This is a genomic window from Streptomyces sp. NPDC024698, from assembly GCF_055559015.1.
The window spans coordinates 56237-152676 of record NZ_JBVHLK010000018.1; the positions used below are offsets into that span (position 1 = coordinate 56237).

The following is a 96440-nucleotide window of genomic DNA, read 5'->3' on the forward strand; positions in this document are numbered from 1 at the left end:
CGCCAGCTCGCCCGCGCCCAGCACCGCCCCGTCGATGTCGACGCCCTCGACGACAGGCCGTGCCTCCTCGGCCTCCGCGGCCCCCGGGTCGACGGCCAGAAGCCGCTCACGCAGCGAGGGGTTACGGATCTCCAGCGTGTCCAGGACCATCGCCAGGGCCGTACGGTCGTAGGCGGCCCGCTCCAGATCCGCCACCGTCCGGGGCAGCTCGACGTCCTTGACCATCTCCGTGAGACGGCGGTTGAGCTTCACCGCCTCCAGATGGTCCCGCAGATTCTGCCCGGCCTTGCCCTTGACCTCCTCGACCCGCTCGACCAGCTCCGCGAACGAACCGAACTGGTTGATCCACTTCGCGGCCGTCTTCTCCCCCACACCGGGAATGCCCGGCAGGTTGTCCGACGGGTCACCGCGCAGCGCCGCGAAGTCCGGATACTGCGCCGGCGTCAGCCCGTACTTCTCGAAGACCTTCTCCGGAGTGAACCGCGTCAGCTCCGAGACGCCCTTCGTCGGATACAGCACCGTCGTGTGCTCCGAGACCAGCTGGAACGAGTCACGGTCGCCCGTGACGATCAGCACCTCGAAACCCTCGGCCTCGGCCTGTGTGGCGAGCGTCGCGATGATGTCGTCGGCCTCGAACCCGTCCACCGCGAACCGCTGCGCGTGCATCGCGTCCAGCAGCTCACCGATCAGCTCGACCTGCCCCTTGAACTCGTCCGGGGTCTTCGACCTGTTCGCCTTGTACTCGGTGAACTCCTCGGAACGCCACGTCTTGCGCGAGACGTCGAACGCCACCGCGAAGTGCGTGGGCGCCTCGTCGCGCAGCGTGTTCGCCAGCATCGACGCGAAACCATAGATGGCGTTCGTCGGCTGACCCGTCGCGGTGGTGAAGTTCTCCGCGGGCAGCGCGAAGAACGCGCGGTAGGCCAGCGAGTGCCCGTCCATGAGCATCAGGCGCGGGCGGCCCGTACCTGCGGTCTTCTCGGTCTGCTTCGATGCTGTCTCTGCCACACCCCCGATCCTGCCACGGCCCACTGACAACGCGGACCGTCCCGGCCCGGTGCTCGCCCTCCCGCCCTGGATTCCCCCAACCCACGGGCAGCGCTGTCGGCCACGCGTGCGAGGATCGAAGAGGGAAGAGGTACGAACACACGCACACCGCCGTGCGCACGCGAAGGGGTTCAGCGATGGCCAGCAAGCCGCCGAAAAGCGATCCGGTCCAGGACGCTCCACAGGTAGCCGAGCCCAAGCACGCCGCGGCCGGACTCCCCGCCATCGGCCACACCCTGCGCATCGCCCAGCAGCAGATGGGCGTCCGCCGCACCGCGCTGACCCTCCTGCGCGTCAACCAGAAGGACGGCTTCGACTGCCCGGGCTGCGCCTGGCCCGAACCCGAGCACCGGCACAAGGCGGAGTTCTGCGAGAACGGCGCCAAGGCCGTCGCCGAGGAAGCCACCCTGCGCCGGGTCACCCCCGACTTCTTCGCCGCGCACCCCGTCTCCGACCTCGCGGACCGCAGCGGCTACTGGCTCGGCCAGCAGGGCCGCCTCACCCAGCCCATGTACCTGCCCGAAGGCGCCGACCACTACCAGCCGATCGGCTGGGACCGCGCCTTCGACATCGTCGCGGAGGAACTCGCCGCGCTCGGCTCCCCCGACGAAGCGCTCTTCTACACCTCGGGCCGCACCAGCAACGAAGCGGCGTTCCTGTACCAGCTCTTCGCCCGCGAACTCGGCACGAACAACCTGCCCGACTGCTCGAACATGTGCCACGAGTCGTCCGGCTCCGCACTCAACGAGACCATCGGCATCGGCAAGGGCAGCGTCCTCCTGGAGGACCTGTACAAAGCGGACCTGATCATCGTCGCCGGACAGAACCCCGGCACGAACCACCCGCGCATGCTCTCCGCCCTGGAGAAGGCCAAGAGCAACGGCGCGAAGATCATCACCGTCAACCCGCTGCCCGAAGCGGGCATGGAACGCTTCAAGAACCCGCAGAGCCCCCAGGGCATGGTCAAGGGCGCAGCCCTCACCGACCTCTTCCTCCAGATCCGCATCGGCGGCGACCAGGCCCTCTTCCGCCTGCTGAACAAACTGGTCCTCGACACGGAGGGCGCCGTCGACGAGACGTTCGTCGCCGAACACACCCACGGATTCGAGGACTTCGCCCGGGCCGCCCGCGCCGCCGACTGGGACGAGACCCTCACCGCCACCGGCCTCACCCGCGACAGCATCGACGAAGCCCTGAACATGGTCCTCGCCTCACAGCGCACCATCGTGTGCTGGGCGATGGGCCTCACCCAGCACAAGCACTCCGTCCCCACCATCCGCGAAGTCGTCAACTTCCTGCTGCTGCGCGGGAACATCGGCCGCCCCGGCGCCGGCGTCTGCCCCGTCCGCGGACACTCCAACGTCCAGGGCGACCGCACCATGGGCATCTTCGAACGCCCCGCCCCCGCCTTCCTCGACGCCCTGGAGAAGGAGTTCGGCTTCAAACCGCCCCGCGAACACGGCTACGACGTCGTCCGGGCCATCGGCGCCCTGCGCGACGGCGACGCCAAGGTCTTCTTCGCGATGGGCGGCAACTTCGTCTCCGCCTCACCCGACACCGACGTCACCGAGGCGGCCATGCGACGCGCCCGGCTGACCGTCCACGTCTCCACCAAACTCAACCGCTCGCACGTCGTCACCGGCGCGCGCGCCCTCATCCTGCCCACCCTCGGACGCACCGAACGCGACCTCCAGGACAGCGGCGAACAGTTCGTGACCGTCGAGGACTCCATGGGCATGGTGCACGCCTCACGCGGCCGCCTGGAGCCCGCGAGCCCCCACCTGCTGTCCGAGACCGCCATCGTCGCCCGCCTCGCCCACAGGGTCCTCGGCGAGACCAGCGCCACCCCCTGGGAAGAGTTCGAGAAGGACTACGCGACCATCCGCGACCGCATCGCCCGCGTCATCCCCGGCTTCCACGACTTCAACGCGCGCGTGGCGGACCCCGCCGGCTTCGCCCTCCCCCACGCCCCCCGCGACGAACGCCGCTTCCCGACGGCCACCGGCAAGGCCAACTTCACCGCCGCGCCCGTCGAACACCCCGAACTCCCCGCGGGCCGCCTGCTCCTTCAGACCCTGCGCTCCCACGACCAGTACAACACCACCATCTACGGACTCGACGACCGATACCGGGGCATCAAGAACGGCCGCCGGGTCGTCCTCGTCAACGCCGACGACGCCCGCGAGCTCGGTGTCGCCGACGGTTCCTACGTCGACCTCGTCGGCGAATGGAAGGACGGCGTCGAACGGCGCGCGCCCGGCTTCCGCGTCGTGCACTACCCCACCGCCCGGGGCTGTGCCGCCGCGTACTACCCCGAGACCAACGTCCTGGTCCCGCTGGACTCGACCGCCGACACCAGCAACACCCCCGCCAGCAAATCCGTGGTCGTCCGTCTGGAACAATCGACAGCCGACTGAGCGTTCGCTCAGCAGGAGACAACCGCGACGAAGCGGTGACCGACGAACGGAGCCGGACCCCATGGGCGAACAGCACACCCCGAAGTTCCCGCAAGGGGTCATCGACGAGTACGCCGCGCTCGGCGTCGACCTGCCGGCGCTGTTCTCCGCGGGACACCTCGGCAACCGCATGGGCGTCCAGATCACCGAGGCCTCCGCGGACCGCGTCGTGGGCACCATGCCCGTCGAGGGCAACACCCAGCCCTACGGCCTGCTCCACGGCGGAGCCTCCGCCGTCCTCGCCGAGACCATCGGCTCCGTCGGCGCCATGCTCCACGGCGGCATCACCAAGATCGCCGTCGGCGTCGACCTGAACTGCACCCACCACCGCGGCGTCCGCTCCGGCCTCGTCACCGGCGTGGCCACGCCCGTCCACCGCGGCCGCACCTCGGCCACGTACGAGATCGTCATCACCGGCGAGGACGGCAAGCGGGTCTGTAGCGCCCGCCTCACCTGCATCCTCAAGGACGCGCCCCAGGGCTGACACCGGGCGGGAACCCGGGGGTCCAGGCTGCCCGGGGCCCGCACTGCCGGGGCCCCGCGCCGCCGAGGCATCGCGCCGCCAAGGCCCCGCGCCGCCGGGTCACCGGGCTCCGGGCTCGGGGGCTCCGGCCTCCCGGGCACTGGGGCACCGCGCCGCCTGGCTCCGGGGCCACCTCGCCACTGGCTCACCGCGGCTCCGCGTCACCTCGCCTTCTGGCCCCTGAGGCCGCCTTGCCCCAGAGCTCCGGGTCACCGGGGCTCTGGGCCACCGCGCCACCGCGCCACCGCGCCACCGCGCCACCGGATCACCGGATCACCGGATCACCGAGGATTCACAGGCCCTCCGGGCTCGGCCGCGGCCCGGAGCCCCCTGGGTTCCCCAGGCCCAGCAGAGACGCGCCTGGGCGCATCCGCCGCCGCGAGGCGCGGTTCCCGGCGTCAAGCTCCCGGAAGGGTGAACTCCCGCCCCGTACCGCGCCCTTGGCAGCCACACCCTTCAGACACGCGTCGCAATCGCAACGGCATCACCCCGTCGCCCCGCGAGCGCGCCCGCCCGCGACCACCGCCCGTGACCGCCGGGCACCGCCCGCCTCCGCCGCAACGGTCCCCGCACCTCGGCCACTTGCTTCCGCTTCAAGGGCGACGGCGGCCGTCGACACCCGGCAAACAGGCTTCGGACAGCCCGAGTTGAACGTGGCGCCGACCCTCCGCTGCCACTGACAGTGAGGGCCGGAAATCCCTGGCTCGTCACCTTGCGCGGCGCCGTATACGACCGCGCCCGCCCCACGCCCGCCGCCGAGGCGCCCCGCCCCGACCTGCGCACCGGCGACGACAACGCACAGCGACAGCAAAGCCTCACCTCGGCGGCACCGGGCGACAAGAAGCGCGGACCGGCCCGCGCGCCCCCCGCTTCCCCAACACGCCCTCCCCCACACCCACTTCACCCGGCCAGGGCACCGGCGACCGCCTCACACGGCGGTAACAGTCGGTTACCTCTGCCGCAATAAATCATTCCCCGCGCCGCACCACGCCCCCGACGGCACCCCGACCCGCCGTCACGCGTTCAGCTTCCGGTATCCGCCATCAACCCGGAACAGCGCGTTCTCACCATGCGAACACACAACCGCCTCCGACCAACACGCCGAAATGCTCCGATCGTCCGCCCCACGCCCCGCGAGGCACCCCCCGGATAACAAGAGCGTCACAGCCTTCCCCACGCTCCTCCCCACCCCCCCAACCTGCGCTTATAGTCACGGCCAGTCACCGCGCCGCCGGGCGCGTCACTGCACGGCCCTGCTTCATCCAGTACGGCCCGGCGATAGACACGGCCCCCACCCTGGGGTGCCGCGCCAGGGAGAGGATTCAACGTGCGACAGCGTTCCATGGTCATACTCACCGCCGTGCTCACGACAGGGGCACTCACGCTGACCGCCTGCGGCTCGCGCGACAACAGCGGCGACAGCAAGAGCGACAAGAAGACCGAGATCATCATCGGCGTGGACGCGCCGCTGACCGGTCAGAACTCCGCCACCGGCCTCGGCATCCAGGGCGGCGTCCAGATCGCTGTCGACGACGCCAACAAGAACAACACCGTTCCCGGTGTGACCTTCAAGGTCCAGGCGCTCGACGACAAGGCGATCCCGGCCTCCGGCCAGGCCAACGCCACCCAGCTCGTCCAGAACGACAAGGTCCTCGGCGTCGTCGGCCCGCTGAACTCCGGCGTCGCCACCCAGATGCAGCAGGTCTTCGACACCGCCAACCTCGTCGAGATCTCGCCGTCCAACACGGCCCCCGAGCTCACGCAGGGCAAGAACTGGCAGACCTCCAAGACCCGCCCGTTCAAGACCTACTTCCGCACCGCCACCACCGACGCCCTCCAGGGCGGCTTCGCGGCCGACTACGCCTACAACACGCTGAAGAAGCGCAAGGTGTACGTCGTCGACGACAAGCAGACCTACGGCGCCGGCCTCGCCAAGCTCTTCAAGGCCGGCTTCACCAAGGCCGGCGGCAAGCTCGCGGGCGAGGACCACGTCAACACCGGCGACACGGACTTCTCCGCGCTCGTCACCAAGATCAAGAACGCCAAGGCCGACCTGGTCTACTACGGCGGCCAGTACGACGAGTCCGAGAAGCTCACCAAGCAGCTCAAGGACGGCGGCGTCAAGATCCCGCTGTTCGGTGGCGACGGCATGTTCAGCGACACCTACATCCAGACCGCCGGCAAGACCTCCGAGGGTGACCTGGCCACCTCCGTCGGTCAGCCCGTCGACTCCCTCGCCTCGGCCGCCGACTTCATCAAGAAGTACAAGGCCTCCGGCCTCAAGGGCGACTACGGCACGTACGGCGGCTACTCCTACGACGCCGCCACGGCCATCATCAAGGCCATCGGCGCGGTCGTGAAGGACGGCAAGATCCCGGACGGCGCCCGCGCCAAGATCGTCTCCGAGGTCCAGAAGACCAAGTTCGACGGCATCGCCGGCCCCGTCTCCTTCGACGAGTACGGCGACACCACCAACAAGCAGCTCACCGTCTACCAGGTCGTCGACGGCAAGTGGAAGGCCGTCAAGAGCGGTACGTTCAGCGGCTGATCAGCAACACCCGGGCCACCCCGGTGGATCGGTCCGACACCAGGCGGCGGCGCCCCTAGCGGCACCGCCCGCACGGTCCGATCCACCGGCCACGCCCTCAGCACAACCCAGGGCCGCGCGGCCACGACCACACGTCACCGCGCGGCCCGCTCCATACGCCCTGCTCAACTCTCCCCACCACATGGAGGCCACGCGGTGAACACCCTGCCGCAGCAGCTGGCCAACGGGCTGTTCCTCGGCTCGATGTACGGGCTGATCGCCATCGGCTACACGATGGTGTACGGCATCGTCCAGCTCATCAACTTCGCCCACGGCGAGATCTTCATGACCGGCGGCTTCGGCGCACTCTCGGTCTACCTCTACGTTCTGCCAAACGGCACATCCATGTGGATAGCCCTCCCAGCGATGCTGATAGGCGGCGGAATCGTCTCCGTCCTCATCGCCGTCGGGGCCGAACGCTTCGCCTACCGCCCCCTGCGCGGAGCGCCACGCCTCGCCCCCCTCATCACCGCCATCGGCCTGTCCCTGGCACTCCAGCAGGTCGTCTTCAACGCCTACCCGAACGCCAAGACCGACCTGACGTTCCCTCAGCTCCCCTTCGGTCCCTGGCACATCGGCTCGGTCAGCATCCAGAGCGGCAGCGTCTTCGTCATCGTCGCCGCGCCCCTGTGCATGGCCGCCCTCGCGCTCTTCGTCAGCATGTCCCGCACCGGCCGCGCCATGCAGGCCACCGCCCAGGACCCCGACACCGCGCAGCTCATGGGCATCGACACCAACCGCATCATCGTCATCGCCTTCGCCATCGGCGGCTTCTTCGCCGCCGTCGCGGCAGTCGCGTACGGCCTGCGCTACGGCACCGTCAAGTACGACATGGGCTTCCAGATGGGCCTCAAGGCCTTCACCGCGGCCGTCCTCGGCGGCATCGGCAACATCTACGGCGCCATGATCGGCGGCCTCGTCCTCGGCCTCGCCGAGACCATGGCCACCAGCTACATCGACGGCATCCCCGGCATGCAGCAGCTCGGCGGCGGCGGCTGGTCCTCCGTGTGGGCCTTCGTACTCCTCATCCTCGTACTGCTGTTCAGGCCACAAGGCCTCGTCGGCGAACGCGTCGCGGACAGGGCGTGAGCACCATGGCAACCACCGAGACCACCACCCCCGAGCGCGGCCTGATCGCACTCCCCGAGAGCGCCGCCCGCGTCCTCATCGCCATCGGCGCCCTCGCCACCATCGCCAGCACCTTCATGTCCTGGACCTACACGTCCGACTTCCCCGGGGACCTCACCTACTACGGTTCCCCGGCCGGACTCCAGGTCCTCGACATCGTCGCCGGCGTCCTCACGCTCCTCTTCGCCCTGACCCTCTTCAACGTCCGCGGCCTCGGCTGGCTCAACCCGGCCGGCGCCACCCAGCCCGTCGTCCTCGCCGCCGCCTCCGCGTTCGCCGTCAGCTGGTTCAGCGCCATCGCCATCGCCGTCGACCTCAAGGGCCTCGTCGCACTCGACCCCGGCGCCTACGTCGCCGCCGTCGGCTCCCTCGTCGCCCTCCTCGGCACCCTGGCACTCCCCAAGCCCGGGAACACGCTCAAGGACTACCTCACCAAGCCCGACCTCATCCCTCCGGCCGCCAAGCTGCCGGCCTGGGGCGAGCGCCTCGTCGTCACCGCTGCCACCGCCGTCGCACTGATCGTCTTCAACTACGGCATCGGCGTCGACCCCGACGCGAGCGAAACGTTCCTGGGCTACCTGCTCCTCGTCGTCTTCGGCGCCTGGGCCCTGCTCACCGCCGGACTCTTCGACCGCTTCGCGCAGCTGAACGCCCGCCACAAGGGATTCGCCACCAGCATGGCCTTCCTCGCCGCGGCGGCCTTCCCGTTCCTCGCGAACAACGAGCACAACTCCAACCTCGGCGTGAACATCCTCGTCGTCGCCACCGTCGCCCTCGGCCTCAACATCGTCGTCGGCCTCACCGGACTCCTCGACCTCGGATACGTCGCCTTCCTCGGCGTCGGCGCCTACGCCGCGGCCCTCGTCTCCGGCTCCGAGTTCTCCCGCTTCTCCGGCGTCCAGTTCCCCTTCTGGGCCGCCATGCTCACCGGTATGGCCGCGTCGCTCGTCTTCGGCGTCCTCATCGGCGCCCCCACCCTGCGCCTGCGCGGCGACTACCTCGCCATCGTGACCCTGGGCTTCGGAGAGATCTTCCGCATCGCCGTCAACAACATGGACGGCACCTCCGGCCCCAACCTCACCAACGGCCCCAACGGCATCTCCATGATCCCGGACCTCAACATCTTCGGGTTCAACCTCGGCGCCGAGCACAACATCCTCGGCTTCCCCCTCGGCCGCTTCGCGAACTACTTCCTGCTGATGCTGCTCATCACAGCGATCGTCGTCGTGGTCTTCAACCGCGCCGCCGACTCCCGCATCGGCCGCTCCTGGATCGCCATCCGCGAGGACGAGACCGCCGCGACCGCCATGGGCATCAACGGCTTCCGCGTCAAGCTCATCGCCTTCGCCCTCGGCGCCTCCCTCGCCGGCCTCGCCGGCACCGTCAGCGCGCACGTCGGCTACAGCGTCAACCCGGCGCCGTACCAGTTCGCCGGCTCCGTGCCCCCGAACTCCGCCTTCCTCCTCGCGGCGGTCGTTCTCGGCGGCATGGGCACGGTCAACGGACCGATCCTCGGCGCCACCCTGCTCTACCTCCTCCCCGAGAAGCTCAGCTTCCTCAAGGAGTACGAGCTCCTCGCCTTCGGCATCGCCCTCGTCGTCCTCATGCGCTTCCGGCCCGAAGGCATCATCGCCAACCGCCGCCGCCAGCTCGAATTCCACGAGAGCGACGAAACACCCGTCCACATCCCCGAACAGGGCCTGCCCGACTCCACCGTCGGCGTCACCAAGGCAGGGGCGTAACCACCATGACCACCACCACAGCCCCCAGCCCCGTCCTCGAAGCCACCGGCGTCACCATGCGCTTCGGCGGCCTCACCGCCGTCCGGAACGTCGATCTCACCGTCAACGCCGGAGAGATCGTCGGCCTCATCGGCCCCAACGGCGCGGGCAAGACCACCTTCTTCAACTGCCTCACCGGCCTCTACGTCCCCACCGAGGGCAAAGTCGCCTACAAGGGCACGGTGCTGCCCCCCAAGCCGCACCTCGTCACCAGCGCAGGCATCGCCCGCACCTTCCAGAACATCCGGCTCTTCGCCAACATGACCGTCCTGGAGAACGTGCTCGTCGGACGCCACACCCGCACCAAGGAAGGCCTCTGGTCGGCCATCCTGCGCGGCCCCGGCTTCCGCAAGGCGGAGGCCGCCTCCCGCGAACGCGCCATGGAACTGCTGGAGTTCATCGGCCTCGCCCACAAGGCCGACCACCTCTCCCGCAACCTCCCCTACGGCGAACAGCGCAAGCTGGAGATCGCGCGCGCCATGGCGAGCGAGCCGGGCCTGCTCCTCCTGGACGAGCCCACCGCCGGCATGAACCCCCAGGAAACCCGCGCGACCGAAGAACTCGTCTTCGCCATCCGCGACCGCGGCATCGCCGTCCTCGTCATCGAGCACGACATGCGCTTCATCTTCAACCTGTCCGACCGCGTGGCCTGCCTCGTCCAGGGCGAGAAGCTCGTCGAGGGCACCTCCGAGGTCGTCCAGGGCGACGAACGCGTCATCGCCGCCTACCTCGGCACCCCCTTCGAGGGCGCCCCGGGCGACGAGGAACTCGCCGAGGTCGAGGCCGCCGAAGCCGTGACCGCGACGGACACCGCGACGGACACCGAGGAAGCCGAGACGACCCCGGCACCCGAGGACACCACGGACCCCGACGAAGCCCCCGAGGCCTCCGAGGCACCCGAGGACGCCACCCCGTCCGACGAATCCGGCGCACCCACCGCGTCCGACGACTCCGACGCGCAGGGCAGCACCACCAAGGAAGGAACCGCCCAGTGACCGCACTGCTCGAGGTCGAAGACCTCAAGGTCGCCTACGGCAAGATCGAAGCCGTCAAGGGCATCTCCTTCACCGTCGAAGCCGGCCAGATCGTCACCCTCATCGGCACCAACGGCGCCGGCAAGACGACGACCCTGCGCACCCTCTCCGGGCTCCTCAAGCCCAGCGGAGGCCGCATCCTCTTCGACGGCCAGCCCCTGGCCAACGTCCCCGCCCACAAGATCGTCGCCCTCGGACTCGCCCACTCCCCCGAAGGCCGGCACATCTTCCCCCGCCTCTCCATCGCGGAGAACCTCCAGCTCGGAGCCTTCCTCCGCAGCGACAAGGCGGGCATCGAGAAGGACATCCAGCGCGCCTACGACCTCTTCCCCATCCTGGGAGAACGCCGTAAGCAGGCCGCAGGCACCCTCTCGGGCGGCGAACAGCAGATGCTCGCCATGGGCCGCGCCCTCATGTCCCAGCCCAAGCTGCTCATGCTCGACGAACCCTCCATGGGCCTCTCGCCGATCATGATGCAGAAGATCCTCGCCACCATCGCCGAGCTCAAGGCGTCCGGCACCACCATCCTGCTAGTCGAGCAGAACGCCCAGGCGGCGCTCTCGCTGGCCGACCAGGCCCACGTCATGGAGGTCGGCAGCATCGTCCTCTCCGGCACCGGCCAGGACCTCCTCCACGACGAGTCCGTCCGCAAGGCCTACCTCGGCGAGGACTGACACCGCGCGACCCCGGTCGTACGAAAAGGCCCGCACCTCCGTCAGGGGTGCGGGCCTTCCTCGTTCGTGGGGGGCTGCCGACCAGGGCAGACCTTTCGCCGACCGGGGCTAGCCCTTCGCCGCCTTCTTCTCCTCGGCGTCCTCGATGACCGCCTCCGCCACCTGCTGCATCGACATACGGCGGTCCATCGACGTCTTCTGGATCCACCGGAACGCCGCCGGCTCCGTCAGGCCGTACTCCGTCTGGAGAACCGACTTCGCGCGGTCCACCAGCTTCCGCGTCTCCAGACGCTGCGTGAGATCCGCGATCTCACCCTCCAGCGCCTTCAGCTCCGCGAACCGGGACACCGCCATCTCGATCGCCGGCACCACGTCGCTCTTGCTGAACGGCTTCACCAGGTACGCCATCGCGCCCGCGTCACGCGCGCGCTCGACGAGGTCGCGCTGCGAGAACGCGGTCAGCATCAGCACCGGGGCGATCGACTCCTCGGCGATCTTCTCCGCCGCCGAGATGCCGTCCAGCTTCGGCATCTTCACGTCGAGGATCACGAGGTCGGGCTTGTGCTCCCGGGCCAGCTCCACGGCCTGCTCACCGTCACCGGCCTCGCCTACTACGGTGTAGCCCTCTTCTTCGAGCATCTCTTTGAGGTCGAGACGGATCAGCGCCTCGTCCTCGGCGATGACGACACGGGTCGTCAGCGGAGGCACGTGCGACTTGTCGTCGTCGGGCGCGTCTACGGGCTGGGGCGACTCGGGGGCGGTCACGGGGGCTCCTTGTTGCGGGCGGGGTACTGCTCCCAAGAGCCTACCTAGCTGCGGTAAGGTGGGAACACGGCGGGTGACCGCTGACCTTCGTTTCGAAGGGGCCCCGGTAGCCCAGCGGTAGAGGCAATGGATTCAAAACCCATATAGCGTCGGTTCGAATCCGACTCGGGGTACTTTTCCTTGGATGCCAAGGTTGATTCACGAAAGCGGATGTTCCCGTTCTGGTGAACATCCGCTTTTTTGCTGCGTGTCACCGCCGCCGTTTACGCAGAGTGGCCACATGTACGACATGGGCAAACGCAAGCGAGCACTGATGCTCGTCTCGCAGGGGCGCAGCCGGAACCCGGTGAGCAAGGAGATGCGCGTCTCCCGTCACGCGATCACCTGCTGGCAGCGCAGATTGGAGCCGCTGCACCAAACCCTCCCCTGTATCCGTTGCCAGGAGACCCCCCGCATTCCCGAGGACCTTGAGGCGTATGCCTACTTGCTCGGCCTCTACCTAGGGGATGGCTACATCATCTCCAAGCCGCGACCGCACTACCTGATGGTCAGCTGCACCGCTTCCTGGCCCGGCCTCATCGATGCCGCCGAAGAAGCAATGCGCAGAGTCCTTCCCGACCCAAGCGTCAAGCGCACTCAGAGAGCAGGGTGCGTCGACGTGAAATCCTTCAGCAAGCACTGGCCCTGCTTCTTTCCCCAGCACGGCCCCGGCAAGAAGCACGAGCGCCTGATCGCGCTCGAACCCTGGCAGCGCGAGATCGTCGACGCTCACGCCTGGGAGTTCGTGCGGGGGCTCATCCACTCCGACGGCTGCCGTATCACCAACTGGACGACCCGCGTCGTCGCCGGGGAACGCAAGCGCTACGAGTACCCCCGGTACTTCTTCACCAACGTCTCCGACGACATCCGGCAGCTGTTCACTGACACCCTGGACGGGCTCGGCGTCGACTGGACCCCCTGCACCCGCCACGGGAACCCGTACAACATCTCGATCGCCAAGAGGGCATCGGTCGCCCTCATGGACGCCCATGTGGGCCCCAAGTACTGACCGGCGGTCGGGTGGACGTCGCCGGTCCGGCAGGGGCCCTCGGGCGTGGTGCGGCTACTTGGGGCTGTCGTCCTCGCCGACGTGGTGGACCCGGACGAGGTTCGTGGAGCCGGAGACTCCGGGCGGGGAGCCGGCGGTGATCACGACGATGTCGCCCTTGGCGCAGCGGCCGTACTTGAGGAGGAGTTCGTCGACCTGGTCGACCATGGCGTCGGTGGAGTCGACGTGGGGGCCGAGGAAGGTTTCGACGCCCCAGGTGAGGTTGAGCTGGGAGCGCGTGGCGGGGGTGGGGGTGAAGGCGAGGAGGGGGATGGGTGAGCGGTAGCGGGAGAGGCGGCGGACGGTGTCGCCGGACTCGGTGAACGCGACGAGGAATTTGGCGCCGAGGAAGTCGCCCATTTCGGCGGCGGCTCGGGCGACGGCGCCGCCCTGGGTGCGGGGTTTGTTGCGGTCGGTGAGGGGCGGGAGGCCCTTGGCGAGCATGTCCTCTTCCGCCGCTTCGACGATCCGGGACATGGTTCTGACCGTCTCGATGGGGTATTTGCCGACGCTGGTCTCGCCGGAGAGCATGACGGCGTCGGTGCCGTCGATGACGGCGTTGGCGACGTCGGAGGCTTCGGCGCGGGTGGGGCGGGAGTTGTCGATCATCGAGTCGAGCATCTGGGTGGCGACGATGACCGGTTTGGCGTTGCGTTTGGCGAGTTTGACGGCGCGCTTCTGGACGATGGGGACCTGTTCGAGCGGCATTTCGACGCCGAGGTCACCGCGGGCGACCATGATGCCGTCGAAGGCGGCGACGATGTCGTCGATGTTGTCGACGGCCTGGGGCTTCTCGACCTTGGCGATGACGGGGAGGCGGCGGCCCTCTTCGTCCATGATGCGGTGGACGTCCTGGATGTCCTTGCCGCTGCGGACGAAGGAGAGGGCGATGACGTCGAAGCCGGTGCGCAGGGCCCAGCGAAGGTCGTCCTCGTCCTTGTCGGAGAGGGCGGGGACGGAGACGGCGACGCCGGGGAGGTTGAGGCCTTTGTGGTCGGAGACCATGCCGCCTTCGACGACGGTGGTGTGGACGCGGGGGCCGTCGACGCGGGTGACTTCGAGGCAGACCTTGCCGTCGTCGACGAGGATGCGTTCACCGGGAGTGACGTCGGATGCGAGTCCGTCGTAGGTGGTGCCGCAGGATTCGCGGTCTCCCTGGGCGCCTGCTTCGACGGTGATGGTGAAGGTGTCTCCGCGTTCAAGGAGTACGGGTCCTTCGGTGAAGCGGCCGAGGCGGATCTTCGGGCCTTGAAGGTCGCCGAGGATTCCGACGCTGCGGCCGGTTTCGTCGGAGGCTTTCCGGACGTGCCGGTAGCGCTCTTCGTGGTCGGCGTGGGTGCCGTGGCTGAGGTTGAAGCGGGCTACGTCCATTCCGGCTTCGACCAGGGCTTTGATCTGGTCGTATGTGTCGGTGGCGGGGCCCAGTGTGCAGACGATTTTTGCTCGGCGCATGATTCGACCCTAGGCCTTACCGGTCGGTAGAGAATTGGTCGCGCATGACTACTCAACAACCTTTGCGTGAAGGGTTATTGACAACTGTTGAATTGTGCGCCGTGCCGCTCCGATGAGCAGAGGATTGCTCTCGGTGGGCTCGGCGCTTTTTCGTACCCGTGTCCGTCCAGTGTGCGTCGGACCGTGGGGTGGGTGCGCGGGAGAGTCTTGCGGTGACGTTCCGTGATGCTGTCAGGTGGCGCTGGAGCCGTGGTGGATCCCCGGTGTCGTGCGGCCATCGGATGGAAACCTCCAGGGTCTTTTGCGGGGGCGGGTGTTGGGCCAGAATCTACGCGCGTCGTTGACCTTTTCCCGAGGAGTTCGAGAGATGCCGTTGAATCGCCGGAAGTTTCTGAAAGAGTCCGCCGTGACAGGTGCTGGGGTGGCGCTCGCGGGTGTGGGCGTGGCTCCGGTGGCACAGGCCGCGGAGGGGGCGAAGGGGGGCCGGCCGGTGAAGCGGTACGAGCTGACGGTCATGGGGACGACCGACCTTCATGGTCATGTCTTCAACTGGGACTACTTCAAGGACGCGGAGTACGCGGACAAGGCGGGCAACGCTCAGGGTCTGGCGCGGGTCTCGACGCTGGTGAACGAGATCCGTGCGGAGAAGGGGCGGTGCAACACGCTGCTCCTGGACGCGGGTGACACGATCCAGGGCACTCCGTTGACGTACTACTACGCGAAGGTGGATCCGATCACCGCCAAGGGTGGTCCGGTGCATCCGATGGCGCAGGCGATGAACGCGATCGGGTACGACGCGGTGGCGCTGGGGAATCACGAGTTCAACTACGGGATAGAGACGCTGCGGAAGTTCGAGTCGCAGTGCCGTTTCCCGTTGCTGGGCGCGAACGCGCTGGACGCGAAGACGTTGAAGCCGGCGTTCCCTCCGTATTTCATGAAGGATTTCCGTGTTCATGGTGCGCCGCCGGTGCGGGTGGCGGTGCTGGGGCTGACGAATCCGGGGATCGCGATCTGGGACAAGGCTTACGTACAGGGGAAGTTGACGTTCCCGGGTCTTGAGGAGCAGGCGGCGAAGTGGGTGCCGAAGCTGCGGTCGATGGGCGCGGACGTGGTCGTGGTGTCGGCTCATTCGGGTGCGTCGGGGACGTCGTCGTACGGTGATCAGGTGCCGTACACGGAGAACGCGGCGGCTTTCTTGGCTCAGCAGGTACCGGGGATCGACGCGATCCTGGTGGGTCACGCGCATCTGGAGATACCGGAGCTGAAGGTCACCAACACCGCGACCGGTAAGACGGTGGTGTTGTCGGAGCCGCTGGCGTTCGCGGAGCGGCTGTCGGTGTTCGAGTTCGGTCTCGTCTTCGAGAAGGGGCGTTGGCACGTCGAGTCGGTGGCGGCTTCGGTGCGGAACGCGAACACGGTGGCGGACGATCCGAGGATCACGCGGCTGCTGAAGGACGAGCACGAGGTCGTGGTGGCGTACGTCAACCAGGTGGTCGGCCGGGCGACGGAGACGTTGACGACGGTGGAGGCGCGGTACGAGGACGCTCCGATCATCGATCTGATCACGCGGGTGCAGGAGGACGTGGTGCGGGCGGCGCTGGTGGGGACGCAGTACGCGTCGTTGCCGGTGATCGCGCAGGCGTCGCCGTTCTCGCGGACGTCGGAGATACCGGCGGGCGAGGTGACGATCCGGGATCTGTCGAGTCTGTACGTGTACGACAACACGCTGGTGGCGAAGGTGCTGACGGGTGCGCAGGTGCGTGCGTACCTGGAGTACTCGGCGAACTATTTCGTGCGGACGCCGGTGGGTGCGGTGGTCGACCCGGAGAAGCTGACGAACGCCGGCAATCGGCCGGATTACAACTACGACTATGTGTCGGGTCTTCGCTACGACATCGACATCGCGCAGGCCGAGGGTTCGCGGATCAAGAACCTGTCGTACGACGGTGCGCCGTTGGACGACGGTCAGCAGTTCGTGCTGGCGGTGAACAACTATCGCGCCAATGGTGGCGGTGCGTTCCCGCATGTCGCTTCGGCGACCGAGGTGTGGTCGGAGTCGACGGAGATCCGCACGCGGATCGCTGAGTGGGTCACGGCGAAGGGTGTGCTGGACCCGAAGGAGTTCGCGTCGGTGGACTGGAAGCTGACGCGTGAGGGTGTGCCCGTGTTCTAGGGCGAGGGTGGTTCAGCTGGGCGGCGTCGGCGCGGTTCTCGCGTCGGCGCCGTTCGTCTTGTGCGGGTGTGCGAGGCGTTCGGAGATTCCCTGCCGTTGTGTGAACCGATCGGTGGGGCTGGTCCGATGAAGGGATGTGGGGGTGGTGCTCATCGTCCTTCGACGAGGGGGATGAGAGGGATGAGGGGGGTGAGGGTTCTGGGTTCTGTGCGGGCGGCGGGGACGCGGGGGGTGTGTTCGAGGCCGAAGGTGGTGAAGGCGGTGCGGCCTGGGAGGGGGTAGGGGTCTTTGCCGGTGAGGGAGTTGAGGATGGTGGCGCTGCGCCAGGCGGCGAGGCCGAGATCGGGGGTGCCGACGCCGTGGGTGTGGAGTTCGGCGTTCTGGACGTAGACGCGGCCGGTGACGCTGGGGTCGAGGACGAGGCGGAACTGGTCGTCGATGTCGGGGCGTTCGGCGTTGTCGCGGCGGAGGTAGGGGTCGAGTCCGGCGAGGAGGGGGGCGATGGGGCGTTCGCGGTAGCCGGTGGCGAGGACGACGGCGTTGGTGGTGAGGCGGGAGCGGGTGCCTTGCTGGACGTGTTCGAGGTGGAGCTCGATCTTGGTGGTGGCGATGCGGCCGGCGGTGCGGACGGTGACGGCGGGGGTGAGGACGGCGTCGGGCCAGCCGCCGTGCAGGGTGCGGCGGTAGAGCTCGTCGTGGATGGCGGCGATGGTGTCGGCGTCGATGCCTTTGTGGAGTTGCCACTGGGCGGCGAGGAGGCGGTCGCGGACGGGTTCGGTGAGGGCGTGGAAGTAGCGGGTGTAGTCGGGGGTGAAGTGTTCGAGGCCGAGTTTGGAGTACTCCATGGGTGCGAAGGCCTCGGTGCGAGCGAGCCAGTGGATCCGTTCGTTTCCGGTGGGGCGGTTGCGCAGGAGGTCGAGGAAGACTTCGGCTCCTGACTGGCCGGCGCCGATGACGGTGATGTGGTCGGCGGTGAGGAACCGGTCGCGGTGTTTGAGGTAGTCGGCGGCGTGGATGACGGGGGCGTCGGGGGCGTCGACGAGTGGTTTGAGGGGTTCGGGGATGTGGGGTGCGGTGCCGACGCCGAGGACGATGTTGCGGGTGTAGGTGCGGCCGAGGGCCTGGGCCTGGCCGTCGGTGTCGAGTCGGGTGAAGTCGACTTCGAAAAGGTCGCGTTCGGGGTTCCAGCGGACGGCGTCGACCTGGTGGGCGAAGCGGAGTCCGGGGAGGTTGTCGGCGACCCAGCGGCAGTAGGCGTCGTACTCGGCGCGCTGGATGTGGAAGCGCTCGGCGAAGTAGAAGGGGAAGAGGCGGTCGCGGTCCTTGAGGTAGTTGAGGAAGGACCAGGGGCTGGTGGGGTGGGCGAGGGTGACCAGGTCGGCGAGGAAGGGGACCTGGAGGGTGGCGCCGTCGATGAGGAGGCCGGGGTGCCAGTCGAAGCCGGGGCGTTGTTCGTAGAAGACGGTGTCGAGTTCGGTGAGGGGGTGGGCGAGGGCGGCGAGGGAGAGGTTGAAGGGGCCGATGCCGATGCCGACGAGGTCGCGCGGTGTTTCGGCGGTGGGGGGCAGGGGGTGGGGTGTCGCTCTCATCGGGGGGTGTGTCCTTCCACCAGTTTCAGGAGCGTGGCCAGGTCGCCGGGCGTGGTGTGGGGGTTGAGGAGGGTGGCTTTGAGCCAGCGGCGGCCGTCGAGGGTGGCGCGGCCGAGGACGGCGCGGCCTTGGTCGAGGAGGGTGCGGCGTACGGCGGCGACGGTGTCGTCGTTGGCGTCGTGGGGCCGGAAGAGGACGGTGCTGATGACGGGGTGGTCGTAGAGCTCGAAGCCGGGGTGGGCGGCGGTGAGGTCGGCGAGTTCCTGGGCGTGGGCGCAGACCTGGTCGACGAGGTGGCCGATGCCGTGGCGTCCGAGGGTCTTGAGGGTGACGGCGATCTTGAGGATGTCGGGGCGGCGGGTGGTGCGCAGGGAGCGGCCGAGGAGGTCGGGGTGGCCGGCTTCGGTGTCGTCGTCGGCGTTGAGGTAGTCGGCCCGGTGGGCGAGGGGGGTGAGGTCGGTGGGGTCGCGGACGGCGAGGAGTCCGGCGGCGACGGGTTGCCAGCCGAGTTTGTGGAGGTCGAGGGTGACGGTGTCGGCGTGGGCGAGGCCGTCGAGTTTGGTGCGGTGCCGGTCGCTGAAGAGGAGGCCTCCGCCGTAGGCGGCGTCGATGTGGAGGCGGGCGCCGTGGGTGGCGCAGAGGTCGGCGATGTCGGGCAGCGGGTCGATGAGTCCGGCGTCGGTGGTGCCGGCGGTGGCGGCGACGAGGAGGGGGCCGGGGAGCTCGGTGAGGGCGCTGTCGAGGGCGGCGGGGTCGAGGGTGCCGGCGGGTGCGGGGATGACGACGGGTTCGGGGAGGCCGAGGAGCCAGGTGGCGCGGTGGAGGGAGTGGTGGGCGTTGGCTCCGCAGACGAGTTGGACGCCGTGGTGTTTCTCGCGGGCGAGGAGAAGGGCGAGTTGGTTGGATTCGGTGCCGCCGGTGGTGATGAGGGCGTCGCCTCGGGGGTGTGACGGGGCCTGGGTGCCCGAGGGGTCCGGGCTGCCGTAGACCTGGTGGGCGAGTGCCTGGGCGACGAGTGCTTCGAGTTCGGAGGCGGCGGGGGCCTGGTCCCAGGAGTCGAGGGAGGGGTTGAGGGCGGAGGCGGCGAGGTCGGCGGCGGTGGCGACGGCCAGGGGCGGGCAGTGCAGGTGCGCCGCGCACAGGGGGTCGGCGGGGTCGGCGGCGCCTTCGGCGAGGGCGCGGACGAGGGTGTGCAGGGCGTCGGGGCTGCCGTGCTGGGGCAGGGGGTCACCGAGGGCCGTACGCAGGCGTTGGGCGACGTGTGGGGGGCCTCCGGCGGGGAGGGGCCCGCCGCGGGCCGCGGCGCCTTCGGCGAGGGCGCCCAGGACGGTGTCGAGCAACGGCCGCAGTGCGTCGGGGCCTTGGGGGCCTGAGGCTAGGGGCGGCGTGCTCATGGTGTCCTCCGGTGGCTGTGCGGCGGGTCCTTCCCGGCGTGTGTGTTTTTGGGCAGGTGCGCCCGCCAAGGACAACGATTCGGCCCCGGCGGGGGTACTGCCGTACGGAGGATTTGTGTGAGCGGTACCGGACACGCAGGACGCCGGACCGCTGCTGGGGCAGCTGTCCGGCGTCCGGGTTCGCGTCAGGTGTCTGGTGCCGGGGGTGGCTAGGCCTGCCGCACCCGCAGTGCTCGGGCGAGGTCGTCGAGTTGGTCGGTGAGCTTGCGGCGCAGGGCCGGGATGGGGTCGGCGTCGCGCAGGCAGTTCTCGCCGAGGGCGAGGGTCTCGGGGGTGACGAGGCCGGCGGGGAAGGCCCAGCGGCCGGCGGCTTCGGCCATGGCGGGGCCGCGCCGCTCGGCGACGGCCACGGCGTCGGCCCAGTAGCGCTCGACGTACTCGTCGAGGAGGTGGGCCTGTTCGGGCTGCCAGAAGCCCTGGGCGGTGGCGGTGAACAGGTAGTTGGAGAGGTCGTCGCCGGCGAACATCGCGTCCCAGGCGGCGCGTTTGGCCTGCGGGTCGGGCAGGGCGGCGCGGCAGCGGGCGGCACCTTCCTGGCCGGTGGCGCTGGGGTCCTGGACGAGTTCGGCCTCGATCACGGCGTCGTCGACGGCGCCGAGGACGCTGAGCCGGCCGAGGATGCGCCAGCGCAGTTCGGGGTCGAGTTCGGGGCCGCCGGGGACGGTGCCCTCGGAGAACCAGGCGCTGATGGTGTCGGGGTGGACGGAGACGTCGATGAGGTGGCGTACGGCGGTCAGGCGCAAGCCGGGGTGGGAGCCGTCCTCGGTGCGGCGGATGAGGTCGCGGCACAGGTCGGTGAGGGTGGCGAGGGCGGTGGGCCGCTGTTCGGGGAGGAGGTACCGATCGGCGACGTGGAGGGCGGCGAAGGTCAGCACGCCCTGGACGAGCGCGAGGTCGGTCTCGTGGGGCAGGTGGGTGCGGGCGGCCTCGATGTAGGCCATGGGGGGAAGTTCGCCGTCGCGGACGGCGTCGCGCAGGGCGTTCCAGACGACCGCCCGGGTGAGGGGGTCGGGGAGGCCGGAGAGGGAGGCTCGTACGGTCTGGAAGGACTTGGCGTCGAAGCGGACCTTGGCGTAGGTGAGGTCGCCGTCGTTGAGCAGGATCAGGTCGGGGCGCCGGCCGGACCTGAGGGCGGTCGAGTCGCCCTGGGGGACGTCGAGTTCGAAGCGTTCGCGCAGGGTGAGCCGGGTCTCCTCGCCGGGGACGGTGTCGTAGGCGCCGACGGCGATGCGGTGGGGGCGGCTGCCCCGGTGGCCGACGGTGAGCTGCCACTGGCCGTCGGACTCGGTGATCCCGGGCTCGATGGTGTCGACGCCGGTGGTGCGCAGCCAGGCCTCGGCCCAGGCGTGCACGTCGCGTTCGGTGGCGGAGGCGAGGTTGTCGATGAAGTCGGCGAGGGTGGCGTTGGCGAACTTGTGGCGGGCGAAATGGGTGTTGATGCCCGCGAGGAAGTCCTTCTCGCCGAGCCAGGTGACGAGCTGGCGCAGGGCGGAGGCGCCCTTGGCGTAGGAGATGCCGTCGAAGTTGAGCATGGCGGACGCGGTGTCGGGGACGGCGTCCGGGTCGGGGGCGACGGGGTGGGTGGAGGGGCGCTGGTCGGCGTCGTAGCCCCAGGACTTGCGGGCGACGCCGAAGTCGACCCAGGTGTCGGTGAAGCGGGTGGCTTCGGTGAGGGTCTGGTAGCCCATGTACTCGGCGAAGGACTCGTTGAGCCAGATGTCGTCCCACCAGCGCAGGGTGACGAGGTCGCCGAACCACATGTGGGCCATCTCGTGGGCGATGACCATGGCGCGGGTCTGGCGCTCGGTGTCGGTGACGGCGGAGCGGTAGATGAACTCGTCGCGGAAGGTGACGAGTCCGGGGTTCTCCATGGCGCCGGCGTTGAATTCGGGGACGAACGCCTGGTCGTAGGAGTCGAAGGGGTAGGGCTCGTCGAACTTCTCGTGGTAGCGGTCGTAGCAGGCGCGGGTGATGTCGAGGATCTCGTCGGCGTCGGCGTCGAGGTAGGGGGCGAGGGAGCGACGGCAGTGGAGGCCGAAGGGCAGGCCGCCGTGCTCGGTGCGTACGGAGTGCCAGGGTCCGGCGGCGACGGCGACGAGATAGGTCGAGATCAGGGGGGTGGGGGCGGCCTTCCAGTGGCCGTCTCCGAGGTGTTCGGTGACACCGTTGGCGAGGACGGTCCAGCCTTCGGGGGCGGTGATGGAGAGCTCGAAGACGGACTTGAGGTCGGGCTGGTCGAAGGCGGCGAAGACGCGCTGGACGTCTTCCATGAACAGCTGGGTGTAGAGGTAGGTCTCGCCGTCGGTGGGGTCGGTGAAGCGGTGCATGCCCTCCCCGGTGCGGGAGTAGCGCATGGAGGCGTCGACGCGCAGTTCGTGCTCGCCGGCGGTGAGTCCCTTCAGGGGCAGCCGGTTCTCGTCCAGGGTCTCCGGGTCGAGGGTCCGGCCGTCGAGGGTGACGGAGCGCAGTTCGGCGGGCTTCAGCTCGACGAAGGTGTCCGCCTCGGCACGGGCGGTGAACCGGATGACGGTCAGGGAGTCGAAGGTCTCGTCCCCTCCGGTCAGGTCGAGCTCGATTCCGTAGTGGTGGACGTCGAGGAGCTGGGCACGGGTCTGCGCTTCGTCGCGCGTCAGTACGGACATGAGGCCATGCTGCCCGATGCTGAGGTCGGGACACAGGGGTGGTCCACTATGTGCGCTTTGCCGTCGCCCGGTCACCCTCTGCGGCCGGGTGTGCGACCAGGACCGTGGGAGACCGGGGCCAAGGGCGGCCGAGGGACTGGGGAGGGCAGGGGTGGCCGGAGACCGGGGACGGCCGAAGTGGGCGGGGCGGGGGCGGCCCGCCGCCGTCACTCGTGCGGGTCGGTCGTCCCGCCGCCCGCGTCGTCCGCGATGCGTTCGTGGTGGCGGATGACCTCGGCGATGATGAAGTTGAGCAGCTTCTCGGCGAAGGCCGGGTCGAGTTTGGCGTTCTCGGCGAGGCTGCGCAGCCGGGCGATCTGGTGGGCCTCGCGGGAGGGGTCCGCGGGCGGCAGGTGGTGGGCGGCCTTGAGGTGGCCGACCTGCTGGGTGCATTTGAAGCGTTCGGCGAGCATGTGGACGACGGCGGCGTCGATGTTGTCGATGCTGTCGCGCAGCCGGGCGAGCTCCGCCCTGACGTCGGGGCCGGCTTCCTGGGGCTTGCTGGTGGTCATGACATCCAACCCTACGTGGATCACGGGGGCTCGATCATCGGTGTCCGGGACCTGGTCGGGTGGGCCGCTACGGGTGCGACCCGGTGAGCACCTTGTGGAAGTGCACGTCCTGGTGTCCGCCGGGGATGCCGTCGGTGCGGCCGGTCTCGCGGTAGCCGTGCCCCCGGTAGAAGTCGGGGGCCTGGAAGGTGAACGAGGAGACGATCATCTCGGTGCAGCCGCGCCGGACGCTCTCCTCCTCGGCCGCGCGCAGGAGCTTTCCGCCCCAGCCCGCGTGGCGCTGGTCGGCCCGTACCCAGAGCATGTCGACCGCGCAGCAGCTGCCCCACACCCAGGCGGTGAGGCCGCCGACGAGTTCTCCGTCGGCGTCGGTGACCTTGACCGAGACGGGTTCGGGGTCGCCGGCACCGGTCGCGCGTGCGTTGAAGGCGGTGAGTTCGTCGTCGAGCCGCTGGTGCAGGGCGTCGTCCTTGGCGCCGATCAGCAGGGAGGCGGTGACGGGCCGGGGGTGGGGGTGGGGGTGGGGGCTGGTCATGGGGGCGAGTATGCCAACGGAGGCCGTGGACGCCGAAGCCGTTTTCCCGTCCCCGCGTGCGGCGAGCGCCCGCGACCTGGATCGCGGGCGCCCTTCGTTCGGTGACGCGGGTGCTCCCGTACCGGTGGGGTCAGAGGCCGGCGGCGGCTCTGGCTATGTCGGCGGCGAAGGTCGAGACCTCGCTGTACACGCCGGGGTATCCGGGCTCGGCGCAGCCCTGGCCCCAGCTGACGATGCCGACCTGGAGGTAGGCGCCGGTGTCGTCCTTGCGGAACATGGGTCCGCCGGAGTCGCCCTGACAGGTGTCGACGCCGCCCTGGGCGACGAATCCGGCGCAGATCTCGTCGCTGGGGACGAGGTCGCTGCCGTACGCCTGCCCGCAGGTGGCGTCGTCGACGAAGGGGACGGTGGCCTTGAGGAGGTAGCGCTGCTGTCCGCCGCCTTCGCGGGCGGCGCCCCAGCCGGCAATGGTGAAGTCGCCGTTGTTGTAGGCGGTGTTGGTGGCGATCTTCAGGGTGGGCTGTTCGATGGGCCGGGCGAGTTTGATGAGGGCCCAGTCCTTGCCCTTGCCGGTGTAGCCGGGGGCTTGGAGCACCTTGGTGGACTTGACCTTGACGGCGCTGCCGCTCTGGAGGTCGACGACGCCGGCGGTGGCGGTGATGGAGGTGTTGGTGCCGGAGCCGTTCACGCAGTGGGCGGCGGTCAGGACGATGCTCTTGGTGTAGAGGGCTCCGCCGCAGCCCATGGAGAGGCGGACCATGAAGGGGAACTCGCCCTGGGCGGCGCGTGTCCCGCCGACGACGGGTGCGGGGGCGGCGTGCGCGGACAGGGGCTGGAGGGACACGGCCGCGAGCGCGACCGCGCCGACGGCGAGCAGTCTTCTGAGGACGCCGTACTTCCTGGAGGATGTCAACGTGCTTCCTTTCGTGGGGGGTTGTCCGCCGGGCGGGCGCACGGAGAACGCCTTCCGGTTCGCACCTTTAGGCATGCACCTGCCAAGCTGGTGGGGATTATGAGGACCGTCCGCCGTACCCGGCAAGAGCGGCGTTCCGGCCAGGACCCCCGAGCGGGCACGGGTCCCCGCTTACAGTGGAGAGGAGTTCCGGCGTCTTCTGGGGGTGCGGGCGTGGCGAACGGCGGACCCGTCGAGCACGGCTACCCGCATCTGGACACGGTGCGGGCATCGATCACCGCGCTGTACAAGCGGCTCTCGTACGACACCATCCACACCTTCGCGGCCAGCGTGGTCCCCGCCGACGTGGCCTTCGCGGACGCCGACGACCTGCATCTCGGGGCCCAGCGCGTCGCCCGCGAGATGGTGCGGCACTATCGGCTCCCCGACGCCCGGATGATCGTCGGCTTCCGCGAGATGACACACGCGGCGCATGTCGAACTCGCCGCGGGGCCCGAGTACTTCATCGAGCTCAACGACCGCTTCCGCACCCATCGCAGGGACATCGGCGCCGCGCTCGCCCACGAGGTGATGCACGTGTATCTGCACCGCCTGGACCTCGCGTTCCCCGGCACGCGCGACACCGAGATCCTCACCGACACGGCCGCGGCCTACCTCGGAGCGGGCTGGCTCCTGCTCGACGCCTACCGCGAGGACGGCGCGTCCTCGCAGAAGCTCGGCTATCTGACCCCCGAGGAGTTCGGCTACGTCCTCGCCAAGCGCGCCCTGGTCTTCGACGAGGACCCCTCCGTGTGGTTCACCAGCCCCCAGGCGTACACCGCGTACACCAAGGGCATGGAACTGGCCCTGCGTGACGGGCGCCAGCCTCCGCTGACCGCGGCGGGCTGGGCGGGCCGCCGCCGCTACGCACGCGACCGCCGTCACGCCCAGGACCATCGCACGCCCGACCACTCCGGCGTCGCCTACGCCTTCGCGCCCGACGGCCACGGACCGCTGCGTGTCTCCTTCCCCTGCCCGACCTGCCACCAGCGCATCCGGGTACCGGTCCGGGGCCGGGTACGGGCGCGGTGCGCGCTGTGCCGCACGGTGCTGGAATGCGACACCTAGGGCGGAGGGGGCCCGGGAGAGGACCCACGGGGCGCGGGGCGGGTGAGGCAGAACACCCCTGAAGCCTTTGCCTCGCGCGTCGGTGGCGAGCGAGGGTCGAAGGATGAGCACGAACGACCCGACCGCGCTTCTCTTCCCCGCCGTGTACGAGGGCGACGAGGACACGGTCGTACGGCTGCTGCGGGCGGGGGTGAGCCCCGAGGCGGTCGACGAGGACGGGCAGAGCGCGCTGTACCTGGCGGCGGTGAGCGACCGGCCCGGCGTCGTACGGCTGCTGCTGGCCGTCGGCGCCGAGCCCGACCGGCTCAGCCTGGGCACGGACGCTCCCCTGTGCGGCGCCGCCTGCGGGGGTCACACGGAGGTCGTCGTCGCTCTGCTCGCGGCGGGGGCGCACCCGGACACGGTGGAGGCGTTCGGATTCACCGCGCTGACCTGGGCACTGCGCCGGGGGCACACCGCCGTCGCGGAGGCACTGCTCGGGGCGGGCGCGGACCCGGGCCGGCCGGGACCCGCGGGCGAACCCCCGCTGGTGACGGCCGCGCACCGGGGGTCGGCCGGCTGTGTACGGGCTCTGCTCGCGCACGGGGCGGGCGCGCGGGGCGAGGCACTGGCGGAGGCCCGCCGTCTGCTGGGCGTGGGTGTGGAGACCGAGCTCCGGGAGACCCTGGCCCGCGCGCACGGCCCCGGCCATGCCTCGGTCACCCACCGGCACGCGTCGCCGGAGGGCACCCTCGTCGAGGTGCAGCTCCTGGACGAGCGGGGCCGGCCGTTCGCGGGTGACGACCTGCACAGCGGTCACGCGGAGATCGTCACCCTGCTGAAGGCGAGCACGACGCGCCACTGATTCCTGGAGGATCGAGGAGCGGTACGGTCGCGCCGGGCTTCAGGAGCCCGCCCCGTACACCGTCCCCGGAGCCGTGGCGCGCTCCAGGAGTGCGCGGGCCGTCGCCCCGGCCTCCGTCGGGGTCCATCGCGCCCCCTTGTCGGCGCTCGGGCCCGGGCGCCAGCCCTCCATCACCGTGATCCGGCCGCCCTCACTCTCGAAGACACGGCCGGTGACCCCGGCGCTGGCCGCCGATCCGAGCCAGACGACCAGCGGCGAGACGTTGCCGGGGTCCATGGCGTCGAAGCCGCCGGCGGGGGCCGTCATGGTGTCGGCGAAGGCGCGCTCCGTCATGCGTGTACGGGCGGCCGGGGCGATGGCGTTGACCTGGACGCCGTAGCGTTCGAGCTCGGCCGCCGCGACCAGCGTGAGTCCGACGATTCCGGCTTTGGCGGCGCTGTAGTTGCCCTGGCCGACCGACCCGAGCAGACCGGCGCCGCTGCTGGTGTTGACGACCCTGGCGTCGGGCGCGCGGCCCGCCTTCGCCTCCGCGCGCCAGTGGGCCGCGGCCTGTCTGAGCGGCAGGAAGTGCCCCTTCAGATGGACCCGCATCACCGCGTCCCAGTCTCCCTCGTCGAGGTTGACGAGCATCCGGTCGCGCAGGAACCCGGCGTTGTTGACGAGGGTGTCGAGACGCCCGTACGTCTCCAGGGCGGTACGGACGAGGGAGGCGGCGCCGTCGGTCGTGGCGATGTCGCCGCCGTGGGCCACCGCCTCGCCGCCCGCCGCGCGGATCTCCACGGCCACCCGCCGGGCCGGGCTGTCCGCCGCGGGGGTGCCGTCGAGGCCGACGCCGAGGTCGTTCACCACGAGCCGGGCGCCCTCGGCGGCGTACGCATGCGCGTGCGCCCTGCCGAGTCCGCGGCCCGCGCCCGTGACGATCACGACGCGTCCCTCGCACAGCGGTCGTGCGCTCATCGTGTCTCTCCCTGAGAGTCCTCGCCGGCGCCGGTGGGCCGGTCCTGGTTCGCGGTGGTCGGCGGGTCCTGATCCGGGGTGGCCCGGCGGTCCTGATCCCGGGTCGCCCGGTGGTCGTGATCCGGGGTCGCCCGGTGGTCCTTGTTCGCGGTGGCGGCGTCGAGGAAGGCGGGCCGCTCGCCGCCTCCGTGGACGAGGACGGAGGCGCCGCTGATGTACGCGGCGGCCTCGGAGGCGAGGAAGACGGCGGCGGCGCCCACGTCCGAGGGCTGGGCGAGGCGGCCCAGCGGAACGGTGCGGGCGACGGCGGCGACTCCGTCCTCCCCGCCGTAGTGCAGATGGGCCAGTTCGGTGCGGACCATGCCGACGACCAGGGTGTTGACCCGGATCTCCGGCGCCCACTCGACGGCCATCGAACGGGCCAGGTTCTCCAGCCCCGCCTTGGCCGCGCCGTAGGCCGCGGAACCGGGCGAGGGGCGGGAGCCGCTCACGCTGCCGATCATCACGATCGAGCCCCGGGTGCGTCTGAGGTGCTCGTAGGCCGCGAGCGACGCGGTGAGCGGTGCGGTGAGGTTGAGCTCGATCACCCGTGCGTGCCGCCCGGCGTCCGCCTCGGCGAGGGGTCGGTAGGGGGCGCCGCCCGCGTTGTTGACCAGGACGTCGAGGCGGGGCAGGGCGTCGAAGAAGGCCCGGACCGCGGCCGGGTCGCGCAGGTCGACGGGGACGAAGTCGGCCTCGCCGAGGGGGACTTCGGGAGGCCTGCGGGCGCAGACCACGACGTGCGCACCGGCTCGCCCGAAGGCACGGGCGATGCCCGCTCCGACACCCCGGGTGCCGCCGGTGACGACGACGGTCCGGCCGCCGAGGTCCACGGCGTCGGGCCGGGGCGAGAGCTCGGGCCGAGTCGAGCCATCAGGGCGGACCGGGAGGTCGGGGTGGGCCGAGAGGCCGGACCCGGCCGAGGGATCAGAGTAGGCCGAGAGGTCAGGGCGGCCCGAAGGGCTGGGCCGGTTCGTGGTGTCCGGGTTGTCCACAGGGCCTCCCGCGCGGCCGCGATCGCTGCTAGCTTCGCATCACACCTAACAAACGTTTGGTGGAAAGGTAGCTGATGCGCTCATGGGTGTCTCCACCTCGTCCCCGGAAAAGGGGATTTCCGTCGTCACGGTCGACTTCCCGCCGGTGAACGCGCTGCCGGTGCGGGGCTGGTTCGACCTCGCCGACGCCGTGCGCGCGGCGGGCGGCGATCCCGGCATCCGCTGTGTCGTCCTCGGAGCGGAAGGACGCGGGTTCAACGCGGGCGTCGACATCAAGGAGCTTCAACGCGACAGGACCGGTCATGGCGCGCTGATCGGGGCGAACCGCGGCTGCGCCGAGGCCTTCGCCGCGGTGTACGAGTGCGAGGTGCCCGTCGTGGCGGCGGTGCACGGCTTCTGCCTGGGAGGGGGCGTCGGGCTGGCGGGGAACGCGGACGCGATCGTGGCGAGCGAGGACGCCGTCTTCGGCCTGCCCGAGCTGGACCGCGGGGCGCTCGGCGCGGCCACGCATCTGGCCCGGCTCGTCCCCCAGCATCTGATGCGCGTCCTGTACTACACCTCGCGCACGGCGACGGCGGCCGAGCTGCACGCCCATGGCTCGGTGTGGCGGGTCGTGCCGCGCGAGGACCTGCGGTCGGCGGCACTGGAGCTGGCGCGCGAGATAGCCGCGAAGGACGGGCAGCTCCTCCGGCTCGCCAAGGCGGCCATCAACGGCATCGATCCCGTCGACGTGCGCCGCAGCTACCGCTTCGAGCAGGGCTTCACGTTCGAGGCCGGTCTCGCGGGGGTGGCGGCCCGCGTCCGTGACACCTTCGGCAAGGAGGCCCCCCGGTGAGCGACAAGACCATGTCGGCGCAGGACGTCGTCGGCCGGCTGGAGAGCGGGATGACCCTCGGCATCGGCGGCTGGGGTTCGCGCCGCAAGCCGATGGCCCTGGTGAGAGCGCTGCTCCGCAGCGAGATCACCGATCTGACCGTGGTGTCGTACGGCGGTCCGGACGTCGGGCTGCTGGCCGCCGCCGGCCGTATCCGCACGCTGGTGACCGCTTTCGCGACGCTCGACTCCGTCCCGCTCGAACCGCACTACCGCGCGGCCCGCGAACGCGGGGCGTTCGAGCTGAGGGAGGTGGACGAGGCGATGTTCATGTGGGGGCTGCACGCGGCGGCGAACCGGCTGCCGTTCCTCCCGGTGCGGGCGGGACTCGGTTCGGACGTGATGCGGGTCAACCCGGAGCTGCGGACGGTCACTTCGCCCTATCCGGACCCGGTCTCGGGGATACGGGAGGAGCTCGTCGCGATGCCCGCGCTGCGTCTGGACGCGGCCCTGGTCCACCTGAACCGGGCGGACCGCGCGGGCAACGGCCAGTATCTGGGCCCCGACCCGTACTTCGACGACCTGTTCTGCGAGGCGGCGGACACGGCGTACGTCTCCTGCGAGCGGATCGTGGACACGGCGGAGCTGACCAAGGAGGCGGCGCCCCAGACGCTGCTGCTCCAGCGGTCCTCCGTGACCGGTGTGGTGGAGACGCCGAACGGCGCGCACTTCACCTCGTGCGTCCCGGACTACGGGCGGGACGAGGCGTTCCAGAAGCTGTACGCGACCACGCCGTACGCCGAGTTCGCCGAGCGGTTCCTCGGCGGCGGCGAACACGCCTATCAGAGTGCCGTGCGGGACTGGCGGAAGGAGCGGGACCGGTGAAGGGGGAAGGAGTGGTGACCGGAGCAGGGGCGGTGAACGGAGACGGGGCGGTGAACGCGGAAGGACCGGCGAACGGAGACGGGGCGGTGAGCGGGGAAGGGCTCGGGTCGGCGCGGGTCACACGGGCCGAGTACTGCGTGATCGCGTGCGCCGAGGCCTGGCGGGGCGCCGGCGAGGTGCTCGCCAGCCCGATGGGCCTGATCCCGTCCGTCGGCGCCCGGCTGGCCCGGCACACCTTCTCGCCGGATCTGCTGCTGACCGACGGCGAGGCGCTGCTCGTCGGACCGGACGGCACCGCGGAGGGCTGGCTGCCGTATCGCAGGCATCTGACGGCGGTGACCAGCGGGCGGCGGCACGTGATGATGGGGGCGAGCCAGATCGACCGGTTCGGCAACCAGAACATCTCGTGCGTCGGCGACTGGTCCCGGCCCCGGCGCCAGCTGCTGGGCGTGCGCGGCGCTCCGGTCAACACGCTCAACAATCCGACCAGTTACTGGATCCCCCGGCACTCTCCGCGGGTGTTCGTGGAACGCGTCGACATGGTGTGCGGGGTGGGGTACGACCGGGCGGCCGCCGCGGGACCGAGCGCGACCAGGTTCCATCGTCTCCCCCGGGTGGTGACCGACCTGGCCGTCCTCGACTTCGCGACGCCCGACCACGCGATGCGGCTGGTGTCCGTCCACCCGGGTGTCACCGTCGAACAGGTCGGGGAGGCGACGGGTTTCGCACTGAGGATCCCCGACCAGGTGCCGTTCACCCGCGAGCCGACCGGGGAGGAGCTGGAACTGATCCGCACGGTGATCGACCCGGAGGGCCGGCGCGAGCGCGAGGTGCCCGATCCGCGGGCCGACGTGCCCGGGAAGCCGGGTGCCGGCACACGGGGCGGAGGGAGGTCCGGGGGTTCGGGCGACGGCGCACGGGACGGAGACAGACCCGGGAATCCGGGCGGCGGCGGCCGGGACGGAAGCAGATCCGGGGGTCCGGGCGGGGGCGGGCGCTGATGGAGACCGCGCTGACCCGGCTCGTCGGGGTCCGGCATCCCGTCGTGCAGACCGGCATGGGCTGGGTGGCGGGGCCCCGGCTGGTCTCGGCGACGGCGAACGCGGGCGCGCTGGGCATCCTGGCGTCGGCGACGATGACCCTCGACCAGCTCCGTGACGCGGTGCGGGAGGTCAAGTCCCGTACGGACCGGCCCTTCGGGGTGAATCTGCGGGCCGACGCCGGGGACGCGGGCGACCGGGTGCGGATCGTCGTGGAGGAGGGTGTGCGGGTCGCGTCGTTCGCGCTGGCCCCCTCCCGTGAGCTGATCGCCGGGCTGAAGGAGGCGGGGGTGGTCGTCGTGCCGTCCGTGGGGGCCAGGCGGCACGCGGAGAAGGTGGCCGCGTGGGGCGCCGACGCGGTGATCGTGCAGGGCGGTGAGGGCGGCGGTCACACCGGGGACGTGGCGACGAGCGTGCTGCTGCCCCAGGTGGTGGACGCCGTGGACATACCGGTGGTGGCGGCGGGCGGCTTCCACGACGGGCGGGGGCTGGTGGCGGCGCTGGCCTACGGGGCGGCGGGCATCGCGATGGGCACGCGGTTCCTGCTGACCTCCGACTCCACGGTCCCCGGCGCGGTGAAGGAGAGATACCTGGCGGCGACGGTGAAGGACGTCACCGTGACGACGGCCGTCGACGGGCTGCCGCACCGCATGCTGCGCAGTGAGCTCGTGGACGCCCTGGAGAAGGCGGGGCGCGCCGGTTCGCTGGTCCGGGCGGCGCGGCACGCCGCCGGGTTCCGGCGGATCTCGGGTCTGTCCTGGTCCCGGATGATCCGCGACGGCCTCGCCATGAGACACGGCAGGGATCTGACCTGGAGCCAGGTCCTGCTCGCCGCCAACACCCCGATGCTGCTGAAGGCGTCGATGGTGGACGGCCGTACGGATCTGGGGGTGATGGCGTCGGGGCAGGTCGCGGGGGTGATCGAGGATCTCCCGTCGTGCGCGGAGCTGGTCGCGCGGGTGATGGCGGAGGCCCACGCGGCGCTGGAGGCGCTTCCCTCGGCGGAGGGGACGGACCCGTCGTGGGCCGAGGCCTGCGGCGGGCCGCCCGCGTAGGTGCCCGCCCGGACAAGTGCCCGCCCGGCGCCCGAGTCCGGTCCCTCCCGTCGAGGGTTTCTCAGAGGCGTTCGATCGTCGGGGGATTCTCAGAGGCGTTCGATGATCGTCACGTTCGCCTGACCGCCGCCCTCGCACATCGTCTGGAGTCCGAACCGGCCGCCGGTGCGCTCCAGTTCGTGCAGCAGGGTGGTCATCAGGCGAACACCGGTGGCGCCGAGCGGGTGGCCCAGGGCGATGGCGCCGCCGTTGACGTTGACCTTCTCCGGGTCGGCGCCGGTCTCCTTGAGCCAGGCGAGGACGACCGGGGCGAACGCCTCGTTGATCTCGACGAGGTCGATGTCGCCGATGGACATCCCGGTCTTCTTCAGGGCGTGGGCGGTGGCGGGGATGGGGGCCGAGAGCATGCGGATGGGGTCCTCGCCGCGTACGGAGAGGTGGTGGACGCGGGCGCGGGGGGTCAGGCCGTGTTCGTGGAGGGCTCGTCCGGAGGCGAGCAGCATCGCGGCGGCGCCGTCGGAGACCTGGGAGGAGCAGGCGGCGGTGATGGTGCCGCCTTCGACGACCGGCTCGAGGGCGGCCATCTTCTCCAGGGTGGTGTCGCGGCGCGGGCCCTCGTCGGCGGTGACGTCGCCGTGGGGGACTGTCTCGCGGGCGAAGCGGCCCTCGTCGGCGGCGCGGATCGCCCGCTGGTGGGAGCGGAGGGCGAACTCCTCCTGGTCGCGGCGTGTGATGCCCCATTTGGCGGCGATGAGTTCGGCGCCGTGGAACTGGTTGACGGGGCGGTCGCCGTAGCGTGCGCGCCAGCCCCGGCTGCCGGCGAAGGGGCCTTCGGTGAGGCCGAGGGGTTCGGCGGCCTGGCGGGAGGCGAAGGCGATGGGGATCTGGCTCATGTTCTGCACGCCGCCGGCGACGACGAGGTCCTGGGTGCCGGACAGGACGGCCTGGGCGGCGAAGTGGACGGCCTGCTGGGAGGAGCCGCACTGCCGGTCGACGGTGACTCCGGGGACCTCTTCGGGCAGTCCGGCCGCCAGCCAGCTGGTGCGGGCGATGTCGCCGGCCTGCGGGCCGACGGTGTCCAGGCAGCCGAGGACGACGTCCTCGACGGCCGCCGGGTCCACGCCGGAGCGTTCGACGAGGGCCATGAGGACGTGCGCGCCGAGGTCGGCGGGGTGGACGGAGGCGAGTCCTCCCCTTCGTCGCCCGACGGGTGTGCGGACCGCTTCGACGATGTAGGCCTCGGCCATGACGACTCCCTTGGGGGTGTGGGTGGTTCGCTTAGGTCTCCTCGCGGACGGAGATGCCGTCGAGCACCATCGAGAGGTACTGGCGGGCGATCTCCTCGGGGCTGTGCAGGCCGCCGGGCCGGTACCAGGAGGCGGCGACCCAGACGGTGTCGCGGACGAAGCGGTAGGTGAGGCGGATGTCGAGGTCGGCCCGGAAGACCTGGGCGTCGACTCCGCGTTCGAGGGTGCCGAGCCAGGCCTTCTCGAAGTTGCGCTGGGACTCGGCGAGGAAGGCGAAGCGTTCCTGGGCGGCGAGGTGCCGGGATTCCTTCTGGTAGATCGCGACGGCGGCGCGGTGCCGGTCGATCTCCCGGAAGGATTCGGTGACGAGGGCTTCGAGGGTCTCGCGGGGGCCGAGTCCGGCGTCGAGGACGGTGTCGTAGCCGTTCCAGAGTTCGTCGAGGAAGGTGCGCAGGATCTCCTCCAGCATCGATTCCTTGGAGTCGAAGTGGTAGTAGAGGCTGCCCGCGAGCATTCCGGCCTCGTCGGCGATCCTGCGGACGGTGGTGGCGTTGTAGCCCTGTTCGGCGAACACCTCGGCGGCGGTGCCGAGCAGTTCGCGGCGCCGCTCGGGGGTGGCGGTCACCTGGGGCTTCTTCTTGGTAGGCACCGGGTCATTCTCGTCCTATGCGTGCTGGCTGCTCACGGACACGACTTCGCCGGTGAGGTACGAGGAGTAGCCGGAGGCGAGGAACACGATGACGTTGGCCACCTCCCAGGGTTCGGCGTAGCGGCCGAAAGCCTCGCGGGCGGTCAGTTCTTCGAGGAGTTCGGGGGTGGTGACCTTCACCAGGTGGGGGTGCATGGCGAGGCTGGGTGCGACGGCGTTGACGCGGACGCCGTAGGCGGCGGCCTCGGCGGCGGCGCAGCGGGTGAGGGCCATGACGCCCGCTTTCGCGGCGGCGTAGTGGGCCTGTCCCGTCTGGGCGCGCCAGCCGACGACGGAGGCGTTGTTGACGACGACTCCGCCGTCGCCCTGTGTCCTGAGCCGTCGCAGGGCGGCGCGGGTGCAGCGGAAGGTTCCGTTCAGGGTGACGTCGAGGACGGTGGACCACTGGTCGTCGGTCATGTCGACGAGGGGTGCGGTGCCGCCGAGGCCGGCGTTGTTGACGACGATGTCGAGTCGGCCGTGGAGGGCGGTGGCGGTGTCGAAGAGGGCCTGGACCTGGTCCTCGGCGGTGACGTCGCAGGGTTGTGCGGCGACCTGGCCGGGGCCGAACTCCGCGGCCAGGGTCTCGGCGGTCTCCTCGAGGCGGCGGGTGTGCGCGTCGCTGATCACGACGCGGGCGCCCTCTTCGAGGAACCGGCGTGCGGTGGCTCCGCCGATGCCGGCGCCTGCCGCCGCGGTGATGACGGCGCCGCGGCCCTTCAGGAGTCCGTGGCCGGGTACGTACGCCGGGCTCTCGACGTCGCTCATGCCTCCAAGCTAACCTACCAAACACTTGTTAGGGAAGGTTGCCGGACGGAGCCCGCCGATGGATCTCACCGTCTCCCCCGCCGACGAGGCGTTCCGCGCGGAGGCCCGCGCCTGGCTGGAGGCCCATGTCCCGGCGGCGCCGCTGCCGTCCCTGGAGACCGCGAGGGGCTTTTCGGCGCATCGCGCGTGGGAGGCCGAACTGGCGGCGGACCGCTGGTCGGTGGTGTCGTGGCCGGCGGAGTTCGGCGGCCGGGACGCGGACCTCGTGCGCTGGCTGGTGTTCGAGGAGGAGTACCACGCGGCGGGTGCGCCGGGCCGGGTCGGGCAGAACGGCATCAGTCTGCTCGCGCCGACCCTGTTCGAGCACGGCACCGCGGAGCAGCGTGCGCGGGTGCTGCCCGCGATGGCGACGGGCGAGGTGGTGTGGGCGCAGGCCTGGTCGGAGCCGGAGGCGGGCTCCGATCTGGCCTCGCTGAGGTCGCGGGCGGTGCGTGTGGAGGGCGGCTGGCTGCTGCGGGGGCACAAGACGTGGTCGTCGCGGGCCGCGTTCGCGGACCGGGCCTTCGGCCTGTTCCGCAGTGAGCCGGGCACGGCGAGGCCGCATCAGGGTCTGACGTATCTGATGTTCGATCTGCGCGCGCCGGGCGTGACGGTCCGTCCGATCGGGCGGCTGGACGGCAGGCCGGCGTTCGCGGAGCTGTTCCTGGACGACGTGTTCGTGCCCGACGAGGACGTGATCGGCGAGCCGGGCCGGGGCTGGCGGGTGGCGATGTCGACGGCGGGCAACGAACGCGGTCTGACGCTGCGTTCGCCGGGCCGTTTCCTGGCGGCCGCGGACCGGCTGGCCGCGCTGTGGCGGGCGCACGGCGACCCGTCGGACTCGGCGCTGCGCGAGAGGGTCGCCGACGCGGTGATCGGGGCGCGCGCCTACCAGCTCTTCACGTACGGCCATGCCTCCCGGCTGCTCGAAGGGGGGAGCATCGGGGCGGAGTCGAGCCTGAACAAGGTGTTCTGGTCGGAGCTCGACATCTCGCTGCACGAGACGGCGCTCGATCTGCTGGGCGCCGAGGGCGACGCGGCGGACACGGGGTGGTGCGAGGGGTATGTGTTCGCGCTCGCGGGTCCCCTCTACGCGGGCACGAACGAGATCCAGCGCGACATCATCGCCGAGCGACTGCTCGGCCTTCCGAAGGGCCGCCGCTGATGCGCTTCCTCCTCGACGCCGAACAGCGCGCCTTCGCCGCCTCGCTGGACGCGATGCTGGGGTCCTCGGACACGCCGTCGGCGGTGCGGGCGTGGGCGCTCGGGGACCCGGCGCCGGGGCGGGTCCTGTGGTCGCGGCTGGCGGAGGCGGGTGTGTTCGCGCTGGCGGTCCCGGAGGAGTACGAGGGGGTGGGCCCGCTGCCGGTGGAACTGGCGGTGGCGTTCGTGGAACTGGGGCGGCACGCGGTTCCCGGTCCGGTGGTCGAGACGGTCGCGGCGGCCGCCCTGCTGGGCCGGCTGAGCACGCTGGGCGAGCCGGGCCCGGCCGAACGGCTGCTGCCGGGGCTGGCCTCGGGCAAGAGTCTGGCCACGCTCGCCCCGGACGGTGCCCCGGCGCTCGACGCGGACGCGGCGGGGGTGCTGCTCGCGGTGGACGGCGGGGAACTGCGGCTCGCGCCCGGCCACGGCCCGGTGCGGGTGTCGATGGACCGCTCCCGCCGGTTCGCACCCGCGGAGGGCGGCGGCGAACTCCTGGCCGCGGGCCCGCGGGTCGCCCGTGCCGCGCTCGGCGCGCTGACGTGGGCCCGGCTGGCCACCGCCGCCCAGGCACTCGGGGTGGGTCTCGCGCTGCTCGGCCGGACCGTCGCGTATGTGGGTCACCGGAGTCAGTTCGGTGTTCCCGTCGGTTCGTTCCAGGCGGTCAAGCACCGGCTCGCGGACGCGATGATCGCCCTGGAGTTCGCGCGTCCGCTGCTGTTCGGGGCCGCGCTGTCGATGGACCCGGCGGATGTGGCCGCGGCGAAGGTCACGGCCTGCGAGGCGGCGTACGCCACGGCGCGGGCCGCGTTGCAGTTGCACGGCGCGATCGGCTACACGGCCGAGTACGACCTGTCCCTGTGGTTCGCCAGGGCCCGCTCCCTGCGGTCCGCCTGGGGCACCGCGGCCGCGTGCAGGGCCGAGGCGCTGGCCGGTCTCAGTGGTGGTCGTCCCCGCGCGTGAGGCCCCGGTACTCCTCGGCCGTCGGCTTCGGGATCCGGGTGCCGGGCCCGTAGAGGGCGCGGGCCAGCCGGGCACGCAGTCTGCGGGCGGGGCCGACCCGGCGGGTCACCCCGTTCGCGTCGACGAGCGGGCCCACCTCGTAGGGCGGCGCCTGTTCGTGCTGGGTGAGGGTGAACCGCTGGGCGGGGGTGAGGGGTTCGTGGACCTCGACGTACTCGCCGTGCGGCAGCCTCTTGATCAGACCCGACTCGCGGCCGTGCAACACCTTGTCGCGGTCGGCGCGTTGCAGCCCCAGACAGATCCTCTTCGTGACGACGTAGGCGAGTGCGGGGCCCGCGAAGACGGCGACGCGGACGAACCAGGTGATCGCGTTGATCGACAGCTGGAAGTGGGTGGCCCACAGGTCGTTTCCGCCGCCGACCAGCAGGACGGCGTACAGCGTCAGCCAGGCGACGCCGAGCGCGGTGCGGGTGGGTACGTTCCGCGGCCGGTCCAGGATGTGGTGCTCGCGCCGGTCACCGGTGACCCAGGCCTCGACGAACGGGTAGGCGGCGATGGCAGCCATGATCAGCGGGAAGAGCGTGAAGGGGATGAGGACGCCCAGCTGGAGGGTGTGGCCGAGGGCGTTGACCTCCCATCCCGGCATCACGCGGATGAGCCCTTCGGAGAAGCCGAGGTACCAGTCGGGCTGCGCGCCGGTGGTGACCAGGTCGGGGCGGTAGGGCCCGAACGCCCACACGGGGTTGATGGTGGCGATCGCGCCCATGATCGCCAGGACGCCGAAGACCAGGAAGAAGAAGCCGCCGGCCTTGGCCATGTAGACGGGCAGGAAGGGCATGCCGACGACCGACTTCTCGTCCTTTCCCGGCCCCGGGTACTGCGTGTGCTTGTGGTAGAAGACCAGGATCAGATGCGCGACGACCAGCCCCAGCATGATGCCCGGCAGCAGCAGGACATGGATGGGGAAGAACCTGGAGATGATGTCGTGCCCGGGGAACTCGCCGCCGAAGAGGAACAAGGAGAGGTACGTCCCCACGACGGGGATCGACAGGATGGCGCCGTCGGCGAAGCGGACGCCGGTGCCGGAGAGCAGGTCGTCGGGCAGCGAGTAGCCGGTCAGTCCGGTGAGCAGGCCGAGCATCAACAGGGTCCAGCCGAAGAGCCAGTTGACCTCGCGCGGCTTGCGGAACGCCCCGGTGAAGAACACCCGCATCATGTGCACGAGCATCCCGGCGAGGAAGACCAGCGCCGCCCAGTGGTGGATCTGGCGGATCAGCAGTCCGCCGCGCACGTCGAAGCTGATGTCGAGCGTGGACTCGTACGCCCGGGTCATGACGATGCCGTTCAGCGGCCCGTAGGAGCCGTGGTAGACGACGTCGACGCCGCTCGGCTCGAAGAACAGGGTGAGATAGACGCCGGTGAGGATCAGCACGAGGAAGCTGTAGAGGCAGACCTCGCCCAGCATGAACGACCAGTGGTCCGGGAAGACCTTGCGCATGTTGGCCTTGGCCAGGGAGTAGACACCGAGGCGTCCGTCGGCCCAGTCGGCGAGCCGCTCCCCCTTGCCGCTCTCCGGCGTGCGCCGGGCCCGTGAGGTGCCCTCGGGGCCGGTGCCCCGCGAAGTCCCGCTCCCGGTTCGTCCGTTCAACGAAGTCCGTGCGGCCCTGCCGGAGTCGATCTCTCGTGCGCCCATTCGCCGCTCCCCTCGGCCCACCAGGGTGGCACGTAGGCCGGTCGAAGCCAACGGGGCATCGTGGAAGGGGTGTTGGGAGGGTCAGGTCAGGATTCCGCGTGCCCGTGCCGCCGCCAGCCACTGGGGGAACTCCGCGACCATCCGGTCGTAGAGCTCGCCGTCGCTCACCGCGCGCGGGTCCGAACCGGCATGGAAGAAGCCCGCGTTGTCGACGGCGCGCTTCTGCGGCACGGCCAGGTCGTCGAGTCTGCGCAGGAAGTCGAACTGTTTGCTGCCCCGGTCGCCGAAGCCTATGAACTGCCAGAACATCGGCAGCCGGGCCGCCTTGCACAGATACCGTTCGGCGGCGAGCTTGTTGATCGGCCCTCCGTCGGTCTGGAAGACGACCAGGGCCGGGGCGTCGGAGCCGCTGTCGAGGTAGTGGTCGATGACGGCGTCCATGGCGAGGTGGTAGCTGGTCCTGCCCATGTGCCCGAGCCCGGCCGCGATCTCCGCGATCCGCCCGCGGTGGTTGTCGAGCGCGATGTCGGTGACGGCGTCGACGTCCGTGGAGAAGAAGACGACCGGGACGGTGCCGTCGTCGTCGAGGTGGGCGGACAGGCCGAGCACCCGGTCGGCCAGGGCCTGCACACTGCCGTCGTCGTAGTACGGCTTCATCGAACCCGAGTAGTCGACCACCAGGTACACGGCGGCTCGTTGCCCGCTCAGTCCGTTCTTGGTGAGGCTGATCCCGGCGCTCCTGTAGGCGCCCACCAGCGCGGGCGCGGTCTCCTCGATCTTCGTGAGGCTGATTCCGGCCATGCGGGCTCCCGTGGTGCGAGGACTGCGGAACGACGAGATTACGACACGGTGCCGGCCTGCCCGGAGTCACGGTGCCGGCCCATCCGGAGTCACGGTGCCGACCTGCCCGGAGTCACGGTGCCGACCCGTCCGGAGTCACGGTGCCGACCCGTCCGGAGGGCGGTCGCGGGTGCCGGGCCGCGGCGGCCCCGGATCGTGGCCCTGCCGGTTCCCGCCCGGCGGCGGGTCGGATAATTTGATCACCGCCGTCCCCACCGGCTCACCTTCCCCTCTTTCCCCGTGCGTTCCAAGGAGCCGGCCGTGGAGTCCGAGTCCGCCGTCACCACCTGCTACCGCCACCCCAAGGTGGAGTCGCACGTGCGCTGCACCCGATGCGACCGCTACATATGTCCGAGCTGCATGCGCGAGGCGGCCGTCGGCCATCAGTGCGTGGAGTGCGTGAAGGAGGGCTCCCGGTCGATCCGGCAGGCCCGCACCGCCTTCGGCGGCCGGATCTCGACGGTGCCCGCGGTCACGTACGTCCTCATCGGTCTGAACGTGCTGGCCTACGTGGCCGAGCTGCTGCGCTCCTCGGTCGTGGACCGGTACGCGATGCTGGGCGCGGGACTCGTGGGCCCGGACGGAGGCCACTACTTCTGGGACGCCGTCCACTCCCCGGACTACCACGCGGAGGGCCTCGTCGACGGGGAGTGGTACCGGCTGCTGACCGGCGCGTTCCTTCATCTGCCGCCCACCGGGGGCACGTTCGGGATCGCGCACATCGGGATGAACATGTTCGCGCTGTGGAACATCGGCCGGACGGTCGAGGCCCAGCTCGGCCGGGTCCGCTATCTCGCGCTGTATCTGCTGTCGGCGCTCGGGGGCTCGGTCCTCGTGCTGCTGATCGCTCCCGACCAGCAGACGATCGGCGCGTCGGGCGCGATCTTCGGCATCAGCGCCGCGTACTACGTCATGGCCCGCCGGCTCGGTGCGGACATGGCCGGAGTCAACCGGTTCATGGCGGGCCTGCTGCTGTGGCTCGTGATCTCGGCGGGGCTCACGTCCTGGCAGGGCCACCTGGGCGGACTGCTGGCCGGCGGGCTCGTGACGACGGCCTACGCGTACGCTCCCCGCGGCCCCCGGCGCGCCGTGGTCCAGGCGGCCGTCTGCGTGGGGCTTCTCGCGGTCCTGGTGGCGCTCACGGTGCTGAAGGTGTCGGCGCTGCGGACCGGCGCCGTGTGACGGACGAGCCGGGGCGCTCACGGCGCGTCCGGGGCGTGAACGGCGGGCCGGGCGAAGCGCGTCCGGCCCGCCCGGCGTTCCCGCCCGCACGCCGGGCGCTGCGTACCCTGAGCGTCATGAAACGTGCGGGTTTCCTGTTGTTCGCCCTCGCCCCCGTTCTCATCACGGCGGCGGTCTCCTGCACCACGCCCGAGCGCGCGGTCGCCGACGCCAAGGGCGGTCCGTCACCGGTGTCGCGGTCCCGTGCGACGGTCGGGGCCGAGCACAGCTCCCGGGCGCCGCGGCCGGCCGGGGGCCGGGCCGTCACCGGCGTGCTCGCGGGTCTCGCCGCTCCGGACAAGAAGGAGCTCGCCCAGGAGATCGTGGCGAGTGCCGAGAACTCCACCCTGAACTGGCGCTCGGCGTACGGCTACATCGAGGACATCGGTGACGGCCAGGGATACACGGCGGGCCTCATCGGCTTCTGCACCGGCACCCACGACCTGCTCGCCCTCGTCGAGCGCTACACCGCGCGGCACCCGGGCAACGGGCTCGCCCGCTATCTCCCGGCCCTGCGCGAGGTCGACGGCACGGACTCCCACGAGGGCCTGGACCCGGGCTTCACCGCGGCCTGGCGTCACGAGGCCACGCTCCCCGCGTTCCGCGAGGCCCAGGACCACGAGCGCGACCGGGTCTACTTCGACCCCGCGGTCCGGCGCGCCAAGCTCGACGGCCTCGGCACGCTCGGCCAGTTCATCTACTACGACGCGATGGTGATGCACGGTCCCGGTACCGGCGACGACGGCTTCTACGGGCTGCGCGACCGCGCCGTGCGCGAGGCGAGGCCGCCGTCCGAGGGCGGCGACGAGAAGGCGTACCTGGAGGTCTTCCTGGACGTCCGCCGCGCTGCCATGAGGTCCCGGAACCCCGACCGCGACACCACCCGCATCGACACCGCCCAGCGCCGGTTCCTCGACGACGGGAACCTCGGTCTTCTCACACCGCTGACGTGGCAGGTGTACGGCGAGACCTATCGCGTGCCGTAGGCGGCCGAGCCGTTCCAGGGGCTCTTCGAGGGCCGCCCCCCGGCCGTGTGCGGGCATGCGGCGGCGCCTGCCAGGTCGTCCGGTCGGGGACAGTGAGGCAGGCGCCGTCTCGTGTTCCGCACGCCTTTGTGCGGGACGTTCTCGAGTGACCCTGTCAGGTCACGCATCCATGGGTCAGACCGTCAGCGAACGGTCCGTCGGGCGGATCGGGGCCGGCAGGTCGCTCGCTCCGGTGAGGTAGCGGTCGACACCGCGGGCGGCCGAACGGCCCTCCGCGATGGCCCAGACGATCAGGGACTGGCCGCGGCCCGCGTCACCGGCGACGAACACTCCGGGGACGTTGGTCGCGAAGTCGGCGTCGCGGGCGATGTTGCCGCGCTCGTCGAGCTCCAGACCGAACTGGGAGACCACACCGTTCTCGACGTCCGTGCCGGTGAAGCCCATCGCCAGCGTCACCAGCTGGGCGGGGATCTTGCGCTCCGTGCCCGGCTTCTGGTTCAGCTTGCCGCCGGTGAACTCTACCTCGGCCAGGTGGAGCCACTGAACGTTGCCGTCCTCGTCGCCCTCGAAGTGGGTGGTCGAGACGGCGTAGACGCGCTCGCCGCCCTCCTCGTGCGCGGACGTGACCTTGTAGAGCATCGGGAACGTCGGCCAGGGCTGGCCCGCGTTCCGCTCCTCGCCGGGCCGCGGCATGATCTCCAGCTGCGTGACCGAGGCCGCGCCCTGACGGTGGGCGGTGCCCACGCAGTCCGCGCCCGTGTCGCCGCCGCCGATGACCACGACGTGCTTGCCCTCGGCGGTGATCGGGGGCGCCACGAAGTCGCCCTCCTGCACCTTGTTGGCCAGCGGCAGGTACTCCATGGCCTGGTGGATGCCGGTCAGCTCCCGCCCGGGGACGGGCAGGTCACGGGCGGTGGTGGCGCCGGCGGCGATGACCACGGCGTCGTACCGCTTGCGCAGGTCCGTCGCCTTGAGGTCGCGGCCGATCTCGATGCCCGTGCGGAAGCGAGTGCCCTCCGCGCGCATCTGCTCGATGCGGCGGTTGATGTGCCGCTTCTCCATCTTGAACTCGGGGATGCCGTAGCGGAGCAGACCGCCGACGCGGTCGGCGCGCTCGTACACCGCGACCGTGTGACCGGCGCGCGTGAGCTGCTGGGCGGCGGCGAGTCCGGCGGGACCGGAACCGATGACCGCGACCGTCTTGCCGGAGAGGCGCTCGGGGGCCTGGGCCGCGACGGAGCCGCTGTCCCACGCCTTGTCGATGATCGAGACCTCGACGTTCTTGATGGTCACGGCGGGCTGGTTGATGCCCAGCACACACGCGGACTCGCACGGAGCGGGGCACAGCCGGCCCGTGAACTCCGGGAAGTTGTTCGTGGCGTGCAGGCGCTCGGAGGCGGCCTGCCAGTCCTCGCGGTACGCGTAGTCGTTCCACTCGGGGATCAGGTTGCCCAGCGGACAGCCGTTGTGGCAGAACGGGATGCCGCAGTCCATGCAGCGCGAGGCCTGCTGGGAGATGATCGGGAGCAGCGAGCCCGGAACGTAGACCTCGTTCCAGTCCTTGAGACGCTCCTGGACCGGCCGGGACCTGGCGACCTCACGGCCGTGGTTCAAAAAGCCCTTGGGATCAGCCATTGGTCGCCGCCTCCATCATCTTCTCGGTGATCGCGGACTCGTCGAGTCCGGCTCGCTCGGCGGCGTCCTTGGCGGCGAGCACTGCCTTGTACGTGCTGGGGATGATCTTGCTGAAGCGGTCCACGGCGACGGGCCACTCGGCGAGCAGCTTCTCGGCGACCGTGGAGGCGGTCTCCTCGGCGTGCCGGCGCACGACGTCGTGCAGCCACTGCTTGTCGGCGTCGTCGAGTTCCTCGACGGCGTCCACGCTGGCGACGTTCACGTTGTCGCGGTCGAGGTCGATCACGTAGGCGACGCCGCCGGACATGCCGGCCGCGAAGTTGCGGCCGGTCTCACCGAGGACGACCGCGTGACCGCCGGTCATGTACTCGCAGCCGTGGTCGCCCACGCCCTCGGAGACCACCAGCGCGCCGGAGTTGCGGACGCAGAAGCGCTCGCCGGTGCGGCCGCGCAGGAAGAGCTCGCCGCCCGTCGCGCCGTACGCGATGGTGTTGCCCGCGATGGTCGAGTACTCGGCGAGGTGGTCGGCGCCCCGGTCGGGGCGGACGACGACCCGGCCGCCGGAGAGGCCCTTGCCGACGTAGTCGTTGGCGTCGCCCTCCAGGCGCAGCGTGACACCGCGCGGGAGGAAGGCGCCGAAGGACTGGCCGGCCGAGCCGGTGAAGGTGATGTCGATGGTGTCGTCGGGCAGGCCCGCGCCGCCGAACTTCTTCGTCACCTCGTGGCCGAGCATGGTGCCGACCGTGCGGTTGATGTTGCGGATCGCGACCTGGGCGCGGACCGGCTGGGCGTCGGTCGCCGAGTCGGCGGCCAGGGCGTCGGCGGCGAGCTTGATGAGCTCGTTGTCGAGCGCCTTCTCCAGGCCGTGGTCCTGCTCGATGACCTGGTGCAGGGCCGCGCCCTCGGGCAGTTCGGGCACGTAGAAGAGCGGGGACAGGTCCAGGCCCTGCGCCTTCCAGTGGGTGATCGCGCGCTCCACGTCGAGGTTCTCGGCGTGGCCGACGGCCTCCTCGATGCTGCGGAAGCCGAGCTCGGCGAGGATCTCGCGGACCTCTTCGGCGATGAACTTGAAGAAGTTCACGATGTACTCGGCCTTGCCGGCGAACCGCTCGCGCAGGACCGGGTTCTGGGTGGCGATGCCGACCGGGCAGGTGTCGAGGTGGCAGACGCGCATCATGACGCAGCCGGAGACGACGAGCGGCGCGGTCGCGAAACCGAACTCCTCGGCGCCGAGCAGCGCGGCGATGACGACGTCGCGGCCGGTCTTGAGCTGGCCGTCGGTCTGCACGACGATGCGGTCGCGCAGGCCGTTGAGCAGCAGGGTCTGCTGGGTCTCGGCGAGGCCGAGCTCCCAGGGGCCGCCCGCGTGCTTGAGGGAGGTCAGCGGGGAGGCGCCGGTTCCGCCGTCGTGGCCGGAGATGAGCACGACGTCCGCGTGGGCCTTGGACACACCGGCCGCGACCGTGCCGACGCCGACCTCGGAGACCAGCTTCACGTGGATGCGGGCCTGCGGGTTGGCGTTCTTGAGGTCGTGGATCAGCTGGGCCAGGTCCTCGATGGAGTAGATGTCGTGGTGCGGCGGCGGGGAGATCAGGCCGACGCCCGGGGTCGAGTGACGGGTCTTGGCCACCCACGGGTAGACCTTGTGGCCGGGCAGCTGGCCGCCCTCGCCGGGCTTGGCGCCCTGGGCCATCTTGATCTGGATGTCGTCGGCGTTGACCAGGTACTCGGAGGTGACACCGAAGCGGCCGGAGGCGACCTGCTTGATGGACGAGCGGCGCGCCGGGTCGTACAGCCGGTCCGCGTCCTCGCCGCCCTCACCGGTGTTGGACTTGCCGCCCAGCTGGTTCATCGCGATCGCGAGGGTCTCGTGCGCCTCCTTGGAGATGGAGCCGTACGACATGGCGCCGGTGGAGAAGCGCTTGACGATCTCGGAGACGGGCTCGACCTCGTCGAGGGAGATCGACGGGCGGTCCGAGGCGAAGCCGAACAGGCCGCGCAGCGTCATCAGGCGCTCGGACTGCTCGTTGACGCGGTCGGTGTACTTCTTGAAGATCTCGTAGCTGCCGGAGCGCGTCGAGTGCTGGAGGCGGAAGACCGTCTCGGGGTCGAACAGGTGCGGCTCGCCCTCGCGGCGCCACTGGTACTCGCCCCCTATGTCCAGGGCGCGGTGCGCGGGCGCGATGCCGGAGGCGGGGTACGCCTTGGCGTGCCGGGCGGCGACCTCCTTGGCGACGACGTCGAGGCCGGCGCCGCCGATCTTGCTGGCCGTGCCGTTGAAGTACTTCTCGACGAAGGCCTTCTCCAGGCCGACGGCCTCGAAGACCTGGGCGCCGCGGTAGGAGGCGACGGTCGAGATGCCCATCTTGGACATGACCTTCAGGACGCCCTTGCCGAGCGCGTAGATCAGGTTGCGGATGGCCTGCTCGGGCTCGATGCCTTCGAGGAAGGTGCCGGCGCGGACCAGGTCCTCGACGGACTCCATGGCCAGGTACGGGTTGACCGCCGCGGCGCCGAAGCCGATGAGCAGGGCGACATGGTGGACCTCGCGGACGTCACCGGCCTCGACCAGCAGGCCCACCTGGGTGCGCTGCTTGGTGCGGATGAGGTGGTGGTGGACGGCCGCGGTGAGCAGCAGCGAGGGGATCGGCGCGTGCTCGGCGTCGGAGTGACGGTCCGAGAGGACGATCAGACGGGCGCCGTTCTCGATGGCGGCGTCGGCCTCGGTGCAGATCTCCTCGATGCGGGCGGCGAGGGAGTCGCCTCCGCCGGAGACCCGGTACAGGCCGGACAGGGTCGCGGCCTTCATGCCGGGCATGTCGCCGTCGGCGTTGATGTGGATGAGCTTGGCGAGCTCGTCGTTGTCGATCACCGGGAAGGGCAGGGTGACGCTGCGACAGGAGACGGCGGTCGGCTCCAGCAGGTTGCTCGCCGGGCCCAGGGAGGAGCGCAGGGAGGTGACCAGCTCTTCGCGGATCGCGTCCAGCGGCGGGTTGGTGACCTGGGCGAACAGCTGGGTGAAGTAGTCGAAGAGCAGACGCGGGCGCTGCGAGAGCGCGGCGATGGGCGAGTCGGTGCCCATGGAGCCGATCGGCTCGGCCGCGGCCTTGGCCATCGGCGCGAGGATGATCCGCAGCTCCTCCTCCGTGTAGCCGAAGGTCTGCTGGCGGCGGGTGACCGAGGCGTGGGTGTGCACGATGTGCTCGCGCTCGGGCAGATCGGAGAGCTCGATCTCGCCTGCTTCCAGCCAGTCCGCGTACGGCTTCTCGGCGGCGAGGCCGGCCTTGATCTCGTCGTCCTCGATGATGCGGTGCTCGGCGGTGTCGACGAGGAACATCCTGCCGGGCTGGAGGCGGCCCTTGCGGACGACCCTGGCGGGGTCGATGTCGAGGACGCCGACCTCGGAGCCGAGGACGACGAGGCCCTCGTCGGTGACCCAGTAGCGGCCGGGGCGCAGGCCGTTGCGGTCCAGGACCGCGCCGACCTGGGTGCCGTCGGTGAAGGTGACGCAGGCCGGGCCGTCCCAGGGCTCCATCATCGTGGAGTGGAACTGGTAGAAGGCGCGCCGGGCCGGGTCCATGGAGTCGTGGTTCTCCCACGCCTCCGGGATCATCATGAGCACGGAGTGCGGGAGCGAGCGGCCGCCGAGGTGCAGGAGTTCGAGCACCTCGTCGAAGGAGGCCGAGTCCGAGGCGTCCGGGGTGCAGACGGGGAAGACGCGCTCCAGGCCCTTGTCGCCGAACAGGTCGGAGACGAGCTGGGACTCGCGGGCGGCCATCCAGTTGCGGTTGCCCTTGACCGTGTTGATCTCGCCGTTGTGCGCGACGAAGCGGTACGGGTGGGCGAGCGGCCAGCTCGGGAAGGTGTTGGTGGAGAACCGGGAGTGCACGAGCGCGATCGCGGAGGCGAAGCGGCGGTCGGACAGGTCCGGGAAGAAGGGTTCGAGCTGGCCGGTGGTCAGCATGCCCTTGTAGACGATGGTCCGCGCGGACAGCGAGGGGAAGTAGACACCGGCCTCGCGCTCGGCGCGCTTGCGCAGCACGAACGCGGTGCGGTCGAGGGCGATGCCCTCACTGGCGCTTCCCCCGGTGACGAAGATCTGGCGGAAGACCGGCATCGTCGAGCGGGCGGTGGCGCCGAGGAGCTCGGGGGCGACGGGGACCTCGCGCCAGCCGAGGACGGTGAGGCCCTCTTCGGCGGCGATCGTCTCGATCTGTGAGACGGCGTCGGCCGTGCCGTCCTCGGGGAGGAAGGCGATGCCCACCGCGTACGCGCCGGCTGCGGGAAGGTCGAACCCGGCCACTTCGCGCAGGAAGGCGTCCGGGACCTGGGACAGGATGCCGGCGCCGTCACCCGAGTCGGGCTCGGAGCCGGTGGCACCGCGGTGTTCCAGGTTGCGCAGAACGGTGAGCGCCTGCTCGACCAGCGCATGGCTCGCCTCGCCGGTGAGGGTGGCCACGAAGCCGACGCCGCAGGCGTCGTGTTCGTTGCGGGGGTCGTACATACCCTGCGCAGCAGGGCGAGCATCCATGAAGGACCAGTTCCGGTCGTTCGTGGAGTGCTGGGACGGCTGGCGCGGCGTACGCATCGGCTCTCCCGTCGTCGTCGGGGCGGGGGGTCTCCCAGGCTCTCGGGCACTGGGGAGACAACTGCCGAGGGACGACTCTGGCCCTCTGCGGGGTGCAAAATTTCGTGCAGGTTACATGATGGGGTGGTTCTCGAGAACCGGATACTTCGTTCCAACATGCGGACACCACAGGAGCCGCGGCGGGGGTGACGGGCTTCAGCGGTGGAGGTATGGGACCTGAGCGGACAGATCGATGATCATCGGTCCGGTTCGCGGCGGAGGTCGTGATCCGTCGCGAGAGATGCGGCGCGGGCGTCATTGCCCGCGGCGCTTACGGCTCATTCCCAGCAGCCACGGAATCGAAACCGCCGGGTAACAATTACTTATGCAGTCCTGTGCATAGGTGATCGAGGCCTCATCCTACGGCCGCGCCGAACAAAGTGCCGAGGGCGTACGTCACACCTGCCGCGGCGCCACCGAGGGCGAGCTGCCGCAGTCCGCTGAACCACCAGGACCGCGCGGTCACCTGGGCCACGACGGCGCCGCAGGCGAAGAGCCCGATCATGGCGAGCAGCACGGCAGGCCACAGCACGGTCGCGCCCAGCAGGTACGGCAGTACGGGCAGCAGGGCTCCGAGCGCGAAGGAGCCGAAGCTGGACACGGCGGCGACGGCCGGGGAGGGCAGGTCGCCGGGGTCTATGCCGAGCTCTTCGCGCGCGTGGATCTCCAGGGCCTGCTCGGGGTCGCGGGAGAGCTGCCGGGCGACCTCGCGGGCCAGGTCCGGCTCGACGCCGCGGGCCTCGTAGAGCGCGGCCAGCTCGCGCTCCTCGTCCTTGGGGTGCTTGCGCAGTTCGCGCCGCTCGACATCGAGTTCGGCCTCGACGAGCTCGCGCTGCGAGGCGACGGAGGTGTACTCGCCCGCGGCCATGGAGAAGGCTCCGGCGGCCAGGCCCGCGAGTCCGGTGATGACGATCGTCTGCTGGGAGACGGAGCCGGCGGCGACGCCGGTCATGAGGGCGAGGTTGGAAACCAGACCGTCCATCGCGCCGAACACGGCCGGGCGCAGCCAGCCGCCGTTGACATCGCGGTGGGTGTGGTTGTCCCGGTGCGCCACATGCAGCGCCGCCTCGGTCTCGATGATCGCCATACCGGTCCCCCAGAGTGCTTGATTGGACTACTTCCACTTTTTGACAACTCTGAAAGTACGCCGTGAAATTCCTCGCCGCCAGCAAGGAAAGGCTGGGCTAACCTGCACTTTTACCTCTAAGCGCTCATCCGTGGCATGTCATGCACATATGTCGACCGGGTGACAGCGGGGCCCGTGAGGCTCTTGTCAACCGCCAAGGTGGCACAGATCCGCAGAGGGCTCCGCGCGCCGCGTTCCGCGCGCCGGCGGAGCCCTGAGAGGAGAGGCACGTATGGCTTCCATCGCCTGCATTCCCTCGGCCCCCGCCTCCGGGAGCGCCGCGGATCTCCGTGACCGGGCGCGCGGCGCGCTGCTCGGACTCGCCGTCGGGGACGCGCTGGGCGCACCCGCCGAGAACATGAAGCCCTCGGAGATCCGGGCCAGATGGGGCCGGATCACCGGGTACGTCGCCGAGTGTCCGGCCGGGACGGACGACACCGAGTACGCGATCTTCTCGGGACTGCTGCTGGCCCGGCACGGCTCGGCGCTGACCGTGGCGCACGTCGAGTCGGCCTGGCACCGGTGGATCGCGGACCGCGACGAGGGGCCGTTCCGCGGCGCCGGGTTCAGCGAGCGCGGCACGCTGGAGAACCTCCGCCGGGGGCTCGCGGCGCCGATCTCCGCCCAGCACCGGCACGCCTGGAGCGACGGTCTCGCGATGCGGGCGGCGCCCTTCGGCGTCTTCGCTGCCGGGCGGCCCGCCGAGGCGGCCCGGCTCGTGGCGATCGACGGCTCGGTGAGCCACGAGGGCGAGGGCATCTACGGCGGCCAGGCGGTCGCGGCCGGGGTCGCCGCCGCGATGGCGGGCGCCTCCACCGACACGGTCGTCGCCTCCGCGCTGGCCGTCGTCCCGGACGACTCCTGGACGGCCCGTTCGCTGCGCCGCGCCGTCGCCGTGGCGCACCGCGGGGAACGCGCGGTGCGCTCCGCGGTCGTGATCGGCGGCTACCCGTGGACCGACCTGGCCCCCGAGGCCGTGGCCCTCGCCTTCGGCGCGTACGCGGCGGCGGACGGGGAGTTCACCGGGTCGGTCCTGACCGCGGTGAACATGGGCCGCGACGCCGACACGACGGCGGCGGTGGCCGGGGCGCTGGCGGGCGCGACCCGGGGGGCCGCTGCGATCCCCGCCGCGTGGGCGGCCGCGATCGGCCCGGCCCGCGGCAGCTGCCTGCCCTCCATGGAGGGCCACCACATCCTGGACGTGGCGGAACTCCTGACCCCGGAGCACGAGGAGAAGTGGGGCGCGGAGGGCCGCGTCCCCGAGACCCCGTACACCCTCCGCCCGCCGGGCCCGGGCGAGGTCCCGCCCTCCGGCGCGCACGGGCTCCCCGCCTCCGGGGCCCGGGTCCCTCCGGACGCGGACACGGACCCCCGCCGGCCCGTCGGCACCGGCACCGGCACCGGGACACGGTCATGAGGCCCGGTCCGGCCGGAGACGAGCCCGGCCCGGGGACCACGACGGAGGAAGCGCGGCCCGCGGTGTCCGAGGCCGGGGTGCGGAACGGGGCGCAGCCCGTGGTGGTGGTCGGGGGTGGGCTCGTGGGCGGGGTGCGGGCCGGGGCGCTCCTCGGGGGCGGTGGTCCCGGAGCGGGCCACCGGATCGTGGAGCGGTCCGCGCCCGGACAGGCCGGTGCCGCGCCCCGGGAGCCGGGGGCCGGTGCGCGCCGCGTCGAGGGACTGCTGCTCGGGCTCGCCGCCGGGGACGCCGCCGGATGGCCCGCCGCCCGGCACCGGGCCGCGCGGATGCCCGAGTGGACCCGGCGGCTGACCCGCGAACTGGACACCTTCGCGGAGCAGAACGCGACGACGACGCTGCCCGTGCCGATCGCGCTGAACCAGCCGCCGGAACCGCTGCGGCTCGGCCCCTCGGACGACGCCGAGTGGGCGGCGTTCGCGGCGGAGGCCGTGCTGCGGGCCGGGGACACCGCGGCGCTCGGCGACCTGGGCCTCGACCGCCGCATGCGCGCGTCCATCGATCTGTCCTGGAACGCCGTCGCCGGCGAGGTCGCCGCCGCCGTGGACCGCGCCCCCGAGGTGGAGTCGGCGCTGCTCCCGCTGCGCGCCCGGATCTCGGTACGGGCAGGACTCGGCAATCTCGCCGCCGGACTGCGTCCGCCCGCCACCGGTCACGACAACCCCCACTACTTCGACGACGCGGCCTGCGTACGGGCCTGTGTGCTCGCCGTGGCCCACCCGGGAGACCCCCGGCCCGCCGCGGAACTCGCCGAGTTCGACGCCCGCTACACCCAGGACGGTGACGGTGTGCACGGCGCCCGCGCCATGGCCGCCGCCGTGGCGCTCGCCCTCGCCGGACACGAGGTCGGCGCCTGTGTGGAGGCGGCCCTGGCCGAACTGCCCGCCGCCACGGAGATCGGCCGCAACGCCCGGCACGCCGTCACGCTGGCCCGGGACAGCGACAGCACCTTCGCCCTGCTCCCCCTCCTCGAGCACCAGATCGTCGACCACGTCTACAGCTACGGCGTCGCGGCCGCCGAGACGGTCCCCGTCGCGCTGGCGCTGGCGCTGGCCGCGCGCGGCCGGATCGCCGAGGCCGTACCGGCCGCAGCCTGTCTGTCCCGGGTCGCCGACTCGGCCCCCGCCCTGGCCGGGGCGCTGACCGGCGCGCTCGGCGGCGCCGCCGCGATCCCCGCCTCCTGGCGCGAGGCCTGCCGCACCCTGTCCGGCTGCGCGCTGCCCCGGCTGACCGGCACGGATCTCGTCGCGCTGGCCGAACTGCTTGAGGCGACAGGACGCGCCGACCCGCTTCGTCCCTCGGAACTGGCCACCCCGGAGGGATGATTCGGGCATGACGTCCAAAGGAGAAGGAACGGGAACCCTCGACGAACGGATCGGCGGAGCCCTCGTGGGAGCCGCGGTCGGCGACGCCCTCGGCGGCCCCGTCGAGGGGTACTCCCCCGAGCAGATCGCCGAACGCCACGGCGGCCGCGTGCACGGCGTCGTCGGCCCCTGGAACGGCGACGCCTGGCCCACGGCCCGCCCCATCGCCCCGTACCACAAAGGCGACGGACACGTCACCGACGACACCCTGATGACCCACGCGCTGGTACGGGTGTACGCGGAGGTCCGCGACCACCTCGACGCCTACGCGGTCGCCGAGCACCTCGTCCCCGACCTGATGACGACCCCCCGCTGGATCCCGGAGCTGGAGGCCGAGGCCCTGCCCCTCCAGCGCGTGTTCCTCGCCGAGAAGTGGATGGTCGCCCGCCTCCACTACGGCCATGTGGACCCCCGGGAGGCCGGCAACGGCAACATCGTCAACTGCGGTGCCGCGATGTACATGGCGCCGGTCGGCCTGGTCAACGCGGCGAACCCGGCGGGCGCGTACGCCGAGGCGCTCGACATCGCGGGCGCCCACCAGTCCTCGTACGGGCGCGAGGCCGCGGGCGTGTTCGCGGCGGCCGTCGCGGCGGCCTGCTCCCCCGGCGCGACCCCGGACTCGGTGGTCGCCGCCTGCCTGTCGCTGGCCAAGGACGGCACCCGGGCCGCCGTCGAGGCGGTGTGCGAAGTCGCCTCGCGGCACACGGACTTCGAGTCGGCGCTCGTCCCGCTGCGCCGGGCCGTGGCCCCCTTCGACACGGTCGGCCCCGACTACCGCTCCCCCTCGCTCGGCGCCCGCCGCCCCTCGCGGCTCCACTCCATCGAGGAACTCCCCGTCGCGCTCGGCATGTTGCTGGTGTCGGGCGGTGACTTCCGGCACGCGGTCCTCGGTTCGGTCAACTACGGCCGCGACTGCGACTCCATCGCCACCATGGCCGGCGCTCTCGCGGGCGCGCTCGGCGCCGAGGTCCCGCACGACTGGGCCAAGACGGTGGCCGAGTCCAGCCGTCTGGACCTGGACGCCCCGGCGCGTACGCTGGCCGAGGTGACCCGGGAGATCTTCGACCGTGACGTCCACCGCCGCCGGGCTCACGAGGCGGCGTACGCCACGCTGGCGGGAGCGCCGTGCTCCGGCTGACCTGGGTCCAGCCCGAGGATCTCCTCGGCCACGAGCTCGACCAGGCCGTGCAGGACGGCCGGGACCCCTCCCTCGTCGCCGCCCGCTGGTACGCCTCCGGCGGACGGACCGCCCCGCTGCGCGCGGGGGCCTCGGCCACCCCGGCCTCGCCGTCCCTGCGCCGGCTGGCGGCCGTCCTGCTCGACGAACTCGCCGCCCTGCCCGGCGGACCGGCGGACGACGAACCGACGGACCTGGCGCTGATCAAGGACCGGTGCCCCGACTGGCCGCCCCCGCGGTTCGCGCCGCCGCCCGCTCCCGGGGCCGCCCGTCTGGAGGCGGCCTGGCTCGGACGGGCCGTGGGCTGCCTGCTCGGCAAACCCGTGGAGAAGCTCCCGCTGGAGGCGATCCGGGCCCTCGCCCGAGCCTCCGGCAACTGGCCGCTGCACTCCTGGTTCACCGCGCGGGGCGTCCCTGGGGACCTGCTGGAGGCCCACCCCTGGAACCGGCGGTCGGCCGCCACCTCGCTGGCCGAGAACATCGACGGCATGCCGGAGGACGACGACCTCAACTACCCGCTCCTGAACCTCCTGTTGCTCCAGCGGTACGGCCGCGGCTTCACCACCGCGGACGTGGCCCGCCTCTGGCTCGACGAACTCCCCGCCGGCCGGACCTTCACCGCGGAACGCGTCGCCTACCGCAACCTCCTCGACGGAATCGAGCCCCCGGACACCGCCCGCCGCCGCAACCCGTTCCGCGAGTGGATCGGCGCCCTGATCCGCGCGGACGTGCACGGCTGGACCAACCCGGGCGACCCGGCGGGGGCCGCCGAACAGGCGCACCGCGACGCCACCCTCACCCACACGGCCAACGGCGTCTACGCGGCCATGTTCACGGCCGCCGCAATCGCCGAGGCGGCGGCCGGCGGCAGTGACGTGCACGCCTGTCTGCGCACCGGACTGAGGGTCGTCCCGCCCGGCTCCCGGCTGGCCTCGGCGGTCCGTCACGCCGTCCGGCTGGCCCGTACGACCGAGGACTTCGACGCGGTCGTCGACGAACTGCACGCCGTCCACCGCGACTGCCACTGGGTCCACGCCGTCCCCAACACGGCACTGATCGCCGCCGCCCTCACCCACGCGGACGGCGACTTCGCCGGCTCCGTCTGCCGGGCGGTGTCCGGCGGTCTGGACACCGACTCGAACGGCGCGACCGCCGGAAGCATCGCCGGCCTGCTCACGGGCGACCCCGCCGGGCTGCCCGGCCGCTTCACGGGCCCGCTCAAGAATCGGCTCGCCACCTCCGTAGCCGACTTCGACGGCATCGGCTTCGACGCCCTCGCCCACCTCACACAACGGGAGACCGTTCGCCCATGACCCACATCGCCGTGCTCGGCAGCACGAACATGGACCTCGTCGCGTACGTCGCCAAGGCCCCGCAGCGCGGAGAGACCGTGACGGGACGGGAGTTCCGTACGATCCCCGGCGGCAAGGGCGCGAACCAGGCGGTGGCCGCCGCGCACGCGGGCGCCGACGTCTCCCTGATCGGCGCGGTGGGCGCCGACTCCTTCGGCAGCCAACTCCGTTCCACGCTGGAGCACTTCGGCGTGAACACCGACCACCTGCGGACCACCGAGGGGCCTTCGGGAACCGCGCACATCGTCGTGGACGACGAGGGCGGCAACGCGATCGTCGTCATCCCCGGCGCCAACGGCACCCTCACCGCCCTGGCCCCGGGCGACGAGGGTCTCATCGCCAGCGCCGACTCGCTCCTGCTCCAGCTGGAGATCCCGCTGGAGGCGGTGCTCTCCGGCGCGGAGGCCGCCCGCAGACACGGCGTCCGGACGATCCTGACCCCGGCCCCCGCACAGTTCCTGCCACCCCAACTGCTGGCCTCCGTCGACCTGTTGGTGCCCAACCAGCACGAGGCCGCCGCGCTCACCGGTTTCACGGACCCGCGCGGAGCAGCCGCGGCCCTGCTCGAACAGGTCCCGGAGGTCGTGGTCACCCTGGGCGCGGAGGGCAGTCTGTACGCGGCCAGGGACGCCAAGCCCATCACCGTGCCCGCCCCCCGGGTGACCGCCGTCGACACCACCGGGGCCGGGGACACCTTCGTCGGCACCCTGGCGGTGGCGCTCGCCGAGGGCCGGGAGATGTCGGAGGCCATCGTGTGGGCGTCGGCGGCCGCCTCGGTGTCGGTGCAGCGGCACGGGGCGACGTCCTCGATGCCCTACCGCTCCGAGATCGACACCCAGGCCGGAGCGTGAACGGGCCCGACGGCGGCGGCCCCCTCGACGGCCTGCGCGTCCTGGACCTCGCGACCCTGTTCGCCGGGCCGCTCGCCGCCACGATGCTCGGGGACTTCGGGGCGGAGATCGTCAAGGTCGAACACCCCACCCAGCCGGACGCGTCCCGGGGGCACGGACCCTCGAAGGACGGGATCGGCCTGTGGTGGAAGCTCCTCGGCCGCAACAAGCGCACGATCACCCTCGACCTGTCGAAGCGCGGCGGCCGGGAGACCCTGCTCAAGCTCGCCGCGGGCGCCGACGTGATCATCGAGAACTTCCGCCCCGGCACCCTGGAGAAGTGGGACCTGGGCTGGGCGGAGCTGTCCGCGGCCAACCCCCGGCTGGTCCTCGCCCGCGTCACCGCCTTCGGCCAGTTCGGCCCCTACGCGCACCGCCCCGGCTTCGGCACGCTCGCCGAGGCGATGAGCGGCTTCGCCGCGATCACCGGCGAGGCGGACGCGCCGCCGACCCTCCCCCCGTTCGGTCTGGCCGACTCGATCGCCGGGCTGGCGACGGCCTACGCCGTGATGGCCGCCCTGCGGGCGCGCGAGCGTACCGGCGAGGGGCAGGTGATCGACATGGCGATCATCGAGCCGATCCTGACCGTCCTCGGCCCGCAGCCGATCTGGTACGACCAGCTGGGCCATGTCCAGCCGCGCACCGGCAACCGCTCGGCGAACAACGCGCCCCGCAACACCTACCGCACGGCCGACGGCTCCTGGGTCGCGGTCTCCACGTCGGCGCAGTCGATCGCCGAGCGGGTCATGCGGCTGGTCGGCCGCCCCGACGTGATCGACGAGCCTTGGTTCGCGACCGGCGCGGACCGGGCCCGGCACGCAGACGTCCTGGACGGCGCGGTCGGCACGTGGATCGCCGGGCGCACCCGGGACGAGGTCCTCGCCGCGTTCGAGAAGGCCGAGGCGGCGATCGCGCCCGTCCAGGACGTCCGGGACATCATGACCGACCCGCAGTACCAGGCCCTGGACACGGTGACCAGCGTCGACGATCCCGAGCTGGGCCCGCTGCGCATGCAGAACGTCCTCTTCCGGCTCTCCGCCACGCCCGGCGCCATCCACTGGGCGGGCCGCCCGCACGGAGCGGACACCGACGCGGTGCTCGGCGAACTCGGCCTGACGGCGCCCGAGATCGAGGAACTGAGGGCGGAGGGGGCGCTGTGAGCGCGGACCTCCTGCCGCTGACCTGGCTCTACGTGCCGGGGGACCGTCCCGAGGTGGTGGCCAAGGCGCTGGCCTCCGGCGCGGACGTCGTCCTGGTCGACCTGGAGGACGCGGTCGCGCCGCACCGCAAGGAGTACGCCCGCTCCGCCACCGCCGACCTGCTCACCGAGGCGCCGCCCGTCCCGGTGCACGTCCGGGTCAACGCCCTCGACGGGCCCTTCTGCGACGCCGATCTGAAGACGCTCTCCCCACTGCCCGGCCTGTCCGGGCTGCGGCTGCCGAAGGTGACCTCGCGCTGCGACGTCCTGCGGGTGGCGGAGAACGCGCCCTCCGCGGAGGGCGGCACGATCCCGCTCTACGCCCTGCTGGAGACGGCCCTGGGCATCGAGCAGGCGTACTCCATCGCGTCGTCCCATCGCGCGCTGCGCGGGATCTCGCTGGGCGAGAGCGATCTGCGGGCCGATCTCGGGGTCCGTGACGAGGCGGGCCTGGACTGGTCGCGGGCCCGCCTGGTCGTGGCCGCGCGGGCGGCGGGACTGCCCCCGCCGGCCCAGTCGGTCTACCCCGACATCCGCGACGTGGAGGGCCTGGCCTCGTCCTGTGCGCGCGGTCGCGCCCTGGGCTTCCTCGGGCGCGCGGCGATCCATCCCCGCCAGCTCCCGATCATCGAGCGGGCCTACCTTCCCACCCCGGCCGAGGTCGACTCCGCCGAGGCGGTCGTCCGGGCCGCCGCGGCCGACCCGGGGGCGCAGGCCCTGCCGGACGGCCGTTTCATCGACGCGGCGGTGGTCACGGGCGCCCGCCGCACCCTCGCCCTCGCCCAGCGCCTGGCCTGAGACGACATGAAGGGGGCGCCGCGTCCCGGACGCGGCGCCCCCTCCTGTGTGTACGTGCGTACGTGCCGTACGGCTGTACGGTCCTGGCTCAGCCCTTCTTGGCCGACCCGGCCTCGTCGCGTGTCACGGACCCGGCGTCGGAACCGTCCTCGGTGTCCTCCTCCGGCTCCGGCGCGGCGGCGGGGCCGGCGGAGTCGGCGGCCGTGGCGGGGTCGGCGGTCGCCGTGGACTCGCCGGCGGTCTCCTTGCCGAGATCGACCGGGTCGTCGCCCGTCCCGTCCCCGGCCTTGCCCTCGTCCTTGCCCTCGGTCTCGCCCTTGCCTGCGGTTCCGGCGTCGGACGTGCCCTCGGACGTGTCCGCCGCGCCCTCGGCGGCGACCGGCTCGCCGTCCTCGGCCGACGCGTCCTCGCCGGCGCCCGGCTCCACGATCGCCTCGCGTCCCGGACGCAGCCGGGCGGAGAGCACGAAGTAGAGCGTCGCGAGCAGGAAGACCAGCAGCGCGGTCCAGTCGTTCAGACGCAGGCCCAGGATGTGGTGGGCGTCGTCGACGCGCATGTACTCGATCCAGCCCCGGCCGACGCAGTAGGCGGCGACGTACAGGGCGAAGGCGCGCCCGTGGCCGAGCTTGAAGCGGCGGTCGGCCCAGATGACCAGGAAGCCGACGCCGACGCACCACAGGGACTCGTACAGGAAGGTCGGGTGGTAGTAGCCGGGGACGCGTCCGTCCGTGGAGGACGTGATGTGCAGCGCCCACGGAACGTCCGTCGGCTTGCCGTACAGCTCCTGGTTGAACCAGTTGCCCCAGCGCCCGCACGCCTGGGCGAAGGCGATGCCCGGTGCCACGGCGTCGGCCCAGGCGGGCAGCGGGATACCGCGGCGGCGGCAGCCGATCCAGGCGCCCAGCGCACCGAGGGCGATGGCGCCCCAGATGCCCAGCCCGCCCTGCCAGATCTTGAAGGCGTCCACCCAGTCACGGCCCGCGCTGAAATACAGCTCGTAGTCCGTGATCACGTGGTAGAGCCGGCCGCCGACGAGGCCGAAGGGGACGGCCCAGACCGCGATGTCGGCCACCGTGCCGGCCCGCCCTCCCCGGGCGATCCAGCGCTTGTTGCCGAGCCAGACGGCTAGGAAGACGCCGATGATGATGCAGAACGCGTAGCCGCGCAACGGAATGGGGCCGAGGTGCAGCACACCGTGCGACGGGCTGGGAATGTAGGCAATTTCCATGGCAGGGTCGACGCTACCGTGCCGGACGCCACCCGCGGCGGGCAGGCCCGCAACGGGTCCATAACGTGCGGCGCCCCGGCCCGTGGAAGGGCGGGGGCGCCGGACCCCGCGGACGGCTCAGCCCTTGTTGGCCGCCTCCACCATCTGCTTGAGCTTGGCGGGGGTCATCGACTGGTCCGCGTAGATGTTCTTGCCGCCCAGCAGCACGGTCGGGGTGCCCGTGAAACCGCCGGCCTGGAACGCGGCGTGCGACTTCTGGACCCAGCTGTCATGGGAGCCGTTGTTCACACAGGCCCGGAAGGCCGGGGTGTCCAGGCCCCCGACCTTGCCCGCCAGCGTGATGAGCTTGGCGTTGTCGGAGAAGGCGTCGTCGGTCTCCTTGGGCTGGTTCTCGTACAGCACGTCGTGGTAGTCGCGGAACTTCCCGGCGTCCTGGGCGCAGGCGGCGGCGTTGGCGGCCCGGAGGGAACCGCTGCCGCCCATGTTCCCGTCGATCAGCGTGACGAGGTGGTACTCGACCTTCAGCTGCCCGGAGTCGACCAGTTCGTGGATCGCCGGGCGGTACGCCGTCTCGAAGGCCTGGCAGGCCGGGCAGCGGAAGTCCTCCCACACCGTGAGGGTCGACTTGGCGCCGTCCTTGCCGACGGGGATCGCGAGACTGTCCTTGCCCGTGGCACCCGAGGGCGACACGACCGGGCCCGAGGCGCTGCTCTTCTTGTCCTTGCCCGAGTTGGCGGCCACCACGCCGATCACGGCGGCCAGGCCGAGGACGCAGATCACCGACGCCCCCACGATCAGCGTACGGCGGCGCTTGTCCGCGGCCTTCTGCTTCTCTCGCTCGACCGCCAGCCGCTCGCGGGCGTTGCGCTTTCCGTCATGGTTCTTCTCGCTCACATCCGGCAGAACGAACCGGGGAGGCGCAACGCGCCTCCCCGGTCCAAGGTCCACTCCTTCGAGTGAGCGGATTGTCCGTTACGCACGGATCCGCCACGCACGGATCCGCCGATGGCCGCCGAGCGGATCCGCTCCGCCGGGTCACGCCCTCGTGCGCACGCCCTTCGCGAGGTCGGCGGCGAGGTCCCGTACGGCTTCGAGACCGGCCGCCTCGTCCGGCGCGTCCAGCATCCGCTTGACGAACGCCGAGCCGACGATCACACCGTCGGCGAACCCGGCGACCTCGGCGGCCTGGGTGGCGTCGGAGACGCCGAGGCCGACGCAGACGGGCAGGTCGGTGGTGGCCTTGGTGCGCGCCACCAGGTCCTGGGCCTGGTTGCCGACCGACTCACGGGTTCCGGTGACCCCCATCAGCGAGGCCGCGTACACGAAGCCGCTGCCGGCCGCGGTGATCTCGGCGAGCCGGGCGTCCTTGCTGCTGGGCGCGACGACGAAGACGGTCGCGAGGCCGTGCTTGCCGGCGTGCTCCCTCCACAGCGCCGACTCCTGGACGGGCAGGTCGGGCAGGATGCAGCCCGCTCCGCCCGCCTCGGCGAGCTCGGCGGTGAAGCGCTCGACGCCGTAGCGGTCGATCGGGTTCCAGTACGTCATGACGAGGACGGGCTTGCCGGTGGCCTCGAACGCCTCGCGGACGGTCCGCATGACGTCCGTGATCCTGACGCCGCCGCGCAGGGCGATGTCGTCGGCGGTCTGGATGACGGGCCCGTCCAGGACGGGGTCGCTGTGCGGCAGCCCGACCTCGACGACGTCGGCGCCGCCGTTGAAGACGGCCTTGATCGCCGCGATGCCGCCGTCGACGGTCGGGAAGCCGGCGGGCAGGTACGCGATGAGCGCGGACCGTCCCTCGGCCTTCGCGCCGGCGAGGGTGTCGCTCAACAGCCTGATGTTGCCGCTCACTTGGCGTCCCCTTCGATCTCGGCGTTCTCGCTGTCGGCGTCCGCGGCGACGACCGCGTCGACGCCGTTGTCGTAGAGGCCGAAGTAGCGGGCGGCCGTGTCCATGTCCTTGTCGCCCCGCCCGGACAGGTTGACGACGATCAGTCCGTCCTTGCCCAGCTCCTTGCCGACCTCCAGGGCCCCGGCGAGCGCGTGGGCGCTCTCGATGGCGGGGATGATGCCCTCGGTGCGGGAGAGCAGTCGCAGGGCCTGCATCGCCGCGTCGTCGGTGACCGCGCGGTACTCGGCGCGGCCGCTGTCCTTGAGGTAGGAGTGCTCGGGGCCGATGCCGGGGTAGTCGAGGCCGGCGGAGATCGAGTAGGGCTCGGTGATCTGGCCCTCGTCGTCCTGGAGGACGTACGACCGTGATCCGTGCAGGATGCCGGGCTCGCCCGCGGTCAGGGTCGCCGCGTGCTCGCCGGTCTCCACGCCGTGCCCGGCGGGCTCGCAGCCGATCAGGCGGACGCCGCCGTCGGGGATGAAGGCGTGGAAGAGGCCGATGGCGTTGGAGCCGCCGCCGACGCAGGCGACGGCGGCGTCGGGCAGCCGTCCGGCGCGCTCCAGGATCTGCCGGCGGGCCTCGACGCCGATGACCCGGTGGAAGTCGCGGACCATGGCGGGGAAGGGGTGCGGTCCCGCGACGGTCCCGAAGAGGTAGTGCGTGCGGTCGACGTTGGCGACCCAGTCGCGGAACGCCTCGTTGATGGCGTCCTTGAGCGTGCGGGAGCCGGACTTCACGGCGATGACCTCGGCGCCGAGCATGCGCATCCGGGCCACGTTCAGCGCCTGGCGCTGGGTGTCGATCTCGCCCATGTAGATGGTGCAGTCGAGGCCGAAGAGCGCGCAGGCGGTGGCCGTGGCGACGCCGTGCTGGCCCGCGCCGGTCTCGGCGATGACCCGGGTCTTGCCCATGCGCCGGGTGAGCAGGGCCTGGCCGAGCACGTTGTTGATCTTGTGTGAGCCGGTGTGGTTGAGGTCCTCGCGCTTGAGGAAGATCCGCGCGCCGCCGGCGTGTTCGGCGAAACGCGGCACCTCGGTGAGGGAGCTCGGGCGTCCGGTGTAGTGGACGAGCAGGTCGTCGAGTTCGCGGGCGAACTCGGGGTCGGCCTTGGCCTTGTCGTACTCGACGGCGACCTCGTCCACGGCGGCGACCAGCGCCTCCGGGATGAACTTGCCGCCGAACTCGCCGAAGTAGCCCTCGGTGCTGGGGACTTGACCGTCGGGGTCGGGAATGAAGAACTCGCTGGGCATGCGGAAACCTCGCAGGGGCGTCAGCCCCGGTCACGGGATCGGACAGGGTCACGGAAACCGGACGCACGCGCGCTCCGCCGTCACCGGGTACTCCCCCGGTGACACCGCCCGTCCTGCCGCCGTTCCGCCCGCGCGCCGACGGACGTGCCGTCGAAAGGACCGGGGTGTGCCGGATTCCGGCGCGGTCCCGGTGCGGGGTGGATGCGGCCCGGTCCACGTCTGGCGTGGACTCTGCCCGGTCGCCGCGTCGCGGTGGACCAGGACTCGGCCGGGTTCACCCGTGCGGGTCAGGGAGCAGGGAAGGGCGTGAGCGCGCGTACGCGCTCGGGCCATCGCATGCCGTTGACCTGACCCGGCTCGTCGCCGATGACGTAACGGACCCGGCGCCCGTGCACCCGCCGGGCGGGAGCCCGGCAGCCGCGCGGACGGCAGCCGCGGGCCAGGCGCGCGTACGGGTCGCGGGCCGCCGAGGCGGCCGGGAGGGCCGCGCCGGACGACGCGAAGGGCCGCCCGCTCTCGGGGCCGGAGGGAACGGGGTGCCCGCCCGAGGGGGCGGGGGAAACGGGGTGCCCGTCCGAGGGGGCGGGCCGAAGGGGGCTCGCCGCGTCCGGGGCGGACGATCCGGCCCGGGGCCGGACGAGGCCGCCGGACCGGTCCGGCAGGTCCGACCCCGCGCACGCCGGTACGCCGTCGGGGCGGGGGCCCGGACGGGGTACGGCGGGGGCGAGGGTCGGGACGGACACCGGCGGGTCAGTCCCGTCCGTGCCGCAGGGCCGGGTGGGCGCCCGCCGCCACCAGGTCGGAGACGGCCGTCCTGGGGTCGCGGCCGGTGACGAGGGACTCGCCGACCAGGACCGCGTCGGCGCCCGCGTTGGCGTACGCGATCAGGTCGTGCGGGCCGCGCACACCGGACTCGGCGATCTTGACGAGGCTGTCGGGGATCTCCGGGGCGATCCGCTCGAAGGTCGTACGGTCGACCTTGAGCGTCTTCAGATCGCGGGCGTTGACACCGATGATCTTCGCGCCGGCGTCCACCGCGCGCTCGACCTCGTCCTCGTCGTGCACCTCGACCAGCGGGGTGAGCCCGATGGACTCGGCGCGCTCGATGAGGGACTCCAGGGCGGGCTGTTCGAGGGCCGCGACGATGAGCAGCGCCAGGTCCGCGCCGTACGCGCGGGCCTCCCACAGCTGGTACGACGTGACGATGAAGTCCTTGCGCAGCACCGGGATGTCCACCCGGGCGCGGACTGCCTCCAGGTCGGCGAGCGAACCGCCGAAGCGGCGCTGCTCGGTGAGGACGGAGATGACGGCGGCGCCGCCCGCCTCGTAGTCGGCGGCCAGGGCCGCGGGGTCGGCGATCGCGGCGAGCGCGCCCTTGGACGGGCTGGACCGCTTGACCTCGCAGATGACCTTGACGCCGTCGCCGCGCAGGGCCGCGACCCCGTCCTTGGCCGCCGGAGCCTTCGCCGCGCGCTCCTTGAGCTCGTCGAGGCTGACGCGCGCCTGCCGCTCCGCGAGGTCGGCACGGACTCCGTCGATGATCTCGTCGAGCACACTCACGCGAGCGGCCCCCTTCCCTGCGGTAAACGGTTGAAGCGGTCGATCGGAGACCCGGGTTCACCGCCTCTGACGGAAAAGTCGGGTCACTGCGATGGTATCCGGAGGAAGGCGTAGCCCTCGCATCCGGTTGACGCCGGTCCCACTACCTGGACATTTGTCATTTGATCAAGGGTGCAGCCAGCCACCGGAGGGAAGATTCCGGACAACGGTGAAGACCAGCGTCAACGCGCCCAGACTCCATAGGTGGACCGGTCCCGGCTCGAAGCGCGCCGGACGTCCGCGCACCGCGCGGATCACCCAGACGGCCCACAGCACCGCGAAGGCGAGATAGCCGCCGACGGCGAGCGCGTTGTCCGTGAGCGCCGTGGCGAGGTCGCCGTGCACGAAGGCGTGCGCGCTGCGCAGACCGCCGCAGCCGGGGCAGTACAGGCCGGTGAGGCGGAACAGCGGGCAGACGGGGTAGTGGCCCGGCTCGTTGGGATCGACCGCCCCGACGTACGCGAAGGCGCCGGCGACGGCCGCGAGCAGCCCGCCGGGAACGGCGAGCCGCCGCAGGACGCCCGTGTCCGGCCCGGTCCGCGTCACCCTCTGGGATTCGGCGTTCACGCGACGCATTCTGCCCCTCGCGCGGGCCCGGCGCTCGCCCGGGTGCCCGGAAGGCGGGCGCGCCTGCCCGGGTACGCGAAAGGCGGCCCCGGGCGGGTGTGCCCGTGCCGCCTTTCGTACAGCCTCAGTGGCTCAGGCGTCGGCGCTCACGGCCGAGCGCGCCGTGTTCGCGGGGTGCGGGGCGGACTTCGGCTGGCCGAGGCCCATGCTCCGCATGATCATGCCGACGACACCGCCGAGGGCGACGACGACCATGCCGGCCCAGAAGCCCAGCGGCTCGGCCTTGACCATGAAGGCACCCGCGACGCAGAAACCGATGAAGGCGATGATGACACCGGTCCAGGCGGCCGGGGTGTGACCGTGGCTGCTGCCCGCCATGACTTGCTCCTCGTTGCAGTGTGCGTGTGTGAGTCGGACGCTCACCGTTCATTGTCCCGTACGCACGGGTCCGGTGTGAGCGGGGGGTCACTCCTCGCGCGGCGGGTCCGTGCCCGTCCCGCGACAGGGGCGGGTCTAGCTCCCGGCCGGGTCGGGGCCGGTCGGGTCCTCGCCGCGGTCGAGTGCCTTCCAGAGGTCCTCGGGGCGGTCCGGGTCGACGGGCCTGGCCTTGCGCGGCCGGGGCCTGCCGTCCCGCTCGTAGCGGCCCGACATGGCGGGCCAGGAGCTGCCGTGGCGCAGCGCGAGCAGTCCGGCCAGCAGGATGAGCGCGCCGCCCGCCACGGCCACGTACGGCCACAGGGTGTGGCTGAGGCCGGCCGCGGTGGCGGCGGTGTCGCCGGAGGCGGCGGCGGCCCGTTCGTCGAGGGCGGAGCTGTCGCCCGCGCCGAGGACGGAGGCGACGACGATGCCCGCGCCGGAGAGCGCCAGCAGCGCCGAGACCAGGAGGCGGCCGGAGCGGCGGACGGCGAAGACGGCGACGAGCGCGGCGAGACCGACTATCGCGAGCGCCGCGGGCACACCCGTGATGTCGCTGCCCTTGGCGGTCAGCGGGAAGTCGCCGCCGGCCACGGTCGCGGTCCCGCTCGCCCAGCTCTGCCGGGTGGCGAGCAGGGCCACGGCCGCGCCGAGCGCGCCGCTCCCGAGGGTCACGGCAAGGCTGCGGCGGCCGGACCGGGCGGGTCCCGCGGCTTCGGATCGGGGGTGAGGAACGGCAGTCACAGACCCCACTATCGCCTGAACCCCGGGCGAACCGTCAGTCGGGGTTGCGTGACCCTCGTCCTATCGGCCGCGGTCCGCCCGGTGTTCACGGGTCCCGGACACAGCCGGAGGACAGCCGCCGCACAGCCCCGGACCCGGGCGGGCGGACGATCCGCGGCCCGCCCGGGCGCACCAGGTCCACCCGGGCGAACACCCTGCCGTACGACGGCCGGCCGGGTGTTCGCGCTATCGCCCGAGCCGGTTCGCGGTGTGGACCGCGCGCAGGACCGCCGCCGCCTTGTTGCGGCACTCGTCGTCCTCCGCCTGCGGGACCGAGTCGGCGACGATGCCGGCACCGGCCTGGACGTAGGCGGTGCCGTCGCGCAGCAGGGCCGTACGGATGGCGATGGCGGTGTCGGAGTCGCCGGCGAAGTCGAGGTAGCCGACGCAGCCGCCGTACAGCCCGCGCCGGGACGGCTCCAGTTCGTCGATGATCTGCATCGCGCGCGGCTTGGGCGCGCCGGAGAGGGTGCCGGCGGGGAAGCAGGCGGTGAGCACGTCGAAGGCCGTGCGGCCCGCGGCGACCTTGCCGGTCACCGTGGAGACGATGTGCATCACGTGCGAGTACCGCTCGATGGACATGAAGTCGACGACCTCGACGGAGCCGGGCTCGCAGACCCGTCCGAGGTCGTTGCGCCCGAGGTCGACGAGCATGAGGTGCTCGGCGCGCTCCTTGGGGTCGGCGATCAGCTCGTCGGCGAGTGCCTGGTCGTCCTGGACGGTCGCGCCGCGCGGCCGGGTGCCCGCGATGGGGTGCACCATGGCCTGCCCGTCCTCGACCTTGACCAGGGCTTCCGGGGAGGAGCCGACGACGTCGAAGCCGTCGAAGCGGAACAGGTACATGTACGGCGAGGGGTTGGTCGCCCTCAGGACCCTGTAGACGTCCAGGGCGCTCGCCGTACAGGGGGTCTCGAAGCGCTGGGAGGGGACGACCTGGAAGGCCTCTCCGGCCCGGATGCGCTCCTTGATGTCCTCGACGGCTTCCTGGAAGTCGGGGCCGCCCCAGAGCGCGGTGTACTCGGGGAGTTCGGAGGGCGGGAGCGCGGCGGGCGGCTGGGACACCGCGCGCGAGAGGTCGGCCTCCATGGCGTCGAGACGGGCGACGGCGTCCGCGTACGCCTCGTCGACGCCCGTGTCGAGGTCGTTGTGGTTGATCGCGTTGGCGATCAGCTGGACCGAGCCGTCCCAGTGGTCGAGGACGGCGAGGTCGCTGGTGAGCAGCATGGTGAGCTCGGGCAGCTTGAGGTCGTCCCGCTCGCCGGGGCCGATCTTCTCCAGGCGGCGCACGATGTCGTAGCCCAGATAGCCGACCATGCCGCCGGTGAACGGGGGCAGTCCCTCGGTCCCCGGGGTGTGCAGCGCCTCGATGGTGGCGCGCAGGGCCGCGAGCGGATCGCCGCCGACGGGGAGGCCGACCGGCGGGGTGCCGAGCCAGTGCGCCTCTCCGTCGCGTTCGGTGAGGGTCGCGGCGGAGCGGACGCCCACGAAGGAGTAGCGGGACCAGGACAGGGAGGTGCGGCCGTTCTCGGCGGATTCGAGCAGGAACGTGCCGGGGCGCTCGGCGGCCAGCTTGCGGTACAGCGCGACCGGCGTGTCGCCGTCGGCGAGCAGTTTGCGGCTGACGGGGATGACACGGCGGTCGGTGGCCAGCTTGCGGAACGTCTCGAGGTCCATGGCGGCTGACCTTACTGATTCCCGGCCGGGGCACCGGAATCGGCGCTCTCGGCCCCGACCCCGGTGTCACCGAGCAGCACGTCGGCGTCGAAGCAGGTGCGGGCTCCGGTGTGACAGGCGGCGCCCACCTGGTCGACCCGCACCAGCAGGGTGTCGGCGTCGCAGTCCAGGGCCACGGATCGGACGTGCTGGAAGTGGCCGGAGGTGTCGCCCTTGACCCAGTACTCCTGGCGGCTGCGCGACCAGTAGGTGCAGCGGCCCGTGGTGAGGGTGCGGTGCAGTGCCTCGTCGTCCATCCAGCCGAGCATCAGCACCTCACCGGTGTCGTACTGCTGGGCGATGGCGGGGACGAGTCCGTCGGCGCTGCGCTTGAGGCGTGCGGCGATCTCTGGGTCCAGGCTGCTGGCGGGAGGCGTGCTGGTCATGGGTGCCATTGTGCCGCGCCGGGCCGTCGCTCCCGGCCGTTGTCCACAGGCCGGACCGGCGCGTTCGTCCACAGGCAGGGCGCGGCCGGATCCGGCGCGCCCTCCACTGGGCGGAGCGGGTGCCCGGTCGTAGGCTGGCTTGCATGTCGACCCATGCGAAGCGCGAACGGCTCCTTCTGGCCGATCTGTTGGACGCCGTGGGGCCGGACGCCCCGACCCTGTGCGAGGGCTGGAACAGCCGGGACCTCGCCGCGCACGTGGTGGTGCGCGAGCGGCGCCTGGACGCGGCGGGCGGTGTCGTCGTCAAGCAGCTCGCGTCCCGGCTGGAGCGGGTGATGGCGGAGTTCGCCGCGAAGCCGTACGAGGAGCTGATCCAGCTGATCCGTACGGGGCCGCCGCGGTTCTCCCCGTTCTCCCTGAAGCAGGTGGACGAGGCGTCCAACGTGGTGGAGTTCTACGTGCACACCGAGGACGTGCGGCGGGCCCGGCCGGGCTGGACGCCGCGCGAGCTGGACCCGGTGTTCCAGGAGGCCCTGTGGTCGCGCCTGGAGCGCACGGCCAAGCTGATGGGCCGCGGCGCTCCGACGGGTGTGGTCCTGCGTCGCCCGAACGGCCAGACGGCCGTGCTGAACAAGGGGACGCCGGTGGTGACGGTGACGGGCGAGCCCGCGGAGCTGCTGCTGTTCGCGTTCGGCCGGCAGAGTGTCGCGGACGTCGAACTGGACGGCGACAAGGACGCGATCGCCAAGCTCCACGAGGCCAAGCAGCTGGGGATCTGAGGCCGGCCCGCGTCGGCCGGGGTCAGCGGGGCAGTTCGGCGCGCCGCAGGTCCCGTACGCACAGGGCGAGGACCCCGCCGAGGCCGCACACGGCGGCGCTGGTGACGAAGACCGGTCCGGTGCCCCACCGGCCGATCGCGGCGGCGGTCACCGGCATGCCGAGCGGCGCGAGGCCCAGGCTGACGATGCCGGCGACGGCGCTGACCCGGCCGAGGTAGGCGGGGTCGGACAGGGTCTGGATCAGCGCCGCGCACAGGGCCCCGCTGAGCCCGGCGAGCAGTCCGACGACGAGGGCGACGCCGACGGCTCCGGCGACAGTCGGCACGAAGGCGAGCGAGCCGATCGCCACGGAGCCGCCGAGGATGGCCACGGCGGCGACCGTGCCCGCGCGCGGGAGCCGTCCGCGCAGGGTCAGCAGCAGCGCGGCGGCCCCCGCTCCGGTACCGAAGGCGGCGATCACCCAGCCCATCCCGGACGCGCCCCAGCCGCGCCGGTCGGCGAGCAGGGTCAGTCCCACGTTCAGCGGTCCCACGAAGCCGAGGTCGCCGAGGGCGATGACGGCGATGAGCGGGGCGAGAACGCGGTGACCGCGGATGTGGCGCAGACCGTCGCGGAGGTCGCGCCAGGCGGTGCGGTCCGCCGGGTCCGCCGCCTCGCCCGGGGGCAGTTCCCGCATCCGTACGAGGATCAGCAGCGGCACCGACACGGCTATGAGCGTCCCGGCCAGCGCGAACGCCGTCGCCGAGCCGCCGAGGGCGACCGCGAGGCCGCCGAGCGGGGCGCCCAGCACATTGGCGGAGCGGATCGCCAGGCCCCGCATGCCCTGCACCCGCGCGAGCTGGTCCCGGCCGGTGATCCGGGCGGGGAGGGCACCCACGGCGGGCATGAACACGGCGTCGACGATGCCGAAGACGACGGCGAGCAGGGCCAGCAGCCACAGCCCGGGGCCGGTGACGAGGAGCAGCGCGGCGACCGTGAGCACGGCCGCGCAGCGCACCGCGTCGCTGCCGATGACGACCTTCCGCGGCCCGAACCGGTCGGCGACCACTCCCCCGCCGAGCATCAGCAGGGCCCGCGGTACGGCGCTGACGGACATCACGAGACCGGCCTGGGAGGGCGTACCGGCGTGGACGGCGGCCCAGGACAGCGCGATGTAGAAGACGTTGTCGCCGATCATCGACGAGGTGTAGGCCCCGAGCCAGCGCAGGACGTTGCCGTCGCGGTGGGCGGGCCGGGCGGTGTCCTGGGCGGGGCTCGGTAAGACGGTCGCGGTCACGGGGCCGGGTCCTTTCGGGGCGGACGCGCTCTTCGGTTCAGGCACGCTCTTCGGGCTGGACACGCTCTTCGAGTCAGGCACGTGCTTCGGGTCGGACGCGCTCTTCGGTTCAGGCACGGAACGGGAATCCGTACAGGTGCAGCGCGACGTTCTCGCGTCCCTCGGTGTCACCGGCCGCCTCGTCCGCGCGGCCCTTCTCGTCGTACGTGCGGATGACGGTGAGCAACTCGTCCTTCAGGGCGACCAGTTCGGCCGCGGTCAGCCGCAAGTTGCCCTCCGCGTCGGCGACGGCGTCGTTCCACTCCGCCGGCCAGGTGGCCCGTTCGTCGAGGTGGCGCCGGTAGGCCTCGGTGCGCTGGTCGAGGTAGAGCCGGGTGAAGGCGAGATGGGCGACCTCCTTCTCCGGAGCGTCCCTGAAGTCCACGCCCCGGACGCTGACGCCGTCCGACGCCGGCTGCCACCAGCGCTCCCGGCCGTCGCCGCCGCGCTGCTCCGCCTCCTCGATCAGCCCGTGCTCGGCGAGTTTGCGCAGGTGGTAGCTGACGAGCGACGGCGCCTCGTGGACCTGCTCGCCCAGGTGCGAGGCCGTGGCGGCACCTGCGACGAGCAGTGCCCGGTACAGCGTCATCCGCAGCGGGTGCCCCAGTGCCTTGAGGGTGCCCACATCGGTGATCCGGCGGTTCTCCTTGCTTGCCATGACCCGACCCTAGATACGAAAGAAATATTGCGCAACTAATATTGCGCAACTTTCCCTTCGCATCTCTCGGGGTCGGAGGCTTCGCCGATGACAAGCGGCCTTTCACGGATCGAGAAGCGTGTGGGCCGCCAGGGCCAGGGACAGCTCCACGACGTCCCCGGGACGGGTCAGCGAGCGGCCGGTGAGCTGTTCGCAGCGGCGCAGCCGGTTCAGGACGGTGTTGCGGTGGCAGTAGAGGCGGACCGCGGCCCGCTGGGCGGAACCGTCGCAGGCGAGCCAGGCCGTCAGCGTGTCCAGCATGACGTCCCGGTCGGACATCTCCAGCCGCAGCAGCGGCCCGAGGACCCGTTCGGAGAGCGCCGCGCCGAGGACCGGCGCGGAGACGACGAGCGCGGCGGGCAGGTGCTCCTCCAGTACGACGGTGCCGCCGGAGCGCGGGCAGGCCCGCAGCGCCGTGTCGGCCAGACGGCGGGCGTCGCCGACAGCCGCGAGACCGTCCACCACCGGACTCACCCCGACCCGGGCCGCCGCCGGGGCGGTCAGCCGGCGCGCGATCTCCCCGGCGTCCACGTCGCGCCCGCGCGCCTTGGGGCACTCCCCGCCTCGGCCGTCCGGGTCTCCCCCGGCCGCCGGGGCGGGTGTCGGCTCCGAACCCGCGTCGAGCGGGCCGCTCCCGCGGCCGTCGCCCGGCCGGTCCCCGTCACCGGGGTGGTCGCCGAGCAGGACGATGCCGTAGCTCCCCTCGCTGTCCCGGTCGCGGTCGTGGTACCAGAGGACCCGCAGGCCGGAGAGGCGCAGCTGGCCGCGTACGTCCGTGAACGCCCGGCCGACCGGCAGGCGGGCCAGCACCACCGCGTACCGGCCCTGTTCGGGAAGGCCCAGGGCGGCGGCGGTGGCCGGCAGGTCGGCGATCCGGGCGGTGCCGTCGAGGAGCGCGGCCGTCATCAGCCGCAGCCGGTTCTCCCTGCGCCACATCAGCTCGCGCTCGGTCTGCCGGTAGGCGTCGGTGACGACGGCGCAGTGGTCGTCGACGAAGTTCCAGACGTCGGCGGCCACATGGACCAGCAGGTGCGCGTCGGAGGGGTGGCGGCGGGTCGTCTCGTCGAGGAGTTCCTGCCAGATCATGCCGCCGCCCAGCCGGAAGGCACGCAGCAGGGCGTCCAGCGGGAGGCCGCGTTCGGCGCGGGCCCTGCCGATGGCCCAGGAGCAGCGGTGGGCGGCCTCGCGCAGTTCACCGGGCCGGATCAGGGATTCGACGTTGAGCCGCAGCGAGCGCCGCACCTCCTCGCGCACGCTCTCCGCGTCCGTCTCCATCGCTGTGCGGTACGCGGGTTCACGCTCCCGCAGGAGGCCCACGAGGCGTTCGGTGAGTTCGGGCAGCCCCGCCATCAGCGCTCGGGCGGCGCGGTGCAGTACCGAGAGGGCCTCCGCGTCGGCGGCCGGGCGGGGGGACGGTACCGGGGGCCGCGGTCCGGGCCGGTACCGGACGTGGGCGGGTACGAGGTGCTGCATCGCTGTCCTCCACCGGAGTCGGCTCGGTCGGGGCTGCCCCGTCGGCCGACGCTCGGCACACGGGTGCTCCGGACCTCCTGATCCCGCAGGATGGCATACCGTCCAGTCGGTACCTAGGGGTGTGCGGCAGTCTTCTCGGCCCGTCCCACCAACCGGGAGAGCTCGACACGGGAGCGGACGCCCAGGGTGGCGAAGACATTGCGCAGGTGGTGGTCCACGGTGCGGGGGCTCACGGACAGGCGCAACGCCACTTCGCGGTTGGTGGCCCCCTCCGCCACACAGTGGGCGATCCGCAGCTGCTGGGGCGTCAGAAGGGCGAGCGGACCGGCCGGTTCGCCCGGTCCGGCGTCCCCGGTGGCCCGCAGTTCGGCCCTCGCCTGGGTGGCCCAGCCGAGTGCCCCGCCCCGCTCGAAGGACACCAGCGCGTCCCGAAGCCGGACCCGGGCCTCACCGGGCCTGCGCCGCCGTCGCAGCCAGGCGCCGTAGAGGAGTTGGGTGCGGCCGCGCTCGAAATCCCCCGCCGTCTTCTCGTGTTGGGCGAGCGCGGCGGTGAACAGCGCCTCGCGCTCCTCGGGTCCGCCCAACAAAGCACGGCAGCGCGCCAGTTGAGCGGGGGCCTGCGGATCGGCGCCCTGCGCGGCCCAGTGGGCGAACGCGGCCACCGCGGACCGGGCGGCCTCCGTCTGTCCGGTGCGGACCGCCGCTTCCACGAAGCAGGGGACGGCGAGCATCCGTACCGCGAAGTGACCGCGGCGCGGGCCGGGGCCGACCAGCGGGCCGAGGCGCGCCGCGGCCTCGGGGAGCCGGCCGCGGGCCAGGTCGGCGCGGGCCCGGGCCCACTGGGACAGCGTGGCCGCCTGCGCGAGACCGTGGGAGGCGGCGACGCGTTCGGCGGCCGCGGCGTGCTCGGCGACGGCCTCCGACGACCCCTCGACCGATGCCACCAGCGCGAGGATCGCGTGGTGGTGTGCCGCGAGGTTGTCCTGACCGGCACCGAGGGCCGTGCGCAGGCCGTCCTCGGCGTGGGCACGGGCGCGGGCATGGCGGCCGGCGCGCAGTTCGGCGTAGGCCAGCCGTTCCAGCGCCTGGGCGACCGCGATGTACGGGCCTTTCGCCCTGGCGACGGCGAGCGCACGGGAGTTGGCGCGGCAGGCGGCGGCGAGGTCACCGACGACCAGGGCGGCGGCGCCTGCCCGCAGCAGGGCCTCGGGGCCGTCCGGAATCCCGGCCGCCCCCGCCGCGGCCACCACCTCGCGCAACGGCTGCCGTCCGGTGTCCGGACGGCCGTGCATGACCGCGGACATCCCGGCCCGGTACGCCGCGATCCGGCGATCGGATTGCGGCTGCGCCGTCTCGTGGTCCAGAGCCTCCGCGCATGCCGCCGCGTCACCCATCGACCAGGACGCCTCGACGGCGGCGAGCCGGGCGGCCACAGCGCGGTGCGCGTCGACGGGAGCCAGCAACTCGGCCGCCAGCAACAGCATTTCGCGGGCGTCGGCGACCGGGCCGTCCTGGAGGGCGAGCTGCCCGCTCACCAGCTGGGCGGCGCCGCGCGGCCCCTCCCACCCGGTCATCGCGAGCAACTCCCTTGCCCGGTACGGCAGTCCCGCAAGCCGGGCCTGATCGGCTGCGTTGATCAGACGGAGAGCGCGCGGCCTCTCGTCGGCGGCGAGTTCCGCCGACCGGGCCCAGGCGGCCGAGCGCTCCGCGTGCGACGGCCCGCCGTCGGGCAGCGCCGCCGCGGCGGCCAGCGCGTCGCCGAGGCCGGGTGCGGGGGCGGTGGCCGCCGAAGCCCGGTGGAAGAGGACGGGCAGCGGGCGCGGTCCGCCGGCGTGGGCCTCGGCCAGCAGTAGGTGCGCGGCCCGCCGGCGAGCGGGCGGGACACTCGCGTACACGGTACGGGCCGGGCCCGGATCCACGAGGCGGATACGCCCCCCGGTGAGCCGGAGACATCCCGCGGCCTCGGCGGCGTCCAGGGCATCCGCGGCGAGTCCACCCGCCCCGACCGCCCCGAGAATCACCGAGGCGTCCACCCCGTCGGCCCGCACGTCCCGCTCCCGCTCGGCGGCCACCAGCAGCAGCAACAGCCCCACTTCGGCCGGACCGGTCCGCTCGGCGCCGTCGGACCCGACGCCGGGGAGGGTCACTCCGGCCGGCCGGGTCACCCCGGCCGGGAGAGGTTGCGGATCGCTTCCGGGGGCGAGCGGCCGACCGGGGCCGCGGCGCTGTTCCGGCTCGTCCGACGCGCCCCGGACGAGCGGCGGTAACGGGCTCCGGCCCGCCGCCCCCAGGGGACTTCGCGCAGTCGCGTCTCCAGTCACGACCGTCACGTTACTTCCGCGTAACCGACGGCGGAAGCCCTGCGTTCGCTTGCCCCCGCGGTCCTGCTACCTCCTCTGACCTGCACGGACACGGCCGCGACTGGGCAGGGTCCCAGGCTCGGACGGCAAGGCTTGTGCGCCCGCACAAGCACCGCGGCCAGGGTCACGGAACCCGTGCGCGGGTGACGGCCACCGATTCCGGTGGCCGTCACCCGCGCTCGGGCCGGACCGTGCGGAGCGGTTCAGGAGGTGTGCGGGCAGTTGCCCTCGTAGTCGGCGATCGTCGTCGACGCCTGCGGCAGCGGGCAGAGGAACTGCTCGTAGCGGGTGTCATTGTCGATGAACCGCTTCAGCCACGCGATGCTGTACTTCGCGATCGTCGTGTTCGAGCTGTTGGGCGTGAAGTGGGTGGCACCCCTGAGCTCCAGGTACGCCTTGTCGAGCGTGCTCGGCAGACTCGCGTAGAAGGGCTTCGAGTGCGTCGCGACCGGTGCGATCGTGTCACCGTCGGCGCCCACGATCAGGGTCGGCGTCTTGATCTCCGGCCAGGTGGTGTCCAGGTTCCAGCCGGTGAGCGGGATCGCCGCCTGGAGCGAGGGCCGGCTCTTCGCGGCCTCCAGCGTGCCGCCACCGCCCATCGAGTGGCCCATCACCCCGAGCCGGCTGCTGTCGATCCTGGTCCGGACGGAGCTGCTCCCGGTCAGGTAGTCGAGCGCGGCCAGCAGTTGCCGGCCCCGGCTGTCGGGCTGGTCCAGGGTGGTGAGGGTGTCGATGGTGAACACCACGAACCCCTGGGAGGCGAGCCGGGGCCCGAGCCAGGCGATGGACGACTGGTAGGCGGTGTACCCCGGTGCGACGGCGACCGCGCCGAAGGTGCCGTCGGCGGTCGAGGTCGGGTAGTAGACGGTGCCGCCGCCGAAGCCGCTCACGGACAGGGCGGAGACGGTGGTCCTGGAGACGGCGTAGGGCCCGGTGGCCGCCTCGATGCTCGCGTTCGTGGGGGCGGGCCCGCGCTCGTACGGGTTCGTGGCGGCCTGCGCCGAGACGGCCCGCGCTCCGGCGACGGCCTGCGCCCCGGTGGCCTGCGCGGCGACGAGGCCGCCCGCGGCCAGGAGCACCGCGAGGCCGGCCCGCACCAGACGGCTGCTGATCCGGTGCGGTCGGCGGGGGGACGGTTCGGGTCCGCCGGGTGCGGCGGGGACTGAGCGGTTCGGCTGCTGCACGGTCACGATGGGGGCGTCCTCTCGGTGAGGGAGGACGGACCCGCGTCGTGGCTGGGGCGCCGTCCGGCACGGGGTGCGGGGAGGCGCATGCCACGGAACGGCGGGGGTCCGTCTCGATGGTTGCGGTGGCCACTGTCCGCCCCGGACCCGCCCCGCACATCGGCAGAATCACCAGCCGCCCACGCAGCGCCTTCGACTCCCTCGACTCCGGGAGCCACGCTTCAGCGCCCAACGGCGAACGCCCCAGCGCCGCAACACGCCTCCCCGGACACGGCCACACCCGCCCCGGAACACAGCGACGGCCCGCGCCCCGGCAGCGAGGACTGCCCGGGCGCGGGCCATGACGTGAGCTGTGCGCGGCCGAGGAGACCGCCCACCGAAGGCCCACCGACGCGAAGGCCACCGGTGCACAGCCACCAGCGCGACGGCTGACGGCGCGAAGGCCGACGGCTGACGGCGAGCGCGGGTCGCCGGCTCGACGGCTGCGGCGAGCGCCGGTCGTCCGCTCGACGGCTGACGGCTGCGGCGAGCGCCGGTCGTCCGCTCGACGGCTGGCGGCGCAAGGGCCGCCGAAGCAACGGCCGCCCGCGCCAAGGCCCCCACGCAAAGGCCCCCGGCCAGAACCCTCAGCGGACGGCGTGTCCCGCCTCGCGCAAGGTCTCCTTGACCTCGCCGATCCTCAGGTCGCCGAAGTGGAAGACCGACGCGGCCAGCACCGCGTCGGCGCCCGCCGCGACGGCCGGCGGGAAGTGGTCGAGCCGGCCCGCGCCGCCGCTGGCGATCAGCGGAACGGTGACGTGCTTGCGTACGGCCTCGATCATCTCGATGTCGTAGCCGTCCTTCGTCCCGTCGGCGTCCATCGAGTTGAGCAGGATCTCGCCCGCGCCCAGTTCGGCGGCGCGGTGGGCCCACTCGACGGCGTCGATGCCGGTGCCCTGGCGGCCCCCGTGGGTGGTCACCTCGAAGGAACCGCCCCCGGTCCTGCGCGCGTCGACCGACAGCACGAGCACCTGCCGCCCGAAGCGCTCCGCGATCTCCCGGATGAGGTCGGGCCGGGCGATGGCGGCCGTGTTGACGCCGACCTTGTCCGCGCCGGCCCGCAGCAGCTTGTCGACGTCCTCGGCGGTGCGGACACCGCCGCCGACCGTCAGCGGGATGAAGACCTGCTCGGCCGTGCGGCGCACCACGTCGTACGTGGTCTCACGGTTGCCCGAGGACGCGGTGATGTCCAGGAACGTGAGCTCGTCGGCGCCCTCGGCGTCGTACACCTTGGCCATCTCGACGGGGTCGCCCGCGTCGCGCAGGTTCTGGAAGTTGACGCCCTTGACGACCCGGCCGTTGTCCACGTCCAGGCAGGGAATGACTCGGACCGCCAGGGTCATGACTGCGTTTCTCCCTGATCTGTGCGGCCCTCGGCGGACCGTCCTGTGTGGTCCTCGCCGGACCGTTCCGTGGGGTGTGGGCCGGAGCGGAACGCCTCGACCTCGACCTCGACCACCAGCCGCGAGTCCACCAGACCCGCGACGATGATCATGGACGCGGCGGGGCGGACGGAGTCGAAGAGCGTCTTGTGGGCGCGGCCGACGGCCTCCACGTCCCGGGCGTGGGTGAGGTACATCCGCGTACGGACGACGTCGTCGCGGCCGAGGCCGAGCTGCTCCAGCGCGGCGAACGCGGCGTTGAAGGAGTTGAGCGCCTGCTCGTACGGGTCGCCCTCGGCGATCTGGCCGTCGATCACGGAGGTGCAGCCGGACACCAGCACCAGGCCGCTCGGCAGCTCCACCGCGCGGGAGTATCCGAAGGCGTCCTCCCAGGGCGCCCCCGTCGTGACGCGCCGTACGGCGCTCACCGGGCTACCGCCGCCAGTGCCTCTTCGAGGGTGAACGCCTTGGCGTACAGGGCCTTGCCGACGATCGAGCCCTCGACGCCGAGCGGTACGAGCTCGGCGATGGCCCGCAGGTCGTCCAGCGACGACACCCCGCCGGAGGCGACCACCGGGCGGTCGGTCGCCGCGCACACGCCTCGCAGCAGTTCCAGGTTCGGGCCCTGGAGCGTGCCGTCCTTGGCGATGTCGGTCACCACGTAACGGGCGCAGCCCTCGGAGTCGAGGCGTGCCAGCGTCTCGTAGAGGTCGCCGCCGTCGCGGGTCCAGCCGCGGCCGCGCAGGGTCGTGCCACGGACGTCGAGGCCGACCGCGATCTTGTCGCCGTGCTCGGCGATGACCTTGGCGACCCAGTCGGGGGTCTCCAGGGCGGCGGTGCCGAGGTTGACGCGGGTGCAGCCGGTGGCCAGCGCGGCGGCGAGGGTGCCGTCGTCGCGGATGCCGCCGGACAGTTCCACCTTGATGTCCATCGCCTTGGTCACCTCGGCGATCAGCGCGCGGTTGTCGCCGGTGCCGAACGCGGCGTCCAGGTCGACGAGGTGCAGCCACTCGGCGCCGGCGCTCTGCCAGGCCAGGGCGGCCTCCAGCGGGGAGCCGTAGGAGGTCTCGGTCCCGGACTCGCCGTGCACGAGACGGACGGCCTGGGCGTCGCGGACGTCGACGGCCGGGAGGAGTTCGAGCGTGCTCACAGTGTTCCGATCCAGTTGGTGAGGAGCTGGGCTCCGGCGTCGCCGGACTTCTCGGGGTGGAACTGGGTGGCCCACAGGGCGCCGTTCTCGACGGCCGCCACGAAGGGCTTGCCGTGCGTGGACCAGGTCACCAGGGGGGCGCGCAGCAGGGGGTTGCCGACTTCCAGCGACCAGTCGTGGACGGCGTAGGAGTGGACGAAGTAGAAGCGCGCGTCGGCGTCGAGGTCGGCGAAGGCCTGCGAACCCTCCGGGGTGTCGACGGTGTTCCAGCCCATGTGCGGTACGACGTCGGCCTCCAGGGGGCCGACCGTGCCCGGCCACTCGTCGAGGCCCTCGGTCTCCACGCCGTGCTCGATGCCGCGGGTGAAGAGGATCTGCATGCCGACGCAGATGCCCATGACGGGGCGGCCGCCGGACAGCCGGCGGCCGATGATCCAGTCACCGCGCGCCTCCTTGAGACCCTGCATACAGGCGGCGAAGGCGCCGACGCCCGGCACCAGCAGACCGTCGGCGTTCATCGCGGTGTCGAAGTCGCGGGTGATCTCGACCTCGGCGCCCGCGCGGGCGAGGGCGCGCTCGGCGGACCGTACGTTGCCGAAGCCGTAGTCGAAGACGACGACCTTCCTGGAAGGGCTCAACTCCACACCTCCAGCCGCATGACGCCCGCGACGAGACACATGGCGGCGCCGATGGAGAGCAGCACGACGAGGCTCTTGGGCATGTCCTGCTTGACGAAGGAGTAGATCCCCCCGGCGAGGAAGAGACCGACGACGATGAGAATGCTGGAAAGGCCTGTCACAGTGCGCCCTTAGTGGAGGGGAGGATGCCGGCTGCGCGCGGGTCGCGCTCGGAGGCGTAACGCAGTGCCCGGGCCAGCGCCTTGAACTGGCACTCCACGATGTGGTGCGCGTTGCGTCCGTAGGGGACGTGCACGTGCAGGGCGATCTGGGCCTGGGCGACGAAGGACTCCAGGATGTGCCGGGTCATCGTCGTGTCGTACTCGCCGATCATCGGCGCCATCTTCTCGGGCTCGGTGTGCACGAGATAGGGCCGGCCGGAGAGGTCGACGGTCACCTGGGCGAGGGACTCGTCCAGCGGGACGGTGCAGTTGCCGAAGCGGTAGATGCCGACCTTGTCGCCGAGGGCCTGCTTGAAGGCGGCGCCGAGCGCGAGGGCGGTGTCCTCGATGGTGTGGTGCGAGTCGATGTGCAGGTCGCCCTCGGTCTTCACGGTCAGGTCGAACAGACCGTGCCGGCCGAGCTGGTCGAGCATGTGGTCGTAGAAGCCGACGCCGGTGGCCACGTCGACCTTGCCGGAGCCGTCGAGATCGATCTCGACGAGGACCGACGTCTCCTTCGTCACCCGCTCCACGCGTCCTACGCGGTTCATGCGCTCTGCTCCTTCGGGGGTGTGGGGTTCTCCCCCACAGAGCCCAGTAGTTCACGTACCGCGTCGAGGAACGCGTCGTTTTCCTTCGGGGTTCCGGCGGAGACCCGCAGCCACCCCGGAACGCCGTTGTCCCGGACCAGGACGCCCCGGTCGAGGATCCTCTGCCAGGCCTCGTGGGAGTCGGCGAACCGGCCGAACTGGACGAAGTTCGCGTCCGACTCGGTCACCTCGCAGCCCATCGCCCGCAGTTCGGTGACCAGCCGGTCCCGTTCGGCCTTCAGCTGCTCCACGTAGCCGAGCAGGGTGTCGGTGTGCTCCAGGGCGGCCAGCGCGGTCGCCTGGGTCACGGCCGACAGGTGGTAGGGCAGCCGGACGAGCTGGACGGCGTCCACGACCGCCGGGTGGGCGGCGAGGTAGCCGAGGCGCAGTCCGGCGGCGCCGAAGGCCTTCGACATCGTCCGGGAGACGACGAGATTCGGCCTTCCTTCGAGCAGGGGCAGCAGCGAGTCGCCGTGGCTGAACTCGATGTAGGCCTCGTCGACCACGACCATGGACGGCTTCGCCGCCTGCGCGGCCTCGTAGAGCGCGAGGACTGTCTCGGGCGGGACCGCGTTGCCCGTGGGGTTGTTGGGGGTGGTGACGAAGACGACGTCCGGCCGGTGCTCGGCGATCGCCCGCTCGGCGGCCGCGAGGTCGATGCCGAAGTCCTCGTCGCGGGGACCCGAGATCCAGGCCGTGCCCGTGCCGCGCGCGATGAGCGCGTGCATCGAGTACGAGGGCTCGAAGCCGATCGCGCTGCGGCCGGGTCCGCCGAAGGTCTGGAGCAGCTGCTGGATGACCTCGTTGGAGCCGTTGGCGGCCCAGACGTTCTCGGCGGCCACCGGGTGCCCGCCGGTCTTCGTCAGATAGGCGGCCAGCTCGGTGCGCAGTTCCACCGCGTCCCGGTCGGGGTAGCGGTTGAGGCCGCGGGCGGCCTCGCGGACCCGCTCGGCGATCCGCTCGACGAGCGGCTCGGGCAGCGGGTACGGGTTCTCGTTGGTGTTCAGGCGTACGGGGACGTCGAGCTGGGGTGCGCCGTAGGGGGTCTTGCCGCGCAGCTCGTCCCGTACGGGGAGATCGTCGATGCCTGTCACTTGCCCTCGGCTACCTTCCATCCGCGCGACACTTGTTCGTCTCCGACAAACCTGGCCTTGACCGCCGCGCCGTGCGCGGGCAGGTCCTCCGCCTCCGCCAGCGTCACCACGTGATGGGCGACGTCGGCGAGCGCTTCCTTCGTGTAGTCCACGATGTGGATGCCGCGCAGGAAGGACTGGACGGACAGGCCCGAGGAGTGGCAGGCGCAGCCGCCGGTGGGCAGCACGTGGTTGGAGCCCGCCGCGTAGTCGCCGAGCGAGACCGGGGCCCAGGGGCCTACGAAGATCGCTCCGGCGTTCCTGACCCGGTCGGCGACGGCGGCCGCGTCCGCGGTCTGGATCTCCAGGTGTTCGGCGGCGTAGGCGTCGACGACCCTGAGTCCCTCGTCGATCCCGTCGACCAGGACGATCGCGGACTGCCGTCCGCTCAGGGCCGGGACGATGCGGTCGTCGATGTGCTTGGTGGCCGCGACCTGCGGCGCCAGCTCCTTCTCCACGGCGTCCGCGAGGGCCGGCGAGTCGGTCACGAGGACGGCGGCGGCGAGCGGGTCGTGCTCGGCCTGGCTGATCAGGTCGGCGGCGATGTGCGCCGGGTCGGCGGTGTCGTCGGCGAGGACCGCGATCTCGGTCGGGCCGGCCTCGGCGTCGATGCCGATCCTGCCGGTGAAGTAACGCTTGGCGGCGGCGACCCAGATGTTGCCCGGGCCCGTGACCATGGTGGCCGAGGGGCAGGACTCGGTGCCGTGCGCGAACATCGCGACGGCCTGGGCTCCTCCGGCCGCGTACACCTCGTCGATGCCGAGCAGCGCGCAGGCGGCGAGGATCGTGGGGTGCGGCAGCCCGCCGAACTCCTTCTGCGGCGGGGACGCCAGCGCCATGGACGGGACGCCGGCCTCCTGCGCCGGGACGGCGTTCATGATCACGGACGAGGGGTACACGGAGCGGCCGCCGGGCGCGTACAGCCCGACCCGGTCGACCGGCACCCACTTCTCGGTGACCGAGCCACCGGGCACGACCTGGGTGGTGTGCGTCGTACGGCGCTGGGCGCGGTGGACGAGACGGGTGCGGCGGATGGACTCCTCCAGCGCCGCGCGCACGGCCGGGTCGAGCCGTTCCAGGGCGTCGGCGATCGCCTCCGCGGGAACACGCACGGACTCAAGACGCACTCCGTCGAACTTCTCCGCGTAGTCGATCAGCGCCGCGTCTCCCCGATGATGCACGGCCTCGCAGATCGGCCGCACCTTCTCCAGGGCGGCCGAGACGTCGAAGTCGGCTCGGGGCAGCAGGTCGCGCAGAGCGGGGCCCTCGGGGAGGGCGTCGCCGCGCAGATCGATTCGGGAGATCACGAGGACAATTCTCTCAGACTGCTCGGAGGCGCCGGACGCCTGTATCAATGGCTGATACAGGCCGTCTCCGGCCCCGGCGGATGATCCCCTTCACCAGGCGCGTTCGCGCCGTCACTGAGCGGGCATTGCACGAACGTACGTACCCGCGAGTAGTCGGGGAGGAAGTGACGTGCCGTGACCGAGGGTGCCGACCTGCGCACCGGGGACCTGCCGGACGAGCTGACGGCCGCCGAGGCCGGGATGTGGCAGGCGTTCCGCAACGGCAGCGTGTACGACCTGCGCAGCGGGGATCCGGCCGCCGACGATCCGCACGGCGGCCACCCCTGGGGGGCCGAGCGCAGCGTCCGGGCCCGGATAGTGGCCTGGCTGCTGCTCGACGGGCCGCCCGCCCTCCAGGGCCGGGTCGCCTCCCTGAAGCTGACGGGCGTGCGGATCACCGGGGTGCTCGACCTCGCGGGCGGCACGGTGGTGCCCTTCGTGGAGCTGAAGGGCTGCCGGTTCGAGAAGGAGGTGCTGCTGCCGGAGTCCCGGTTCACGACCCTGCGGTTCGAGGACTGCTCGGTGCCCCGGCTGGAGGCGGCCCGGCTGCACACCGAGGGCGATCTGCATCTGCCGCGCTGCCACTTCCACAACGGGGTGCGGCTGACCGACGCGCACATCGGCACGGACCTGCTGCTCAACCAGGCCGTGGTCTACCGGGACCGGCGGGGGCGTTCGCTCACCGGTGACGGGATGACGGTCGGACAGGACCTCCAGGCCGAGATGCTGGAGTCGCACGGCGAGCTCAGCCTGCGCAGCGCCACCGTCGGCGTGTCGCTGAGCCTGCGCGGCAGCAGGCTCAGCAACCCGTACACCCGGCTGGCCCTCAACGCCCCCCAGCTGACCGTCAACCGCACGCTCTACATGACCCCCGCGGGCCTCGGCAATCCGCTGATGACCAGCGGCACCACACCGGCGCGCGGCACGCTGGTGCAGCGGTTCGAGTGCCAGGGCGGGATCCGTCTGGACGACGGGCGCTTCGGTGACGCGGTCGACTTCGACCGGGCGCGCTTCACCTTCGACGACGACCACGAGCTGTCGCTGCTGCGGGTCCAGACGCCCGAACTGCGCTTCCTGGGCGAGCGGCCCGAGCGCGGCAAGGTGGTGCTGTCCGGCGCGCGGATCGTCAACCTGGTCGACCGGGCGTCCAGCTGGCCGGGCCCCGGCAGCCTGCACATGGGCGGTTTCACGTACGAGAACCTGGTCCCGCAGGGTGCCTTCCCGCTGACCCGGCGCCTGGAGTGGGTGGCGGCGGCGACCGCCGAGTACGCCCCCGAGCCCTACGAGCGGCTCGCCGCCGTGCTGCGCGACTCCGGCGAGGACGAGGACGCCCGTGAGGTGCTGCTCGCCAAGCAGCGCCGCCGCCGCGAGACACTGCCGCTGGCCGCCAAGCTCTGGGGCTACGCCCAGGACTGGACGGTCGCCTACGGGTACCGCCCCGGGCGCGCCGCCCTGTGGATGGCGCTGCTGTGGGCGACGACGTCGGTCGCCTTCGCGCACGCCGACCACCGGCCGGTCAACGGCGGACACCCCGCGTGGAACGCCTCGCTCTACGCCCTGGACCTGCTGCTGCCGGTCATCGACCTGGGCCAGGCCGGCAACTGGCAGCTGCGCGGCGGCTGGCAGTGGATGGCCGCGGCGGTGGTCCTCCTGGGCTGGATCCTCGCCACGACGGTGGCCGCCGGGGCGACCCGGCTGCTGCGCCGCGGCTGACTCGGGGGCCGGACGGCCGCGGCGGGAGGCCGCACCACTGGCTCCGGGGCCGGACGGCCGCGGCGCGGGAGGCCGCGGCGCGGGAGGCCGCGGCGCGGGAGGCCGCAGCGCGGGAGGCCGCAGCGCGGGAGGCCGCAGCGCGGGAGGCCGCAGCGCGGGAGGCCGCAGCGCGGGAGGCCGCAGCGCGGGAGGCCGCGTCATCACCGACTCCGGGGTCGGCACGGCCGCCCTGGGGACCCGCAGGGCCGACCTGGAACCCGCGTGACCGACCGGGGGCCACCGGACCGGCCCCCGGACCGGCGTGGCTGCCCCGGGGACCCACACGGCCGCCCCGGGGGCCCGCACGGCCGGCTGGGTCGCACGGCAGGCGCGGAGGTGGGTCGGCCCCTGGCTCGGGCGCCCCCGGGTGCGCCGATGTGAGCCCCGCACGCCCCTCCGGCGCGCGGATTCGAGAGCGGCGCGCCCCCCAATGCGCCGGTTCACGCCCCCTTTCACAGCCGGCGCACATCCTGCCGACAAACGCCTTTACCCGTCCTTGACCGCATCGCGCACAACCAAACGGCTTTACGAAAGCGTCACCGATCATCTCTGGCACAGCTCCGACCTGCGGTTTTCAATGGTCGTCACCATGGCACTACTGAGCGCGCTCCTCCGCACCGCCCGGATGGCACGGCACACCTCATGCCTCGCCGCCGGACTGCCGGCCGACGAGGAGGTGCTCCTCGACGCCCCCGACCACAGACTGGCGCCCGTGCTCGTCGCGGCGGCCCGGGGCGAGTACACCCCCGCGTCCGCACTGCTGGCCGCCACCCGCCGGTCCGCCGACTGGGAGAACCGCGACCGCTACGCGGTACGCCTCGCCGCCTTCGCCCGCTCCCGAGACGAATGGCTCAGGCAGTGGCAGGCCGACGACCCGCACGACCCGGACGCCCTCCTGGTCCGGGCCGAGCTGGCGGTCCGGCGCGGATGGGAGTCACCCGCGCGGGTGGAACTGCTGCGCGAGGTCGGCCCGCTGATCATGTCCGCCGCCGAGGGCGACCCGCGCGACCCGGTGCCGTGGCGGATCGCGCTCGACCACGCCCGCGGGACCAACGTCGGGCACACCGAGTTCGAGCGTCTGTGGACCCAGGCCGTCCGGCGCTGCCCGCACCACTACGGCTGTCATGTGGCCGCCCTCCAGTACCTCTCGGCGGCCTGGTACGGCTCGCACAGCGAGTGTTTCGACTTCGCCGAACCCGCCGCGCAGGACGCGCTGCCGGGCTCCCTGGTCCAGGCGCTGCCGGTGCGCGCGGCCTTCGCCTATCTGACCGAGGGCGGCGGTCCCGAGGTGCCGCGCGAGCGCCTGGACGCCGCGGCCGACCTCGCGATCTCGCTCTCCGCCGCCTACGCCGCCGCCGACCCGTGGCCCGCCGAGGTACGCAACCTGCTGGCGTACGTCCTGGTCCGGCTGGAACGCTGGCAGGACGCGCTGGAGCAGCTGCGCCTCATCGGCCCGTACGCGACCTCGTTCCCCTGGGCCAAGGTCGCAGCCGACCCGCTCGACCGGTTCCTGGAGCAGCGCGACGAGGTCCGGCTGGAGCTCGCCTCGCGGCTTCCGCTGCGGGACGTCACCGCGGACCGGCGCCCGCGGATCGGGTACGGCGGACTCGTCCGCCCCGTCGACCATTAGGCTTTCCCGTCGTGACCACCGTCCGGCTCCCGCTCTTCCCCCTGAACTCGGTGCTGTTCCCCGGGCTCGTGCTGCCTCTGAACGTGTTCGAGGAGCGCTATCGCGCCATGATGCGCGAACTGCTCAAGACGCCCGAGGACGAATCCCGCCGATTCGCCGTCGTCGCCATCCGCGACGGCCATGAGGTCTCGCCCAGCGCGCCCGGCATGCCCGACGGGACGGCCGTGCCCGACCGCGGGCCCACCGCCGGGTTTGGCGACGATCCGCTCAAGGCCTTCCACGAGGTGGGCTGCGTCGCGGACGCGGCGACCATCAGGGAACGCGCCGACGGCAGCTTCGAGGTGCTGGCGACCGGAACGACCCGGGTCCGGCTGCTGTCGGTGGACGCCTCCGGGGCGTTTCTGACGGCCGAGCTGGAGGAGCTCCCCGAGGACCAGGGCGACGAGGCCGGCGCGCTCGCCGAGGGCGTCCTGCGTGCCTTCCGGCAGTACCAGAAGCGGCTGGCCGGAGCGCGCGAGCGCTCGCTGTCGACCGGCGCCGACCTGCCGGACGAACCGGCGGTCGTCTCCTATCTCGTCGCCGCCGCCGTGATGCTGGACGTCCCCGCGCGACAGCGGCTGCTCCAGACCCCCGACACGGCCTCCCGGCTGCGCGAGGAACTGAAGGTGTTGCGCGCGGAGACGGCCATCATCCGTAATCTGCCGTCGTTGCCCGCGTCGGAACTGACGCGCGGCCCGACGAGCCTGAACTGACGCTTGCGAGAAGACCGATGGCCAAGAAGGCGAAGAAGCAGTCCGGGGGCACCCCCGCCACGGTGGCGCTGACCGAGGCGGGCGTCCCGTTCACCGTCCACGCCTACGAGCACGATCCCTCCCACCCGTCCTACGGCGAGGAGGCGGCCGAGGCGATGGGCGTGTCGCCGGAGCGGGTCTTCAAGACCCTGGTGGCGGACGTCGACGGCGCGCTCGTGGTCGCGGTCGTCCCGGTGGCGGGCTCCCTCGACCTCAAGGCCCTCGCCACGGCGGTGGGCGGCAAGCGGGCGGTGATGGCCGACCCGGCGGCGGCCGAGCGCACGACGGGATACGTCCGCGGGGGCATCTCGCCGCTCGGCCAGCGCCGGAAGCTCCGTACCGTCCTGGACTCCTCGGCCTCCGGGCACACCACGATCTGTGTGTCGGCGGGCCGCCGCGGCATGGAGGTCGAGCTCTCCCCCGCCGACCTCGCGAAGCTCACCGAGGCGGTGTCCGCGCCCGTCGGACGGTCCTGACCGCCCGCCCGCCGTTCCCGCCGGCCGTTCCCGGCCACCGCTCGCGTCCGCCGCCGTACCGGCGCGTGGCGTCCGGCGTGTGGCGTCCGGCCCGTGGCCGAAGGCGGCCGTAGCGGTCCGCGCGGCCTCTCGACGGACGCGGCCTCCTCGGTTAAGCACGAGGGGCATGTCGAAGAGAACGCGCAAACGCAAGTGGCGTATCAGGAAGGGCCGTTCCAACCACGGCCGCCGTCCCGCGTGACCCGTGCCCCGCACCGAAGGGCCGGCCCGGCCGACGCGCACCCGGCGCCCGGCCGGCCCTGACTCCCCGGCAGCTCGTCCTAGGCGGGCGGAGCGGCCTGGTGGGGCTGCTGCTCGTAGGGGTCGGGGTCACGGGGGCCGAACAGGGCCATGAGACCCAGGTGGACCACCAGGGCGCTCAGGGACCAGGCCAGCAGCGCTCCCTTGGCCCCGAGCTTCAGCGGCGCCGAGAACGTGACCCCCTTGCCGACGGCCTTGGCGTGCGCGACCACGTTCTGCGGAGGTCCGAGCCAGATCCCGACGCGCCAGGCGAGCAGCGATCCGAGCAGACCGCCCAGGGCGAGCGCGATCACCAGCGGCACACCGCCACGCCGTCGCAGAAGGAACACGACCAGGGCGCTGACCGCGCCGAAGCCCAGCGCGAGCAGGGTGAACGTCCCGTCGACGCCGATCGCCTGCTCGCCCTCGGTGTCCTTGAGATACACCGCGGTGGCGTCCGCGACGAGCGGCACGTGCGGCGTCAGCCACGCCCAGAGCACCCCGAGCAGAGCCCCCGCGAGCGCGACCGCGACCGTGATCACGGCGGCCTCCCGCAGTTCGGTCTTCATGCCGGGTCCGTCCTGTCCGTAGGAGACCTCGTACGCGCCCGGGTAGGCGGGGTGACCCGCGAAGCCGGGAGCGGTCTTGGCCTGCCAGTCGGGGTGCGGGTGCCGCCGGTCCTCGGGGGACGGTTCGTGCGGCGGCGGAGGTGGAGTCAGCGGAGCGGTCACCCTGCCATCGTGCCAGGCCCCGTCGGCGGCCGCGTCACCGGACGGCCGCCCGGCGGTAGGCCCAGGCCGCCAGGGCCAGCGAGACCGCGCCGACCCCGGCGCAGACGGCCAGATCGCCGAGGACGACGGGCCAGTCGGGACGCGCCGCGAAGGTGCGGGCGAAGGCCTCGACCCCGTAGGTCGAGGGCAGCAGGTCCCGTAGGTACTGCACCGGGGCCGGCATCCGGTCCGCCGGGAGGACGCCGAGGAGCAGGGCCGCGGACATGCCCATCTGGCCGAGCAGGGTGGCGAGCTCGGGCCGCGGCGCGAGCAGGCCGAAGGCGGCCCCGAGCCCGGCGAGCGCGGCGCCCGCGAGCGGGACGACCGCGGCCAGCACCCACAGATGGGCCAGCGGCAGCCCGAAGAGCACGCACCCGACGACGGCGGTGACGAGGGTGCCGGGCACGGTGAAGGAGGCGTACGCGGCCGCGGCCCCGAGCACCACGGCCGCGGGCGGCACGGGAAGCGTCGCGTAGTGGTCGAGTCCGCCGCTCGCCCGCAGCTGCCCGAAGTACTGGGCGAGCAGGTTGAGGGCGACGAAGGCGACGACCAGGACGGTCGACCCGGCCACCACGGCCCGCGCCTCGGCGCCACCGTCCACGACCCCGCGCATCATGATCATGATGCCGAGGGACTGGAAGGTGGCCACGAACAGCAGCGGGATCCGCGCGACGCGGGCCCGGGAGAGCTGCGCCCGGTACACGGCGGCCAGCGAGGGCCACAGCCGCGCCCGCGGCCCCAGCTCCGCGGCCGCTCCGGCGTCCCCGGCCAGGGGCGGCGCGCTGCCCGGCAGAACTCCCGCGGGTACGGCACTCACGTCGAACTGCTCCCCTTCGTCGGCAGCCGTCCTGCTCCGCACACGTACGACGCCCTTCTCCCGTACGGATTCCACGCCCCGGACACTCACGCCTTCACCAGTCCCTGCGTCGCGTGACCGCCGAGGGCCAGGTACACGTCCTCCAGGCTCGGCGTGGCCAGCGTGAAGTCGTCGAGCGCGGCGAAGGCGGCCCCGCCGGTGACCGTGGCCACGGCCGCGCGGGCCTCCTCGGGCGCGAGCCGCAGGGTCCAGCGGCGGCCCGACTCGACGGCGCCCTCCCGCAGCGCGGCGACCTCGGGGACGTGCAGCGGTGCGTTCTCGCGCCAGACGAGTTCGACCCGCACCTCGCCCGCGACCTGTTCCTTGAGCCCGGCCGGGGTGTCGCAGGCGATGACCCGTCCCTCGTCGAGGACGGCGACCCGGTCGAGGACGGTCTCGGCCTCGATGACGTTGTGGGTGACGAGCAGGACCGTGGCGCCCTGTTCGGCGCGGCGCCGGTCGACGGCGGCCCACACGGCGCGCCGGGCGACGGGGTCCATGCCGGTGGTGGGCTCGTCGAGGACGAGCAGCGGGCGCCGTCCGACCAGCGCGGCGGCGAGGCAGGCGAGTCTGCGCTGTCCGCCGGAGAGCTTCTTCAGGGGGCGGGAGGCGAGCGCGGTCAGGCCCAGTTCGTCGAGGACGGCGTCCCGTTCGGCCCGTGCGGCGCGGAGGTCGAGTCCGCGCAGCCGTCCGGTCGTCTCTGCGGCGAGGGACACGGTCAGCTCGTCCAGGGCGGTGGACTCCTGCCCGAGGTAGGCGAGGATGCGGGCCGCCCGCTCAGGGTGGCGCACGATGTCGTGCCCGAGGATCTCGACGCTGCCGCTGTCGGGGCGCATCAGCCCGGTCAGCTGGCGTACGAGGGTGGACTTGCCGGCGCCGTTCGGTCCGAGCAGGCCGAAGATCTCGCCGCGGCGGATGTCCAGACGGACCCCGTCGGTGGCCCTGACCTCGGGTGTCGCCGGGGTGCCGCGGCGGCCGCGGACCGCCGGATAGGTCTTGGTGAGACCTCGCACGGCGCACACGACATCGCCCCGGTGACCCGTCGGTGCTGCCTGTGCCGTGCGCGTACTCACGAAGGACGAGAGTACGTGGTCCGGGGCCCCTCCATGCGACCGGGCCGCCGAGGCCCCCGGACGAGGCCTTCCGCGGACCCGCACGGACGGCCTCGGTCCACGGCCCGGCGGACGCGAACGCGAGCGGCCACCGGACGTGTGCGGCCCCTCGCCCTCCGCCGGACGCGTGCGTCACTCCCGGCAGGACGCGTGCCTCGCCCTCCGCCGAGCGCGTGCCTCAGAATGCCCGCGCCCGTCGCCGGAGGCGTGCCTCACCCGTCGCCGGGCGCGTGTCTCACTCGCCGACGGGCGCGTGTTCCGTCGCGGTGCGCACGTCGATCTCCCGCCAGAAGCCGGCCCGGATCGCGTAGCGGTCGTGCTCGTCGATCTGGTCGTCCTTGTGCGCGAGCAGCCCGAAGCGGGCCGCGTAGCGCAGCAGCTCGCCGTCCACCCGGTGCGGCACCCGCGGATACATCGCCGACAGCTTCTGGAGGTGGCTCGGGTCGGTCAGACGCCCCATCCAGCGGCGCGCGAAGACCTGCCCGACCTCGTACGGGTCGCCGCCGACCGTGGTGATGTCCTCCTCGCGGTCCGCCCACCGCTGCTCCGCGGAGGTGAGCTGGGCGAGTGTGGGCAGCGCGGCCGCCTCCGGGGTCTCGGTGGTGCCGCCGGGCCGGTCGACCCAGCCCTTGTCCGAGGACCAGCGCAGGGTCGCGTTCGTGGGGTGCTGGGCGGGCTGGGTGCCCGGTCCGCGGAGCGCGGCCAGGTCCTTGGGGGTGGGGACACCCTTGGGGGCGGAGACCCGCTCCTGGGTGCCGTCCTGGGCTTCGGCCGCCTGGTGGTGCTCGGCCTCCTGGGCGGAGCGCTCGGCAGCGGCGGCGAGCGCCGACTCGGGCAGCGGCGCGGAGAGGATGGCGGCGATCTCGGGGCGGGGCACCGGCGGCGGGGCGCAGACTCCGCCGGTCTCCTTGGCGCGGACCGCCTTGGTGATCCAGGCGCGGTCGAGCACCCGCCGCTCGTCGGCCTCGGCCACCAGGTCCTCGGACTGGTTGTAGTCACCGTCCGCGGCCTGCACGGCCCACAGGTGCACGGCCACGCCGTGCTCCTTGGCGGCCATCATGCCCGGCAGCAGATCCCCGTCGCCGGTCACGAGGACCACGTCGGAACAGGCGCGGTTGCGCGCGAGCTCGGTCAGCTCGGCGTGCATGGCGGCGTCCACGCCCTTCTGCGCCCAACGCCCGTCGCTGCGGGTCAGCGCGCCCAGGCGCACGGTGACCCGTGGCATCACGCGCAGCCTGCGGTGCTCGGGCTGCGGTACGCGGTCGGGGGCTCCGTCGAACCAGTAGATGCGCAGCAGGGGCCGCTCGGTGTCGGACTCGGCGCGTTCGCGCAGGCCCTGGATGAGGGCGGCGTGGTCGACGGTGATCCGGGATCGTGACGGCTCCCCGGCGAGGAGACTGGCGGCGGCCCCGAGCAGATACCCGGCGTCCACCAGGACGATGCAGCGGTCCACGCGATCCACCCTCTTTCCGGGAGGTTTGCTTCGGGCTTCCTTGGAGTCTGCCCGACCGTGCGGAGGTTAACGGCCGGAACTCGATCTTCGGCGTGGCGGATCGGAAGAACACCTGCCGACAGGTCTTGTTACGCACGGTAATTCTACGAAATGCGCTGCTTGTCAGCCTATGTGAATCTGGTCGCGGCCCTGGCCCCTAGATCCCCCTCAGGAGGCAGATCACCATGGCCAAGAACAAGAATCGCAAGCAGGGCGGCCAGCAGGACCGCTCCTCGCAGGCCGAGCGTGCGCAGGAGCAGGCACAGCGGTCGTCGGCGCAGGCACAGCAGTCGCCGATGTCGCAGGCCCAGGGCAGCCCCGCTGATGTTGCCCGTAAGCATCAGAGGCGTTTCGGCCACAACTGAGGCCGTTGCGCGGGCCGTTGAGGCCCAGGCATGCAGCGAGGGGCGCATCCCGTGCGGGATGCGCCCCTCGCTGTGTGCGCGCGGACCGTCCGCCCCGCCTCGGCGGGGCGGACGGTCTCCGCCGCCTCAGCCGGCCAGGCAGGCCGGGCCGAGCAGCACCTTCAGGTCGCCGAAGAGCGCCGGATCCGGCTTCACCCGGTGCCGGTCGAGCCGCAGCACCGTGGTCCTGCTCGGGCCCTGGAGCCGGATGCGGACCTCGCTCTCGCCCTTGTGGTGGCTGAGGATCTCGCCGAGCCGGCTGATCATCGGCGGCGTCACCTTCAGTGCCGGGATGGTGAGGATCACGGGGGCGTTGGTGCCCGCGTTCGACAGGTCCGGGACCTGGAGTTCCATCGCGACCAGCCGCGGCACGTCCTCGCGCTTGTCGAGGCGGCCCTTGACGAAGACGATCGCGTCCTCGACCAGTTGGGTCGACACCAGCTGGTAGGTCGCGGGGAAGAACATGCACTCCATGGAGCCGGCGAGGTCCTCGACGGTGGCGATCGCCCAGGCGTTGCCCTGCTTGGTCATCTTGCGCTGGAGGCCCGAGATGATGCCGCCGATGGTGACGACCGCGCCGTCCGCGTGCTCGCCCCCGGTCAGCTGGGAGATGCCCGCGTCGGCCTTGTCGGACAGGACGTGCTCCAGGCCGAAGAGCGGGTGGTCGGAGACGTACAGGCCGAGCATCTCCCGCTCCTGGGCGAGGAGATAGGCCTTGTCCCATTCGTCGGTGGTGAACTCCACGTCGAGCCCGAAGCCGGGCTCGCTGGTGTCCTCGTCGCCCATGCCGCCGAAGAGGTCGAACTGGCCCTCGGCCTCCTTGCGCTTGACCGCCACCACGTTGTCGATCATCGGCTCGAAGTGCGCGGTGAGGCCCTTGCGGGTGTGCCCCATCGTGTCGAACGCGCCCGCCTTGATCAGTGATTCCGTGGTGCGCTTGTTGCAGGCCACCGCCTCGACCTTGTCGAGGTAGTCCGGGAAGGACCCGTACTTCCCCTTGGCCTTGCGGCTGCGGATGATCGACTCGACGACGTTCGTGCCGACGTTGCGGACCGCCGAGAGGCCGAAGAGGATCACGTCGTCGCCCTGGGCGGCGAAGTTCTGCTCGGACTCGTTCACGTTGGGCGGCAGCACCTTGATGCCCATGCGCCGGCACTCGTTGAGGTAGACGGCCGACTTGTCCTTGTCGTCCTTGACCGAGGTGAGCAGCGCGGCCATGTACTCGGCCGGGTAGTTCGCCTTCAGATAGCCGGTCCAGTACGAGACGAGTCCGTACGCGGCGGAGTGGGCCTTGTTGAAGGCGTAGCCGGCGAAGGGGACCAGCACGTCCCACAGGCCCTGGATGGCCTCGTCGCTGTACTTGTTCTTGCGGGCGCCCTCCTGGAAGAGGACGAAGTTCTTGGCCAGCTCGTCGGGCTTCTTCTTGCCCATGACGCGGCGCAGGATGTCGGCCTCGCCGAGCGAGTATCCGGCGATGATCTGGGCGGCCTTCTGGACCTGCTCCTGGTAGACGATCAGGCCGTAGGTGACGGCCAGCACCTCTTCGAGCGGCTTCTCCAGCTCGGGGTGGATCGGCGTGATCTCCTGGCGGCCGTTCTTGCGCTCCGCGTAGTTGATGTGCGAGTTCATGCCCATCGGGCCCGGCCGGTACAGGGCCGAGACGGCGGAGATGTCCTCGAAGTTGTCGGGCTGCATCTGGCGGAGCAGCGAGCGCATGGGGCCGCCGTCGAACTGGAAGACGCCGAGGGTGTCACCGCGGCAGAGCAGTTCGAAGGTCTTGGGGTCGTCCAGCGGGAGGGCGAGCATCTCCAGGTCGACGCCCTTGTTGGCCTTCACCATCTTGATGGCGTCGTCCATGATCGTGAGGTTGCGCAGGCCCAGGAAGTCCATCTTGAGCAGGCCGAGCGACTCGCACTGGGGGTAGTCCCACTGGGTGATGGTCACGCCGTCGGTGTGCCGCACCCAGATGGGCGCGTGGTCGACGATGGGCTCGCTGGACATGATCACGCCGGCGGCGTGGACGCCCATCTGCCGGACCAGTCCCTCGACGCCCTTGGCGGTGTCGATGACCTTCTTCACGTCCGGTTCGTTCTCGTACATCCCGCGGATCTCGCCGGCCTCGCCGTAGCGGGGGTGCGAGGGGTCGGTGATGCCGTTCAGGTCGATGCCCTTGCCGAGGACGTCGGCGGGCATCGCCTTGGTGAGCCGGTCGCCCATCGCGTACGGGTAGCCCAGCACGCGCGCGGAGTCCTTGATGGCGTTCTTCGCCTTGATCTTGCCGTACGTGCCGATCATGGCCACCTTGTCGGCGCCGTACTTCTCGGTCACGTACCTGATCACCTCGACGCGCCTGCGTTCGTCGAAGTCGATGTCGACGTCGGGCATGGAGACGCGCTCGGGGTTGAGGAACCGCTCGAAGATCAGGCCGTGCGGGATCGGGTCGAGGTCGGTGATGCCCATGGCGTACGCGACGATCGAGCCGGCCGCGGAGCCACGGCCGGGGCCCACCGCGATGCCCTGCTTCTTGGCCCACATGATGAAGTCGGCGACGACGAGGAAGTACCCCGGGAACCCCATCTGGATGATGACGTCCATCTCGTACTCGGCCTGCTTCTGGCGGTCCTCGGGGACGCCGCCGGGGAAGCGGCGCTCCATGCCGCGGCGCACCTCCTCCTGGAACCAGGTGACCTCGGTGAAGCCGTCCGGGATGTCGAACTTCGGCATGAGGTTCTTCGCCTCGAACATGCCGGTGGTGTCGATCTGCTCGGCCACCAGGAGGGTGTTGGCGCAGCCCTCCTGCCAGGCGTCCGAGGAGTCGACGGCGTACATCTCGTCCGTGGACTTCAGGTAGTAGCCGGTGCCGTCGAAGCGGAAGCGGTCCGGGTCGGAGAGGTTCTTGCCGGTCTGGATGCACAGCAGGGCGTCGTGGGCGGTCGCCTCGTGCGCGTACGTGTAGTGCGAGTCGTTCGTCACCAGGGGCGGGATGCCGAGCTTCTTGCCGATCTCCAGGAGCCCGTCGCGGACCCGGCGCTCGATCTCGATGCCGTGGTCCATCAGTTCCAGGAAGTAGCGGTCCTTGCCGAAGATGTCCTGGTACTCGGCGGCCGACTTCAGTGCCTCGTCGAAGTGGCCGAGGCGCAGCCTGGTCTGGAGCTCGCCCGAGGGGCAGCCGGTGGAGGCGATGAGCCCCTCCGACCACTGGGAGATCGTCTCCTTGTCCATCCGCGGCCACTTCTGGAGCCAGCCCTCGGCGTACGCGTCCGAGGAGAGCTTGAAGAGGTTGTGCAGGCCCGTCCGGTTCGACGCCCAGATCGTCTTGTGCGTGTAACCGCCCGAACCGGACACGTCGTCGCGCTTCTGGTGCGGCTGGCCCCACTGGATCTTGCGCTTGTTGCGCCGGGACTCCGGGGCGACGTACGCCTCGATGCCGATGATCGGGGTGACGCCCGCCTTCTTCGCCGTGTGGAAGAAGTCATAGGCCCCGTGGAGGTTGCCGTGGTCGCTCATCGCGATATGGGTCATGCCCATGTCGTTGCACGCGTCGAACATGTCCTTGAGCCGCGCGGCACCGTCCAGCAGCGAGTACTGGGTGTGGACGTGCAGGTGCGTGAACGGCGGCTTCGACACGGTTTCGGCCTCCAGGAAGAACCATCGGTGACAGGCTGCGGACAGTCTGGGGGGTCAGCGACGAAGTCTATGCCGAGGGACTGACACGCGACGGAGGATCATCCGTACCGTCGTACGGGGTGCCGGGACCGGGGTGTGCGTTCGGCGCCGGAACCCGGGCACTCCCGCGTATCTTCGTCCGTTGGAAGTGGACGGACCCTTTGTCCCGGGGCGGCGCGCCCGCCCCGTCATGTCCCGCAGCACCTGCACCAGGAGGCACCCAGCGATGTCGGTCCCGCAGCTCAGCGCCGAGCAACGCGGCGAGCAGATCCTCGCCGTATTCGACACCGCCTTCGGCGAGCTCCTGGCCGCCGACCCGGCCGCGTTCCGCGTGAAGTTCCGCAAGATGGCGGCCTCCGCCTTCGCGTTCTACCGCGGCACGGCGGCGCTGTTCTACCACGACCTCGACCAGGACCGGCGGGGCGGCCCGTATCTGGACGAGCGCACCTCGCGCGTCTGGATCCACGGCGATCTGCACGCCGAGAACTTCGGCACGTACATGGACGCCCAGGGCCGTCTGATCTTCAACGTGAACGACTTCGACGAGGCGTATGTGGGCCCCTTCACCTGGGACCTCAAGCGCTTCGCCGCCTCCGTGGCGCTCATCGGCTACGCGAAGGCGCTCAGTGACGAGCAGATCACCGAGCTGGTGCGGGTGTACGCGGCCGCGTACCGCGAGCGCATCCACGACCTGGCCACCGGCGCCAAGAGCGACGAGGTGCCGCCCTTCACGCTGGACACCGCCGAGGGCCCGCTCCTGGACGCGCTGCGCGACGCCCGGTCGCTGACCCGCTTCGGGCTCCTGGACTCGATGACCGAGATCCGCGACTTCGAGCGCCGCTTCGCGCCGGGCGGCGGCTCCATCGAGCTCGACGCCGCCACCCGCTACAAGGTCCTCGCGGCCTTCGACGGCTATCTGGAGACGCTCCCGGAGTCCTCGCTGTCCCGCCCGGACTCGTACAGGGTGAAGGACGTCGTGGGCCGCCGCGGCATCGGCATCGGCTCGGCGGGTCTGCCGTCGTACAACATCCTTCTGGAGGGCAACAGCGACGCCCTGGAGAACGATGTGGTGATCTACATCAAGCAGGCCCAGACCCCGGCCGTCTCCCGGCACGTCACGGACTCCGCGATCCGCGGCTACTTCCGGCACGAGGGACACCGCACGGTGATCTCGCAGCGCGCCCTCCAGGCGCACGCCGACCCGTGGCTGGGCTGGACCGAACTGGACGGCGCGGGCCAGCTGGTGGCCGAGGTCTCTCCGTACGCGGTGGACCTGGACTGGGGCGACATCGACGACCCCGAGGAGATCGCCGCGGTGGTCGCGGACCTCGGCCGCTCCACCGCCACGATGCACGCGGCCGCGGACGACGAGAGCGGCCACTCGGAGCTGGTGCCGTTCTCCACGGAACGGGCCATCGACGCGGCCATCGCGGCCGACGAGGAAGGCTTCGCCGACCTCCTGGTGGACTTCGCCCACAGCTACGGCTCCCGCGCGCGCGGTGACCACCAGATCTTCGTGGACCTGTTCCGCAACGGGCGGATCCCGGGACTGTAGAGCGCGCGGCCGGGGGCGGGGGGCGCGCCCCCCGCCCCGCCCCCCCCCCGCGCGGCCCGGTCGCCCCGCAAACGGTTAGGGGGCCCGGACGGGGGGGCGGGGGGGGCACACCACCCCCCAGGGCAAATA

At 71.8% G+C, this 96440-nt stretch carries 80 protein-coding genes, 1 tRNA gene and 1 pseudogene (1 of these 82 cut by a window edge); 34 read left to right on the forward strand and 48 right to left on the reverse strand.

All coding sequences use genetic code 11. The features are described 5' to 3' along the window. On the reverse strand, window positions 1–1008 hold the 5' portion of the coding sequence (polA, locus tag ACZ4AA_RS29765) for a DNA polymerase I (RefSeq protein ID WP_467609581.1). 1719 nt of this gene lie to the left of the window's left edge; only the first 1008 of its 2727 coding nucleotides appear in the window; its start codon is at window positions 1006–1008; its stop codon lies beyond the left edge, outside the window. Between the two features lie 176 nt (window positions 1009–1184). Between polA and ACZ4AA_RS29770 the strand changes: the two genes are divergently transcribed. The 7 genes from ACZ4AA_RS29770 (at window position 1185) to ACZ4AA_RS29800 (ending at window position 11230) form a co-directional block, all read left to right on the forward strand. Further along, window positions 1185–3464: an FdhF/YdeP family oxidoreductase gene (locus tag ACZ4AA_RS29770; RefSeq protein ID WP_467609583.1), complete on the forward strand. Its 2280-nt coding sequence runs from the start codon at window positions 1185–1187 to the stop codon at window positions 3462–3464. 61 nt (window positions 3465–3525) lie between these two features. Further along, window positions 3526–3987, forward strand: coding sequence for a PaaI family thioesterase (locus ACZ4AA_RS29775; RefSeq protein WP_467609585.1), 462 nt, complete (start codon window positions 3526–3528; stop codon window positions 3985–3987). 1381 nt (window positions 3988–5368) lie between these two features. Continuing rightward, on the forward strand, window positions 5369–6574 hold the full coding sequence (locus ACZ4AA_RS29780; protein WP_467609721.1) for a branched-chain amino acid ABC transporter substrate-binding protein: 1206 nt from the start codon (window positions 5369–5371) through the stop codon (window positions 6572–6574). 195 nt (window positions 6575–6769) lie between these two features. Further along, window positions 6770–7702: a branched-chain amino acid ABC transporter permease gene (locus tag ACZ4AA_RS29785; protein WP_339128771.1), complete on the forward strand. Its 933-nt coding sequence runs from the start codon at window positions 6770–6772 to the stop codon at window positions 7700–7702. A 5-nt stretch (window positions 7703–7707) separates the two neighbouring features. Further along, complete coding sequence (locus tag ACZ4AA_RS29790; protein WP_467609722.1) at window positions 7708–9483, forward strand: branched-chain amino acid ABC transporter permease; 1776 nt, start codon at window positions 7708–7710, stop codon at window positions 9481–9483. Between the two features lie 5 nt (window positions 9484–9488). Then, on the forward strand, window positions 9489–10517 hold the full coding sequence (locus ACZ4AA_RS29795; RefSeq protein ID WP_467609587.1) for an ABC transporter ATP-binding protein: 1029 nt from the start codon (window positions 9489–9491) through the stop codon (window positions 10515–10517). Then, entirely contained in the window at window positions 10514–11230 is a 717-nt protein-coding gene (locus ACZ4AA_RS29800; RefSeq protein WP_328453590.1) for an ABC transporter ATP-binding protein, read from the forward strand. Before ACZ4AA_RS29795 ends, ACZ4AA_RS29800 begins: the two co-directional genes overlap by 4 nt. 108 nt (window positions 11231–11338) lie before the next feature. Here ACZ4AA_RS29800 and ACZ4AA_RS29805 read toward each other — a convergent pair whose 3' ends face one another. Beyond that, complete coding sequence (locus ACZ4AA_RS29805) at window positions 11339–11995, reverse strand: ANTAR domain-containing response regulator (protein WP_326788388.1); 657 nt, start codon at window positions 11993–11995, stop codon at window positions 11339–11341. A gap of 100 nt (window positions 11996–12095) precedes the next feature. Here ACZ4AA_RS29805 and ACZ4AA_RS29810 point away from each other — a divergent pair. After that, window positions 12096–12168, forward strand: a tRNA-Leu gene (locus tag ACZ4AA_RS29810). Window positions 12169–12275: 107 nt separating this feature from the next. Further along, window positions 12276–13043, forward strand: coding sequence for a transcriptional regulator (locus tag ACZ4AA_RS29815; RefSeq protein ID WP_467609589.1), 768 nt, complete (start codon window positions 12276–12278; stop codon window positions 13041–13043). 54 nt (window positions 13044–13097) lie between these two features. On the opposite strand, the gene pyk is transcribed toward ACZ4AA_RS29815, so the two are convergent. After that, complete coding sequence (gene pyk, locus ACZ4AA_RS29820; RefSeq protein ID WP_467609591.1) at window positions 13098–14534, reverse strand: pyruvate kinase; 1437 nt, start codon at window positions 14532–14534, stop codon at window positions 13098–13100. Between the two features lie 367 nt (window positions 14535–14901). Here pyk and ACZ4AA_RS29825 point away from each other — a divergent pair, with 367 nt between their 5' ends. Beyond that, the gene (locus tag ACZ4AA_RS29825) at window positions 14902–16707 is read left to right on the forward strand and encodes a 5'-nucleotidase C-terminal domain-containing protein (protein ID WP_467609723.1); all 1806 of its coding nucleotides are present in this window, start codon (window positions 14902–14904) and stop codon (window positions 16705–16707) included. A 149-nt stretch (window positions 16708–16856) separates the two neighbouring features. Here ACZ4AA_RS29825 and ACZ4AA_RS29830 read toward each other — a convergent pair whose 3' ends face one another. The 6 genes from ACZ4AA_RS29830 to ACZ4AA_RS29855 all read right to left on the reverse strand — a co-directional run bounded on the left by ACZ4AA_RS29830 (window position 16857) and on the right by ACZ4AA_RS29855 (window position 24391). Continuing rightward, window positions 16857–18296, reverse strand: a complete 1440-nt coding sequence (locus tag ACZ4AA_RS29830; RefSeq protein WP_467609593.1) for a lysine N(6)-hydroxylase/L-ornithine N(5)-oxygenase family protein — start codon at window positions 18294–18296, stop codon at window positions 16857–16859. Further along, window positions 18293–19690 carry a pyridoxal phosphate-dependent decarboxylase family protein gene (locus ACZ4AA_RS29835; RefSeq protein WP_467609595.1) on the reverse strand — a complete coding sequence of 466 codons (1398 nt, stop codon included), beginning with the start codon at window positions 19688–19690 and terminating at the stop codon, window positions 18293–18295. Before ACZ4AA_RS29835 ends, ACZ4AA_RS29830 begins: the two co-directional genes overlap by 4 nt. Window positions 19691–19899: 209 nt before the next feature. Further along, window positions 19900–22392 (reverse strand): aminopeptidase N, encoded by a 2493-nt coding sequence (pepN, locus tag ACZ4AA_RS29840; RefSeq protein WP_467609597.1) that lies wholly within the window; start codon window positions 22390–22392, stop codon window positions 19900–19902. 206 nt (window positions 22393–22598) lie between these two features. Further along, window positions 22599–22943 carry a chorismate mutase gene (locus tag ACZ4AA_RS29845; protein ID WP_467609599.1) on the reverse strand — a complete coding sequence of 115 codons (345 nt, stop codon included), beginning with the start codon at window positions 22941–22943 and terminating at the stop codon, window positions 22599–22601. 67 nt (window positions 22944–23010) lie between these two features. Further along, window positions 23011–23478, reverse strand: a complete 468-nt coding sequence (locus ACZ4AA_RS29850; RefSeq protein ID WP_467609601.1) for a GNAT family N-acetyltransferase — start codon at window positions 23476–23478, stop codon at window positions 23011–23013. 130 nt (window positions 23479–23608) lie between these two features. Continuing rightward, complete coding sequence (locus tag ACZ4AA_RS29855; protein WP_467609603.1) at window positions 23609–24391, reverse strand: S1 family peptidase; 783 nt, start codon at window positions 24389–24391, stop codon at window positions 23609–23611. Window positions 24392–24604: 213 nt separating this feature from the next. On the opposite strand from ACZ4AA_RS29855, the gene ACZ4AA_RS29860 reads away from it, so the two are divergent. Continuing rightward, window positions 24605–25498, forward strand: coding sequence for a hypothetical protein (locus tag ACZ4AA_RS29860; RefSeq protein ID WP_467609605.1), 894 nt, complete (start codon window positions 24605–24607; stop codon window positions 25496–25498). A 103-nt stretch (window positions 25499–25601) separates the two neighbouring features. Continuing rightward, window positions 25602–26342 (forward strand): ankyrin repeat domain-containing protein, encoded by a 741-nt coding sequence (locus tag ACZ4AA_RS29865; protein ID WP_467609607.1) that lies wholly within the window; start codon window positions 25602–25604, stop codon window positions 26340–26342. Between the two features lie 39 nt (window positions 26343–26381). Here the strand turns inward: ACZ4AA_RS29865 and ACZ4AA_RS29870 are convergent, their stop codons facing one another. Both ACZ4AA_RS29870 and ACZ4AA_RS29875 read right to left on the reverse strand, forming a co-directional pair. Further along, window positions 26382–27299 (reverse strand): SDR family oxidoreductase, encoded by a 918-nt coding sequence (locus ACZ4AA_RS29870; protein WP_467609609.1) that lies wholly within the window; start codon window positions 27297–27299, stop codon window positions 26382–26384. Beyond that, window positions 27296–28171 carry an SDR family oxidoreductase gene (locus ACZ4AA_RS29875; protein WP_467609725.1) on the reverse strand — a complete coding sequence of 292 codons (876 nt, stop codon included), beginning with the start codon at window positions 28169–28171 and terminating at the stop codon, window positions 27296–27298. Before ACZ4AA_RS29875 ends, ACZ4AA_RS29870 begins: the two co-directional genes overlap by 4 nt. 244 nt (window positions 28172–28415) lie before the next feature. Here ACZ4AA_RS29875 and ACZ4AA_RS29880 point away from each other — a divergent pair, with 244 nt between their 5' ends. From ACZ4AA_RS29880 to ACZ4AA_RS29895, 4 genes and pseudogenes are all read left to right on the forward strand, one after another. Next, complete coding sequence (locus ACZ4AA_RS29880) at window positions 28416–29168, forward strand: enoyl-CoA hydratase family protein (RefSeq protein ID WP_467609611.1); 753 nt, start codon at window positions 28416–28418, stop codon at window positions 29166–29168. Next, window positions 29165–30031, forward strand: a complete 867-nt coding sequence (locus ACZ4AA_RS29885; RefSeq protein WP_467609613.1) for a CoA transferase subunit A — start codon at window positions 29165–29167, stop codon at window positions 30029–30031. The genes ACZ4AA_RS29880 and ACZ4AA_RS29885 overlap by 4 nt, the downstream gene beginning before the upstream one ends. Before the next feature lie 86 nt (window positions 30032–30117). Beyond that, window positions 30118–30864 (forward strand): annotated as a pseudogene (locus ACZ4AA_RS29890) (CoA-transferase subunit beta); the annotation flags it as partial. Window positions 30865–31031: 167 nt separating this feature from the next. Continuing rightward, the gene (locus ACZ4AA_RS29895; RefSeq protein ID WP_467609615.1) at window positions 31032–32126 is read left to right on the forward strand and encodes an NAD(P)H-dependent flavin oxidoreductase; all 1095 of its coding nucleotides are present in this window, start codon (window positions 31032–31034) and stop codon (window positions 32124–32126) included. A gap of 89 nt (window positions 32127–32215) precedes the next feature. Here ACZ4AA_RS29895 and ACZ4AA_RS29900 read toward each other — a convergent pair whose 3' ends face one another. The 3 genes from ACZ4AA_RS29900 to ACZ4AA_RS29910 are packed head-to-tail and all read right to left on the reverse strand — an operon-like array spanning window position 32216 to window position 34829. Beyond that, window positions 32216–33373, reverse strand: a complete 1158-nt coding sequence (locus ACZ4AA_RS29900) for an acetyl-CoA C-acetyltransferase (RefSeq protein ID WP_467609617.1) — start codon at window positions 33371–33373, stop codon at window positions 32216–32218. Window positions 33374–33404: 31 nt separating this feature from the next. Further along, entirely contained in the window at window positions 33405–34022 is a 618-nt protein-coding gene (locus ACZ4AA_RS29905) for a TetR/AcrR family transcriptional regulator (protein WP_467609619.1), read from the reverse strand. A 15-nt stretch (window positions 34023–34037) separates the two neighbouring features. Beyond that, complete coding sequence (locus tag ACZ4AA_RS29910) at window positions 34038–34829, reverse strand: SDR family oxidoreductase (protein WP_467609621.1); 792 nt, start codon at window positions 34827–34829, stop codon at window positions 34038–34040. A 58-nt stretch (window positions 34830–34887) separates the two neighbouring features. On the opposite strand from ACZ4AA_RS29910, the gene ACZ4AA_RS29915 reads away from it, so the two are divergent. Then, window positions 34888–36033, forward strand: a complete 1146-nt coding sequence (locus ACZ4AA_RS29915) for an acyl-CoA dehydrogenase family protein (protein WP_467609623.1) — start codon at window positions 34888–34890, stop codon at window positions 36031–36033. Beyond that, window positions 36033–37031: an acyl-CoA dehydrogenase family protein gene (locus ACZ4AA_RS29920; protein WP_467609625.1), complete on the forward strand. Its 999-nt coding sequence runs from the start codon at window positions 36033–36035 to the stop codon at window positions 37029–37031. Before ACZ4AA_RS29915 ends, ACZ4AA_RS29920 begins: the two co-directional genes overlap by 1 nt. Here the strand turns inward: ACZ4AA_RS29920 and qcrB are convergent. Together qcrB and ACZ4AA_RS29930 are read right to left on the reverse strand one after the other, a co-directional pair. Continuing rightward, entirely contained in the window at window positions 37006–38724 is a 1719-nt protein-coding gene (gene qcrB / locus ACZ4AA_RS29925) for a cytochrome bc1 complex cytochrome b subunit (protein ID WP_467609627.1), read from the reverse strand. The two genes, ACZ4AA_RS29920 and qcrB, sit on opposite strands and share 26 nt — an antisense overlap. 81 nt (window positions 38725–38805) lie before the next feature. Continuing rightward, window positions 38806–39525 (reverse strand): vWA domain-containing protein, encoded by a 720-nt coding sequence (locus ACZ4AA_RS29930; protein ID WP_467609629.1) that lies wholly within the window; start codon window positions 39523–39525, stop codon window positions 38806–38808. Window positions 39526–39825: 300 nt separating this feature from the next. Here ACZ4AA_RS29930 and ACZ4AA_RS29935 point away from each other — a divergent pair, with 300 nt between their 5' ends. Both ACZ4AA_RS29935 and ACZ4AA_RS29940 read left to right on the forward strand, forming a co-directional pair. Next, window positions 39826–40746, forward strand: a complete 921-nt coding sequence (locus ACZ4AA_RS29935) for a rhomboid family intramembrane serine protease (RefSeq protein ID WP_467609631.1) — start codon at window positions 39826–39828, stop codon at window positions 40744–40746. 116 nt (window positions 40747–40862) lie between these two features. Continuing rightward, window positions 40863–41771: a chitosanase gene (locus tag ACZ4AA_RS29940; protein ID WP_467609633.1), complete on the forward strand. Its 909-nt coding sequence runs from the start codon at window positions 40863–40865 to the stop codon at window positions 41769–41771. Window positions 41772–41945: 174 nt separating this feature from the next. Here ACZ4AA_RS29940 and ACZ4AA_RS29945 read toward each other — a convergent pair whose 3' ends face one another. The 3 genes from ACZ4AA_RS29945 to ACZ4AA_RS29955 form a co-directional block, all read right to left on the reverse strand. Beyond that, on the reverse strand, window positions 41946–43406 hold the full coding sequence (locus ACZ4AA_RS29945; RefSeq protein WP_467609635.1) for a glutamate synthase subunit beta: 1461 nt from the start codon (window positions 43404–43406) through the stop codon (window positions 41946–41948). Further along, the gene (gltB, locus tag ACZ4AA_RS29950; protein ID WP_467609637.1) at window positions 43399–47994 is read right to left on the reverse strand and encodes a glutamate synthase large subunit; all 4596 of its coding nucleotides are present in this window, start codon (window positions 47992–47994) and stop codon (window positions 43399–43401) included. Before gltB ends, ACZ4AA_RS29945 begins: the two co-directional genes overlap by 8 nt. Window positions 47995–48388: 394 nt before the next feature. After that, complete coding sequence (locus ACZ4AA_RS29955; RefSeq protein WP_467609639.1) at window positions 48389–49120, reverse strand: VIT1/CCC1 transporter family protein; 732 nt, start codon at window positions 49118–49120, stop codon at window positions 48389–48391. A 271-nt stretch (window positions 49121–49391) separates the two neighbouring features. Between ACZ4AA_RS29955 and ACZ4AA_RS29960 the strand changes: the two genes are divergently transcribed. The 7 genes from ACZ4AA_RS29960 to ACZ4AA_RS29990 are packed head-to-tail and all read left to right on the forward strand — an operon-like array spanning window position 49392 to window position 57412. After that, on the forward strand, window positions 49392–50576 hold the full coding sequence (locus ACZ4AA_RS29960; protein ID WP_467609641.1) for an ADP-ribosylglycohydrolase family protein: 1185 nt from the start codon (window positions 49392–49394) through the stop codon (window positions 50574–50576). Continuing rightward, window positions 50573–51958, forward strand: coding sequence for an ADP-ribosylglycohydrolase family protein (locus ACZ4AA_RS29965; RefSeq protein WP_467609643.1), 1386 nt, complete (start codon window positions 50573–50575; stop codon window positions 51956–51958). The genes ACZ4AA_RS29960 and ACZ4AA_RS29965 overlap by 4 nt, the downstream gene beginning before the upstream one ends. 7 nt (window positions 51959–51965) lie before the next feature. After that, entirely contained in the window at window positions 51966–53135 is a 1170-nt protein-coding gene (locus tag ACZ4AA_RS29970) for an ADP-ribosylglycohydrolase family protein (protein WP_467609645.1), read from the forward strand. Then, window positions 53123–54487: an ADP-ribosylglycohydrolase family protein gene (locus tag ACZ4AA_RS29975; RefSeq protein ID WP_467609647.1), complete on the forward strand. Its 1365-nt coding sequence runs from the start codon at window positions 53123–53125 to the stop codon at window positions 54485–54487. The genes ACZ4AA_RS29970 and ACZ4AA_RS29975 overlap by 13 nt, the downstream gene beginning before the upstream one ends. Beyond that, on the forward strand, window positions 54484–55377 hold the full coding sequence (rbsK, locus tag ACZ4AA_RS29980; protein WP_467609649.1) for a ribokinase: 894 nt from the start codon (window positions 54484–54486) through the stop codon (window positions 55375–55377). The genes ACZ4AA_RS29975 and rbsK overlap by 4 nt, the downstream gene beginning before the upstream one ends. Continuing rightward, complete coding sequence (locus tag ACZ4AA_RS29985) at window positions 55374–56576, forward strand: CaiB/BaiF CoA transferase family protein (RefSeq protein ID WP_467609651.1); 1203 nt, start codon at window positions 55374–55376, stop codon at window positions 56574–56576. The genes rbsK and ACZ4AA_RS29985 overlap by 4 nt, the downstream gene beginning before the upstream one ends. Further along, entirely contained in the window at window positions 56573–57412 is an 840-nt protein-coding gene (locus ACZ4AA_RS29990) for an HpcH/HpaI aldolase/citrate lyase family protein (protein ID WP_467609653.1), read from the forward strand. Before ACZ4AA_RS29985 ends, ACZ4AA_RS29990 begins: the two co-directional genes overlap by 4 nt. Before the next feature lie 88 nt (window positions 57413–57500). Here the strand turns inward: ACZ4AA_RS29990 and lgt are convergent, their stop codons facing one another. The 11 genes from lgt to hisI form a co-directional block, all read right to left on the reverse strand. Beyond that, a complete protein-coding gene (lgt, locus tag ACZ4AA_RS29995) occupies window positions 57501–58640 on the reverse strand; it encodes a prolipoprotein diacylglyceryl transferase (RefSeq protein WP_467609655.1) in 1140 nt (379 codons plus the stop codon). A gap of 117 nt (window positions 58641–58757) precedes the next feature. Next, window positions 58758–59534, reverse strand: a complete 777-nt coding sequence (locus ACZ4AA_RS30000; protein WP_467609657.1) for a DsbA family protein — start codon at window positions 59532–59534, stop codon at window positions 58758–58760. A gap of 141 nt (window positions 59535–59675) precedes the next feature. Beyond that, window positions 59676–60491 carry a tryptophan synthase subunit alpha gene (gene trpA, locus ACZ4AA_RS30005; protein WP_467609659.1) on the reverse strand — a complete coding sequence of 272 codons (816 nt, stop codon included), beginning with the start codon at window positions 60489–60491 and terminating at the stop codon, window positions 59676–59678. Next, window positions 60488–61780 (reverse strand): tryptophan synthase subunit beta, encoded by a 1293-nt coding sequence (trpB, locus tag ACZ4AA_RS30010; RefSeq protein WP_467609661.1) that lies wholly within the window; start codon window positions 61778–61780, stop codon window positions 60488–60490. Before trpB ends, trpA begins: the two co-directional genes overlap by 4 nt. A gap of 287 nt (window positions 61781–62067) precedes the next feature. Beyond that, window positions 62068–62223: a tryptophan biosynthesis modulator TrpM gene (gene trpM / locus ACZ4AA_RS30015; RefSeq protein WP_467609727.1), complete on the reverse strand. Its 156-nt coding sequence runs from the start codon at window positions 62221–62223 to the stop codon at window positions 62068–62070. Between the two features lie 307 nt (window positions 62224–62530). Beyond that, entirely contained in the window at window positions 62531–63340 is an 810-nt protein-coding gene (gene trpC / locus ACZ4AA_RS30020) for an indole-3-glycerol phosphate synthase TrpC (protein WP_467609663.1), read from the reverse strand. Between the two features lie 165 nt (window positions 63341–63505). Then, window positions 63506–63955, reverse strand: coding sequence for a DUF2752 domain-containing protein (locus ACZ4AA_RS30025; protein WP_467609665.1), 450 nt, complete (start codon window positions 63953–63955; stop codon window positions 63506–63508). A 123-nt stretch (window positions 63956–64078) separates the two neighbouring features. Beyond that, window positions 64079–64324 carry an HGxxPAAW family protein gene (locus ACZ4AA_RS30030; protein ID WP_467609667.1) on the reverse strand — a complete coding sequence of 82 codons (246 nt, stop codon included), beginning with the start codon at window positions 64322–64324 and terminating at the stop codon, window positions 64079–64081. Window positions 64325–64459: 135 nt separating this feature from the next. Continuing rightward, window positions 64460–65113, reverse strand: a complete 654-nt coding sequence (locus ACZ4AA_RS30035) for a TIGR02234 family membrane protein (protein WP_467609669.1) — start codon at window positions 65111–65113, stop codon at window positions 64460–64462. 216 nt (window positions 65114–65329) lie between these two features. Next, the gene (locus tag ACZ4AA_RS30040; protein WP_467609672.1) at window positions 65330–66817 is read right to left on the reverse strand and encodes an anthranilate synthase component I; all 1488 of its coding nucleotides are present in this window, start codon (window positions 66815–66817) and stop codon (window positions 65330–65332) included. Between the two features lie 11 nt (window positions 66818–66828). Beyond that, entirely contained in the window at window positions 66829–67242 is a 414-nt protein-coding gene (hisI, locus tag ACZ4AA_RS30045; RefSeq protein WP_467609675.1) for a phosphoribosyl-AMP cyclohydrolase, read from the reverse strand. Window positions 67243–67385: 143 nt separating this feature from the next. On the opposite strand from hisI, the gene ACZ4AA_RS30050 reads away from it, so the two are divergent. Continuing rightward, on the forward strand, window positions 67386–68021 hold the full coding sequence (locus ACZ4AA_RS30050) for a TIGR03085 family metal-binding protein (protein WP_467609677.1): 636 nt from the start codon (window positions 67386–67388) through the stop codon (window positions 68019–68021). A 22-nt stretch (window positions 68022–68043) separates the two neighbouring features. On the opposite strand, the gene ACZ4AA_RS30055 is transcribed toward ACZ4AA_RS30050, so the two are convergent. The 13 genes from ACZ4AA_RS30055 to hisD form a co-directional block, all read right to left on the reverse strand. Next, on the reverse strand, window positions 68044–69297 hold the full coding sequence (locus tag ACZ4AA_RS30055) for an MFS transporter (protein ID WP_467609679.1): 1254 nt from the start codon (window positions 69295–69297) through the stop codon (window positions 68044–68046). Window positions 69298–69406: 109 nt separating this feature from the next. Further along, a complete protein-coding gene (locus tag ACZ4AA_RS30060) occupies window positions 69407–69994 on the reverse strand; it encodes an ArsR/SmtB family transcription factor (RefSeq protein WP_467609681.1) in 588 nt (195 codons plus the stop codon). 102 nt (window positions 69995–70096) lie between these two features. After that, window positions 70097–71506, reverse strand: coding sequence for a PucR family transcriptional regulator (locus tag ACZ4AA_RS30065; protein ID WP_467609684.1), 1410 nt, complete (start codon window positions 71504–71506; stop codon window positions 70097–70099). A gap of 113 nt (window positions 71507–71619) precedes the next feature. Then, the gene (locus ACZ4AA_RS30070) at window positions 71620–73671 is read right to left on the reverse strand and encodes a helix-turn-helix transcriptional regulator (RefSeq protein WP_467609686.1); all 2052 of its coding nucleotides are present in this window, start codon (window positions 73669–73671) and stop codon (window positions 71620–71622) included. Between the two features lie 398 nt (window positions 73672–74069). After that, on the reverse strand, window positions 74070–75056 hold the full coding sequence (bdeA, locus tag ACZ4AA_RS30075) for a bis(hydroxyethyl) terephthalate hydrolase (protein ID WP_467609688.1): 987 nt from the start codon (window positions 75054–75056) through the stop codon (window positions 74070–74072). Window positions 75057–75676: 620 nt separating this feature from the next. Continuing rightward, entirely contained in the window at window positions 75677–76432 is a 756-nt protein-coding gene (gene hisF / locus ACZ4AA_RS30080) for an imidazole glycerol phosphate synthase subunit HisF (protein WP_467609690.1), read from the reverse strand. Beyond that, on the reverse strand, window positions 76429–76899 hold the full coding sequence (locus ACZ4AA_RS30085; RefSeq protein ID WP_467609692.1) for a RidA family protein: 471 nt from the start codon (window positions 76897–76899) through the stop codon (window positions 76429–76431). The genes hisF and ACZ4AA_RS30085 overlap by 4 nt, the downstream gene beginning before the upstream one ends. After that, complete coding sequence (gene priA, locus ACZ4AA_RS30090) at window positions 76896–77621, reverse strand: bifunctional 1-(5-phosphoribosyl)-5-((5-phosphoribosylamino)methylideneamino)imidazole-4-carboxamide isomerase/phosphoribosylanthranilate isomerase PriA (RefSeq protein ID WP_467609694.1); 726 nt, start codon at window positions 77619–77621, stop codon at window positions 76896–76898. Before priA ends, ACZ4AA_RS30085 begins: the two co-directional genes overlap by 4 nt. Further along, entirely contained in the window at window positions 77618–78265 is a 648-nt protein-coding gene (hisH, locus tag ACZ4AA_RS30095) for an imidazole glycerol phosphate synthase subunit HisH (RefSeq protein ID WP_467609696.1), read from the reverse strand. Before hisH ends, priA begins: the two co-directional genes overlap by 4 nt. Continuing rightward, window positions 78256–78420, reverse strand: coding sequence for a hypothetical protein (locus tag ACZ4AA_RS30100; protein WP_037623340.1), 165 nt, complete (start codon window positions 78418–78420; stop codon window positions 78256–78258). The genes hisH and ACZ4AA_RS30100 overlap by 10 nt, the downstream gene beginning before the upstream one ends. Further along, window positions 78417–79010 carry an imidazoleglycerol-phosphate dehydratase HisB gene (gene hisB, locus ACZ4AA_RS30105; RefSeq protein ID WP_266757720.1) on the reverse strand — a complete coding sequence of 198 codons (594 nt, stop codon included), beginning with the start codon at window positions 79008–79010 and terminating at the stop codon, window positions 78417–78419. Before hisB ends, ACZ4AA_RS30100 begins: the two co-directional genes overlap by 4 nt. Further along, window positions 79007–80143: a histidinol-phosphate transaminase gene (locus ACZ4AA_RS30110; protein WP_467609698.1), complete on the reverse strand. Its 1137-nt coding sequence runs from the start codon at window positions 80141–80143 to the stop codon at window positions 79007–79009. The genes hisB and ACZ4AA_RS30110 overlap by 4 nt, the downstream gene beginning before the upstream one ends. Continuing rightward, window positions 80140–81489, reverse strand: coding sequence for a histidinol dehydrogenase (gene hisD, locus ACZ4AA_RS30115; protein WP_467609700.1), 1350 nt, complete (start codon window positions 81487–81489; stop codon window positions 80140–80142). Before hisD ends, ACZ4AA_RS30110 begins: the two co-directional genes overlap by 4 nt. Window positions 81490–81663: 174 nt before the next feature. Here hisD and ACZ4AA_RS30120 point away from each other — a divergent pair, with 174 nt between their 5' ends. From ACZ4AA_RS30120 to ybaK, 4 genes are all read left to right on the forward strand, one after another. Then, a complete protein-coding gene (locus tag ACZ4AA_RS30120) occupies window positions 81664–83241 on the forward strand; it encodes an oxidoreductase (protein ID WP_467609702.1) in 1578 nt (525 codons plus the stop codon). A 628-nt stretch (window positions 83242–83869) separates the two neighbouring features. Further along, on the forward strand, window positions 83870–84910 hold the full coding sequence (locus tag ACZ4AA_RS30125) for a hypothetical protein (protein WP_467609704.1): 1041 nt from the start codon (window positions 83870–83872) through the stop codon (window positions 84908–84910). An 11-nt stretch (window positions 84911–84921) separates the two neighbouring features. Further along, a complete protein-coding gene (locus ACZ4AA_RS30130) occupies window positions 84922–85662 on the forward strand; it encodes an LON peptidase substrate-binding domain-containing protein (RefSeq protein WP_467609706.1) in 741 nt (246 codons plus the stop codon). A 17-nt stretch (window positions 85663–85679) separates the two neighbouring features. Further along, on the forward strand, window positions 85680–86177 hold the full coding sequence (gene ybaK, locus ACZ4AA_RS30135) for a Cys-tRNA(Pro) deacylase (protein ID WP_467609708.1): 498 nt from the start codon (window positions 85680–85682) through the stop codon (window positions 86175–86177). Window positions 86178–86497: 320 nt separating this feature from the next. Here ybaK and ACZ4AA_RS30140 read toward each other — a convergent pair whose 3' ends face one another. From ACZ4AA_RS30140 to ACZ4AA_RS30155, 4 genes are all read right to left on the reverse strand, one after another. Then, entirely contained in the window at window positions 86498–87187 is a 690-nt protein-coding gene (locus ACZ4AA_RS30140; RefSeq protein ID WP_467609710.1) for an AAA family ATPase, read from the reverse strand. A gap of 34 nt (window positions 87188–87221) precedes the next feature. Further along, on the reverse strand, window positions 87222–88043 hold the full coding sequence (locus ACZ4AA_RS30145) for an ABC transporter permease (RefSeq protein ID WP_467609712.1): 822 nt from the start codon (window positions 88041–88043) through the stop codon (window positions 87222–87224). Between the two features lie 86 nt (window positions 88044–88129). Further along, window positions 88130–89104 carry an ABC transporter ATP-binding protein gene (locus ACZ4AA_RS30150; protein ID WP_467609729.1) on the reverse strand — a complete coding sequence of 325 codons (975 nt, stop codon included), beginning with the start codon at window positions 89102–89104 and terminating at the stop codon, window positions 88130–88132. 325 nt (window positions 89105–89429) lie between these two features. After that, a complete protein-coding gene (locus ACZ4AA_RS30155; RefSeq protein WP_467609714.1) occupies window positions 89430–90647 on the reverse strand; it encodes an NYN domain-containing protein in 1218 nt (405 codons plus the stop codon). A 224-nt stretch (window positions 90648–90871) separates the two neighbouring features. On the opposite strand from ACZ4AA_RS30155, the gene ACZ4AA_RS30160 reads away from it, so the two are divergent. Next, window positions 90872–91051 carry a hypothetical protein gene (locus ACZ4AA_RS30160; protein WP_326788325.1) on the forward strand — a complete coding sequence of 60 codons (180 nt, stop codon included), beginning with the start codon at window positions 90872–90874 and terminating at the stop codon, window positions 91049–91051. A gap of 126 nt (window positions 91052–91177) precedes the next feature. On the opposite strand, the gene dnaE is transcribed toward ACZ4AA_RS30160, so the two are convergent. Next, window positions 91178–94717: a DNA polymerase III subunit alpha gene (gene dnaE, locus ACZ4AA_RS30165; protein ID WP_467609716.1), complete on the reverse strand. Its 3540-nt coding sequence runs from the start codon at window positions 94715–94717 to the stop codon at window positions 91178–91180. 265 nt (window positions 94718–94982) lie between these two features. Between dnaE and ACZ4AA_RS30170 the strand changes: the two genes are divergently transcribed. Further along, window positions 94983–96311: a DUF2252 domain-containing protein gene (locus tag ACZ4AA_RS30170; protein WP_467609718.1), complete on the forward strand. Its 1329-nt coding sequence runs from the start codon at window positions 94983–94985 to the stop codon at window positions 96309–96311. The last annotated feature ends 129 nt before the right edge of the window (window positions 96312–96440 follow it).

What these genes read in the sequence shown, in the direction of transcription:
- ACZ4AA_RS29930 (WP_467609629.1), bottom strand. Translation starts at nt 39,525, where the DNA reads ATGGCCGGAATCAGCCTCACGAAGATCGAGGAGACCGCGCCCGCGCTG.
- hisB (WP_266757720.1), bottom strand. Translation starts at nt 79,010, where the DNA reads ATGAACCGCGTAGGACGCGTGGAGCGGGTGACGAAGGAGACGTCGGTC.
- trpB (WP_467609661.1), bottom strand. Translation starts at nt 61,780, where the DNA reads ATGCCCAGCGAGTTCTTCATTCCCGACCCCGACGGTCAAGTCCCCAGC.
- ACZ4AA_RS30050 (WP_467609677.1), top strand. Translation starts at nt 67,386, where the DNA reads ATGTCGACCCATGCGAAGCGCGAACGGCTCCTTCTGGCCGATCTGTTG.
- ACZ4AA_RS29915 (WP_467609623.1), top strand. Translation starts at nt 34,888, where the DNA reads ATGGATCTCACCGTCTCCCCCGCCGACGAGGCGTTCCGCGCGGAGGCC.
- ACZ4AA_RS30125 (WP_467609704.1), top strand. Translation starts at nt 83,870, where the DNA reads ATGGCACTACTGAGCGCGCTCCTCCGCACCGCCCGGATGGCACGGCAC.
- ACZ4AA_RS30030 (WP_467609667.1), bottom strand. Translation starts at nt 64,324, where the DNA reads ATGGCGGGCAGCAGCCACGGTCACACCCCGGCCGCCTGGACCGGTGTC.
- ACZ4AA_RS30040 (WP_467609672.1), bottom strand. Translation starts at nt 66,817, where the DNA reads ATGGACCTCGAGACGTTCCGCAAGCTGGCCACCGACCGCCGTGTCATC.
- ACZ4AA_RS29865 (WP_467609607.1), top strand. Translation starts at nt 25,602, where the DNA reads ATGAGCACGAACGACCCGACCGCGCTTCTCTTCCCCGCCGTGTACGAG.
- ACZ4AA_RS30170 (WP_467609718.1), top strand. Translation starts at nt 94,983, where the DNA reads ATGTCGGTCCCGCAGCTCAGCGCCGAGCAACGCGGCGAGCAGATCCTC.
- hisI (WP_467609675.1), bottom strand. Translation starts at nt 67,242, where the DNA reads ATGACCAGCACGCCTCCCGCCAGCAGCCTGGACCCAGAGATCGCCGCA.
- rbsK (WP_467609649.1), top strand. Translation starts at nt 54,484, where the DNA reads ATGACCCACATCGCCGTGCTCGGCAGCACGAACATGGACCTCGTCGCG.
- ACZ4AA_RS29945 (WP_467609635.1), bottom strand. Translation starts at nt 43,406, where the DNA reads ATGGCTGATCCCAAGGGCTTTTTGAACCACGGCCGTGAGGTCGCCAGG.
- ACZ4AA_RS29780 (WP_467609721.1), top strand. Translation starts at nt 5,369, where the DNA reads ATGGTCATACTCACCGCCGTGCTCACGACAGGGGCACTCACGCTGACC.
- ACZ4AA_RS29920 (WP_467609625.1), top strand. Translation starts at nt 36,033, where the DNA reads ATGCGCTTCCTCCTCGACGCCGAACAGCGCGCCTTCGCCGCCTCGCTG.
- ACZ4AA_RS30160 (WP_326788325.1), top strand. Translation starts at nt 90,872, where the DNA reads ATGGCCAAGAACAAGAATCGCAAGCAGGGCGGCCAGCAGGACCGCTCC.
- lgt (WP_467609655.1), bottom strand. Translation starts at nt 58,640, where the DNA reads ATGGAAATTGCCTACATTCCCAGCCCGTCGCACGGTGTGCTGCACCTC.
- pepN (WP_467609597.1), bottom strand. Translation starts at nt 22,392, where the DNA reads ATGTCCGTACTGACGCGCGACGAAGCGCAGACCCGTGCCCAGCTCCTC.
- ACZ4AA_RS30060 (WP_467609681.1), bottom strand. Translation starts at nt 69,994, where the DNA reads ATGGCAAGCAAGGAGAACCGCCGGATCACCGATGTGGGCACCCTCAAG.
- ACZ4AA_RS29830 (WP_467609593.1), bottom strand. Translation starts at nt 18,296, where the DNA reads ATGAGAGCGACACCCCACCCCCTGCCCCCCACCGCCGAAACACCGCGC.
- ACZ4AA_RS29940 (WP_467609633.1), top strand. Translation starts at nt 40,863, where the DNA reads ATGAAACGTGCGGGTTTCCTGTTGTTCGCCCTCGCCCCCGTTCTCATC.
- ACZ4AA_RS29870 (WP_467609609.1), bottom strand. Translation starts at nt 27,299, where the DNA reads ATGAGCGCACGACCGCTGTGCGAGGGACGCGTCGTGATCGTCACGGGC.
- ACZ4AA_RS29850 (WP_467609601.1), bottom strand. Translation starts at nt 23,478, where the DNA reads ATGACCAGCCCCCACCCCCACCCCCACCCCCGGCCCGTCACCGCCTCC.
- pyk (WP_467609591.1), bottom strand. Translation starts at nt 14,534, where the DNA reads ATGCGCCGAGCAAAAATCGTCTGCACACTGGGCCCCGCCACCGACACA.
- ACZ4AA_RS29775 (WP_467609585.1), top strand. Translation starts at nt 3,526, where the DNA reads ATGGGCGAACAGCACACCCCGAAGTTCCCGCAAGGGGTCATCGACGAG.
- ACZ4AA_RS29825 (WP_467609723.1), top strand. Translation starts at nt 14,902, where the DNA reads ATGCCGTTGAATCGCCGGAAGTTTCTGAAAGAGTCCGCCGTGACAGGT.
- ACZ4AA_RS30025 (WP_467609665.1), bottom strand. Translation starts at nt 63,955, where the DNA reads ATGCGTCGCGTGAACGCCGAATCCCAGAGGGTGACGCGGACCGGGCCG.
- gltB (WP_467609637.1), bottom strand. Translation starts at nt 47,994, where the DNA reads ATGCGTACGCCGCGCCAGCCGTCCCAGCACTCCACGAACGACCGGAAC.
- ybaK (WP_467609708.1), top strand. Translation starts at nt 85,680, where the DNA reads ATGGCCAAGAAGGCGAAGAAGCAGTCCGGGGGCACCCCCGCCACGGTG.
- ACZ4AA_RS29910 (WP_467609621.1), bottom strand. Translation starts at nt 34,829, where the DNA reads ATGAGCGACGTCGAGAGCCCGGCGTACGTACCCGGCCACGGACTCCTG.
- ACZ4AA_RS29815 (WP_467609589.1), top strand. Translation starts at nt 12,276, where the DNA reads ATGTACGACATGGGCAAACGCAAGCGAGCACTGATGCTCGTCTCGCAG.
- ACZ4AA_RS29970 (WP_467609645.1), top strand. Translation starts at nt 51,966, where the DNA reads ATGACGTCCAAAGGAGAAGGAACGGGAACCCTCGACGAACGGATCGGC.
- ACZ4AA_RS29895 (WP_467609615.1), top strand. Translation starts at nt 31,032, where the DNA reads ATGGAGACCGCGCTGACCCGGCTCGTCGGGGTCCGGCATCCCGTCGTG.
- qcrB (WP_467609627.1), bottom strand. Translation starts at nt 38,724, where the DNA reads ATGGGCGCACGAGAGATCGACTCCGGCAGGGCCGCACGGACTTCGTTG.
- ACZ4AA_RS29965 (WP_467609643.1), top strand. Translation starts at nt 50,573, where the DNA reads ATGAGGCCCGGTCCGGCCGGAGACGAGCCCGGCCCGGGGACCACGACG.
- ACZ4AA_RS29795 (WP_467609587.1), top strand. Translation starts at nt 9,489, where the DNA reads ATGACCACCACCACAGCCCCCAGCCCCGTCCTCGAAGCCACCGGCGTC.
- ACZ4AA_RS29845 (WP_467609599.1), bottom strand. Translation starts at nt 22,943, where the DNA reads ATGACCACCAGCAAGCCCCAGGAAGCCGGCCCCGACGTCAGGGCGGAG.
- ACZ4AA_RS29880 (WP_467609611.1), top strand. Translation starts at nt 28,416, where the DNA reads ATGGGTGTCTCCACCTCGTCCCCGGAAAAGGGGATTTCCGTCGTCACG.
- ACZ4AA_RS30065 (WP_467609684.1), bottom strand. Translation starts at nt 71,506, where the DNA reads ATGCAGCACCTCGTACCCGCCCACGTCCGGTACCGGCCCGGACCGCGG.
- hisF (WP_467609690.1), bottom strand. Translation starts at nt 76,432, where the DNA reads ATGACCCTGGCGGTCCGAGTCATTCCCTGCCTGGACGTGGACAACGGC.
- ACZ4AA_RS29900 (WP_467609617.1), bottom strand. Translation starts at nt 33,373, where the DNA reads ATGGCCGAGGCCTACATCGTCGAAGCGGTCCGCACACCCGTCGGGCGA.
- ACZ4AA_RS29955 (WP_467609639.1), bottom strand. Translation starts at nt 49,120, where the DNA reads ATGGCGATCATCGAGACCGAGGCGGCGCTGCATGTGGCGCACCGGGAC.
- ACZ4AA_RS29790 (WP_467609722.1), top strand. Translation starts at nt 7,708, where the DNA reads ATGGCAACCACCGAGACCACCACCCCCGAGCGCGGCCTGATCGCACTC.
- ACZ4AA_RS29770 (WP_467609583.1), top strand. Translation starts at nt 1,185, where the DNA reads ATGGCCAGCAAGCCGCCGAAAAGCGATCCGGTCCAGGACGCTCCACAG.
- ACZ4AA_RS29835 (WP_467609595.1), bottom strand. Translation starts at nt 19,690, where the DNA reads ATGAGCACGCCGCCCCTAGCCTCAGGCCCCCAAGGCCCCGACGCACTG.
- ACZ4AA_RS29960 (WP_467609641.1), top strand. Translation starts at nt 49,392, where the DNA reads ATGGCTTCCATCGCCTGCATTCCCTCGGCCCCCGCCTCCGGGAGCGCC.